Genomic DNA, 90,299 nt, shown 5'->3' with positions numbered 1-90,299 from the left:
CCGCCCAGGGCACCCGCTGCTGCCGCCGCCGGAACCGTTCTCGGGCGCCGACACGCTGCTCATGGAGTCCACCTACGGCGATCGCCACCACGACCAGGAATCCGCCCGGTGGGCTGGACGGCCGTCGTACCCCGCTCCGGGGAGGCCCTCCTGGTCCGCTGACCGTGCCCGACGAGAGGGCCGGAGGCACACCATGAGCATCATGAGGATGCCGCCGAACGAACTCGTCGCCGTCCGGCCCGGCGCGGAGTTCAAGGAGATCGTCGCCGCCATGGAGCGGTGGAAGGTGACGGCCGTGCCCGTCGTCGAGGGCGAGGGCCGCGTCGTCGGGGTGGTTTCCGAGGCCGATCTGCTCCTCAAGGAGGAGTTCCACGACCACCGCCCCGGTCTCGTCGAACAGATGCGACGGCTGGACGCCACGGCCAAGGCCGGTTCTCGCCGGGCCGAGGACCTGATGACCTCGCCCGCGGTCTCCGTCGCTCCCGAGGCGTCCCTTCCCCAGGCCGCCCGCCTCATGGCCTCCCACCACGTCAAACGGCTGCCGGTCGTCGGCACGAACGGAACGATCCAGGGAATCGTGAGCCGGTCCGACCTCCTCAAGGTCTTCCTCCGCCCGGACGAGGATCTCGCCGCCGAAGTGCGCCGCGACGTGGTCGAGCACCTCTTCCCGCTCTCTCGGAGCCGGGTCGACGTGCGTGTCGACGCCGGCGTGGTGACGCTGTCGGGCGAGGTCCGCGACAGCGCGCTCATCCCGCTCGCGGACCGCCTGGCCCGCGCCGTCGAAGGCGTGGTGGACGTACGGTGCGAGCTCACCGCCCAGGGCCGGACGTAGCGTGTCCGGCCGTTCCGGTGCGGGTCACGAGGCCACCCGACGTGCTCGAAGCATGTCCCAGGTGACCAGCACCGACCTGTACGAGGTCACGATGGTGCTCTCGTACCTGCGGGAGGACATGAGGGCCCCTGCCACCTTCAGCCTCTTCGTCCGCGACCTCCCCCCGGGCCGCGGATTCCTCGTCGCGGCGGGGCTCGAACCGGCCCTCGACTACCTTTCCCGGTTCCGGGTGGGCCGCTCCGACGTCCTGGAGTTCGCCGAGGCGCTGCGTCGTCCGGTCGAGGACCTGGAACCGCTGCACGGCCTGTCGTTCCACGGCCAGGTCCGCGCCGTGCCCGAAGGACGGCTCGTCCTCGCAGGTGAACCGCTCTTGGAAGTCACCGCGCCCCTGCCGCAGGCGCAGCTCGTGGAGACCTACCTGCTGTCCCTCGTCTGCCATCAGACGGCGGTCGCCTCCAAGGCGGCGCGGTGTGTGCTCGCCGCCGCCGGGCGGCCCCTGGTGGACTTCTCCCTGCGCCGGACCCACGGTCCCGAGGCCGGCATGCAGGCGGCGCGGCTCTGCGCTCTGGTCGGGTTCGCGGGCACCAGCAACGTCGCCGCCGCGACCCGGTACGGCATCCCCGCATCCGGCACCATGGCCCACTCGTACATCGAGACCTTCGCTTCGGAGGAGAAGGCCTTCCGTGCCTTCGCCCGAACCCATCCGGGCCCCGTGACCTTCCTGGTCGACACGTACGACACCGACCGCGGGGTCGCGGCGGCCGCGCGCGTCCTCAGCGACTTGGGGCTCGGCCCGGGGTGCGGAATCCGCCTCGACAGCGGCGACCTCGGAGTGCTCGCCCGAAGCGCCCGTACCGCACTCGACGCGGCGGGACTGACGGACGTGCAGATCATCGCGAGCGGCGGCCTCGACGAGTACGCCGTCGACACGCTCGTACGGGACGGAGCACCCATCGATGTCTTCGCCGTGGGGACGAAAGTCGGCACGGCCGCCGACGCCCCGTATCTGGACGCGGCGTACAAGCTGGTCGAATACGACGGCCGGCCCGTCATGAAGCTCTCGTCGGCGAAGGTGACGGCTCCGGCCCCGAAGCAGGTGTTCCGCGGCCTCGGCCTTCGCGACGTCATCGGCCTGGCGAACGAGGAGCCACCCGAGGGCACGGAGCCACTGCTGCGGACCGTGATGCGCGGCGGGCTCCGCACGGATCCGCCCGACACCCTGGCAGCCGCCCGCGCCCGCTTCGAGGCCGACGTCGCCGCGCTGCCGGAGGCCGCGGGCCGCATCGAGGGCCCTGTGCCGCCGGTACCGGTCGTGTCGACCCGGCTGTCAGCTCTGACGACCGTCGTACGGCACCGGATCGAGGCGCGGACGCGAGCCGGCCGGTAGCACCGGGGACACCCGGCGGAGGCTGCGCCCGAAAGGGCGGGTCGGCGCCGCCCGTGGGCCGAGTTCGAAGCCGGAGGGCGGGACTCCGTCGCCGCACGTGGGAAAGGCGCCGGGATGACCTGGCTTGCGACACCGGCGGGCGCTGTCCTGGTGCTGTTCATCGGGTCTTCGCGGCCTACGCCGACGACCACGGTCAACCCCAGGGCCGGACGGCCCTCCCCAGGACGGCGGCAGCGGGCGATCCTGAACGTGGGGCCCGGTCGAACGCGCGAGAAGGTGACGAGCGATGAGGCACCGCAGCGTCGCGGATCTGATGACACCCACGGCGGTCAGCGTCGGTCCGGGCACGACGTTCAAGGAGATCGCACGGCTCCTGGACGAGTTCGACATCACCGCGGTGTGCGTGGTGGACGAGTCGAACCGGCCACTGGGCGTGGTATCGGAGGCGGACCTGGTACGGCGCCGTGCCGCCGGGGCCGGGCCAGGCACGGCGGGTGCGCTCATGTCCAGCCCCGCCGTCGTAGCCCGCCCGGAGTGGAGCGTGGTGCGGGCCGCCCGGGTGATGGAACGGGCCAGGGTCAAGCGTCTGCCCGTCGTCGACGACGACGGACGCCTCGTCGGTGTGCTCAGCCGGAGCGACCTCGTCCAGCTCTTCCTGCGCCGGGACCGGGCGATCCAGGAGGAGATCGTCGAGGACGTGGTCACCCACACTCTGGGGCTGAGCCCGTCGGCCCTCTCGGTGGAGGTCGAGGACGGCCGGGTCACCCTCAGTGGCACGGTCCGCCGTCGCAGCCTCGTTCCGGTGCTTCTCAGGCTCTGCAACAGCGTCGACGGTGTCGTGGGGGTCGTCGACCGGCTCAGGTACGAAGACGACGACCTGTCGAGGAAGTGACGATCATGGACACCCCTGGCGCCCCGCACAGTCCCGTGGCGGTATCCGCCGAACTCGGCAGCCGGCTGTCCCGCCGGCTGTGGCTGGTCAAGTGGCTCCTGGTGGTCCCGCACTGAATCGTGCTGTTCTTCCTGTGGATCGCCTTCTTCGTGGTGACGGTGATCGCGTTCTTCGCCATCCTCTTCACCGAGCGCTTCCCACGGGGCCTTTTCGACTTCACTCTCGGCGTGCTCCGCTGGTCCTGGCGCGTCTCGTACTACTCGTACGGCGCCCTGGGCACCGACCGCTACCCGCCCTTCCGTCTCGACCAGGGCGGTCACGAACCGGGGACGGCCGACGTCCGCTGACGGCGCCGCCTGGCACGCCGCAGCTCGTCCGTGCCCCACACCAGCACGGGAAACGTCGCGACGAGCAGGACGACGTCCAGAGGAAGGGCGGCCGTGCCGAAGAGGTGTTGGAGCGGGGGCGCGTAGACGAGAGCGGCAGTGAACGCGACCTCGAAGGCGATACCGGCGAGCAGCAGCGGATTCGAGAACACCCCGATGTCGCGCAACGCCGCGTGATCGGTGCGGGCCGCGAACGCCGTACCGATCTGGCAGGTCACGATGCCGGCGAAGGTGGCCGTGGTGGCCGTCACGTAGGCGTGGTGCAAGGGGCTGCCGGTACCGGTGGGGTCGCCCGGCTGCCAGCCCGCGCGCCACAGCACGTAGAAGTAGCCCGCCATGACGAGGACCGCCGACGTGAGCCCCAGGTAACCCCAGCTCCGTATGAGCATGTCGCGGGAGATAACGCCCTGGTGCCGCGGCCGCGGGGGCCGCTGCATGATGCCGGGCTCGGAGCGTTCCCGGCCCAGGGCGAGGGCGGGCAGGGTCTCGGTGCCGAGGTCGATGGCGAGGATCTGGAGGACGGTGAGCGGGAGCGGTACCGTGCCGGCGGAGAGCGCGAAGACGAGGAAGGGCACGACCTCCGGGGTCGCGTGGGCGAAGATGTACACGATGAACTTGCGTACGTTGTCGTAGACGCGGCGCCCGGCTTCGACCGCGGTCACGATGGTGGCGAAGTCGTCGTCCGTGAGCACCATCGTGGCGGCCTCGCGGGCCACGTCGGTGCCGGAACGTCCCATGGCCACCCCGATGTGGGCGCGGTGCAGCGCGGGGGCGTCGTTGACGCCGTCACCCGTCATGGCGACGATCCGGCCGTGCTCCCGCAGGGTGTCGGCCACCTTGAGCTTCGTCTCGGGCGAGGAGCGGGCGAAGACGATCTCGTCGTCGCCTTCCACGAGGAGCCGGTCAAGTTCGTCGTCGCCCAGCGACTCCGACGCCGCGACGACGTGCAGACCGGGTACTCCGATGCCGACCTCCCGGGCGACGGCCGCGGCGGTGGCGCCGTTGTCGCCCGTGACGACGTGTACCCGGATCCCGGCCTCGTGGCAGCGGCGGACGGCCTCCGCCACCTCGGAGCGCGGCGGGTCGTACAGCCCGACGAGCCCGAGCAGGGTCAACCCCGACTCCGCGTCCTCACGGCGTGACGGCAGCTCCGCGCCACTCGGCACGTCGCGTACGGCGACGGCCAGGACCCGCATGCCGCCCCCGGCCAGATCCTCGGCCGCGACGCGGGCCGAGTCCGCCGCGGTTCCGGGCAGGAGGCGGTCCAGCACCGCCTCGGGCGCACCCTTGACCACGATCCGCGCGGGGCCCTGCATCTCCCCGTCCAGCCTCTCCCCGTCCAGCTTCTCCCTCTCCCTCTTCTCCCCCTCCCTCCTCTCCCCGCCCTGCACGACCGACATCAGGCGCAGCCGCGGATCGAAACGGAACAGCGCCCGCCGTCCCGCGTCGCGCCGGCCGAGGTCCACCGGAGCCCCGTGATCGGCGGCCCCGGCGACGAGGGCGGCCTCGGTGGGGTCGCCGTGCAGTTCGCCGTCGGCTTCTCGCGTGACGGTGGTGCACAGGGCGCCCGTCCTCGCCAGCTCCTCCGCCCAGGGGCCCGGCTCCGACCCGTGGTCGACCGTCCACAGGGCCCTGAGACGCATGCTGTTGCGGGTGAGTGTGCCGGTCTTGTCCGTGCAGATGACACTCGTGGAACCGAGGGTCTCCACCGCGCTGAGCCGCTTGACCAGCGCACCCCGTCGGGCCAGGGCCCGCACGCCGACGGCCAGGGCCAGCGTGATGGTCGGGAGGAGTCCCTCGGGGACGTTGGCGACGAGGAGCCCGATGGCGAACGTCAGGGAGTCGGTGACCGGTAGCCCGACCGCCACCCCGAGGAGGAGAAACACGACGCCCATGCCGGTGGCGACGCCGGCGATGAGCCACGCGACCCGCTTGACCTGCCGTTCCAGGGGGCTCGCCTCGCGCCGGGTCCGCTGGCTGAGGGCGGCGATCCGACCGAGTTCGGTGTGGTTTCCGGTGGCGAACACGATGGCACGCGCCTGCCCTCCGACACAGGTCGTCCCGCTGAAGACGAGGTTCGGCTCCTCCAGCAGCGGGGCGCCGAGGATACCGGCTGAGGCGATCCGTTCCACCGGCACGGACTCGCCCGTGAGCATCGACAGATCGACCTCGACACCCCCCTCGGTGACGTGCGCGTCGGCGGGGACCTTGTCGCCCTCGTCCAGGAGGATCAGATCGCCCGGTACGAGGTCACGGGCCTCCACGACGCGGGGCTGCCCGTCGCGTACGGCGAGGGCGTGCTCGGGTAGGTAGCGGGCGAGCGTCTCCACCGCACGCTCCGCCTGACGTTCCTGGAGCAGGGCGAAAGCCGCGTTGACGGCGATGACCGCGAGGATCGCCCACCCGAGGACCGCCAGGTCCGCGACGAAGGCGAGGGCGGCGGCAGCCCACAGCAACAGGGCCAAGGGGTGGACCAGCTGCCCGACCAGCTCGCGCACGAAGGAGGAGCGCACCTTGCGCCGCACTTCGTTCGGTCCGTGAACGGCGAGGCGCCGGGCGGCCTCGCGGGCCGAGAGGCCATCCGGCCCCGTCGCGAGTTCACGACGCAGCCGGGGCAGCGGTTCACTGGGGTCGAAGGGCGGCGCCTCGGTGGAGTCGGCGTCCCGCTCCGGGGTGGCACGGCTGTCGGTACGGTCAGTCATCGTCGTCCCCTGCACCGCTGCCGCGGCGGAGTCGGCCGGACCATACGGGTTCCACCTGCTCCCACTCGCGTTCCCAGGCCGCGAGCCGGTGACCTTGGGTCCGCCGCCGTACGAGGAAGACCACGGCGGCGCCCGTCACCCCGACCACACCCGTCACCGCCGTACCGCCCGAGAGCGAGGTGAGGGCGCGGTCCGCGGCACTGCCTGGCGGCCGGGCGGGTGCCCCTGCGTCGTCCACCCAGATCGTCACGGCGCGCCCCTGGGGTGTCCGCGGCGGAACGTGAACGGTGCCGGACCGACGGACGTGCTCGGGCTGCTCCCAGACAGCCGGCGCGACGGCCTGTGCCTTGGAGCCGTACCGGGTGGCGACGGGTGGTTCCTTGGCCGGCCCGGTGGTCGTCGCGGTCACCTGGTGACGGTGGACGGCGAGTTCTCGGTCGGCCTTGGCTCCGGCCGCCCAAAGGCTCCCGGCGGCCACAGCACCGCAGATCAGAGCGATCATCAGCACGAGGACCAGGGCGGCGCGCCTGACGAGTCTCCCGGGCGGTGTGGTCCCGCTCCCCGACGGCTCGTGGTGGAGCATGCCGAACCTCCCCTCGGGGTGGCCTCGCCCACCTGTCAGAGGCCCGATTCAGTGGGTGGCGCCGAGTTCCGTTCCGATGTGGTGGGCCCATGCCCGGATCCGTTCCGGATTGCGGAAGTCGCCGCCCTTGCCCCGGCGCACCATCGCGCGGGCGATCGAGCCCGACGTCTCGGCGGTCACGGCGCCACCGAAGGTCATGTGCTCGCGAGCACCGAGGTTCTTCATCCGTCGGGCGACTCCTCGTACGGGCGGGATGTCGTGCTGTTCCGCGGAACTGTCGACGGGACCGCTGCTGAAGAGCCAGAGAGGCCGGTGCCTGAGCTGTTCGGCGTTGCGCCGGGCGCACCGTCGCGCCTTGCCGGTCCAGTGCCCGGCGTAGAGGGCTCCGCCGAGAACGACGCCGTCGTAACCGCTCACGTCGGTGACGGTGTCGGCAGGCAGGACGACAGCGTCGAAGCCGTCGTCCCGGAGCGTCCGGCCGATCTCTTCGGCGATACCGGCGGTCGCGCCGGCCTTGCTGCCGTAGGCGACCAGGACGCGTTTGGCGTTCATGATTCCGCGCCGTCGGCCGGCTTGTCGGTCCGCTTCACCGGAACGGTCCGCACGGACGTGGTCTCCTCTTCGGGCATCGGGACGCGAATGGTGAGAATGCCGTCCGCGTACGACGCCTCGACGTCGTCGGCCGGGATCGTGCCCGGGAGGCGCACGGTCCTGCGGAACGATCCGTAGCGGAACTCCGAATGCTCCTTGTCCTCCGTGCTCTCACTGTGCTCCGCACTCACCGTGATGAGGTTGTCGTCGACGGTGATGCCGATGTCGTCGTCCGGGTCCATCCCCGGCAGCTCGGCCCGCAGCACGTACACGCCGTCACCGCTGGTCACCTCCACGGGAATGGAATGAGCGGTCGTAGCGGGGCGCCACCCGGGCAGCCCTGGGAACTCCCTGTTGAACCAGTCGTTGAAGTCGGGGAAGAGGCTGTGCCTGCGTTCCACCTTGCCTCCGGCCATTGCTCTGCTCCTCGTGTACGGGGCCCCGGACGGTCGCCGTGGACCCGAACAGGTACGGACGGGCGGCGGATCGGGTCGCGGAGCCCAATCCGACTCCGTAACCCACTCTTCCACCCACGAGGTCGCGTGGCGCAGTGTCCAAGGGGGCTGTCCGACGGGGCCGAACGGGCCGCACCGGGAGGGGCCCGACCGGCCCATGGCGCCACAGCGCTGGCGCTGTCAGCGGCAGATCTCCTCGACGAAGTGGCCCACCCGCTCCCCCGGCAGGTGCCGCGCCAGGTCCGCCTCACTGATCATGCCGACCAGGCGGTGGTCGTCGATCACGGGCACGCGGCGGACACTGTGGTGCTGCATCGTGCGGAGCACCACTTCGCTGTCGGCGCCCGCGTCCACGGTGACGGGCTTGCCCTGGGCGAGGTCCCCGGCCGTCATCCGGTGGGGGTCCTTGCCCTTGGCGAGGCACTTCACCACGATGTCCCGGTCGGTGATGATGCCGTGCAGCCGGTCGTCCGGCCCGCAGATGGGCAGCGCCCCGACATCCAGTTCACTCATGCGGCGTGCGGCGTCCATCAGGCTCTCGTTCTCCTGCACGCAGCTCGCACCGGCGTGCATGATTTCCCTTGCGGTCGTCATGGCCACGTCCTCCTTTTCGGCCCCCCTGCTCACGATCCAACCGATCAGCCCTTGATTCAGAGGAAGAGCGCCGACACCCTGACGGTGTGAACCGGGCGCCAAGGACGTCCCGTCGCCCCCTCTGCGGGCAGCCGGCGGTTCCTGGGCCGACCGGGCAGCACGCCTCCCGTGGGCGCCCGTCGGCCGTGCCGGGCCGGCAGCTCGGTGTCCCCGGCGACTCGCTGTCGTGTCCTCCTCGGCATGGTCACTCCTCCGTTCGTCCGGTGACGTTCTCGAGCGTCGTCTCCGCGCGGGCCACGTGCCCTTTGACCGCTGCGAAGCTGTCCGGTGCCACCGAGATCGAGTCGAGGCCCGCCTCGACCAGGATCGCGGTGAACGCCGGATCGTCGCTGGGCCTCTGCCCGCACAGTCCGACCGGCCGACCCGCCGCGTGGGCGCGGACTGCGAGGGTCTGGATGCTGCGGACGACCGCGGGGTCCCGCTCGTCGAAGACATGGGCGAGGGCCTCGGAGTCGCGGTCGACGCCGAGAGTGAGCTGGGTGAGGTCGTTGCTGCCGATCGAGAATCCGTCGAAGCGTTCCGCGAACTCCCCGGCCAGGATGATGTTGGCCGGTATCTCCGCCATGACGTAGACCTGCAGCCCGTTCTCGCCCCGTACCAGTCCCTCGTCCGCCATCACCGCGAGCACCTGATCGGCCTCGCCGAGGGTGCGGCAGAAGGGGATCATGACGACCACGTTCGTCAGCCCCATCGCCTCGCGCACACGGCGCAGCGCGCGGCATTCGAGGGTGAAGCCCTCACGGTAGCCGTCGCTGTAGTACCGGCTCGCACCACGCCAACCGATCATGGGGTTCGCCTCGTCCGGTTCGAAGGGTCGGCCGCCGAGGAGCTTGGCGTACTCGTTGGTCTTGAAGTCGCTGGTGCGCACGACGACGGGCGTCGGCCAGCGGGAGGAGGCGATCCGGGCGATGCCGTGGGCGAGCCGGTCGACGAAGTACTCGCCTCGGTCGAGATAGCCCTCGGTGAGCCGCTCGATGACATGCCGGCCGTGGGCGTCGAGCCGCTCCGGATGCAGCAGGGCCATGGGGTGGACTTTCACCTGGTGGGCGACGATGAACTCGAGGCGCGCCAGTCCCACCCCGTCCGCGGGGAGCCGCCACCAGCGGAACGCGGCTGAGGGGTCGGCCAGGTTCAGCATCACCCGGGTTCGGGTGGCGGGCAGTTCCGCGAGGTCGGTCTGGGTCTCCTCGTACGGGAGCAGCCCTTGGTAGACGCGTCCGCTCCCTCCCTCTGCACAGGAGACCGTGACGGAACTCCCGTCACGCAGGATCCGTGTCCCGTCTCCGGTTCCGACGACGGCGGGGACGCCGAGTTCGCGGCTGACGATGGCGGCGTGTGAGGTGCGCCCCCCGTGGTCGGTGACGATGGCGGAGGCCCTCTTCATGACGGGTTCCCAGTCCGGGTCCGTCACGCCGGTGACGAGGACGCCGCCCTGGGGGAAGCGGTCGAGGTCGACGGGCGCGTCGAGCGCCACGACACGGCCCTGGCCGATGGCCTCGCCGACGGCGATGCCTTCGACGAGCGGTTCGCCGGGAGTGGCGGTGAGCCGGCGGCGGGTCAGGGTGGTGGTGCGCCGACGCGACTGGACCGTCTCGGGGCGGGCCTGGACGATCCAGAGCTCGCCGGTGAGGCCGTCCTTGGCCCATTCGATGTCCATGGGGCAGCCGTAGTGCTCCTCGACGGCCGCCGCCCAGCCGGCGAGCGTGCGGATCTCCGCGTCGTCGAGGACCCGTTGGTTCCGCTCGCCGTCGGGTGTGTCGACCGTGCGGGTCAGCCCGGTGTCCGCGTATACGGCCTTCAGCCGCTTGGCTCCGATCCGCACGTCGATGACGGGGTCGAGCGCCGGGTCCTTCATGCTCGGCTTGAACACCGTGTACTCGTCCGGGTCGACCCGGCCGCTGACGACGGTCTCCCCCAGTCCCCAGGCGGCGCTCACCACGATCACGTCCGGGAAGCCGCTCTCCGGGTCGAGGGTGAAGACGACCCCGGCGCCGGCGAGATCGGAGCGGACCATGACCTGGACGCCGATGGACAAGGCGACGGCGAGGTGGTCGAAGCCCATCCGTTCGCGGTAGTCGATCGCCCGGTCGGTGAACAGGGAGGCGTAGCAGCGCGTGCACGCCTCAAGGAGCGCGTCGGCGCCGCTGACGTTCAGGTACGTCTCCTGCTGCCCGGCGAAACTCGCTTCGGGCAGGTCCTCCGCCGTCGCACTGCTGCGCACCGCCACCTCGGGCGACTCCCGACCGATCTCCTCGGCCAGCTGCTCGTACGCCGCGAGCACGGCATCCCGCAGAGGCACGGGCAACGGCTCCACGAGGAAGAGGGACCGGATGGCCGCCCCGACCTGATCGAGAGGGGCACCCTCGTGCAGTCTGTCGAGTTCCGCCTCCACGCGACGGCGGAGGTCTCGGGAACCGAGCAGTTCCTCGTACGCTTCGGCGGTGGTGGCGAATCCCGGAGGGACGCGGATGCCCGCACCCCCGAGCCGGGTGGTCATCTCGCCGAGCGAGGCGTTCTTGCCACCCGCTCGTCCGACGTCGTGCCGCCCCAGTTCCGTGAACGGTACGACGTGTCGTATCGGTCCCATGGTCTCCTCCACGGCTCTCGGGTCTCCTCAGTACGGCAGGGGACGGCCGGACGGCGTGCGCAGGTCGAGGGGGCGGGCCCGTGGGGACGCTGGGGCCGGGGGCTGATCAGGACGCGCTTCATGGTGCTCGCCTCTCCGCGGACCTCTCCGACGGACCGGGGGCGTCCTCTCGCCCCACCGTCCCGCGTGGAGGTGGTCGCGTCCCGGTGCTGAGCGGGGCAGCGGGCACGGGCCGGTCGGTCGTGGCGGAACGGGACCGGTCGGCCCCTAGCGGGTCGCCGGTCCGGCGCTCGCGTTGCGGGAGGGGGACGGTGATCAACGGACACGGGGCACGGTGCAGCAGGCCGTGAGCCGTCGAACCCAACCGCATGCCGGAGTAGCCGCCACGGCCTCGGCGACCGACCACCAGAGAGAGGGATTCCTGGGATGCCAGGGCGAGTTGTTCCACCGGGTGTCCCCGCAGGACCTCTTGGGAGACGGCGACGTCCGGATACCTCTCCGCCCAGCCCGCCACCGACTCGGCGAGCAGCCGACGCCGCTCGGCCAGACCCTCTTCACCGTCGTCGTGGGCGAGGACGGAACGGGGCCAGACCCAGACGGTCCGCAGCCGTGCCTCGCGCAGGCTCGCCTCCTCGACGGCGAAGGCGACCGCGGCCTGTGAGGACTCGCTTCCGTCCACGCCGACGACGACGGTCGGTGGGTGCACGGTGGTGTGCTCAGGTGCGCGGACCACGACGACGGGACAGTCCGCCCGTGCCGTGAGCGGGGCGACCACGGAGCTCTCGCTGAACATCTCGGCCGGCCGGCCGAGACGGCGAGAGCCCACGACGACGAGTGCGGCGTGCCGCGCCATGCCGCGCAGCACGGTCGCCGGCACACCGTTCACGCGTTCCGTCGCGATCCGCAGACCGTCGTGGAGTTCCCTGACGAGGTCCTCCGCGTCGGCGATCGTCGCGTCCGCGCGCATGCGAAGGGCGCTCTGGCGGGCGAGAGCGTCGTACCGAAGCCCGTCGTGTGCGGGCGGTACGGCGACGACCAGTCGGAGCACCAGTCCTCTCCGCACGGCCTCGTCGGCGGCCCAGACGAGAGCGGGGACCGACTGCTCCCGGGGGTCGACACCGAGCAGTATCTCGTTCACGTCTCCTCGACCCGGGTGGCGAAGGCAGGTGGGACGATCTCCACGGGACAGTGGGCGTGGTGGAGCAGGACGTGGGCGACTCGCCCCAGGGATGGGCCTGCTCCCAGGGCTCGGTGTTCTCTGCCCAGCACCAGCAGATCGGTGTGGGCGCTCGCCTCCACCAGGATCCCGGGCGTGCTCGTGCCCGTCTCGACGTGATGGCTGACGATCAGCTGGGGATAGAACTCACTCACGAGATCGGCGAGCGACTTGATCTCCTGCACGCGTTGCCGCGCGATCCCATCGAGGTCGTCCAGCATGGTCGCGACACTGCCGACGTGGGTGAGCACGTTCCACACGCTCACCAGTCGCAACGCCGCCTTGCGGGCGTCGGCCTCGGCGGCCGCGACGAGCAGCCAGCCCAGATCCGAAGCACCGTGCACGGCTGCCGTCACCGAGCCCGACGCGGGACGGTCACCGTCTCCACGGACCACGATCACGGGAACTTCGGCGCGGGCCGCCACACCCAGACCGACGGATCCGAGCATGAGCGCGGAGAAGCCGCCGAGCCCCCGGTTACCCACCACGATCGTGCCCCGGTGGCCGGCGGCCGCCCGGAGACCGGCGACCGGCTCCTGGCGGCTCAGCTCCTTCGTGACGGGGAGATCCGGAAAGACGTCTTGGACCGTACTCGCGGTCTCGGCCAGCAGGTCGCGCCCCGCTTCACGTACCGCCTGGAGCGTATCGGCGTTGGCGAAGATCGCCCGGCGGTCGGTGTCGGCGGCGTGGACGAGATGCAGGGACCGCCCCCGTCGTTCCGCCTCCTCGGCGGCCCAGAGCACGGCCGCGCGCCCGGAGGGGGACCCGTCGACTCCCACGACGACGTTGCCGAGCTCCGGTCGGGCGGGGGTCTCGCTGGTCATGGCTCCTCCTCCGGGGTACACCCGAGGCTCGGGAGCGCGTCCCGAGGGGCGACATCTCCCACACTGGCATCGTGGTGGGCCTCCTCGGGATGGGCCGTTCGGCCCCGATCGAGACCTGCCCGGCCCTGCTGCCGGAAGCGACGGGGCACCAACCTGAAAGGTGAGATGTCCTGTCCGATCCGGAGTCGGGGCGGGGCGGAGAGGACTCGACGAGGGAGACACGCCATGACAGCCCAGGTCACCGTCGGTCTGGACGGCTCTGCTGAAAGCCTCGCCGCCGCCCGTTGGGCCGCGACGCAAGCGGTGCTGCGGGAAGTGCCCCTCAGGTTGGTGCACGTGCAGGAGTGGCCGAACACGCCGGCAGCCCCCTTGGCGTTTGCCCGCACCATGGACGAGCGGATCGAGAGGCTGATGCGGGACGAGACGGACCGGGCGCGGAAGGACCATCCCGACCTCGAGGTCGTCACGGAGCATGCGCGTGGCCGGGCAGCCGAGGAACTGACGGCCGCCGCGAACGAAGCGGACCTCACCGTCCTCGGTTCGCGCGGGCTGGGCGGCGTCCGCGGATTCATCGTCGGCTCGGTCTCCCTTGCCGTCGTCGGCTCGGCACGACGGCCTGTGGTCCTCGTACGCGCGAAGGACGAACGGACAGGTCCCGAAGGCGCCATCGTGGTGGGCGTCGACATCCACCATCCGTGCGAGGCCCTGCTCGCGTTCTCCTTCTCCGAAGCCGCCCGGAAGGGCACGTCGCTCCGGTTCCTCCACAGCTGGACGCTTCCCGCCTCGTACGGCTACGCGGCCATCATGGACCCGGGGATCGGCGGGGAGCTGAGCAGCCACCTCCTCGGGGGGCTGGAGGACCTGCTGGAGCCGTGGCGGAAGCGGTACACGGGTGTGGAGGCGGAGGCCGAGTCGGTGGTGGGTTCGCCCGCGTACCAGCTGGTCGAGGCGTCACGGACCGCGCAACTCGTCATCGTGGGACGCCGGAGTCGGAACGTCCCCCTCGGCCCGCATCTGGGCCACGTCGCCCACGCGGTCATCCACCACAGCCCCGCGCCGGTCGCCGTCGTCCCCTTGACGTGAGGGGACGCTGGCGACTCGGCCTTGGACTGTGCACGGGTGGGCACCGTCTCGCTCGGCGCTCTACGGATGTCGGCGGCTGAGGGAAGGCGCGTAGCGGTCGGGAGCGGCATCGTAGGCCGTGGCGCAGCGGGTGGAGCAGAAGTGCAGTGGGCCTGCGGGACTGTCCCGGTGTTCGGGTGCGGTCGTCGGGTCGACTCTCATGCCGCACACCGGGTCGACGGCCGTCTCGCGTCCGTCCGGGCCCGTTCTTCGCCGCGTGCTGTCGGTGGCGGTCTCGACTTCGGGGAGCGTCTGTGTGTCGCCCCCTTCGGGCAGTGGTACGGGGTGCCAGCGGCGCAGGCGGGAGGCGTTGGTGACGACGGACAGGGAGGACAGGGCCATGGCGGCCGCGGCGATGATCGGGCTCAGGCGGATGCCCCACAGGGGGTAGAGGGCGCCGGCGGCGAGAGGGATGCCGACGGCGTTGTAGACGAGGGCGAAGAACAGGTTCTGCTTGATGTTGCGCATGGTCGCCTTCGAGAGGCGGATGGCGGTGACGACTCCGGCGAGGGAGCCTGAGATGAGGGTGATGTCGGCGGATTCGATGGCGACGTCGGTGCCGGTGCCGATGGCGAGTCCGACGTCGGATTGGGCGAGAGCGGGGGCGTCGTTGATGCCGTCGCCGACCATGGCGACGGTCCGGCCCTCGGCCTGGAGTCGGCGGATCTCATCGGTCTTGTGCTCGGGCAGTACCTCGGCCAGGACCCGGGGAATGCCGACCTGAGCGGCGATGGCGGCGGCGGTGCGGGCGTTGTCACCGGTGAGCATGACGACCTCGGCGTCCAGCTGCCGCAAGGCCGCGATGGCCTGGGCGGAGTCGTTCTTGACGGTGTCGGCGACGGCGAGCACCCCGGCGGGGTGGCCGTCGACCGCGGCGAGGACGGGTGTCTTGCCCTCGGCCGCGAGGTTCGCGGCGACGGCGTCGAGAGGGGAGGTGTCGACGCCGGTGTCGTGGAGGAGGCGGGCGGTGCCGACCATGACGGTGTGGCCGTCGGCCCCGGCGTGGACGCCCTTGCCGGTGACGGAGTCGAAGCCGGTCGCGGTCGGCGGCTGAAGGCCACGGTCGCGGGCGCCGGAGACGATGGCCTGGGCAAGGGGATGCTCGCTGTCGGCCTCGGCGGCGGCGACCAGCCGCAGCAGCTCGGCTTCGTCGACTCCCGCGGCGGGGCGGATGTCGGTGAGGACCGGCTTGCCGACGGTGACCGTGCCGGTCTTGTCGAGGACGATGGTGTCCAGTTTGTGGGCGGTCTCCAGGGCTTCGGCGGAGCGGATGAGGATGCCTGCCCGCGCGCCTTTGCCGGTGCCGACCATGACCGAGAGCGGGGTGGCCAGGCCGAGGGCGCAAGGGCAGGCGATGATGAGGACGGCGACGGCGGAGACCAGGGCCAGGGTCAGCGCCGGTGCGGGTCCGATCGTGTACCAGAGAGCGAACGTCGCGATCGCGAGGGCGATGACCGCCGGGACGAAGTAGGCGGAGATCGCGTCGGCGAGACGCTGGATCGGCGCCTTGGACGCCTGGGCCTGCTGCACCGACCGGATGATCTGCGCGAGCATGGTGTCCGCGCCGACCTTGGCCGCGCGCACCCGCAGGGAACCGGTGGTGTTGACGGTGGCTCCGATGACACCGTAGCCCGCGTGCTTCGTGACCGGCATCGGCTCGCCCGTCACCATCGACTCGTCCACGGCGGACGAGCCCGACAGTACCTCGGCGTCGACAGGGATCTTCTCCCCTGGGCGGATGACGATCTCGTCCCCGACGACCACCTCATCGACGGGCGTCTCGGTCTCGGCGCCGTCGCGTAGGACGCGTGCGGTACGGGCCTGGAGGCCGATCAGCGCGCGGATGGCCTCGCCCGTGCCGGCCTTGGCCCGAGCCTCCATAAGACGGCCCAGCAAGATCAGGCTCAGGATGACGCCGACCGCTTCGAAGTACACCTCCTGTACGTCCTCGGGGAGCAGCCCCGGAGCGAGGGTGACGAGCAGGCTGAATCCGTAGGCTGCGCTCGTGCCCAGCGTGATCAGGGAGTTCATGTCAGCCGACCGGTGGCGCAGGGCCAGCCAGCCGGTGACGTGCACGGGCCGGCCGGTGTAGAACATCACCGGTGTGATCAGGGCGAGCTGGAACCAGTGGTTCAGCATCCAGCCGGGCACCCAGCCGGCGCCGAACAGCTCGTGCGCCATGACGGCGAACAGCACCGGCGCGGTGAGCGCGGCGCCCACGGCGACTCGGCGGGTGAGGTCCTTGATCTCCGCCCGGCGCTCGGCGATGTCGGCCGCCTCCGCGTCCTCGGCCGACGTCTCCCCCGCGCTCGGCGCTGCTGCTGCGCCTGGCACCGCGCCCGGTTCCGGTGCTCCGCCGTCGGCGGGTTCGACGACGAGGGTCCCGTGGATCATGTTCATGCCGCAGGCGAAGCCGTAGGTGCCCGGCCGGTCAGGGCTCAGCCGCACGGTCGTGCGGGTGTGGGCGGGCAGTCCGGCCCCGACCACGAGATCGGGGAACACGACGCGGGAGGTGCATTCTCCGGCCTCCTGCCGGTCGAAGACGAGCTCGACCGGTGTGCCCTGGCGGACCTTGATCAGGCTCGGGCTGTAGCCGCCCCTCACGGTCACGTCGACACGCTGCACGCCTCCCTCCACGCGAACCGTGCCGGCCTTGCGCGGGCCGAAGAAGTACCGGCCCAGCACAGCGATGAGACCGACGGAAACCACTCCGACGATCACGTCCGCGACAGGCATGGCCACTCGCCTCCTCGCGTGCCCTGCTGTTCCAGCCTCCCGCGCAGCATCCACGTCGGCCACCTCGGCCGGGCAAGGCCGGAACGCCGTCGCCGTCGCCGTGGTCATCACCGGCGCCGGCGCGCCACCCGACGGAGCACTTCGACTCCTCCACGCCAGGCTCACCCTGCTCGGTGACCGCTGACCTCGCGGGCATCCCGGGTCGTCTCACGCACGGGCCGATCGGTGCAACGGCCGGGTCCGGGCGGCCCTCGGCGGTCCTTGCGTCCGGGGAGAGACTGGAGGGAACGAACCCGGTTCGGTCGGTAGGGACGGGGAACGACCCGGAAGGGTGACGATCATGTCCAGCACGAGCAGGTGGACCGCGGCCGCGCTGGCGGCGCTCGCTCTGGCAGCTGGATGCGCGGCCGGAAATAGCACCGCCAGCGGCAGGCCCCTGAGCGCAGCCGCCGCCCAGCCCGGCCCCTCCGGTGGCGATTGCTGGAGGCCGGGCATGTCCGGCGACGACTGGGACGACTGGGACTCGTGGAGGACCGGCACGAGGCCGGGAACGACAGGCCGGGATGACTGCGCGTGGGGTCCCGGCATGATGGGCGGGGGCTACTGGCAGCGTGGCGACGGTACTCCGGTCGAGACTCTGGACCAGGCCCGCCGGCGGGCCGACACCTTCGCCGACCGGCTCGACCTGCGTGTCGGTGAAGTCATGGAGTTCTCCATGAACTTCTACGCCGAACTGCACACCCTTGACGGGAAGCCGGCGACTGAGATCCTCGTTGATCCGTCCGATGGCGACACCGGGATCGAGTACGGGCCGGCGATGATGTGGAACACCGACTACGGCATGCACCAGCATGGCCGGACCGAGACCCGGATCTCCCCCGACGAGGCGCAGGAGCGCGCCCGGAAGTGGCTGCATGACCGGGGCAGCGACCTGACCGTCGGCGAGGCCGAGGCGTTCCCCGGCTACTACACCCTGCACACCCTGCGCTCGGGCGAGATCAGCGGCATGCTGTCGGTCAACGCCTCCAACGGCGCCGTGTGGGACCACACCTGGCACGGCATCTACATCACCACCAGCGAACACTGACGCCACAGCCGCCCCTGACCGGGGCCACCAGCCGAGCGGCTTGCGCGTGCTGCTCGGCGTGGTCGTCGCTTGGACGCCGACCGGGCACCGTCGCCGCTCGCCGGGCACCGTCGCCGCTCACGTGGTCAGGTCCGGATCGAACCGGCTGTTCCTGTCCGGCTCGAAACCTGTCCGGCTCGAAACCCCCGAGGGAACCGTCTAGTCAGCAGACCCGGACGGCGCCCCGGGCGCGCCCGGCACCTGGATGCGCCGTCCCGTCACTCGGCGCGGTGAGAGGGTCACCACGGTGTCCCGCCCGTCCCCGGCCCACGGCGCCGAGTGGACAGCATCCTTGATCCTCCGTACCTCGGTCTCCTCCCACACCGAGCGTGCCTGCCCGACGAGGAGGACGCTCCAGCCCTGGCTGAAGGCTTCGTCCAGGTGGTCCTCCTCGAAGGCGACCTCCACGCCGGACACCGAGGCGCGCGCGAGGCTCGAGTCCGCAGCAGTCATGAACACGATGTCCCCGTCGACGACCTGGTAGTTCACGGGGAACACCATCAGCCCGTCCCGTCCTTCGAGGGCGACCCGGCCGACGCCGTGGCCGTCGAGCAGCTCCCAGCATTCGGCCTCGCCGATCTCCTCCATCCGTGCCCGGTACCCGGCGCGGGCTCCTCCTGGTGCGAGGTCCGCCGTGTACCCGGTGAGATCACGGACAGTGGTCTCCAGAGCGTTCGCGAGCCGGACCAGGAACTCGATCCCCGGGGCGGCCACCTGCTCCTCCACGTAGGCGATGTAGCCGGGCGTCGAGCCTGCCCGTTCGGCCACGTCCTCCCAGGACAGGCCGAGTCGGGTGCGCCTGGCCTCGACGCGGCGGCCGAGGTCGCTCGTGGCGTGCTGGGCACGCGGGTCACCGTCCGTGCTCATGACAGGTCTCCTTCCGCGATCTCGGGACGCCGCTGGGGTACGACGGCGACCGGACACGAGGCGTGGTGCAGGGCGCGGTGGGCGACCCTGCCGAGCTCCAGACCGACGAGCCCGTCCCGGCGTCGTGCCCCGACGACCAGCAGGTCGGCGGCGGCGGATCGCTCGGTCAGTACCTTGTGGGCGGAGCCCTCGACCGTGCTCCTGCGCAGGCGCACCCCGGGATGTTCGGACGCCGCGGCCTCAAGGGCCTTGTCGAGCAGTTCGGAAGCCCCTTCCGTGAAGTAGGCCGCCCCTGCGCGCCTCATCAGCAGGTGGTCGGCCGGTTCGTGCGCCTGCCGTCGCCAGGTGCGGACGACGTCGAGTTCCGCGTCCCGGACGGCCGCCTCACGGAAGGCGAACCGCACGGCCGGCGAGTCCAGGTCGTGTTCACCGACGCCGAGCAGGATGCGCCCGTGGCGTGCTTCCAGGGCCTGCCGGTCCCCCCGGACGACGACGACCGGACAGCGGGCCCGGGCGGCCACGACGAGGCCGACGGATCCGAGCAGAAGGTCGGCGAGCTCGCCGCGCCCACGTGCCCCGACGACGAGGATCGTGCCCTCCCGCCCCTCACTGAGCAGCGCACTGGACGCGTCCTCGGCAAGGACGTCCGCGGTGAGGGGGAGGTCGGGTGCCCGGCGCCGGGCGCGTTCGGCCGCGGTACCGACGATGTTCTCGGCGAGGACCTGGCCCGAGGGGCGGTCCGTGGTCCTGGCCGGCACGACTCCTTCGTAGCGTTCCCACAGGGAGGCATGGACGATGCGCAGGGGAACGGCGTGCCGCACCGCTTCGTCGACCGCCCAGTCCAAGGCCATGAGGCTGGCGTCGGACCCGTCGACTCCTACCACCAGGGGCGATTCCATCGTGCCCACCGCCTTTCCGGTCGTGAGTGAGTGGCCTGCTGCCACGCTCGCACCGGGCGGAAGTGACCGAATAGGGCCGGTCGGTCCCGGGTGCGGCCCGCCCGGACCAGGTGTGGTGGCGACGCGGAGACACGACGGGAGGGGGCCCATCCGCTCCTCGCGGATCCTGATCGCGCGGTGCACGGCTCGAAGCCGCTTCCCCGCGTCCCTCCGGCAGTCCCCTCTCGCTTTCAGGAAAGCATCGGCAGACGGTCCGTGCCTGGGCTGCCCGGGTCCCGACGTGCCCCTTTCGGCCCTTGTCGTCCGCCGCCCGGCGGCGACACCCTCGCAGCAACAGGACTCGGGGCGCAGACGTACCGGAGGCCGGTCATGAAGCACCCTCGTACCGTCGACGACGTGATGACCCATGCGGTGGTCTCCGCCAGGCTCGACGCACCGGTCAAGGAGATCGTCCGGTCCATGCGGCGCTGGGGCGTGAGCGCGGTCCCGGTGCTGTCGGCCGAGGGGCGAGTGGTCGGTGTGGTGTCCGAGGCGGACGTACTCGGCAAGGTTCCGGGAGAGGCCCGGGACGACGCGCGATCGGTGACGGCGGGCAGCCTGATGACGGCCCCGCCCGTCACGGTTCCGCGCGATGCCACGATCGCCGGGGCCGCGCGGCTGATGGCGCGGGGCCACCTCAAGCGGCTTCCCGTGGTGGACGAGGGCGGCCGCCCGGTGGGTGTCGTCAGCCGGGGCGATCTGCTCAAGGTCTACCTTCGCTCCGACGCCGAACTCGCCGGGGACGTGCGCCACGAACTCCTCACGCACCTGATCCCCGAAGGTGACGCGGCACTGACCGTACGGGTCGAGGACGGCGCGGTGACGCTCGCCGGACGCCTGCCACAGTCCGTTCCGGCGGATCTGGCCCTGCGGTTGACCCGGGCGGTGCCCGGCGTGGTGGCCGCGACGGCGGAGTTCACGACCGGGTAGCGGCCTTCACGGGTCCGGCCTCTCCCGTGCCGTGCGGCGGAAAGTGCTGGACCCGCGCGTCCGGGCCCGGGAACACCTCGGTGACCCGGCCCGTGTCCGACCATCGGACGTCGAACGGCGGAGTGCCGTCCGGATGGTGGAGCCCGACGATCTCACCGTCACGCCCCTCGTCCCCGACCGTGGCACCACCCACGATCAGCCGGTCGCCGACGCGAGCCCACAACCCGGCGCGGGGCTCCTCCTGACCTTCCCGTTCTCCGATTGCAGCCATGGTTCTCGCCTCCCGGCACGAGCGCCCGACCGCGGTCCTCCCGAGGCCGGCTCTCTCGCCTTCTCCACCGTGCGTCCCGGCCGGCCGACCGCCATAGGGGCGAACAGTCCCGGATGGGGACCGTTCGGCACTGCCCCGGGTGGGCTTCGCGCAGCAGAGTGAGGTCTGGGGCTGCCGCGCCCCGTGAAGGAGGACCGTCATGCAGCACCGCACGGTTTTCGAAGTGATGACCCACGATGTGGTCACCGCCGCCCCGGAGACCCCCTTCAAACAGATCGCCCGGCTCTTCGCCGACCACGACGTCTCGGCGGTCCCGGTCGTCGACGCCGACCGACGCCTGCTCGGTGTGGTCTCGGAGGCCGACCTGCTGCGGTCCACCGCCGAGCTCCCCGACCTGGAGGGCCGTTGGGCCGGCGTCCGGCTGCTGTCACAGGAGCGGGGGCTGCCCGATGCGGAGACGGCCGCCCAGCTGATGACCTCGCCGGCCGTCACGGCGCAGGCGAGCTGGAATCTCGTCGAGACGGCCCGGACCATGCAGCGCAAGGCTGTGAAGAGACTGCCCGTGACCGACGAGACCGGTCGGCTCGTCGGGATCATCAGCCGCAGTGACCTGCTGCGGCCCTTCCTGCGCAGTGACACCGCGATCCGTGACGAGATCGAGCACGACGTCCTGGCCGACACCCTGCGCCTCGCCCCCGAGACGATCCGTGTGACCGTCGACGACGGGGTCGTCGGGCTGACGGGCCGGGTCGACGAGCGGGCCGACATCCGTGTGATCACGCGACTCTGCCGCTCGGTCGACGGAGTCGTCGCCCTGCACGAATCGATCGAGTACGCCTACGACAACCTCGCGCTCGACGTGGAGCCACCCCGATGAACGCCCTGTGGGTGTCGCCGGTCATGCCGGACTACGAGAGCGCCCGGGCCACCTTCTCCTGGCGGCGCGAGCGGTCCCGGCTCGCCGGGCTGCCGGACGGCGGCATCAACATCGGCTACGAGGCGGTCGACCGGCACCTGCGCGAGGGCCACGGCGAGCACGTCGCGCTGCGCTGCGTCGCCCGCGACGGATCCGTCCAGACGGTCACCTTCGCCCGTCTCGCGGCCGAGAGCTCCCGCTTCGCGCACGTGCTGGAGACGCTCGGCCTGGAACGCGGCGAGCGGGTGTTCACCCTCCTCGGCCGCCGGTTCGAGCTGTACAGCACCGTCCTCGGAACGCTGCGTGCCGGACGAGTCCTGTGCCCCCTGTTCACCGCCTTCGGTCCCGAACCCGTCGCACTGCGCATGAAGCTGGGCAACGCCCGGGCGCTGGTCACGACCCGGGAGCTGTACGAGCGCAAGGTGGCCCCGGTACGGTCCCGTCTTCCGCACCTGCGGCACGTCCTGCTCCTCGACCCCGGGGCCGACCCGCCCCCGGACACCCTCTCCTTCCCCGCGCTCACGGACGCCGCGCCGGACGAGTACACGCTGGGACCGACCGACCCGACGGAGCCGGCGCTGGTGCACTTCACCAGCGGCACGACAGGCACTCCCAAGGGCGCGATACACGTGCACGAGGCGGTCCTCGCCCACCACGTCACCGCCGCCTACGCCCTGGACCTGCACGAGGGCGACGTCTTCTGGTGCACCGCCGACCCCGGCTGGGTCACCGGCATGTCCTACGGCATCATCGCCCCGCTCACCCACGGGGTGACGACCGTCGTCGACGAAGGGGACTTCGCCCCCGCCCGCTGGTACCGGATCCTCGCCGACCAGCACGTCACCGTCTGGTACACCGCGCCCACCGCGCTCCGCATGCTCATGCGGGCCGCACCCCGCAGCGGCGACCGGACGCCCGCCGCGCGCCACGACCTCTCGTCGCTCCGGTTCGTCGCCAGTGTCGGCGAGCCGCTCAATCCCGAGGCCGTGCACTGGGGCCGGGAAGCACTCGGGCTTCCGGTCCACGACACCTGGTGGCAGACCGAGACCGGTGCCATCATGATCGCCAACTTCGCGGCCGACCCGGTCCGGCCCGGTTCGATGGGCCGACCGGTTCCCGGCGTCGAGGCCGCCGTACTGGCGTGCGGCGAGGACGGCCGGGCCGCGATCACCGGCGGGCGGATCCACATCCTCCGGGAACCGGGTGCCCAGGGCGAGCTCGCCCTGCGGGCGGGCTGGCCTTCGATGTTCCGCGGCTACCTGCACGAGCCGAACCGCTACGAGGCGTGCTTCGCCGACGGCTGGTATCTGACCGGCGACCTCGTCAGCCGCGACGCCGACGGCTGGTACTGGTTCGTGGGCCGCGCCGACGACGTCATCAAGTCCGCAGGGCACCTCATCGGGCCGTTCGAGGTGGAGAGCGCGCTCATGGAACATCCGGCCGTCGCCGAGGCCGGTGTCATCGGACGCCCTGACCCGCTGGCCGGCGCGATCGTCAAGGCGTTCGTGCTGCCGCGCCCCGAGTACCCGCCTGACACCGGACTACGGCGTGACGTCCTGGCGTTCGCCCGCCGGCGCCTCGGCCCGGCCGTCGCCCCCCGGGAGATCGAGTTCGTCGAGGATCTGCCCCACACCCGCAGCGGCAAGGTGATGCGCCGCCTGCTGCGGGCCCGCGAACTGGGTCTGCCCGAGGGAGACGTGTCGACCCTGGAGACACCCGAACCGGCCGGGACCGCCGAGCTCTCCGAGAAGGATCCGTGATGGCCACCGCACACGGCGGTACGTCCGCCGGAACACCGAAGGCGAAGAGCCCCCGTCGCGCACACGCGCCCGCGGCGCCGTCCCGCACACCTGCGGCGGCCCACGACCTGGACCTGCTGCGGCGGATGCTGCTCATCCGGAGGTTCGAGGAACGGTGCGTCGAGCTGTACAGCGCAGCGACGATCCGGGGGTTCGTCCACCTCTACATCGGCGAGGAGGCGGTGGCGGTCGGCGTCCACCAGGCGCTCGACGAGCGGGACGCGGTCGTCTCCACGTACCGCGAACACGGCCACGCCCTGGCCCGTGGGATACCACCCGAGGCCGTGATGGCGGAGATGTACGGGAAGAGCACGGGGTGCAGCCACGGCCGCGGCGGTTCCATGCACCTCTTCGACGCCGGCCGCCGCTTCTACGGCGGCAACGCGATCGTGGGCGGCGGACTGCCGCTCGCGGCGGGCCTGGCGCTCGCCGACCGGATGCGCGGCGAGCCCCGGGTGACCTGCTGCTTCTTCGGTGACGGGGCATTCGCGGAGGGCGAGTTCCACGAGACCGCCAATCTGGCGGCGCTCTGGGGACTGCCCGTGCTCTTCGTCTGCGAGAACAACCTGTACGCGATGGGGACGGCCCTCGCCCGCGAACACGCCCAGACGGACCTGGCGATGCGGGCGGCGTCGTACGGCATGGCGGCCTGGGCCGTCGACGGCATGGACGTGCACGCCGTGGAGAAGGCGGCGCGCGGGGCGGTCGAGTCCCTTCGCGCCGGCAGCGGACCGCACTTCCTGGAGATGCGGACGTACCGGTTCCGCGCGCACTCGATGTACGACCCGGACCGGTACCGGCCGAAGGACGAGGTCGAGGAGTGGAAGCGGCACGACCCCGTCACCGGCCTCGCCGACGGCATGCGCACGTCTGGACTCCTCGACGCCGCCGCGCTGGAGGACCTGGAGCACCGGGTCGCCGAGGAGATCGACGACGCCGTCCGGGCGGCCGAACAGGCCCCCGAGGAGCCGGCCGAGGATCTGCTGCTGCATGTCACGGGCCGACACGAGGAGGCTCAGGCATGAGCACGCGTACGCGACCTCGGGCGCATCCCGACGACGACACCACCACATACAGGGAGGCCCTGCGCGAGGGACTGCGCGAGGCCCTGGCCTCGGACGACCGAGTGTTCCTGATGGGTGAGGACGTGGGCCGATACGGCGGATGCTTCGGGGTGAGCCTCGGCCTCCTGGAGGAGTTCGGCCCGGAGCGCATCCGGGACACGCCTCTCTCGGAGTCCGCGTTCGTCGGAGCCGGGATCGGCGCCGCCCTGGCCGGGATGCGGCCCGTCGTCGAGATCATGACCGTCAACTTCAGCCTGCTGGCCCTCGACCAGATCCTCAACAACGCCGCCACGCTGCGGCACATGTCCGGCGGACAACTCGGTGTGCCGCTGGTCATCCGGATGACGACGGGCGCAGGCCGGCAACTGGCCGCCCAGCACTCCCACAGCCTCGAAGGCTGGTACGCGCACATCCCCGGTCTCCGTGTCCTGGCGCCTGCCACGATCGACGACGCCCGCCACGTGCTGTCCGCCGCGCTGGCGGACCCCGACCCGGTTCTGATCTTCGAGCACGGCAGCCTGTACAACGCGGCCGGGACGCTCGACCCGGCGGTCCATCAGGTCGACCTGGACCACGCGGCCGTCCGCCGCCAGGGCACCGACGTCACGGTCGTCGCGTACAGCGGTTGCGTGTCCAAGGCACTCGAAGCCGCGGAGGAACTGGCGGGCGAGGGGATCGGCGCGGAGGTCGTCGACCTGCGCACGCTACGTCCCCTGGACGACGCCACGATCGTCGGCTCGGTCCGGCGGACCCACCGGGCCGTGGTGGTCGACGAGGGCTGGCGCAGCGGCAGTCTGTCCGCCGAGATCGAGTCGCGCATCTGCGAGCAGGCGTTCTTCGAACTCGACGCGCCCGTCGAGCGGGTGTGCAGCGCGGAGGTCCCCATCCCCTACGCCCGTCGGCTGGAGGAGGCGGCACTCCCCCAGTCGGCCGGAATCATGGCGGCGGCGCGGCGGGTGGTGGGCTGAGATGGCCGAGTTCACGATGCCCTCGCTCGGCGCCGACATGGACGACGGCACGCTCTCCCAGTGGCTGGTGCACCCGGGTGACCGGGTGGCGCGGGGTGACGTCATCGCGGTGGTCGAGACCGCCAAGTCGGCGATCGAGGTGGAGTGCTTCGAGAGCGGTACGGTCGACGCCCTCCTCGTCGACGAGGGCACCACCGTGCCGGTGGGCACCCCGTTGGCCCGTATCGGCCCGTCCGCCGAGGACAGGCCCACCGCGGACCGGCCCCCGTCGACGCCGCTGGTCCGCCGACTCGCCCAGGACCGGCACGTCGACCTCGCCGCCGTCCATGGTTCGGGCCCGGGAGGCAGGATCACACGCGCGGACGTGGAGCATGCGGAACCGGAACTGGAACCTGCACGAGCGCCGGAGCGCGACACGACCGCCGGCCCCTCAGAGCCCACTGGCACCGGGATCAGGCGGCAGCAGGGCACGGAGTCGGCGCGACGGAGGCGGAGCCGAGGCGGGGCCGAGGCGAAGACCGCGCCGACCGCACGGCCGCCAAGGCCGGTGCGCAGTGACGACTCGACCGGGCAGCGTCAGGCTCCGCAGCGCGCGAAGTCCTCACCACTCGCGCGGCGGCTGGCCGCGGAACTCGGAGTCGACCTCGGCGAGGTGACCGGCACGGGTCGGGGCGGCACCGTCCGTGCGCAGGACGTCCGTTCCGCCGCGGCAGCCGAGGGCGCACCGCAGCCGGCCGTCCCGGATGTGGCACGGGCGGCGACCGCCCGGCTCATGAGCCGATCCAAGCGGGAGATACCGCACTTCTACCTCTCCACGACCGTGGACATGGCAGCGGCCCTGGAGTGGATGCGCGCCCGCAACCGCGAACTGCCCTTGTCCGCCCGTCTGGTGCCCGCCGCACTCATGCTCAAGGCCGTCGCGCTGGCTGCGCGGAAGGTGCCCGAGCTCAACGGGCACTGGGGCGTCAGCGGCTTCGTCCCGGCGGAGGAAGTCCGGCTGGGTGTCGCCGTCTCCTTGCGGGGCGGTGGTCTTGCCGCCCCGGCCCTCGCCCACGCCGACGCCCTCTCCGTGGCCGAGGTGATGGCCGCGCTCAAGGACCTGGTGGCACGGGCACGGGGCGGCCGACTCCGCGCGTCCGAGACCGCCGACCCCAGTCTCACCGTCACGAACCTCGGCGACCAGGGCGTCGAGGCCGTGTTCGGGGTCGTCTACCCACCGCAGGTCGCGCTCGTCGGCCTCGGCCGGATCGTCGAGCGACCGGTGGCCGTGAACGGCCTGCTGGGAGTACGTCCCGTGGTGACGGCGACGCTGTCCGCCGACCACCGAGCCGCCGACGGCGCCACCGGCGCGCGCCTCCTCACCACCATGGAAAAGCTCCTGCAACGACCGGAGGAACTGTGAACCACGACCAGGCGAAGGCGTTCGTCCGGCAAGCCGTGCAGCGTGTCGTCCCCGACGCCGACTTCGCCGGGCTCGATCCCGGCGTGCCCCTGCGGGACGCGTTAGAGCTGGATTCGCTGGACTTCCTCGAGTTCGTCGAAGCCCTCGCCGAACTCAGCGGCACGGAACTCACCGAGGACGACCATCCGGCCCTCGGCACCTGGGACGGCTGCGCCGCTCGCCTGGTGGCCGAGGCCAGTGCGTCCGCACAGGGAAGGAGCGCATGATGCGTCACCGCAGGATCGACCAGCTGATGACCCGCGATGTGGTGAGCGTCCGCGGCGACGCCCCGTTCAAGGAGATCGCCCGCACGCTCTCACAGCACCAGGTGACAGCCGTACCCGTGGTGGACGGCGACGGCCGGGTCGTCGGGGTGGTGTCGGAGGGCGATCTGCTGCGCAAGACCGCCGACCGGGCCGCCGCACCGAGTGGTCTGCCGGCCGTTCCGGACCTGGAGACGTGGGAACGGGCGAAGGCCGAGGGAACACGGGCCGAGGAGCTGATGTCCGCCCCCGCGGTGTGCGCCGGCCCGGAGTGGACCGTGGCGGAGGCGGCACGACTCATGGAGGTCCAAAGGGTCAAACGGCTCGTCGTCGTCGACGGCGAGGACCACTTGATGGGCATCGTGAGCCGTCGCGACCTGTTGGGCATCTTCCTCCGCGAGGACGACGACATCCGCCGGGAGATCGTCGAGGACGTGCTGATCGACACGCTGCGCCTCGAACCGACCGCCCTTGCCGTCGAGGTGCGCGACGGGCGGGTGGAGCTCGGCGGGAGGCTGCCCTTCCGGGGCATGGTGCCGGCGATCGAGCGCATGTGCGCCATGGTGGACGGCGTGGTCTCGGTCTCCTGCACCCGTCTCGCGTACGACGTCGATGACACCGAACGAGGAGGTGGACGGTCATGACGCGGAGCATCGTGGTCGGCCTGGACGGCACGGAGCAGGCCGACGCCGCTGCGGAGTGGGCCGCCGAGGAGGCGCTGCTGCGCGGCACGGACGTACATCTGGTGTACGCGAAGGAACCGGTACCGGAGGCCGCTCTGCCGCTCGTGGAGGGGGAGTCCGAGGAACCGTGGGCCAGGGAGATGATGGCGCGCACCGCCGGTGAGCTGCGCGAGCGCCATCCCGGCCTGTCGGTGACCTCCCAGGTGCTGTCCTCGGGGCCCGTTCCGGGTCTGGTCGCCGCGGCCGAGGAGAACGATCTGCTCGTCCTCGGCTCGCGGGCACTCGGCAGCGTGGCCGGCTACCTGCTCGGCTCGGTCGGCCTGACGGTCGCCGGTGTCGTCGCGCGTCCCGTCGTACTCGTACGGGCCGTCAGCGCGGGAAGCACTCCGCGGGGCCCCGTCGTGATCGGGGCCGACGTGCGGCAGCCCGTGGACTCCGTCCTGGGCTTCGCCTTCGAGGAAGCCGCGCGACGGCACACCCGGATCCTCGTCGTGTACGTACAGGAGCTCCCGCTGCACGCGGGATTGGGGCCCGCGATGGTCCCTGACTTCAGGCTTTCCATGATGCCGGAGATCAAGCGTTCGGTGGAGAGCATGCTGGAACCCTGGCGGGCGAAGTATCCCGACGTCGAGGCGGTCGCCCGCGTGGCGGTCGGATCGGCCGGACTCGAACTGGTGGCGGTCGCCCGGGAGGCCTCCCTCGTGGTGGTGGGCCGGCGTACCCGCCGTTCGACGCTAGGCGCACACATCGGCAGCGTGGCCCACGCCGTCCTGCACCACAGCCCGGTGCCCGTGGCACTCGTTCCCCACGACTGATCGGTGCCGGTCAGGCGTCGGAGGCCGTCGGACGCAGCCGGACCGCCGTGACCTTGTACTCCGGACACGACGTGACGGTGTCGGTGTGCTCCGAGGTCAGGGAGTTGACGCCACTGGCCGGGAAGTGGAACGCGCAGAAGACCTGCCCGGGGGCGAGTTCGGTACCGACGCGGGCGATGAGCCGTGCCTGCCCGTGACGGCTCTCGACGGTGACCGGGGTGCCGTCACGGACCCCGAACCGGGCGGCGTCCTCCGGGTGCAGGTCCAGGCGCTCGTGGGCGTCGAGGAGGAGGTTGCCGCCGTGCCGGGTCATGCTCCCGGAGTTGTAGTGGGCCCATCGGCGCCCGGTGACGAGCACCAGCGGAAAATCCTGGTCGGGTTCTTCGCCGGGTGGCAGGTAGGGGGCCGCCGACAGGTGGGCGCGCCCGTCCGGAGTGGCGAACTCCTCTGTGTACAGGGTTCGTTCGCCCGGCCGGTCCGGCTCGGGGCAAGGCCAGGGCACGGCCCCCTCCCGGTCGAGCCGCTCGTGCGAGAGACCCGCGAAGAGAGGTGTCACACGTCCGCACTCGACGAGAGCCGCGGCTGGGGTGGGGCAGCCCAGGTCGGCACCGAGGGCATCGGCGACGGCGTGTACGACCTCGAAGTCGGAGCGTGCGGTGCCCGGCGGAGTCACTGCCTGCCGTACGCGCTGGAAGCGGCGGTCGAAGTTGACGAAGGTCCCGTCCTTCTCCAGCCAGGAGGCCACGGGCAGGACGACGTCGGCGTGGTGGGCGGTCTCGCCGAGGAAGAGCTCGTTGACCACGACGAGCGGGCAGGCGTCGAGGGCCTCGGCCACGCGCCGGCTGTCGGGGTCGGTGGCGCAAACGTCCTCGCCGATGATCCACAGCGCCCGCAGGCGGCCCTCCCGAGCCGCCGCGAACATCTCGGGGATGCGCAGCCCTGGTGTCGGTGGGACCGGTCGGCCCCACACCGCCTCGGCCCGGGCGCGGGCCTCCGGGTCGGTGACGCGGCCGTAGCCGGGGAGCAGGTCGGGCAGGGCTCCCATGTCGGAGGCGCCTTGCACGTTGTTCTGGCCGCGCAGGGGGCTGATGCCGAAGCCGCGGCCGGTGCCGCCGACGGCGCCGCGCAGGATGGGGAGGTTCGCCAGGGTGCGTACGCCGTCGGTGCCGTGCAGGTGCTCGGTGACGCCGAGCCCGTACAGGACGGCCGGGCGTTCGGCGCGGCCGTAGAGTCGTGCGGCCTTCCTGATGTCGTCGGCCGGGACGCCGGTGATTCCGGCGACCCGTTCGGGCGGATGGCCGGCCAGCAGGTCGGTGAGTTCGTCCAGTCCGGTGGCGCGGTCGCGGAGGAAGTCCGGGTCGGTCATGCCTTCGTCGACGAGGACGTGGGCGAGGCCGTGGAAGAGGGCGACGTTCGTACCGGGGCGCGGACGAAGGTGCACGTCGGCATGGCGCGCGAGGCCCACGGCACGGGGGTCGGCCACGATGAGGGAGGTTCCTGCGAGTGCCCGCTGGAGGAGGCGGGCGCCGACGACGGGGTGGGCTTCGACGGGGTTGGCGCCGACGACCATGAGGCAGTCGGCGGTCTCGACGTCGTCGAAGGGGTCGGTGCCGCCGGCGCGTCCGAAGGAGGCGGTGAGTCCCGCTGCGGAGGGGGCGTGGCAGAGACGGGAGCAGTTGTCGACGTTGTTGGTGCCGATGACGGTCCGCAGGAGCTTCTGGACGAGGTAGTTCTCCTCGTTGGTGGCACGGGCGGAGGAGATCGCGGCGACCGCGTCGGGTCCGCCGTCGAGGACGGCCGCGCGCAGGCCGTCGGCGATCCGGCTCAGCGCCTCGTCCCAGGTCGCCGGTCGTAGTTCGCCGCCCTCGCGGATCAGGGGTTCGGTGAGGCGTTCGGCGGAGCCGAGGTATCCGTACGCGAAGCGGCCCTTGACGCAGGCGTGGCCACGGTTGACGGGCCCGTCCCGGGCGGGGAGCGCAGCGGCGACACGGTTCTCGCGGACGACGACGTCGAGGGTGCAGCCGACTCCGCAGTAGCCGCATGTGGTCCGTACGCGGCCCTCGGGGTTCTGCCGCGTGGTGAGGCCCTGGCCGGGTCCGGGCTGCGTGATCGCCCCGGTGGGGCATGTGTCGACGCAGCCGCCGCAGGACACGCAGTCCGATGCGGCCCAGGGGCCGCCGGTACCCGGGGCGACGACCGTGTCGGCACCGCGCCCGGTGAGGGTGAGTGCGAAGGTGCCCTGGACGTCGGAGCACATGCGGACGCAGCGCCCGCACGCGATGCACAGGTCGCGGTCGAGTTGGACGTAGGGGTGGCTCTCGTCCCGCCCGCGCGTGACTTCGGCGGCCGCGGTGTGGGGCGGGATCCCCAGGGCCCGGCATGCCTCGGCGAGTTCGCTGTGCGCGCTGTCGGCGAGCGCATGCGATGGGAGTGCCGAGGCGATCAGGGCGACCGCGTCCCGGCGCAGGTTCCGCACGCCCTCCTCGGCGGTGTCGACGGTGAGGCCCGGCGTCGCGGGTGTGACGCAGGCGGCGACGGTCCGCCCGTCGGCGCGGACCAGGCAGGTCCGGCACGAGCCGGCCGGCCGGAGGCGGTCGTCGTGGCAGAGGGCGGGCAGTGCGGCTCCGGCGGCCTGTACCGCGTCGAGCAGCGAGGCCCCGGCGGGCAGTTCGACCGGCATGCCGTCGACCTGGAGCCGTGTCATCGGTCCCATCCTTCCAGGGCCGGCCCGTAGGCGCGGGCCAGGCTGCGGACGGCGGCGGGAACACGCCGGCCGAACGCGCAGAGACTCGCCTCGCCCATCAGCCGTGCCAGCCGTTCGTAGGACTCCCCCGGCCCGTCGTCCCGCGCCAGTTCGAGGCCTCTCCGTGTGCCGACCCGGCAGGGCGAACAGGCCCCACAGCTCTCATCGGCGGCGAACTCCCAGACGTGTCGCAGGAGTTCGTACGGGTCGGTGCCGGCGTCGAAGGCGACCATGCCGGCGTGCCCGAGGGCGGCACCATGCTCGGCGAGTGCTGCCGCGGTGAGCGGGACGTCGAGCGCGGCCCCGGAGAGGAAGCCGCCGAGGGGCCCTCCGATCTGAAGGGCGACGAGCTCGCGGCCGTCCTTGAGGCCGCCGCCGAACCGGGTGACGATCTCGCCCACAGGTGTGCCGAGCTCGACCTCGCAGGCCCCGGGCCGGGCGAAGCGTTCGGACAGACACACCAGTTTGGTGCCGGTCTCGTCCGGTACCCCACGCCGGGCGTAGGACGCTCCGCCGTGGGCGACGATCCAGGGCACGGCCGCCAGCGTCTCCACGTTGTTGACCACCGTCGGCGCGTCCCACAGGCCGTGGTCCGTGGGATAGGGGGGCCGAGGGCGAGCACAGCCGCGAGCGCCTTCGAGGCGGGCGATGAGAGCGGTCTCCTCGCCGGCGACATAGGACCCGGCTCCTTCGACGACCTCGACGAACGGCCGCAGGCCGGCATCCTCAGCCGAGGGTGACAGGTCTCCCGCCGACATGGCGCGCTCCACCTCCCGCCGCAGCCGGGCCATGGCCTTCGGGTACTCGGAGCGCACCAGGACGATCCCGCGCCGGGCACCGCAGGCGAAGCAGGCCAGGGCCAGTCCCGTGAGGACGCGCTCGGGGTCCTCCTCCATGAGCAGCCGGTCGGCGTACGAGCCGGGGTCGCCCTCGTCCCCGTTGGCGACGACGACGGTGTCCGGCTTTCCCGCCGCCGCGGCCCACTTGTCGGCCACCGGGAATCCGGCGCCGCCTCGCCCGCGCAGTCCTGAGACGGCGGTCTCCTCCCGTACGTCCTCGGGCCTCAGCCCGGCCACCGCCTCGCGCCACACGTCCCAGGCGGAGTGCCCTCGCACGATCCCGGCCAGCAGGACGGGCGCCCCGGTGGTGTCGGCCGCGGGGATGCCCGGCGCGCGTGGCTCCGCCCGCCCGCCGAGTTGGTCGGCCAGGTCCGGGCCCGCGCGGGGCAGGGTGCCGTCGAGGGCCGCGGGGCCCGCGTAGCAGTAGCCCAGGCAGTGCACGGTCTGCAGCGAGGTCGAACCCGACTCGTCGACGGTGCCCGCCGTCACTCCCAGAGCGCGTTCCACCTCCGCCAGATGCTCCCCGCCCCGCGCCGCGAAGCACGCCGTCGCGGTGCACACCCGCACGTGCCGCTCACCGCGTGGGGCGGCGAGATCGGCGAAGAAGGTGGCGGGGCCGAGCCCCGCGGCGGCCGGCAGTCCGGCTGCCTCCGCGACCTGGGGCGCCCACGCCCCGGGACCGTCTGCGGTACCCGACCTGGCGCGCTCCAGCGCGGCCGGCAACAGCCCGCCACGCCCTCCGTGCCGTGCGGTCAGCCCACGGAGCGCGTCCATGCGTCCGCCCGGCTCCCCGGGTATCCGACCAGCCATGATCCCAGAGTGACCGGCCACGCCCCCGCTCGCATCCCGACCTGTCACGGGGTTCACGGTTCCGCGCTGCGCAGGGCGGTCAGGCGCCGACGGTACTCCTCCTCGTCGATCTCACCACGCGCCAGTCGCTCGCCCAGGATCTGCTCGGCCGACGTGGCAGGCCGAGAGCCCGACGGCCGTTCCGCAGGACGGCCCAGGGTACGCAAGAGCATCACCGCGACAATGATGAGCAGGCCCCAGAACAGCACCATCCCGGCTGACATGGCGAACCAGCCCCATCCGCTCATGCCGTCGCCGTACCAGAACATCATCGCCACTCACACTCCCGACGGCCGGGCCGGCAGGGACCGGACACCCCTGCCTCCGGCCTGTCCGCCACCACCGTGCGTCGCCCCAGGAGGCACAGCACAGGGCCGTCCGGTCCCTGGCAGGGGGCCGTACGGGCACGGAAGGGAACAGAGCGGCCCCTGACACCGGGAGCCCGAAGGCCGGAGCGTGGGGGGACAGCAGGGCTCACGCCGCCCATGAGGATCACCGCCGGGAGGCCGCCATGGTCCGGAACTCGGGGATCCCGCCCGTCGTGGATGCGCCGCGACCGTGGCAGATGCTGTTCCTCGCCACCGTCGGGTTCACCCTCTGTTTCTGGGCATGGGCGCTGTTGGGCCCGCTCGGCCCACGGCTGCGGGACGACCTGGGCCTCAGTTCCTTCGAGCAGTCACTGGTGGTCGCCGTGCCCGTGGTGGTCGGCGCGCTCGGCCGGATCCCGGCGGGGGCGCTGACGGATCGCTGGGGTGCGCGCCGGGTCTTCCCCCTCGTCGCGGCCCTGACGATCCTCCCCGTGCTCTACCTGGGTCACCTGGCCGACTCATTGGCCGAGGTGCTCGCGGGCGGCTTCCTCCTCGGGCTGGGGGGAACGGCCTTCGCCGTCGGAGTGCCGTTCGTCAACGCCTGGTACCCACCCGCACGGCGGGGCGTCGCCCTCGGGATCTTCGGGATCGGCACCGGCGGTACGGCCCTGTCGGCGTTCACCACCGTCCAGCTCGCCGACGCCGTCGGACGTGCCTTCCCCTTCGATCTCGTGGCCGCCCTCCTCGCCGTGTACGCCGGGCTGGCCTGGTTCCTGCTCCGCGACAGGCCAGGGCGCGCGACGGCGTCGGGGTCGCTGTCCTCGCGTACGGCACTGGCCATGCGTACACCGGCCACCTGGCAGCTGGCGTTCCTGTACGCCGTCTCCTTCGGCGGATTCGTCGCGTTCAGCGTCTACCTGCCGACCTACCTCACCAGGGCCTACGAACTGGGGCGCTCCGACGCGGCACTGCGGACCGCGGGATTCGTCGTCCTCGCCGTGGCGATGCGGCCGTTGGGGGGCTGGCTGTCGGACCGTATCCACCCCGTACCCGTGCTGACGGTCTCGTACGGGCTCGTGGCGGTGTGTGCCCTGGTCGCGGCGTTCGAGGCGGAACTGGTCCCCGTGGGAACGGCGGCCTTCTTCGGCATGGCCGCCGGCTTGGGCGCCGGGTCCGGGGCGGTCTTCGCGCTCGTGGCACGTCTGGTTCCGGCGGAGCGGGTCGGCTCGGTCACGGGAGTGGTCGGGGCGGCGGGGGGTCTCGGAGGCTTCTTCCCACCCCTCGTGATGGGAGCGGTCGACAGCGTCGCGCACGACTACACGTGGGGGTTCGTCCTCCTCGCCGTCACCGCGACGGGCGCCGGAACCCTGGCCGCCACCGCCGTCCGGCGGCGCGCCCGGGCGACCGCGGACGTCTGACCGCGGCGGCGAGGCAGGCCGTACGAGCCTCTCGGTACCCCGGCGATTGGGCCTTTCGGCCCCTCCTCGGGGCCAGGGTGGCCGTAGCCCCGCGTTCCTTCCGGAGGCTGGTATGGACAGCATGAACACCGACCGGGCGCTCCTCGTCGCCTCCGGAGTACGCAAGATCTACCGGACGGGCTCCGTCGAGGTCACCGCCCTGCTCGACCTGGATCTCCTCGTACGTCACGGGGAGATGGTGGGGGTCATGGGACCGTCCGGTTCCGGTAAGACCACGCTGTTGAACTGTCTGTCGGGGCTCGACGACATCGACGGCGGCCGGGTGGAGGTCGACGGCCACGATCTGTTCGCGATGTCGGACGCGGCACGCACGGAGCACCGGGCCCACACCATGGGCTTCGTCTTCCAGGCGTTCAACCTCATCCCGGTCTTCTCCGCGGTGGAGAACGTCGAGCTGCCCCTCCTGCTCGTGGGCACCCGGCCGCATGAGGCACGCCGCAGGGCGCTGGACATGCTCGACCGGGTGGACCTGGGCCACCGGGTCGAGCACCGGCCGAGCGAGTTGTCCGGGGGTGAGCAGCAGCGGGTGACCATCGCCCGCGCCCTGGCGGGACGCCCGGCGATCGTGTGGGCGGACGAACCGACGGGCAACCTCGACAGTGCGATGGCCGACCAGGTCATGGACCTGCTGTGCGAGCTCAACAGGGACGAGGGCCAGACGATCGTCCTGGTCACCCACGACAGTGCCATCGGCGCCCGCGTCCCCCGACTGATCCGGATGCATGACGGACAGCTGGTCGACGACGTCCGCCAGACCGCCACGGCCCGAGCCCCGAGCCCCGACGTCCCCTTGGGTTGAGCATGTACCCGAACCTCCTCATCCCCCTGCTCACCGCCCTGGCGCTCGCCCTCGCGGGCCTGGTGCTGGTCGCCGTCCGGCAGCCGGTGTCACGACGGCTGGCCTTCCGGCAGATCGCCCGTCGGCGCACGGAGGCAGCGCTGGTGATCGGCGGATCGATGCTCGGCACGGCCATCGTCATCGGGGCCCTGGTCGTCGGCGACACCCTGAACTTCTCCGTACGGCAGGAGGCGTACCGCACTCTCGGGCCGGTGGACGAGCGCGTCGTCGCACCCCCGGGGCCGACCGGCCGCGCCGTGACCGAACGGCTGGGCGCCCTGGCGGGCGACCCCGACATCGACGGCGTTCTGAACGCCCAGGCCACCCAGGCATCGGCGGTCAGCCATACCGACGGCCGCACGGTCGCCGAGCCACGCGTCCTGGCCTGGCAGATGGACTTCGACAAGGCGGCACGCTTCGGCGCACCGGGTGGGGATTCCGGTCTCGGCGGACCGGACCCGAAGCCCGGCCAGGTCGTGGTCAACGAGCCGCTGGCCCGGTCCCTGAGCGTGGGGGCCGGGGATCCGGTCACGCTGTACCTGTTCGGGGTTCCGGGGACGTACCGGATCGAGCGTGTGGTGCCGGAAGAGGGGCTGGCCGGTGTGGGCCTGGGCGGCAGGCTGAACCGCGACGTGTTCCTGGCACCGGGGACCCTGGACTCCGCCGCCCGGGCCGCCGGTGCGGAACCGCGCTCGGTCACCTTCGTCTCCAACCGAGGCGGCGTCGAAAGCGGCGAAGCCCTGACCGACCGGGTGACCGCCGACATCCGGCAGGCTCTGGGCCCGCTGGCCGGGCAGACGGAGATCGAGACGCCGAAGCACACGGTTCTGCGGGACGCCAGACAGGCCGGGGACTCCCTCGGAGCCCTGTTCCTCATGATCGGCAGTTTCAGCATCATCGCGGGCGCACTGCTCCTGGTGAACATCTTCGTGATGCTCGGCGAGGAGCGGAAGTCCCAGATGGGCATGGTGCGGGCCGTGGGGATGAAGCGCTCACGGCTCGTCGGGTCCTTCACCCTCGAAGGGGCGACCTACGCGTTGCTGTCGGCGGTGCCGGGCGTGGCCATCGGGGTCGCCGTCGGCTGGGGCGTCGCGGTGGTGGCCGCGCAGATCTTCCAGGGCTGGTCGGTCGGGGGCAGCAGCATCCGCATCGCCTTCGCCGTGACCCCCACCAGCGTCCTCAACGGACTGGCCATGGGCCTGCTGATCGCTTTTGCCGCCATCCTGGCCACCAGCGTGCGCATCAGCAGGTTCAACATCATCGCCGCGATCCGCGACCTCCCGACGACGCCCGGTCAGCGACCGCGCCGCCGTCTGCTCGCCGTCTCCAGCACCCTGGCCGTCCTGTGCGCGTTCGCGGCCGTCCCGGCCGTGGCACGCAGCCAGCCCGACGCCACCTACCTCATGCCGGCGCTCGCCCTCGCCTTCGCCACTCCGGCGCTCCTGCGGGTTCTTCCCCGTCACACGGTCACCACCCTGGTCGCGGGAGCCGTTCTGGTCTGGACGCTCCTGGCACCCGTCATACGCCCCCGGATCTTCGACACACCGTCGATGTCCGTGTACGTCATCCAGGGCGCCCTGGCCGCCTTCTCCGCCGTGGTACTCGTCAGCGACAACCAGAAGACCTTGCTCCGCCCCGTACGGCGACTCCTCCAGCGCCCGACGGAGGGCGGCCTGGCGGCACGGCTCGCCGTCGCATACCCGCTGGCCAAGCGATTCAGGACCGGTGCGACGCTGGTGATGTACACCCTCATCGTGTTCGTCCTCGTCCTCCTGACGGAGATCTCGGGCATCCTCCGCGCCGGAGTCGACGGAGTCGTCGCGGACGCCACCGCCGGATACTCCCTGCGACTGGACTACAACCCCCAGGTCGCCGGCGACCGACTCGTCTCCGATCTCCGCGGCGGCCCGTCGGCCGCCGGGATCGCCGCCGTGACACCGCTGCTCAACGCCACAGGGCGAGCCACCGATCCCGGGCTCCGCACCTCGACGGCTTCTTCGGCAGCACCGGCGGCCCGGCCGGCGACTACTACGACCCCGGCGACACCCTCACCCTGACCGACCCCCGCACGGGCCGCAGCGAACAGAAGATCATCGCCGGCGTGCTGAGCAACGGGATGGTCTTCTACCCGGGCACCGGCGCCAGCTCGACCACCTACCCCGTGATCATGGGCGAGCAGGCGACGCGCGAGCTCTTCGGCGCCCAGGCACAGAACGCCTCCGCACTGGTGAGAACCAGCACCGGGACCTCCCCCGACGCCCTGGCGACCCAACTCCAGGGCGAGCAGCTCTCCTCCAGCCTGGTCGCCACGCCCATCGAGTCGGAGATACGCCAACAGTTCGACTCCAGCACCGCCTTCTTCCGCCTCATGCAGGGATTCCTCGCCCTGGGCCTCGGCGTGGGCATCACCGGCCTCGGCGTCGTCATGGTCCGGGCCGTACGCGAACGCCGACGCACCATCGGCATCCTGCGGGCCCTCGGCTTCCGGGCACGGACCGTGCAGCGGTCCTTCCTGTGGGAGAGCACCTTCATCGCCGTGGAGGGAATCGTCCTCGGCTCACTCCTCGGCGTGCTCACCACCTGGCTGATGTACAGCAACAGCGCCGCCTTCGAGGGCCTCGAAGGAGGGTTCCCGGTCGAATGGACCAGCATCTGCGTCCTGGCGGCAGCGACCTTCGCCGCGTCGCTCCTGGCCACGATCGGGCCGGCGCGCCGCGCGGCCGCCATCCGCCCCGCGCTGGCGGTCCGTGTCACCGAATGAAGGGCACCCCTCGCGGAATAGGTCGCCGAGCGCCTGATGACCGGCAGTCGGCGGGGTTGCGCTGCTGGGCCGACGTCCGGTCCGCGCGGAACGCGCCTGCCCACCTCTCCTCGGCGTCCGAGCTGCTCGACCTGGCGGCAGGCCTCCTCGCGGAAATCGGCAACACTCCTACCCGACAACGAGCGGCACTGGCGCGCATTCAGCGCCCGGGTTCGCCGGCTGAGGTCCGATGGGTGCGAGTTCCGCTTACCCCAGGTGGGAGAGGAGAACCCCGCGAGCCTCCCCGCGCTGCGCAGTAGTGGCTGAGGAGCGGTGACTCCTACTCAGGAGAGCCGCATTCGCAGGCGCGGCGCCAGTCCCGGTACGCGGTCACCGCCGTGGGCAGTGCGGGGAAGATCAGATCGGCACCGACCGACTCGGTCAGCCCGTAGGCGTCGAGATCGCCGAGCAGGTCCTGCTTCACACCAGCCAGCGCGAACACGATGCCGCGCCCGGCCGGTTCGCGGCGCAGCTCATCGACGGAGTCCAGCGCGGTGATGTCCACCTCCACGTTGGCCTCGGCATTGAGCACGAACCAGTGGACGGGCCCAGACTGCTCCGCGACGGCGGCGAGTGCACGGCGCCGGAGGAGGCCAGCCGCCGGAAGGCTGCCAGGTCGACCATCTAGACGGCGGCGTAGGTGACGAGGGCGCCCAGCACGGCGACCGGGATGAGACTCAGCAGCGGGCTGAGGAACAGCGGTACGGCGAGAACGGCCGCGCCGGCGGTCAGCGAATACACCTGACTTCGCGCGCCGGTGGAGTCCCACGGCGTGAACGTGCAGGTCGTGGCCGATCCCACCGGCAACCTGCTGTGGATCTCGCCCGCGCTGCCCGGCCGCACCCATGACCTGACCGCGGCCCGCCCCCACCGCATCATCCGGATCTGCGAACGCCAGGGTGGTCCGATCCTCGCCGACCGCGCCTACATCGGCGCCGGCCCGTGGGTGACCACACCGATCAGACGGCTCCCGAACCGGGACCTCACCACGACCCAGCGAACGGTCAACCGGGCCCTGTCGGCGGCACGGGCACCGGTCGAACGCAGCATCGCGCGGCTCAAGTCCTGGCGAATCCTCCGCAGAGCCCGCTGCAGCCCCCACCGCATGACCACCATCGCCCCAGCCATCCTCACACCCTGGAACGCCAACGCTGAAAATGCTCAGTGGTATCCCAACACCCTTGCCCTCAGCGCCGAGCGCCCCGTTTACGCTCTCGACACTCCCGGCGCCCCCGGCCGGAGCGTCCAACGCGAACCGATGTGGCAGCCCGAGCGCGCGGCGCGTTGGATGGACGAGGCTCTCGATGCGCTGGGCCTCGGCAAGGTCCACCTGGTCGGTTCCTCGTACGGTGGCTGGCTGGTCATCAACCAGGCCCACCTTCGGCCCGGGCGGCTCGCCTCGGTCACTGCCCTCGACCCGGGCGGTCTGGAGAAGGTCGGCCTGCGCTTCTTCGTTTGGATCTTCGCCAGCCTCTTCGCCACCTACGCCCCCAAGGCGTGGCGCCCCCGCCTCGCCAAGTGGCTGGAGCAGCCGGTGATCGTCGTCCCCGAGCTCCGCGCGATGATCCAGGCCAGTGTGAAGGCCTTCAGGGTCCGCCGCCCCGCCCCGCTGCCGCTGTCGGACGCGGAACTGGGCTCCATCCGGACTCCGTTCTACCTGATCATGGGCAAGCGCAGCCTGCTCGTACACCCCAAGCGGCAGCTGGAACGCGTACCGCGCCTGATACCCGGCGCCCGCGCCGAGATCGTCGCGGCCACCGGCCACGGCCCGCAGATCGACCACCCCGACCTGGTCAACGCCCGGATGCTGAGCTTCATGTCGGCCCCTGACGTTGTTGCTCCGCTCGTCGTCTCATCCCACGACGCGTCCGGGTTTCGCGCCCTGCTTGTGGTGGCTGGGGCATGAGTACGGTTCGCCGGTTTCGAGGACTTCGCCGACCTCGTGAATGGCACCCTGAGCAGCTGCCTGGTGGGAGGAGATCCGCACGAAACCGCTCGACAGGCCGCAGGAGGCCACGGAACGGGGCCGGCTCGGCACGTTGTCGCCGCACATCGAGGCCCGTCTGGCCGCCGCGGAGCAGAAGCTCGCCGCCATGCGCGACCTCGCGGGCCGATGCCCCACCGTCCACCTCGGCATGCCGGACTTCCGTGGCGTCGTCGCCCGCATCCACTCCGAGCAGCGAAACGGGGATACGAAGCCGCAGCCCTGAGGACCACAACGAGGACATGACCGTGTTCCTCTGTTCCAAGTGCGGCACCGCGATCACGCCGGAGCCGGCCCCCGTCCCCGACGTCTCCGACGACGAGCGCGGCCGGGGCGGAGAGACACGCCGGGCACCTTCCACCGTTTCGCGGGGCCGCTATGTGATCGATCCCGAGCCCTGGGGGCCTCCTTGCGTCCTGCAGGACGCAAGGAGGACCCTATGCCGGCTCAGTTGCGCGGCCCCATGGTCTGGGGATGCAGGCTTCGTCGTCTCGGCGGGCAGCCGACAGAGAGTGCCGGTGGCGGGGACAACACGCCCGACGGAACGCGTCCACCCGACCTCTTCCGCACGCCACCACCGCCATGCAGGCGATCCGATTCGCCGCCACCATCCTGTGGCCGACCGTCCCGAACACCCCGCCGCCCGGCTTCCGCCACGCCGGCGAGCGCCTGCTCCAGCTGGCTGCCAACTGGCGTGAGGCGGCAGTGGAACTCGGCGAGTTCGCTCCACCACGCTCCACCACGCTCCACCACCTGTTGTCTCTGCCCGCTGATCGTCGATCTTCATCAGGACCGGGGGCGACCGAGTTCAGAGTTGGTGCGGTGGCAGGGGGCCTCCACCGGATCGCAGCGCGAGCCCGCTGCCGTGCCTCCCAGGCGAGAGGCCGGGATGCGACCTAGGGTTGAAGGGAGTTCCGCCACGGCACTCGCCGTCGCCATCGTGGATGCCGAGATCGAGGCCCGGGCTGAGAGCGGACGGCCCGCCCGGCATCGACGCCGGGCGCGGCCCGACGTCGGAGGAGGCTGCCGAGCCGTTCAGGCCCCGCTTGCCCTGTGCCGGACATCCCGGACAGCCACAGCACCAGGCAGGAGAGTCCTCAATGCCTCAGAACCCGACCTCTGCGATGCGCGCGGCGGCCCACGCCACACCCAAGGAACGCGCGACCCTCGGCAAGAAGGCCCGGCGCCACTCGCCGCGGTCGGGCCACGCCGTGTACAAGCCGTCGCCCGGGAGGACGGATCCCCTGGCGATCCTGGAGGCGCAGTCCGCGGCACGAGTGCCCGAGCTCGTGCCGATCCGCTACGGCCGGATGACGGAATCCCCTTTCCGCTTCTACCGGGGGGCTGCCGCGATCATGGCCTCCGACCTGGCCGGCACCCCGCGCTCGGGACTCACGGCCCAGCTGTGCGGGGACGCCCACCTTCTGAACTTCCGCCTGCTCGCCTCACCGGAGCGGCAGCTGATGTTCGACATCAACGACTTCGACGAGACACTGCCGGGTCCCTGGGAGTGGGACGTCAAGCGGCTCTCCGCGAGCTTCGTCATCGCGGGGCGGGCGAACGACTTCGACGACACCGAGCGTGCCCGAATCGTCCGTTCGACGGTTCGTTCGTATCGCGAGGCCATGATCCGCTTCGCGGGGATGCGCACCATCGACGTCTGGTACGCGAAGATCGATGCGGACCTCCTCGAGTCCCTGGCCGCGGGCCGGCTCCATGCGACGAAGCACGGTCGGAGGAACCTGGCCCACGCGCTGGCGAAGGCCCGTACCCACGACAGCCTGCAGGCTTTCGACAAGCTCACCGAGACGGTCGACGACCGACCCAGGATCGCGGCGGATCCCCCGCTGCTCGTCCCGGTCGGCGACCTGCTGCCGGACGTCGAGCGCGCCACGCTCGAGCGCCAGTTCCGCGGCCTGATCGAGCGGTACGGCCGCACTCTCGCTTCCGACCGGCGCACCCTCCTGGAGGACTACCGACTGGCGGACGTCGCCCGCAAGGTGGTCGGCGTCGGCAGCGTCGGCACCCGGTGCTGGATCTTCCTCCTGCTCGGCCGGGACGACCAGGACCCGCTCTTCCTCCAGGCCAAGGAGGCCGACGCCTCCGTGCTGGCCGCACACGTCGGCGCGAGCCGGTACCGCAACCAGGGCGAGCGGGTGGTAGCGGGCCAGCGGCTGATGCAGGCCACGAGTGACATCTTCCTCGGCTGGGAGCGAGTGGACGGGATCGACGGCAAGAAGCGCGACTTCTACGTCCGCCAGTTGCGCGACTGGAAAGGCATCGCCGTGCCGGAGAGGATGCGGCCGAAGGACATGCAGGCGTTCGGCGAACTGTGCGGGGTCACACTGGCTCGTGCGCACGCGCGGTCCGGCGACCGCATCGCGATCGCCGCCTATCTGGGCGGCGGCGACTCGTTCGACCGAGCCCTCGCCACCTTCGCGGAGGCGTACGCCGACCAGAACGAGCGAGACCACCAGGCCCTGGTGGACGCGGTGCGCGCGGGCCGGCTGCCCGCGGAGGAACTGCCGGCGTCCTGAGCCGCGGATGGCAGCCGCGCCATGTCGCTCAGGGGCAGCTCGAAGCCGGGTTGTCGTGGACGAGGGCGCAGATCATCTGCTCGCCGCGTCGGTGGTCCGGTTAGGTGGTGCGCAGTTCGGCCTTGAAGTCGTTCCACCGGCGAGTGGTCTCGGCGGTGGCCCCGGATACGGCGTGGCTGAAGTTGTCGCCGGTGTTCCAGGACGTCGCACTTGGCACGGTCGGAGCTCTCCTCCCACGTGCAGAGGGAGGACAGATCGCTCTGGTCGGCCCGAATCTCGCCCTGCGCGTCGACGAGGCCGTCGGCCGCCTGGACGGCGTTGCGGAAGCGGACGACGGAGGTACGGATACAGGCGAGGAGTTCGGTGGTGGCCTCGTCCCGACTACAGGGACAGTCCGGAACGTAGCGGGAGGGGGCGATGTGGTCGGCGTTGTCGCAGCGCAGAGGGCCGAGGAGAAAGTACCCGCCGTGGTCATCGGCATGCTCCACCGGGAGACGGCACGCCCGGGCGGACCGAACGGGCGAGTCTTGGCTACGCCGTGCTCGCACATGTCTACGGGGGCCGACGTCGGCCCGTGGTTCCGCACGGCGCTGTCCGGCGTGTCCCCGTCGACGTCGACGGAGCGGGGTTCGCCGACCTGTAGAAGGGGGCCCACGGGCGATCGTCCGGAGGTCTGGGACATGAGTAGTGGTGCTTGGGCCGGCGCCGCAGTCGCCACCATCACCGCCGCGTACGCGCTGGGCTCGCGTCGGCTGTCCACCACGCCGATCTCGTCGGCGATGGTGTTCGTCGGTGCCGGCATCCTCATCGGGCCTGCCGTGCTGGACGTCATCATCGGAGCCGGCTGGCTGCTTGCCTGGCCTCTGTTGCCGGGCTGACTCTGTGGGAGCTCGGCCTTGTCGGTGCCATCCTCGCCCCGACCGACGCCGCTCTCGGCAAGACAGCGATCACCCACCCTCGCGTTCCGGTGCTCGTACGTCACGGACTGAATGTCGAGAGCGGCCCGAACGACGGCATGGTCCTGCCCTTCTTCCTCCTGTTCCTGGCAGCCATCCCCGGCACTCAGTACGCGGAGGAAGGAGTGGTCGGCGTCTTCTGGCAGGCTCTGGTCCTGAGCACCGCGCTGGGATTGCTGGTCGGGTGACTGGGCGGCACACTCCTGCAGTGGTCCAGGGCCAAGGGATGGATCACTCGGGCATGGCGTCACCTCTATCTGCCGGCCGTGGCGGCCGGGGCGTACGAACTTGCCGTGGTGACGGACGGCAGCGGCTTCATCGCCGCGTGGGTCGCCGGGTTCGCCTGCGGGTTCGCCATGCGGCAGCACTCGACCGGAGTCGACAAGCAGAACTCCGACCGCACGGCCGAATTCGCCGAGAACCTCGGCGAACTCCTGGCCGCGATCAGTCTTCTCGTCTTCGGGGCCGTGCTGCTCGGCCCCGGGCTGGAGCACTTGAGCTGGCGGATCGTCCTGTACGCGGTACTCGGCCTCACCGTGGTCAGGATGCCGCCAGTGGCTCTCTCACTCGCCGGGAGCGGGCTGCGGCTGCGGCTGCCGACCGTGGCGTACATCGGCTGGTTCGGGCCGTGTGGTCCGGCCTCCGTGGTCCTGGCGCTGCTGGTGGTGGAGGATCCCGTCCCCGGGGTGGAACTGCTGGGGAACGTCGTCGCGATCACCGTCGGTCTCAGCGTCCTCCTGCACGGCGTCTCGGCCGTGTCCCTCGCCGAGCGCTACGGCCACTGGCACGAGAAGGCCACAGCCGCATCTCTGCTTGCCGTCGGCGGTCGTGGGACCGTGGCGACGTCCCCGGTGACCAGGGTGACCTGGTGGGTCGCCGAGGGCTTGGCGGGAGCGGTGGGCTTGGCCCGCGCGGCTTGCGCGGGTGCCTGCGGAACGACGAGCGCCGAGGCCGGCAGGGGCACCGCGGTGGCCGCCGCGATCAGCTCCCGGCGTCTGCGCCGGAAAGCGGAAGGACGGGGAGGGGGTTCCATGGCATGGGTCTGTCGACCGGGGAACGCCGTCGTGAACGTCCCATGACGGCAAGTCCTCGCCATGGCAAAGGCTTGGCAGTCGTGAACCGCGCGATTCCGGGCGGAAGGACGTGGCGGGTCGCGGGTACCGACATGCGCCGGGGAACGACGGGGGTCAGATTGGAGATATCCGACCCGCCGGACGGAGACTCCTCGGCGGGCAGACGACATGGAGGAGCCTGTCAGACCATGGCTCGCGAAGAAACGACAGATGAGTCGCCGCGACTGGTTCTCGTCGTCGGCGTCGCCGGGTCGGGCAAGTCGACGGTGGGTCGTCTTCTCGCCGAGCGGCTGGGTTGGGCGTACCGGGACGCGGACGAGTTCCACTCCGAGGCCGACCGCGCCAAGATGGCTGCCGGCCATGCCCTCACGGACAGCGACCGGGAGCCGTGGCTCGAAGCGATCGGGGAGTGGATGGACCGGGCGACCGCGACCGGTCAGCGGGCCGTCGTCACCTGCTCGGCGCTCAAGCGTCACTACCGGGACAAGCTGCTGGCAGGGCGGCCCGACACCGTTCTGGTGTACCTGCACGGCTCGCGCGAGCTGCTGGAGTCCCGGCTGGCCTCGCGGCACGGTCATTTCTTCCCGGCGGCCCTGCTGGACAGCCAGCTCGCGGTCCTCCAGGAGCCGGAGCCCGATGAGCACCCGGTGGTGGTGGAGATCGACCAGTCTCCGGAGGCCGTCGTCACAGCCGTGCTGTCGCTGATGCGCCGGGACTCCGGTGTCGGGGTTCCGGCGCACGGGCCGGGCCCGGAGCGGGCCGTCCACGCCGTCGTACGCGAGAGTTCTTCCGCGTCCCCCGGCCCCACGGGCGCGTCGTGGCGGTTGGTCCGGGAAGAGCAGAGCGCGGAAGTGGTCCAGCTGGGCGGCGCCCTGCGCGACTACGTCGTGAACGGCCGACCGCTGCTCGACGGGTTCTCCACGGGGTCCACCATCACGGGCGGGCGCGGGCAACTGCTCGTCCCCTGGCCGAACCGCGTGGGCGGCGGACGCTACCGCTTCGACGGCAGGGATCTGCAACTCCCCCTGACCGAGGTGGAGAAGGGCAACGCGATCCACGGGCTGCTTCGCTGGACGCTGTGGGAGCTGCTCGCCCGCACCGATGACTCGGTGGTGCTCGGCACAACGCTCTGTCCCCAGCCCGGATATCCGTTCCTCCTCGATGTCCGTGTCGAGTACCGGCTGGGGGCCGACGGGCTCAGGACGGCTGTCCGGGCCACCAACACCGGTACCGATCCCGTGCCTTACGGTGTGGGCCAGCATCCCTATCTCACGGTCGGCACCGAACTCGTCGACAGCGCCGTGCTGACCGTTCCGGCCCGGACCCTGCTGCGTACCGACGACAGGGGCCTGCCGATCGGCCAGGAGCCCGTCGAGGGCACCCCGTACGACTTCCGCACCGCCCGCCCCATCGGCGGCCTGCGGCTGGACACCGCTTTCACCGGACTCGACCGCGATCCCGACGGGCGGGCGATCGTGCGGCTGGCGCACCCCTCCGGGCGGCGGGGCGTCGATCTGTGGCTGGGCGAGGGCACTCGCTGGGTGCAGGTGTACACGGGCGACACCCTGGCCGAACCCGAGCGCCGGCGACGGGGAGTCGCCGTGGAGGCGATGTCCTGTCCACCGGACGCCTTCCGGAGCGGCACGGACCTCACCGTCCTGCAGCCGGGCGCGATCCACGTGCTCCGCTGGGGGCTGATCCCCTGGGGGTACGCGTGACACCGTCCGCCGAGCCGTCGAGGACGGGCGGCATGACCGCGCACGATTTCCGGGCGCTCTACGAGCGGCTCCGGAGCCGGGCGGCGCCGCCGGCGGTGAACGGCCGGTGTGGCGCGCTCCGCCATCTCACACCTGAGCGGGTGGTGGCGGCCGCCTCGGAGGTCCGGCTCGGACGCACCGTGTCGATGGCGGCTCCGATCGAGACCGTACCGGGTCCCGACGACCCTGAGCCCGCGGTGCACCGCATGACCGGCCCGAGCCCGCGCGATCTCCGCTCCGACGCGCTCCACTTCGCCACCGACCGCTTCGCCATGAACGTGCACGGCGACGCGGACAGCCATCTCGACGCCCTCTGCCATGTGGTGTTCGACGGGGAACTCTACGGCGGGGTGCCCGCGAGCACCGTGACCGACGCGGGGGCCGGTCGGCTCTCCGTCGACCTGCTCGGCGACGGCATCGTCGGCCGGGGTGTCCTGTTGGACATCCCGCGGCTGCGTGGCGTGCCCTGGCTGGAACCGGGCGACGTCGTGACCTCGGGCGACCTGACGGCCGCCGAGGCCGCGCAGGGAGTCCGTGTCGGACCGGGCGACCTGCTGTTCGTCAGGGTGGGGCATCGTCTTCGGCGCACCGAACTCGGGCCGTGGGACTCGGCCGGGGCGCGGGTGGGTCTGCACCCGACCGCCGTGGAGTTCCTGGCCGAGCGCGAGGTCTCCGTTCTGGGCGGAGACGGCAACAACGACACCGCTCCCAGCGTGGTGGAGGACATCGCCTTCCCCGTACACGTCCTGGCCATCCACGCCATGGGGGTCCCTCTCATGGACTACTTGGGGTTCGAGGACCTCGTCCCGGTCTGCGCGCGGGCCGAGCGCTGGAGTTTCCTCTGTGTGGTGGCCCCCCTGCGGCTGACCGGAGCCACGGGGTCGCCCGTGAACCCGGTCGCGGTGCTGTGAACGGCCTGGCGTCGGGGACCGTCGCGGTGCCGCGAGAAGGCCTTGCCCGCCAGGGACCGCCGCTCCGGTCGCCGTCCACGAGGAGGGCAGCTACCTTCGAGGGAGGTGGGGCCGCCGGACCCTCGCCCCTCGGGGCGCCAGGTGCCTGACATCGGGTCGGGGCCATGATTCCAAGGACGGTGGTCGCCATGGGCGACGCCCCTCACTATGACGTCATCATCATCGGCACCGGCGCCGGCGGAGGCACTCTCGCCCATCGGCTCGCCCCGTCCGGCAAGCGCGTCCTCCTCGTCGAACGCGGCGGCTACCTTCCGCGTGAGCGGGACAACTGGGACTCGACGGCGGTGTTCGTCAGGGGCAAGTACCGTGCGCCGGAGTTCTGGCTGGACAGGAACGGCGACGAGTTCCCGCCCGAGGTCAACTACTACGTCGGCGGCAACACCAAGTTCTACGGGGCCGCCCTCTTCCGGCTGCGTCCGGAGGACTTCGGCGAGATCCGTCATCACGGCGGCATCTCCCCGGCCTGGCCGATCCGGTACGAGGACCTGGAGCCGTACTACACGCAGGCCGAGCACCTCTACCTCGTCCACGGACGGCACGGCGAGGATCCCGGCGAAGGCCCGGTGAGCGCGCAGTACGCCCATCCACCGGTGGAGCACGAGCCGCGCATCCAGCAGCTGAGCGACGATCTCGAGAAGCGCGGCCTGCACCCGTTCCACCTCCCGATCGGCGTCAACCTGATCCAGGAGAACGGCGGGCGGGCCACCCACTCCAGCGTCTGCATCCGGTGCGACCGCGTCGACGGCTTTCCGTGTCTGGTGCGCGGGAAGTCCGACGCCGAGGTGATCTGTGTGGAACCGGCTCTGGAGCACCCCAACGTCGAGATGGCCACGCACACCCAGGTGGTGCGGCTGGAGACGGATGCCGGGGGACGCCGGGTCAGCGCGGTCGTCGGCCGGCTGGCGGACGGTTCCGAGGTCCGGTACACGGCGGACGTGGTGGTCGTCTCCTGTGGGGCGGTCAACTCCGCGGCGCTGCTGCTGGCCTCGGCGAACGAGCACCATCCCCGTGGCCTCGCCAACAGCTCGGATGTGGTCGGCCGCTTCTACATGCGGCACAACAACCTCGCTCTGATGGCGGTGTCGAAGGAGCCCAATGACACCCGATTCCAGAAGACCCTCGCCGTCAACGACTGGTACCTCGGCGCGGACGACTGGGACTTCCCGTTGGGCGGCATCCAGATGCTGGGCAAGTCCGACGCCGAACAGATCCACGGCGAGGCCCCCCGCTGGGCCGGTGCGGTGACTCCCGACATGCCGTTCGAGGTGCTCGCGCGTCACGCCGTCGACTTCTGGCTGTGCGGTGAGGACCTCCCCCGGCCCGACAACCGGGTCACTCTCGACGGCGACGCCCGTATCCGTCTCGCTCTCGACGAGAAGAACAACATCGAAGGCCTGAAGCGGTTGAGGCACAAACTGCAGGGAATGCTGGGGCACCTCGGCATGCACGAGCACCACCTGCTGTCCCGCAGCATCTACCTGCACAAGGGCATGCCGATCGGTGCGACGGCGCACCAGGCGGGCACCGTACGCTTCGGCGCCGATCCTGCCGCCTCCGCGCTGGACGTGAACTGCAAGGCCCACGACCTCGACAACCTGTACGTCGTGGACACGAGCTTCTTCCCGAGCATCGGCGCGGTCAACCCGTCCTTGACGGCCATCGCCAACGCCCTGCGGGTCGGGGATCACCTCGTGGCCCGGCTGGGTTGAGATCGGCGCGGCCGGGCCCGTAGGTGGTCCGTCCGGACGAAGACGCTGGGCTCAACGGCCCAAAGGCGAGGCGGAGGAGATGCCGACCGCCTCATCGGGTGATTGCGTGAGCTGCCCGGCCGCGCCGGCCCCGGGCCCAGGCGACCGCGCAGCGAGGAGGCAGGGAATGGATTCCACTGTGGAGGCACCGCAGGATGTGATCCCGGCGCGTTTGCTGCACGGCCAGAAGGCTCTGGTCACCGGGGCCAATTCGGGCATCGGCAAGGCCACGGCCATCGGTCTGGGCCGAGCCGGTGCCGACGTGGTCGTGAACTACGTGGCGGGGCGCGAGGCCGCCGAGGAGGTGGTCGCGGAGATCGCCTCGTTCGGGGTCCGCGCCGCGGCGTACGAGGCCGACGTGTCCCAGGAGGACCAGGTCGTCGCCATGATGGACCGGATGGTCCAGGAGTTCGGCACCATCGACGTTCTCGTGGCCAACGCGGGACTGCAGCGGGACGCCCGGCTCACGGAGATGACGCTCGCACAGTGGCAGAAGGTCATCGACGTCAATCTCACCGGTCAGTTCCTGTGCGCCCGGGAGGCGACCAAGGAGTTCCGGCGCCGGGGCGTGGTCCCCGAGGTCTCCCGCTCAGCCGGGAAGATCATCTGCATGAGTTCGGTGCACCAGATCATCCCCTGGTCGGGCCACGTCAACTACGCGTCCTCCAAGGGCGGCGTGCAGATGATGATGCAGACCCTGGCCCAGGAGCTGGCACCCGAGAAGATCCGCGTGAACGCGGTCGCCCCGGGAGCGATCAGGACGCCGATCAACCGCGCCGCCTGGGAGACGCAGGAAGCGCGGGAGGACCTCCTGCGGCTCATTCCGTACGACCGCATCGGTGACCCCGAGGACATCGCGAACGCCGTCGTCGCGCTCGCCTCCGACCTCATGGACTACGTGGTGGGAACCACCCTGTACGTCGACGGCGGCATGACCCTCTTCCCGGGATTCGCCACGGGCGGATGACCGTCTCCCGGCCTGTCACGTCCACGAACAGCGAAGGCTTGCATGTCCACCTCGTTCCACCTGCTGGCGGATGCCCCGGCCCAACTCCTGCCGGCCCGGGAACTCATGGCCTTCACCCTGGCCTCCCACATCATCCTGGTACCCCTCGGCGTCGCCTTCCCCTTCATCACCCTTGTCATGCACTACCGCGGACTGCGCCACAAGGACGCCACGGCACTGCTCCTGGCACGACGCTGGTCGGCCGTCATGGCGGTGCAGTTCGCGCTCGGCATCGTCACCGGCACGGTGCTCTCGTTCGAGTTCGGTCTGCTCTGGCCCGGCCTGATGGGGCGCTGGGGTGATGTCTTCGGCATCGGATTCGGCGTCGAGGCCTGGGCCTTCTTCCTGGAGGCCGTGCTCATCGCCATCTACCTGTACGGATGGCGGCGGCTGAAGCCGCGGACGCACTTCCTCCTGGGCCTGCCCCTGCCGTTCGCCGCACTGCTCGGAGCGTTCGGCATCCTGGCCGCCAACTCCTGGATGAACACGCCACAGGGCTTCTCGCTCGACTCCGGGGGCAACCCGGTCGACGTGAACGTCTGGAAGGCGATCTTCACGCCGATGTTCGGACCGCAGTACTGGCACTTCGTCGTGGCGATGGTCCTCACCGCGGGCTTCATGGTGGCCGGGGTCTATGCCGTCGGCTGGCTGCGCGGCCGCCGGGACCACTACCACCGGCTCGGCTTCGCCGTTCCGTTCACCATCGCCGCCGTCGCCGCCCCGGTGCAGTTCGTCCTCGGCGATTCCATCGCCCGGTCGGTGTTCCACAAGCAACCGGTGAAGTTCGCCGCGATGGAGATCGTCTGGAAGACCGACACCAGGGTGCCGGAGTACCTCTTCGGACGTCTGAACGAGAACGGCACCGTCTCGGGCGGCATCAAGATCCCCTTGCTCGACTCGGTGCTGGCCGGGTTCAGCCCGGACACCGAGGTGGTGGGACTGACCTCCGTCCCGGCGGACCAACGCCCCACGGCCACACAGGCGACCATCGCCCACTGGGCCTTCGACCTCATGGTCCTGATCGGATCCGTGCTGGTGCTGCTCGCCCTCTGGTACGGGTTCGTCTGGTTGCGGCACCGCCGGCTGCCCGCCTCTACCTGGTTCTACCGCTCGGCGGCCTGCGCGGGCGTCGCCTCCGTGGTGGCCGTCGAGTGCGGCTGGATCGCCACCGAGGTCGGACGCCAGCCCTGGATCGTGTACCAGAACATGCGGGTCGCCGAGGCGGTGACGTCGACCCGCTCCACCAGCCTGTGGATCATGCTCGGTGTGGTGATGGCGGTGTACGTGTTCCTCTTCGGCTCGTTCCTCGTCATCCTGCTGAAGATGCGCACGCGGTGGCGCCTCGCCGACCGGCAGCAGGCCGCCGGAGGGACGGGCCGTCCGCCGGAGGACGACCTCCCCTACGGGCCGCGAGCCCCCCTTCCCGTGGGAGACGCCCCTCCCACCGGAGACGGAGCCGGGCGGCCCGGGGGTGACCGCTCGTGACAGCCGACCTCATCGCCGTGGTCCTGCTCCTGGCCGTGACCGCGTACGCCTGCGCCGGTGGTACCGACTACGGTGCCGGCTTCTGGGACCTGACGGCCGGTGGGACGGCGCGCGGCCGGCGGCCCCGGTGGCTCATCGACCACGCCATGGCTCCCGTATGGGAGGTCAACAACGTCTGGCTGATCTTCGTTCTCGTCATCATGTGGACCGGTTTCCCCGTCCTGTTCCAGACCGTGTTCTCCGCGATGTGGCTCCCGCTGGCCCTGGCCGTCGTGGGCATGGTCCTGCGTGGCGCCGGATTCGCCTTCCGCAAGCCGACCCGACGGCTCGCCGGCCGGCGTCTGTACGGCGCCGTGTTCGCCGTGGCCTCGCTCGTCACGCCGTTCTTCCTCGGTGCCGCCGTCGGCGGGGTCGCGTCGGAACGCGTGGCTCCCGGCACCGAGGCCTCGGCCGACATCTGGACCAGCCCCACCTCCCTCGTGTTCGGGCTCGTCGCCGTCGCGACCACGGCCTTCCTCGGCGCGGTGTTCCTGACCGGGGACGCCCGCAGGTTCGACGCGCCCGATCTGGTCGGCTACTTCAGGCGACGGGCACTGTGCAGTCTCGCCGTACTCACCGTGCTCGCGGTGGTCACCGCGTTCGTCACCCACGAGGACGCCCCCCATGTGTGGCACGGACTCACCCACGGCCTGGGGCTGTTCTTCGTCGTCGTGGCCGGAGCAGCCGCCCTCGCCACCCTGGTGATGCTCCTGCGGCCTCCGAGCACCTGGATGCGTGTCACGGCAATCGGCGTCGTCGCGTCGGCCGTCGTCGCCTGGGGTATGGCCCAGCGTCCCTATCTGCTGCCGACCTCGCTGACCGTGGCCGACGCCGCGGGCGCGCCCGCCACGCTGACGTGGCTGGCGATCGTCACCTTGGTGGCCCTGGTGCTCGTCGTACCGGCCGTGGTCCTCCTCTACTGGCTCGACACCCACGGTGAGCTCGAAGAGCTCACCGACGCCGAGCTGCGCAAGGGGAGCGGCACCACGGGTGACGACGCGGCACCCGACCTCTGATCGCCCGTTCGCACGCGTCCTGGACGCCCCTCACGCCCGGACCCCGAGGAAGGAAGCCGCTGTGACCGACGACGAGATCCTTCTCGGACTCGCCCTGACGGTGGTGCTCGCCACCGGATCGCAGATCCTGGCCGGCAAGCTGCGCGTCCCCGCCCTGATCATCCTGCTTCCCGTCGGGTTCGCCGCCGGCGCGATCACCGACGTCATCCACCCGGACAGACTGCTGGGTCCGGACTTCTCCGCCCTCGTGTCGCTGTCCGTCGCGGTGATCCTCTACGACGCCGGTCTGGGACTCGACCTGCGCAAGCTGGCCCACCACACCCGAGGGATCGTGGGCAGGCTGCTGGTGTACGGCGTGCTGCTCACCTTCCTCGTCACCAGCGCGGTGGCACCGGCGATGTTCGACATGCCCCTGCGCGTGGCCGCGATGCTCGGCATGATCCTCGTCGTCTCCGGGCCCACGGTCGTGGGGCCGATCCTCGACTTCGTGCGGCCGAGCGACAAGGTACGGCGCATCCTGATCTGGGAAGGGACGCTGACCGACCCGATCGGCGCCATCCTCGGCGCCCTCACCTTCCACGCGGTCGCCTCGTCACACCACATCGACATCGGTCGGGGTTACCAGCTGGGTCAGTTCGCACTCAGCCTCGCCGTCGGGATGGTGGGCGGAGTCGTGGGAACCGCTCTGCTGTGGTTCACCCTGCGCACCCTGCGACTCGGCGAGACCCTCGGAACGCTGGCACAGCTCGCCATCGTGATCGGCGTATCGGCGGGCTGTGACGTCGTGCGGGACGACACCGGGCTCATCGCCGCCATCCTGGCGGGACTGGCCGTCTCCAACATCCGCGGCTTCGACATGCCCTCGCGCCGGCCCTTCCTGGAGACTCTGGTCCAGCTGATCATCGGACTGCTGTTCATCTCCATCTCCTCCACCGTGTCCCCGGCGTCCCTGGTGCCGGTACTCCTCCCCGGGCTCGGACTGATCGCGATCCTCGTCCTGGTCGTCCGGCCGATCGTGGCCTTCGGCGCCGCGGCGCGCACGGACCTCTCACGGGGGGAGCGTGCCTTCGTCGGGTGGATGGACCCACGCGGCATCGTCGCGGCAGCGACGGCCTCGGCCTTCTCCGCCGGCCTGGTGCAGCGGGGGGTCACCGGGGCCGAGGAGATCCTTCCCGTCACCTTCCTGGTGATCGTGGGAACCGTTCTCCTGTACTCGCTGACGGCGGCCCCGGTGGCCAGACGGCTGGGCGTCGTCAGAGCGGAGGGCACGCGCGTCCTCCTGGTGGGCGGCGAGCCGTGGGTGGTCGACCTGGGCAGGGCCCTGAGATCCGCCGGCCTCGACGTGCTGATGTGGGCGGGACTCGACGAAGAACGCGAGGAGATCAAACAGGCGGGCCTCGACCTCGCCAAGGGCGATCTGCTGGCCACGGCCATCAACCCCGGGGCTCGTCTGGAGGGCGTGACGGCCGTCTTCCTGGCCACCGACGACGACGACTTCAACGCGCTCGCCTCGATCGTGATGCAGGACAACGTCGAGGGGCCCGTCTACCGGGTGGGGCCACCGCACGACAGCCACGGCGTGGTCGCTCCCTACACCGGCGGCGACATCCTCTTCGGCCGCTCCCTGGTCCGGCACGTCCTCGCGGAACGCTACGGACGGGGTGCCCGGTTCGTGGTGCAGCCGGCCGCCGCCCCGCTGCCGCCGGAGTACGACACGCTCTTCGTGGTGCGGGCCGACCACCGGCTGGATCCCGTCACGGAGAGACGGGAGACCGTGCCGCAGGAGGGTGACACCGTCGTCCTCCTCGGGCCCGCGACGACCGCCGCATCACCCTGAGGGCCCCGCGGCCTACGGTCCGGCGCGCCGCGGCTCTCGGAGCATCGAGTCCAGGGTGATCGCCGCGTCGATGAGGGCCAGATGGGTGAAGGCCTGGGGGAAGTTGCCCAACTGCCGTCCCGTCAGGTCGATCTCCTCGGAGTACAGCCCCAGGTGGTTGGCGTAGGTGAGCATCTTCTCCAGCACCAGCCTGGCCATGTCGGTGCGTCCGGCCCGGGCCAGGGCGTCGACGTACATGAACGTGCACAGGGAGAAGGTTCCCTCGGAACCGCGCAGCCCGTCGGGCGACGCCTCGGGGTTGTAGCGGTAGACGAGGCTGTCGCTGACCAGCTCACGTTCCATCGCGTCCAGAGTGGACTTCCACATCGGGTCGTCGGGGGTGATGAAGCCGACCGTCGGCATGCGCAGCAGCGACGAGTCGAGCACGTCGTCGCCGTAGTGCTGTACGAAGGCCTGCTTCCCCGGGTCCCAGCCACGGTCGTACACCTGCGCGTAGATCTCGTCCCGTGCGTCGACCCAGCGTCCGCCGGCCGCGGGACGACCGTCGTCGTAGGCGATCCGCAGGGCGCGGTCGAAGGCCACCCAGGACATCACGCGACCGTAGGTGAAGTCCTTCCGGCCCCCGCGCGTCTCCCAGAGCCCTTCGCCGGGCTGGTCCCAGTGGTCGACCAGCCAGTCGAGCAGGGTGTGCAGGGCCTTCCAGCCACCGCGGTCGAGGTGCATGCCGTGCTCGTGCGCGAAATAGATGCTGTCGAGGGCCTCGCCGTAGATGTCCAACTGGAGCTGCGTCGCCGCTCCGTTGCCGATGCGGACCGGAGCGGAGCCGCGGTACCCCTCCCAGTGGCCGAGGGTCTCCTCGACCAGGTCCGCCGAGCCGTCGACCCGGTACATGATGTTCAGCGGCCCGGAACCGTTCTCCTGACCGACCTCCTGCTTCACCCGCGCGTGCAGCCAGTTGATGAACGCGGACGCCTCTTCCTTGAATCCCATCCCCAGCAGGGCGTACACCGAGAACGAGGCGTCCCGGATCCAGGTGAACCGGTAGTCCCAGTTGCGCTCCCCGCCCAGTTGCTCGGGGAGCCCCGCCGTGGGTGCGGCGACCAGGGCGCCAGTCGGCGCGTAGGTCATGAGCTTCAGCGTGATGGCCGACCGTTCCACCGCCTCCCGCCAACGGCCGGAGTAGGTGGACTGTCCCAGCCAGGAGCGCCAGAAGCGGACCGTCTCGTGGAAGAGGCGCTCGAACTCCTCCAGGCGCACCTCGCGCGGAGGCCCGTCGGGGGCGGATTCCATGACCAGGCCGCGCTGCTGCCCCGCATGCAGGCTCAAGGAGAAGCGCAGGTCGTCGTTGTCGCCCGGGAGGATGGCCAGCAGCCGCTCGTCCTCCGGCTCACGGACGGCGTGGACGGCCAGGTCCAGGTCCTCCGAGCTGAACAGGGCGCCACGCTCGGAGATGTGCAACTCGTGCGGCTTGCGGCCGTAGTCGAATCGCGGGGCGATCTCCCCTTCGAACGTCATGCTCCCCCGTACGCAGCGGAGCATGCGGACGATGCGGTGCCGGTCGGTCGCGGTGGTTCCGGTCACCGGCATGAAGTCCACGACCTCCCCCGCCCCGGCCTCGGTCATGAAGCGCGTCACCAGGACGGCGGTGTCCGGATGATAGAGCTGCTTGGTCGTGTACGTGTCCGCGACAGGCCGCACGGTGAAGTGGCCGCCCTTGTTCCGGTCGAGCAAGGCGCCGAAAACGCTGGGCGAGTCGAACCGCGGACAGCAGAACCAGTCGATCGTCGCATCGGTCGTCACGAGGGCCGCGGTCTGCAGATCACCGATGAGACCGTGGTCCTCGATCAGGGGATAGTCGTCCATGGTGGACCCCTTTCAGCCCCCGTCGACCACAATCGGGGCGCCGTCACGCCCCGGCCGGAGTGGACCGGAGCGGCACCCGATCAGCTTAGGCCGACCGTGTCCGCCCGTCCTGGCGAGGACGCCGCCCGAGCCGGCCGCCCAGTGGCGGGCACCATTCCACGACGACGGCGACGGCTGGTTCCGCACCGGCGACCTGGCACGTCGTGATGCCGGTGCTCGCTCTGGGAGCGACGCCGTCCAAGGACGGGGCGCCCGGCTGGCGCAAGGAGCGGATGGCGGGCCACAGGTACCCCGTCCGGCGGAATTCCTCGACGTCCTGCCCACCAACGCCACGGGCGAGATCCTCAACCGCGATCGGGCGGAAGTCCTTCGGCGGCGCCACGACGCATCGGCCGCCGGACGAGGACATGCGGCGTCGCTCCGGTCGCGAGACCCGGCGAGAGCGCCTTTGCTGGACGGGCGACGGACGCTCCGCCGCTCGCGGCCACCCGCGGACCGCTCTGCAGGAGATCCGTATGGAAGCCCAGCACTGGCCGGTGCCGCCGGCGCTCGCCGTGGCCGGGTTCGTCGCCGGGAAGGAGCCTCGGTCCCCGTGAGCGCACCGCGGGAGGGCGAACAGGGCCGCCGGATCCGTCCCCGGCACGTTCGCCTGCTCCTGCCCCTCCTGCGTTCGGCGGTCGTGGTGACGGCAGCCACCACGGCCTACTTCCTGCTGCCCCTCGACAGAGACCTCGACCAGCACACGGGCACCGTGCTGGTCCTGGGGATCATGGCGATCGGCGCGCTGCTGGCCCTTCAAGCCGTCAGCATCGTCGGTTCGCCGTACCCGCGGCTGCGCGCCGTGGAAGCCCTGTCCACCGCGGTCCCCCTGTTTCTGCTGCTGTTCTCGGCCACCTACTACCTCTACGCGCGAGGGCAGGGAGAGCCCTCCTTCTCCGAACCGCTCAGCAGGAACGACGCTCTCTACTTCACGGTGACCGTCTTCGCCACCGTCGGCTTCGGCGACATCGTGCCGGTCTCGGAGACCGCTCGGGTGCTGACCACGGGTCAGATGGTGGCCGATCTCGTCCTCGTAGGTGTGATCGCGAAGGTCATCGTCGGAGCGGCCCGGATCGGCCTGGAGCGACGCCAGTCCTCCTCGGCACCGGAGGAGCCCGACCCGTGACCTCCTTGCCCCAGTTCCGGAAGGACGGAATCCATGACGGTGTCGCAAGCCGGCGCGGCCCCCTCCGAAGAGCCCGTGGAGTCCGCGGAGGCCGACCGATTGCGGGACCTCCTGCGGAAGCCCGCCTATCGCAAGGTCCTGGTGTTCAGCGCGCTCATCGGCGTCCCGATCTCCCTGGCTGCCTTCTGGTTCCTCGCCGGCCTGCACGAGCTCGAACACGTGATGTGGGCGGACCTGCCGAGGGCACTGGGCTGGGACACTCCACCGGCCTGGTGGCCGCTGCCCCTGCTCGCCGTGGCCGGAATCGTCGTGGGCCTGGTGGTGACCCATCTGCCCGGCGCAGGCGGCCATGTCCCGGCGTACGGCCTGCACGCCGGCGAGGCCTCCGCCGACGCCTTGCCCGGGGTGATCATCGCGGCGTTCGCCAGCCTCCCGCTCGGTGCCGCCCTCGGCCCGGAGGCGCCCCTGATCGCGCTCGGCGGCGGTCTGGCCCTGCTCTTCCGGCGTCTCGTCCGCGCCCCGGCCACCCCGCAGAGCACCGCCCTGCTGGGCGCGGCGGGCTCGGCGGCGGCCATCGCCGCCATCTTCGGCAACCCGCTCATCGCTGCGATCCTCCTTATCGAGGTGGCGGGCGTGGGTGGTCCCCAACTGTTCGTCATCATGCTTCCCGCCCTGCTCTCGAGCGGCGTCGGAGCCGTGGTGTTCACGGGCTTCGGCCGCTGGACGGGCTTGGAGACGGGCAGTCTCTCCCTTCACTTCCCCACCGCTCCCCCGCGCCTTGACACCGGGGACGTGGTGTGGTCGATCGTGCTTGCGGTGGGGATCGGCGCGCTGGTGCACATGGTGATCATCGGTGGCCGGCTGGTCGCCGTCTTCGTGGCGGACTCCACCTTCGTGCGGACGGTGATCTGCGCCGTCGCCGCCGGAGGCTGCGCCGCCCTCTACACGCTCGTCACGGGTCGCACCCCCGTCGACGTGGCCTCGTCCGGCCAGGCCACCTTGGCCGGACTCGCCGAAGACCCGCACGCCTGGGGCGTGGGCGCCCTCCTGGCCGTCGTACTGTTCAAAGCCGCCGCGTACGCCCTCTGCCTGGGCAGCCTCCGCGGCGGCCTGGTGTTCCCGGTCCTCTTCATCGGGGCGGCTGCGGGCCTGCTGCTCGCGCCGCTGCCAGGCCTCGGGGTCATCCCTGCGGTCGCCGCGGGCATGGCCGCCGCTTCGGCAGCCGCTCTGCGGCTGCCGGTCAGCAGCATCGCCCTCGTGGTCCTGTTGCTCGGGAACTCCGTGGCGATCCCGGTGGTGATCCTGGCTGCCGTGACGGCCTTCGTCACCGGCGAGCTGCTCCCGACGGGCCCGCCGGTGAGGCGCCATCCACCGCCTGAGGACAAGGCTGCGGGCGACGGGGCTGTACGGGGCGGGGGCTCCGTACACGGCCGAGCCGTACAGGGGTGAGCGCCGCCGTACAAGGCTCAGCCCCGTACGACCCCGGGTGTCGCCGGCCGCGGGCGCGCTCGCCTCCTTCGCGACCTTCTGGGTCGGCTTCCCGTCCCGACAGCTCGGTGGCGTCACTTTCGGCCACTTCGGTGACCGGATCCACCGCAAGGGCACGCCGGTCACCACCCGCGTCGAAGGGCCGCGGCTCAGAACCTAGGGGCGTTCGAAGGCCTGCAGTACACCACCGAACGAGAAGCAGAGCGCACCGCACAACGTCCCCCAGTTGGCGATGTCGGCGTTGACCGGGCTCTGGGTGGCGGGCCGGGTGAAGGCGGCCAAGGCGGAGACCATGAAGAGAATCGACCCGAACTGATTCACCGCGACCACCCACCAGCCGAGGCTGCGCGAGCGGAGGCAGGGACGGGAGCGATGGCAGATCTCGGCGAACGCGAGGTGACCCGAGATCAGGAAGAGCACGCATCCGATCACGTCGGGAGTCCAGATCAGCCGGTTGGTCTGCTGGACGGAGAGCCCCTGCAGGAAGGAGTCGAGCAGGTTGACTCCGAACACAAGCGTCCCGGTGAACAGCACGAACGTGCCGAGCCAGTCCAGACGCATCGGTTCGTACCCCCACCACCGCCAGCCGGCCGTGGCCAGTGCGCCGCTGCCTGGGGAGTGACGAGGCGCGTTCAGGACCTGCAAGAGCGAGGTGTAGCCCCCGGTGTTGAAGAACAGCCCGCCCACGAAGTAGATCGAGGCGCTCTCGACCGGGTCGCCCGAGCCGAACTGGGCGACCCCGGCGCCGAGAGCGAAGAGGATTCCGCCGAGGAAGAACGCCACCGACGCGACGGAATTGAGCCTGCGAAGTCGGTCCAGGGCCTGGGTGTCGGCGGTCGGGGGCGTGGCGACCGTGCCCCCGGGGCCGTGGACGGACAGGGCCCCCCGCTTGCGCGCGAGCCGCGACTCCCATACCACCGTCCCCCCTTCGGGGCGGTGCCAGGTGAGCCGGGTGGTGAACGGTCCCGCGCCTTCGGCGCGGTGCTGGGGCGGTTCCACGTCACGAGCGTAGTTCCAGCTCCGCTGCCCCGGGGCCAGCGAAACGTGGACGTTGTGCCGTCCCCTGGATGACCGGTGTCCCGGGCTGTCAGGTGTGCGGCACGACGGCCACAGGACAGGAGGCGTGGTGGATGACGGCGTGGGTGATGGATCCGATATGAGAGCCCCTGGCCGCCCTGCGCCGGCCGACGACCAACAGGCGCGCGTCCGACGCGGCTTCGATGAGATGCTCGGCCGCCCGTCCCGAAGCCGTCACCTCCGCCACCTCCGTCGCCGGAAATTCGTCCCGGAAGGGTCGAACCGCGTTGGCGAGCGCTGACGCCATCTCGTCCTCGGCGGCCGCGCTGGAGTGGTGGACGAACGAGTCATGCCACGTGTGCACGATCTCCAGCGGGACGTGGTGCCGCCCGGCGAAATCGAACGCGAAGTGCAGTACCTCGTCCTTGACCTCGTTCACATCCAGGCCCAGGACCACCTTCCGGCGGCTGTTCCCCCCGGGCGCGGCGGAGCCGTCCTGCTCGCTTCCGGGGCGAACGAGAACCACCGGGCGCTCTGCTTCGGCGACGACCTCCTGTCCCACGGAACCGATGATGAAACCGCGGACGCTACCCAACCCGTGAGAGCCCACGACGAGCAGCTCCGCCTCGGCGGCGGCGGCGAGCAACACGCTGACGGGGGCGTCCTCGACCTCGTCGGCGGTCAGGGCGAGGTCCGGATGCCGAGAACCGACGTGTCGCCCGGTAACGGCGAGCACGCCCTCCGCCGCGCCGGCACGGTCTTCGTGCGACACCTTCATCGCCCCCAGCTGATGCTCCGCCCACCGTGTGGCGTACACCAGCCGTAGACCACCGTCGCGCAGCTCCGCCTCGGCGGCGGCCCAGTCCACCGCCGCCATGCTTCCTTCGGAGCCGTCCACTCCCACAGTGACAGGTAGGGACACGCCGCTCTCCTCGCCTCGGGCCATCGTCGAAAGGCCTCGCAGGGGCGCCTACGGGCATCCATGTGCGAGGGCACCTGGTCACGAAGCTACCGAGTCGCTGAATCGATGGCGCCTGGAGCGTTCGGCGACGCTGACGAAGTGCCCCGTCTGGCGGATGCCACTGCTACGCCCGTCCTTTCGCGGTCCAGCGTCTGCGTCCGGTGCAAGCGGGTCGACGGCTTTCCGTGTCCGCTGCGCGGGAAGTCCGACGCCGAGGCGATCGGCGTGGGACCGGACAGCACCCGGTCGACTCAGGCCGACGGGGTGCCTCCGGCCTGTGAGAACGGACGCGGAGCAACGGTCTGCCGCTGCGCGCGGGGCCGGGAATCGCCCTACCGTGAGAGGGAGGGAACCCTTCGAGGGAACCCGGTGTCGGTCGTGCCTCGAGCGCACCTCCTCCTCCCGCGAAGGGCCTTGGCATGGGTGTCGTGACGTCCTGGGCGGACAGGTTCAAGTTGCGGCAGTACGTCAAGGCCAGCCTGTGGATCGTGCCGATGATCGGTCTCGTCCTCGGCGCCCTCCTCGCCGAGGCCGCCCTCGCCGTCGACACGGCGGACTGGCCGCCGAGCGGCTGGCATTACTCCGCCACGACCGCGAGCGGCGTGCTCACCGCCATCGTGGGCGCGATGGTGGCGCTGCTCGGCTTCGTCGTCACCATCGGCGTGCTGGTGGTGCAGCAGGCCACGGGAACCCTCTCCCCCAGGTACATGCGCCTGTGGTACCGGGACCGGCTGCAGAAAGCGGTGCTGGCGACCTTCACGGGGACGTTCGCGTTCGCCTTCTCCCTGCTGCGGAGCGTCGAATCCGCATCGGTCCCCGACCTCGGGGTCACCCTGGCCGGCGCGGCGGTGGCCGTGAGCCTGGTACTCCTGCTCATCTACCTCAACCGGTTCACCCACAGCCTCCGACCGGTGGCCATCGCGGAGCTGGTCGCCCGCATGGGAGAGACCGTCTTCACCGACGGCGCCGCGGCGATCCGCGGTGCCGCGCCCCGCGGAGACGGAGCCGTACCGTCCGACGGTTCGGTGCTGCAGATCCGTACCGTGCGAGGCGGAGCCATTCAGGCCTTCGACGTGCCCGGTCTGATCGCGGAGGCGGCCCGCCACGAGTGCGTCTTCGTCGTGACCCGGCTGATCGGGGACTTCGTACCGCCCGGAACCGTGCTGGTGGAGGTCCATGGAGGCACGTCCAGACCCGACCCGGAGCGGGTGAACAGTCATGTCGCCCTCGGAGCCGAGCGTACGATCGAACAGGACCCGGCCTTCGCGCTCAGAGTCCTCGTCGACATCGCGATCAGGGCCCTCTCTCCCGCGGTGAACGACCCCACGACCGCGGTGCAGGTCATCAACTACATCGAGTGGTTCCTGCACACGGTCGGCAACACGCGGCTGCCCGGACGTTACGTCCTGGCCGATCGTGGCGGGGACGCGCGGCTCGTGCTCCTGGGCCGGGACTGGGACAACTACCTCGAGCTCGCCGTCTGCGAGATCCGTGAATACGGCGGTTCGTCCGTGCAGATCTGCCGGAGGCTCCGGGCCATGCTCGACGGCCTGCTCGACGCCCTGCCGCCATCGCAGCACCCCGCCGTGCGCACGCAGTCGCTCCTCCTGCAGGAGGCGATCGAGCGCGAGTTCACCGACGCCGCCCGCCGAGCCGTCGCGGAGCAGGCCGACCACCAGGGCATCGGCGGGAGTCACCCTGCCACGACCGGACGCCGGACCATTCCCGGACCACCTGGCTGACTTCATGCCCGGTGGCCATCGTTTCCGCTGATCAGGCACCTGCCGATGCCGTACCGCCGGCAGGCGAAGAACCTGCTGGTGTCGTACTCGCCGAAGAAGCCCGGGTTCTTCTTGGGGTGCAAAAGGAGGCGCCCGACATGGAATTCTTCCCGTCGGGCGCCTTTCTCGCGCGGACTGGGTGGCGGCAGCGGCAGCGCGGGATTGCCGGCACTTCAGGTCTTCTCCCGATCACCAGGCGTCGACACCACCCTCGCGTACCTGCGGGGGCATCTGTGTTTCGGACGCCTCCCGGCCCTCCGGCCTGGCCGTGCCACGTTGAACCGATCTCGCAGAGCCGTGATGTACGGGGCACGGGGGTGGTGTCCGGGGATGGCCTCGCACACGGGTGTCAGGACACGTGCGGGTGACAACGTCTGAATACGCCGTTCGACGTGCGGCACAACCACGAACTGGGCGTGGAGCTTCCCGCGCCCCCCTCGAGTCGCCCGCCGATCAGCCTAGCTTCCGAATTGCCTCCGCAAAAATGACTACGTATACCCATACTCTCGTTCTGCGTGTTCCGGAACGGCCTGCTTTTCGGATCGTCAGGCCATTCCGTCATTCGATTGTCCATGCGAGCGGATCTCGAGGTTTATTCCGCTTCTCATTCCTGGAGAACACATGCGCGTTGCCGTGACCGGTGGCGGTGGTTTCCTTGGGTCGCACCTGTGCGAGGCGCTTCTACGGCGCGGCGACTCCGTGGTGTGCCTCGACAATTTCTCGACGGGCGACCCCGAAAACATCGCCCCTCTCCTGGCCCACCCGGCCTTCGAGTTCCAGCAGGCCGACGTGAGCGTGTCCGTGCAGGTCGCCGGCCGCGTCGACGCCGTCGCCCACCTGGCCTCCCCGGCCTCCCCTCCCGACTATCTGCGCCACCCTCTGGAGACGCTCGCGGTCGGGAGCCGCGGCACCGAGAACGCCCTTCGCCTGGCCCTGCGTCACGGCGCGCGCTTCATCCTCGCGTCGACGAGCGAGATCTACGGCGATCCGCTGCTCCACCCGCAGGAGGAGACGTACTGGGGCAACGTCAACTCCATCGGCCCGCGCAGCGTCTACGACGAGGCGAAACGATACGCCGAGGCAGTCTCCGCCGCGTACCGCCGCACGCACGGAGTCGACGTCGGCATCGCCCGGATCTTCAACACCTACGGCCCCCGCATGCGCCCGCACGACGGTCGTGTGGTGTCCAGCTTCATCACCCAGGCCCTGACCGGTGAACCGCTCACCATCTACGGCGACGGCGGGCAGACCCGCAGCTTCTGCTACGTCGACGACCTGGTCCGCGGCCTGGTCGCGCTCCTCGACTCCTCCGAACTGGGACCCTTCAACCTCGGGAACCCGGTCGAACGCACCGTCTCCGAACTCGCCGGCCTCGTGCTGGAGATGACCGGCTCGACATCCGAGGTGAAGCACCACCCGCTGCCGGTCGACGACCCGGTCCGCCGCCGCCCGGTCATCACCCGCGCCCGCGAGGTACTGGGCTGGGAGCCGGAGATCGACATCACCGAGGGCCTGCGCCGCACCGTCGCGTACTTCGCCGCCCACTCGGATCGCCTGGCCGCCTCGGCCGCGTCGATCCGCGGCGGCCAGGACGAGACGGTCCCGCTGGCCACGGCGACGTCGGCGCCCCTCACGCCGCAGACGATCCCCGGCCCGGCCGGCGCCGCCACCGGCGTCGCGTCCTCCGCGCCCGGGGCCACCGTCGCGGGTGGCTGATCCACGCGCCGCGGCGGGCCTCTCGCCTGTCCCGCCGCGGCCCCGAGTCCGTCGGGCCTCCTCCCCCGGGCCTCTCATCCTGTCGCACCGCCTGGAGAACCTGCTGCCATGACGTCGTTGGAGCAAGGTCCCGCCCACGGGACCGGCACCGCCCAGGAAGCCCCGCTCCCCTCACCGGCTCCCGGTTCGCCGGCGGAGTGGGAGGCGCTGGGCGCGGAGATCCACGCCCTGTCGAACGGCGCGGTGGCCTCCATCGGCCCGGACGGCCCCGTCCTCGCGCGCCCGGCACACGGATTCGCCACCCTCCCGTCCAGCTTCGTCCGGGCGTTCTCGCGCTCCGACCGCTTCCTGGTCGCGCTGCTGTCCCTCGGCTGGATGGCCTGCCTGGTCTGGTTCTGGGTCTGGTGGCTCGAACCGTCCCACCGCATCGGCTGGACGGGCCTGATCGTCAACAGCGCCCTCCTGCTGTACCTGACCTATCTGCCGGTGCACTTCCTCGTCGCGCTGCTGCGGATGCGCCGCTTCACCCCGGCCGTCCAGGTGCCCCCGCTCCGCACCGCGTTCGTGGTCACCCGCGCCCCGTCCGAGGGCTGGGACATCGCGCGCCGCACCCTGGAGGCGATGGTCACCCAGGACTTCCCGCACACCTACGACGTCTGGCTCTGCGACGAGGACCCCAGCGAGGAGATCCTCGACTGGTGCCGCACCCATGACGTGAACGTCTCCTGCCGGCGTGGCCGCGCCGACTACCACCGGGCCGACTGGCCCCGGCGCACGCGGTGCAAGGAGGGCAACCTCGCCTTCTTCTACGACCACTGGGGCTACGACCTGTACGACGTGGTCGCCCAGCTCGACTGCGACCACGTCCCCGCTCCCACGTACCTGGCCGAGGTCGTCCGCGCCTTCGCGGACCCCGCCATCGGCTACGTCGCGGCCCCCAGCATCTGCGACTCCAACGCCGACGAGTCCTGGGCGGCCCGCGGCCGGCTGTACCGCGAGGCGATGTTCCACGGGCCCGTGCAGCTGGGCCACTCCGCCGGCCTCGCCCCGGTCTGCATCGGCTCGCACTATGCCGTCCGGACGAAGGCGCTGCGCGACATCGGCGGTCTGGGCCCCGAGCTCGCCGAGGACTTCTCCACCTCGTTCCTGCTGACCTCGGCCGGCTGGCAGGGCGCGTTCGCCATCGACGCGGACGCGCACGGCGAAGGCCCCCTCACCTTCGGCGCGATGATCACCCAGGAGTTCCAGTGGTCCCGCAGCCTGGCCGTCATGCTCCTGGGCATGCTGCCGCGCCACCTGGGCCGCATGCCCCTGAAGCTCCGTGTGCGCTTCGCCGCGGCGCTGATGTACTACCCGCTGCTCGCGGGCGCCACGGTCATGGGCATCCTCCTGCCGCCGATCGCCGCGATCACCGGCGCCCCGTGGATCGACGTCAACTACCTCTCCTTCCTGGGACACTTCTGGAGCATGTCCGTCTGGCTCATCCTGCTGACGCTGCTCTGCCGCCGCCGTGGTCTGATGCGCCCCAAGGACGCCCCGATCTTCAGCTGGGAGATCTGGCTCTTCGCGCTCTCCCGGTGGCCGTACGTGGCCTGGGGCGTCCTGGCCGCGGTGACCCAGAAGGTGCGGCCCCGCCAGATCACCTTCAAGGTCACCCCGAAGAAGCGCGACGGCCTGGAGCCGCTTCCGCTGCGGGCCGTCGCCCCGTACCTGCTCATCACGGTCTTCCTGTCCGGCTCGGCCCTCGTCGGCCAGTTCACCGGCCCCGCCGTCGGCTACGTCTTCCTCTGTCTCCTCGGCTCCGCCTCGTACACCGCGGTGACACTGGCGATCGGCGCGCTGCACGTCAAGGAGACTGCGCGAGCCACCGGCGTCCCCGCCGTCCGGGCGCTGCGCACCGCCGCGCTGCCGCTCCTCGCCGGCCTGCTGTCGCTGCTCCCACTGGGGCTCGCGGCCGTCGTCTTCCCCACCTACCTCACCGGTTTCTACGCCTGGTGAAGGCCCCTGCGACCGATCGAGAAATGAGGTTCCCTTGCCCCAGACCGTCCTGGTCACCGGTGGCGCCGGTTTCATCGGCAGCCACACCTGTGTCGAGCTCCTCCACGCCGGCCACGAGGTCATCGTGCTCGATGACCACTCCAACAGCTCGCCCGAGGTCCTCGAACGGGTCGCGAAGATCGCGGGCCGCCCCATCGCGGCCGCCCACGTCGCGGACGTGCGCGACCGCCGGGCACTCGACGCCGTCTTCACGAGCCATCCGATCGATGCGGTGATCCACTTCGCCGCGAAGAAGGCCGTCGGCGAGTCGGTGCGGATCCCGCTCACGTACTACGACATCAATGTCGGCGGCACGACGGCCCTGGTCTCGGCCATGCACGAGCATGGCGTGCACCGGTTGGTGTTCTCGTCCTCCTGCTCGATCTACGGCGACGTCACGACCGTCCCGCTGACCGAGGAGTCACCGGCGGCGCCGACCAACCCTTACGCCACAACCAAGTGGACCTGCGAGCAGATCCTCGCGGACGTCTGCCGGCATGTGCCCGAGCTCCGGGTACTCGCCCTGCGATATTTCAACCCGGCCGGCGCCCACCCCACCGGACTCCTCGGCGAGGACCCGAGCGGCGTGCCGAACAACATCATGCCGTTCCTCACCCAGATCGCCGTTGGCCGCCGCGACGAACTCAGCGTCTTCGGCGACGACTTCCCCACCCCCGACGGCACCGGGATCCGCGACTACGTCCACGTGGTCGACGTCGCCGAGGGGCACCGCACCGCCCTGGAGCACATCGACGACGAGCCGGGCATGCGGGTCTTCAACCTGGGCACCGGGCGCGGCGCGTCCGTCCTGGAGCTCGTACGCACCTTCGCGGAGGTGTCGGGACAGCCGATCCCGCACCGCGTCACCGAGCGCCGCCCCGGCGACGTCGCCGAACTCGTCGCCGACCCCACGAAGGTCGCCTCGGCCTGGAACTGGACCGCACGGCGCGACCTGGCCGCGATGTGCCGTGACGCGTGGACCTTCCAGCAGCAGAACCCGTACGGCTACGCACCCTGACCCGCCACCTACCCCCGCCTTCGCGTTCAGACAGGAGAGCACCGCATGCGGTTGACCGTCATCGGAACGGGCTACCTCGGAGCCGTGCACGCCGCGTGCATGGCCGACATCGGACACGACGTCCTCGGCGTCGACGTCGACGTCGACAAGATCACGGCCCTCGCGGAGGGCCGTCCCCCCTTCTACGAACCGGGCTTCGACGAGGTCCTCACCCGCGCCCTCGCCTCCGGACGACTGCGCTTCGGCACCAGCCTGCGCGAGGCCGCGACGCACGGCGAGGTCCACTTCATCTGCGTGGGCACGCCCCAGCGGGCCGGCTCCCACGCGGCCGACCTGCGATACGTCGACGCCGTCATCGACGGGCTCGTGCCGCACCTGCCCGCCTCGTGTCTGGTGGTCGGCAAGTCGACCGTGCCGGTGGGCACCACCGCGCGCCTGACCGCCCGCATCGCGGGGCTCGTCCCGGCGGGCGTGCGGGCCGACGTGGCGTGGAACCCCGAGTTCCTGCGGGAGGGCTTCGCGGTCGAGGACACCTTGAGGCCGGACCGGATCGTCGTCGGCACGGTCGGCCGGGAGCCGGACGAGACGCTGCGCCGGCTGTACGCCCCGATGCTGGAGGCGGGCGTCCCGTACATCAGCACCGACCCGAGCACGGCCGAGCTCGTGAAGGTCGCGGCCAACTCCTTCCTCGCCACGAAGATCTCCTTCATCAACGCGATGGCCGAGGTCTGCGACGCCGCAGGAGCGGACGTGGTCACCCTCGCCGACGCCCTCGGCCACGACACCCGGATCGGCCGGCGGTTCCTCAACGCCGGCCTCGGCTTCGGCGGCGGCTGCCTGCCCAAGGACATCCGGGCGTTCACCGCCCGTGCCCAGGAGCTCGGCGTCGGCCCCGCGGTGGCCTTCCTGGCCCAGGTCGACGAGATCAACGAACGGCAGCGGACACGGACCGTCGAACTCGCCCGTCAGCTGGCCGGGGGCGACCTGACCGAACACCGCGTCACCGTGCTGGGCGCCACCTTCAAGCCGAACAGCGACGACGTGCGTGACTCGCCGGCGCTGGCGGTGGCGGCGGCTCTGCACCGGGAGGGCGCCGACATCCGGGTGCACGACCCTGAGGGCACCGAGAACGCGCGTCGCACCCACCCGGAACTGCGCTGTGAGGCAGACCTCCTGACGGCCTGCCAGGGAGCGGAGCTCGTTCTGCACCTCACCGAGTGGGGGCAGTACCGCGAGCTGGACCCGGTGAAGCTGGCCCTGGTGGTCCGCAAGCCGGTCCTCGTCGACGCGCGCAACGCGCTCCCGCACGACGAGTGGCGGGCCGCCGGCTGGACCGTCAAGGCGCTCGGCCGTCCCGCGCCGGCGGACCGGCCGCCGGCCGCTCGGGCGGAGAAGCCATTGCGGGCCACGATCGCCTCGCCGGCCGTCGAGGCGGACCACACCGACCTCCTGTCCACGGCGCTGCCGACCGGCAGGGCCTGAACCGCGCCCCCAGCACGCCGACGCCGCCCCGCCCGCCCGGTCCTGGACCGGGCGGGCGGGGCGGCGTCATGGCGCGCCCGGTCGCCGAGGGCGTCGCGTGGGAATGCGCCGGGGAGATCGAGGGGAGCCGGCGTGCGCCGGCTCCGGAAGAATCGATGTCCGGCTCAGTGGACCGTGCTCTACTGCGCGGCGCCGGGCCGCAGGGCGTCCGGGAGCCGGTTGCCGAAGTAGTCGACGGGGCCCGCGTCGATGCCCGAGGCCTGCGGGCCCATGCTCACGGAGACCTCGTCCTCGCAGCGCGGCACCAGGTTCTCGGCCCCGGCCGGGTCGGTGACGGGTACGGTCAGTGCGCGCAGGCACGGGTCGTCGCCGGTGCCGGTCGGCTCACCGTCGAGGAGCTCCTGGCCGGAAGCGGTACGCCAGTCGGCGAGGTCGGTGAAGCGCCGACTCCCCCAGCTCAGCGACCAGGGGCCCTCGCTGTGGTAGACGTTGCCCCGCAACTGGTGCGTGCCGGGGCGGTACGACGACTCGGCGTCGATCAGGGGACCCCCGTCGGTGGCGAGGATGTTGCCGTGGACGCTCACGCCGCTCATGCCGTCGCGCAGCCGCAGAGCCGGGGGCCGGATTCCCGCCTCCTCCGCGGAGGCGAGATCCCGCGTCCGCATCACGACCGTGTTGTTGTAGATGTCCAGGTTCTTCATTCGGGTGCCGTAGGCGACGATGCCACCGTACTCGGGAAGCTTCCGCGCGTCGTCCCAGCTCATGTTGAAGCGGACGACGTTGTCCCGGTGGGCGCCGGTCGCCTGTCCGGAGTAGACGAGGAACCCCGGCCCGTCGTTGCCGTAGGCCAGGTTGTACTGCATGACCGAGTGGGACACGTTGTTGTCGAGGCCGAAACCGCCGCCGTCCACCCGGGATCCGGTCCGGTTCCGGTAGGAGCGGTTGTTCTCCAGGACCACGCCGGTGGAGTCGTACACCCAGATGCCCTCGGGACCTTCTTCGGCGTCGGCCGCGGAGCGCGCGCCGTTGTCGTGGGCCACCGAGAGCCGCACCTTCGCGTCCCGGACGCTGCCGAGAGCGATGCCGCTTCCGGTGTTGCGCCTGTCACTGCCCGGGTCGCCGGTGTTGGAGGACGCCGTGACCCGCTCGATCCGCAGCCCGGAGTGCGCGTATGCCGGCCGGTCCGCTTCGAACTCCGGTCCGTAGAAGATGAGTCCGGCCTCCAGGTTGTGGTGCACGGAGACATCGCTGATGCGCACGTCGCTGTAGCCCGTGACGGCGTCGTCATCCGCGCCGACGCTGATCCCGTTCTGGAAGCCCCGCGCCTCCACGTTCGCGATCCTGACGTGGGCGAGCCTCCGCTCCCCGGGGCGGGTGGCACGGAAGGCGATCCCGACCCCTTCGCGCAGCGCCTTGCGGTCGCCGACCAGCGCGATGTTCCTGATCTCCACGCCCGCGGTGTCGCGCACGGTGATGCCGGAGGTGCCGCGGGGCGCGATCGTGGCCCGGCCCGTGCCGTACGACTCGATCACCACAGGCCGCGCGGCGCTGCCCGCCTCGCCCTCCTCCAGGGTGACGGTGCCGCGGAACCGTTCGCCGCCCTTGAGCCGGAGCCTGTCGCCAGGCCGGAAGTTCGCGGTGTTCGCGTGATCGAGGGTCCGCCAGGGCTTCTCCGGCGACATGCCGTCATTCCCGTCGTCGCCGTCCGGACTCACGTAGAAGGTGAACGGACCGCCGCTCGCGGGGCGGGCGGGCCGGTAGACCCCCGGCACGTCGCACCCCGTCAGCAACAGGAGGACCACGGCCGACACTCCCGCCGCGGCCCTCGTCGTCCGGCTCCGCTTCACCGTGTTCACCCGCACCCCCTGGGGACGTTCCAGTGCCACATCAGGCATATGAAGCAGCAGACTGCCAGAAAAGGGACATACGAAACGCCGACAAACGCGCGGCATCCGAGTCACGTGTGGCCCGTCACGTCTTCGGGGCGGTCGCGTCGAGGCGGCTCGTAGCGTCGGAGACAGGGGTGGCGCGGGGGCCTCGGAGTCCGAGGACGAGGCGCCGCCTGCAGCTTGACGGAATCGTGGCCGTTTCCACTGGTCAGCGACCACGCGCGGCGTGTACCACCAGCACTCGAAGAATCTCCTCGTCTCGTACTCCCCGAAGAAGCTCGGCTTCTTCCAGAGGCACGACATGGGGCGTCTGACCAGCCGAAACATGCGTCAGGCGCCCCTCTCGGCAGGCGACGGGATCGCCAGTCGAAATGCACCCTCACCCCCGATACAACCCACCGGCATCCCGGACGAGCACCGGGGGTATGGCACCGACCTCGTAACCCTCGCAGCTCGGCGTTTCAGAGAGTGAATCTCATGGACACCGCCGCCATCGGCCCACGCTTTGCCGACGGCACACCCCCCTTCAGGTTCAAGAGACCCCACCCGTCCACAGGTAGACGACACTGCGACTTCTGCAGGTGAATCTCCGTCGTCGTCCCCGCCGGCGGCAACGACAAGGACGCCCGGGGACGCGCGGTTCCGGGACGTCTCTTCCCCGGGCCGGGAACCAGCGGCCGGGATCCGGACCGCGTCCGACCACCTCGCGCCGCTTCTGCGCGACGCGGCGGCTCCACCCCCTCCCCCGGTCCCCGCTGCAACCAGAACGAGATACCTGCGCCTGAGATCGTCGGGCGCCTACTGACCGTTTCAGAATGCCGTCCTGCGGAGAGTGAGGCCGCAGGCCTTTTCCAGCAGGTCCTGGTGGAGATCGGCGCGTCGTTCGTACCGGGTGCGGAGGCGTTTGAACTGGTGCAGCCGGCCGAAGGCGCGCTCGGCCACCCAGCGCACCTTGCCCGGTCCGGAACCGTGGCCCCCGCCGCGTCGGACGATCATGGGTTCGAGTGGTCCTCGCTGACTCCGCCGACGAGCGCGGTGGGGCAGCGGGGCCGAGGGGATCCAGGCCTCCGCGTGCGGTCGAGGAGGCGGCGCGTCCCGCCCTGTGCCACGTTGCCGCTCACGGGCCGAGGATGTCACTCAGTTGGGCGCGCCCCGTGATGCCGAGCTTCGGGAAGATCTTGTGCAGGTGGAAGCCGATGGTGCGAGGGGACAGATAGAGCCGGGCGCCGATGTCCCGGTTCGTCAGGCCCTCCGCGGCCAGTTGGGCGATCTGCAGCTCCTGTGGCGTCAGGCCGGCCACCGCCTCCGGTGCCCTGGAGTCCGCCACGGACACGCCCGCCGCCCTGAGCTCGGCGATGGAGCGTGCGATCCAGGGCCGTGCGTCGAGCCGTTCGAAGATCTCCAGGGCGGTGCTGAGCAGGGGGCGCGCCTCCGCGGCCCTTCTGTGGCGGCGCAGCCACTCGCCGAAGTCCAGCAGTGTGCAGGCGTGTTCGAAAGGCCATCGTGCGCTCGCCGGGTCGGCGAGCGCCACGCGGAAGTGCGGCTCCGCGCCGTCGGGCTCACTCAACAGGGCCGAGGCACGGGACACGATGGCGTCCAGGCGGGCGGAGCGGGTCGTACCCAGGGATCGCTCGGCGGCGCGGAGCACGGCTCGGGCGTCGTTCGTCTGGCCGGCGCGAACGGCGGCCGCCGCGAGGTCGGCGAGGTAGTAGAACGAGGCGTGGTGGTGCACGGGGGCGGGGTGGAAGTCCTGGGTGAAGGCGCGGCGGAGGTGCTCGTACGCCGTCGTGTGGTCGCCCTCGGCGAGCGCCGCCATGCCGAGCGCGTGGCAGTGGCGGACGTAGAGGCTGCGGGACTTGCGCAGGTCGGTGCCGCGTACGGCGTCGGCGGCCTGTGCCCGGGCGCCCGCGTGGTCGCCGCGGGCGGCTCGCAGCGTGGACTGGAGGATCAGCGATCCCACGGACACGTTGTCGGCCCCCGCCTCGGCAGCCAGGCCGAAGGCGTCTTCGGCCATCGACTGGGCCGCCGTCCAGGCTCCGCTCTCGAACAGTGCGAGTCCGAGCGCCTGTGTGACCGTGCAGTTGGTGCCGGCCGTCGCGGCGCGGAGGTGATGGTCCACGGCCTGGCCGAGGAGGCGCACGGCGGTCTCGCTCTCGTCCAGGATCCAGGCGGTGGCGCCGAGCACGACGAGGTCGGGGAGTGAGGCCTCCCGCAGGATGTCGACCTTGTGGTTCAGGTGCTCCAGCGCCGCCTCCCGGCCTGCGAACGGCTGGCTGACGAGTTGTGTCCAGAGACTGTCGCTCCTGTCGGGCCGAGGTGCGATCAGGGTGCGGATGCGCTCGAGTTCCGTACGGTAGAAGGGGTCGCCGGAGTTGTAGGCAGGAGTGGACGCCGTACCCAGGGCGTCGAGTGCCAGCTCGGGTGCCGCGGTGGCCATGGATTCGGCCACGGGCAGCAGGAATCCGAGCGCGTCGTCATGCCGGAGGGTCACGGCCAGTGACCAGCCGCCGCGCAGGGATGCCTCGGCGAGCTTCTGGGGATCGTCCGTCAGTGTGGCGACGCGTGCCGCGATGTCGCCGACCCACTGCGGGTATCCGGCGTACATGGCGGCGGCGGAGGCCGCGAGCAGTCGCCCGGCACGGTGCTCGCAGTCCGGGGTGAGTTCCGCGGCACGTTCCCACGCTGTGGCCGCGGCCGCGTATCCGCCGCGGCGCCGGGAACGTTCGGCACTCTCCGCCAGGGCGTCGGCGACCGCTTCGTCCGGCCCGAGTGCGGCGGCGGCGAGGTGCCAGGCCCGACGGTCGGGTTCGTGGGCGAGCGCCGCGGCGAGCGCCAGATGGGCCTCGCGACGGTCGGCGAAGGAGGCGGCCTGGTAGATCGCGACGCGGACCAGCGGATGACGCAGCCGGATGTCGCCGCTCTCGACCCGTACGAGACCCGCCTGCTCGGCCGGCCGCCACACTTCCGGCTCGTCCAGGCCCGGGGCCGCGTGCAGGACGTCGGAGAGCCGGTCCGTGCCGGCGGCTGCCGCCAGGAGCAGCGCACGCCGAGTGGGTTCCGGAAGGTCGGGCAGGCCGGCGGCGAACAGGCGCTCGAGCCGCGCGGTGAGGGGGAGCGAGTCGATCGAGTCGGAACCAGGGTCCCCCGCTTCATCGGCGTAGGCCCGCGCGAGTTCGATGAGCGCCAGCGGGTTCCCGGACGCCTGCTCGAGGATCCGCGCGCGGGCCTTGCCGCGCGGCGGGCGCGGCTGCTCGTCCAGCAGGAGGCCCGCCTCGGCCCGGTCCAAGGGCTCTGCCGTCAGATGGGGGAAGTCGCGGTCGAAGCGCACGGGCACTGCTTCTTCCCGGGCGGCCAGCAAGAGGGCGATGCGTTCGCCTTCGAGGCGCCGTGCGACGAACGCCAGCACGTCCAGCGAGCCGACGTCCAGCCATTGGGCGTCGTCGACGACGATGAACACCGGTCGTTCCGTCGCCGCTTCCGAAAGGAGTGTCAGCACCCCGGTCCTGATCACGAGCGGGTCGGGCGTCTGCTGTTCGTCACCGTTATCCTCGCCGAACGCGTGCAGCAGGGCGTTGCGCTGACGCGCGGGGAGCCGTTCGGCGTCGCGGAGAACCGGGCGCAGTAGCTGATGCGCTCCCGCGAGGTCGAGGCCCAGCTCGCCCTCGCAACCCCGAACCCGGAGCACGCGGCGGCCACGTGCCTCGGACTCGGCGGCGGCGTGGTCCAGCAGCGTGCTCTTGCCGGTCCCGGGCTCACCGGTCAGCACGAGCACCTTCGGGCCAGGGCCGTCCGCGGCGTCGACCAGCTTCCCGATCCACTCCAGTTCGCGAGCCCTGCCCCGGATCCCGCGCGTGCGTGCGTCTATGGAGCCGACGTCCATGCTCTCCCTTGTCCGTCCCACGGCCGACCGGTCCGCCCAGTGGACCGTGATGGCCGCGAACTGCCTGTTCACAGCGTTGGGGGCCATCCTGCCAGGCCCTCCTTCGGCATGACTGGTCACATGACAGAAGCAGCTGGGACGGGGCTCCTGGCAGCATCTCCGCAGGGGCGGGAACGAGCGCCCCGTACGGGGAATCGGAGTGCGATGACGGAGTTCGAAGCAGGTGGCACAGCGGTGCCGATCGGCCGCGAGAAGGAGGCCCACCGGATCCTGCGGTGCCTCGACGAACGTTCCGGTCCGCCTCGGTCTCTGCTCGTGCTCGGAGAGACCGGCACGGGAAAGTCCCAGTTGCTGCGGTTCGCCGCGGAGGCGGCCGCGGCGCGTCGGATCCTGGTCCTGTCGGTGCGGGGCTGGGACGCCGAGGAGCCGCAGGCCTTCGCCTCGCTGCGTCGGCTGCTCCTGCCGGTGCTCGATACGACGGAGACTCTGCGGGAGGACCGGTGGCCCGCGCTCCGTACCGCCTTCGCACCGGGTGCGGGCACCGGACCGCGCGAGCGACATGCGGCCTGTGCCGACGTCCTGACCCTCATGAGCCGTCTCGCTCGGGCGAACCCGCTGCTGGTGACGGTGGACGACGTGCAGGACTGCGACCGTACCTCTCTGGACGTCCTCTTCTCCGTGCAGCAGCAGCTCACCCACCAGGGCGTGACCATGCTGTTCAGCGCGCGCGGCGAGACTCCCCCGGCCGCGGTCCCCGGGGATCTCCCCGTCGTACGGCTCGGCCCGTTGTCCCCCGGGGCGGCGGCCCGGCTCCTGGACGCGCAGCCCGAAGCCCCCGGGGGACGGCTCCGACTGGAGCTGCTCCGGCAGGCAGAAGGCAATCCGCTGGCGATCGTCGAGCTGAACCGGACGACACGCACCGGTATCGGATCGCCGCCGGTCTCCGCCGAAGCGGGCCGGACCTTACGGATCCCGCAGATGTTCGCCGCGCGTCTGGACGCACTTCCGGAGAACACGCAGCGTGCGCTGCTCTACGCCGCGGCCGCGCTGCGGGAGGAGGAGCTTCCCGCCGTGATGGCCGCCTTGGGCACCGACGACCTCACCGTATGGGCCCCGGCGGAGAAGGCCGGTCTGATCGGCATCGCCGACGGCCACCTCGCGTTCGGCAACCCGCTGATGCGCACAGCGGCGTTCCACCGACAGTCCGCGAAGCTGCGGCAGCAGGCACACCGGGATCTGGCGGCGGCACGGGGGCAGGACCCGGCACGCCGGGCCTGGCATCTGGCCGCCGCGGCGGTCGGCCCCGACGAGGCGGTGGCTTCCGCCCTGGAGGAGGCCACCGCCGTACAGGCCCGGCTGGCGGGAGACCCCTTCGTCTCGGCTCAGGCTCTGGAGCAGGCGGCGCGGCTGAGCGGGAGCGACGAGGACCGGGCTCGTCGCCTCGCCGCTGCCATGGTGGCGGCGAGCGATCTCGGGGATGCGGACTGGGTCCGCGACCTCTACACGGAGTTCTCCCGGCTGAACCGCGACCCGGAGCTGCGCTGTATCGCGGCCTGTGCCATGGGAAGCGCACTGGCACTGCTGTCGTTCCAGCGGGAAGCCTTCGGTCTCCTGCTCGACGTGTGGCGGCATTCACCCCCGCGCACGCCCACCGCCTCGTTCGCGCTCACCGCGCTCGCGACGGCGATCGCCCACCAGTCAGGGCTGCCCGAGCACCGGCGGGAGCTGCCGGGCATGCTCGACCACGCCCGGCGGACCGCCCACGGGACACCGCAGTCACGAGACGACTACGCCGAGCCGACGACACCCGCACGGCGCACCGAACCCGGGGCCCGAGGCGTGTTTCCCGAGCTCGCCGAACCCCGGGTCCTGGCGGCCCTGGAGACCTATGTGTCGGTGGGCGTCGACCCCGACGCCCACGCCGGCCTGGCCCGCCGGGCACCCGTCCAGCTCGACGGACCGCTCGACGGACCGGGTGCGCTGACCCGTCTGCTGGCCGGCGCATCAGTGGCCTACTACACCGACGAGTCGGAGTCGTGTGCCGAGATGTACCGGCGGGCGCGCACCCAGCACGATGCGCCCGGAGCCTGGGGCCCCCGGGTGTGGAGTCTGCCGGCCCAGGTGGACACCCTCATCGCCATGGGTCGGTGGCCGGAGGCCCAGGCCCTGATCGGGGAAGGGCTCTCCGACGCCGTCGTCCACCGATTGCCCCGAGTCGACATGGATCTCCAGGCCCTGGAGGTGACGCTGCGCGCGCTGCGCGGCGACAGTGTGCCGGACATCCCCTTCACCGGCCCCCACTGGAGCTCCGTCAACCTGGGTGAGAACCGGGCCACCCGGGCCAGGATGCTGCGCGCCTGCGGCCTGACCGCGCTGGCCCGCGGTGACGCGGACCGCGCGTTCCACCACTTGCGAGCCTTGTTCCGGGAGGACGGCTCGCCCTTCGCTCCCTTCTTGTCCGCGCGCTCCGTCGGCGAACTGGCCGCCGCCGCACAGCGCGTCGGCCGGCAGGAGGAAGCGGCGCGCGTCCTCGGTGAGGTGCGGAGAAGCCAGGGTGACCGGCCGACGACCCGAATGACCCTCCTGATGCATCACGCGGCTGCTCTCGTCGACGAGGACGCGGATCCCGAGCACCATTTCCGGCTCGCCCTGGTCAACCCCGAGGGAGACACCTGGCCCCTGGAGCGGGCCCAGGCCCGTCTGCACTACGCGATCTGGCTGCGTCGGCGCAGGAGGTCAGTGGAGGCCCGCGCCCAACTGACCGCGGTACTGGAGGTCGCGGCCCGGCTCGACGCCCGGGCCCTCGCCGACGCGGCGCGCGGCGAGCTGCGCGCGGCGGGAGTGGCGGATGCCTCCGCCTGGGGCGACGGGCTGGCCGAACTCACGGCCCAGCAGGAGCAGATCGCCCGGCTCGCCGCACGCGGCCTGTCGAACCGCGAGATCGGCGAGCGGCTGTTCCTTTCACCACGTACCGTGAGCTCGCACCTCTACAACGTCTATCCCAAGCTCGGCATCAGCAGCCGCCACCAACTTCGGGCCCTCCTGCACGACAGCTGACGTGCCACGATCCAACATCCAGCGGGGCACGAGCGAGAGGCAAGACCGAATGCAGCCGGACCCCGGTGCCGACGATCGGGAGCCGCGCGCCGAGCCGTCGTCGCCCGTGATTCTCGATCCGCTCGTACGACGGCTCGTCGACGCCTCGGCGGTGCCTCCCTTTCTCCACGAGCTCGAACCCGACACCGCCCGGCAGGCGTTGCGGGAGTCCCAGGCCGATCGGGGCGAGGACTTCGAGGTGGACGCCACGTTCCACGCGGCGCCCGTGGGCCCCTCGGGTCTCGTGGGCTTCTGGATCTTCCGGCCGACCGGTGTCACGGGCCCGCCACCCACCGTGCTCTACGTCCACGGGGGCCGCTGGATGCTGGGCGACGGGCAGACCCACGCGTGGCTCGTCAGCGAACTGGTGCGCCGGGCGGCCGTGGCGGCCGTGGTCCCCGAGTACAGCCGCACGCCCGAAGCCCGCTATCCCGTCGCCCTCGAGGAGTGCTACGCCCTGCTGACCTGGACGGTGCGGCAAGCGGCGGCGTTCGGACTCGACGCCGACCGTCTCGCGGTCGCCGGCGACTGCGCGGGGGCGACGCTTGCCACGGCGCTCACGCTGCTGGCGAAGGAGCGCGGGGGTCCGGGAATCCGCGCCCAGATCCTGTACTACCCGCTCACCGACGCCCGCTGTGACAGCCCGTCGCAGCGGCAGTTCGCCACGGGGTATCCGCTCCCCCGGGAAGCCGTGCGCGCGTACTGGCGTCAGTACGTCGTCGATCCCCGGCAGTGGAACGAGCCGACGGCGGCCCCCCTGCGGGCGAGCTCAGCCGAACTGGCTGGGCTGCCACCGGCGTTGGTCGTCACGGCGGAGGCCGACGTGACGCGGGACGAGGCGGAGGAGTACGCGAACCGGCTGCGTCGTGCCGGCGTCGCCGCGATCGCCACGCGATTCCAGGGCACGGTCCACGACTTCGCTTCGCTGACCGCACTGCGGACCAGTCCGCCGACGCTGGCGGCGGTGCGGCTCGGTGGTGTGTTCCTGCGCGCTCATCTCGCATGAGGGCGGCTGTCGGGCGCACCCCCGCGGCCATCGCACGCGGATCGCCGTGAGACGGAAGTCGTCCGAATGTTCTCTCCGGTTGGGCAGACCGGCGTCGGAACAAGTGAAGGGGCCGGGCTGGACGAGGGCCTCCCGTCCGTCCTGGCTGAGCCGCGCGGTGCCTCGCTGCTGCAGGGTGAGAGCGGAAGCTGTGGCGCTGCGTGTCGACGGAGGCGGTCGTTGCCCCTCGGCGCATGGGGGAGTGCCGTGCAGCGCACGACGATGTCGGCACGGGCCGGGCGTTCGTTCCTGAGCAAGTCCCCGTGCGCCGACGCGCACGAAGTGGTGCCTTTTCCCCTCTAGGTTCGGCGGGCGGCATGAGCCGGTGAACCCGAGGGAGGGAGATGAGCGTGAATGAGCGGGCCGACGTGGTCGTGCTGGGCCTGGGACACGCGGGCGCATACATCATGAGGGCCTTGGCGGAGGCCGGTCTGGATGTGGTGGGCGTCGGGCCCCGGCTTGTCGCCGGCGAGCGCGGGCACTGGGGGCACATCGACGATGAGATGACGCCCGGGGCCGGATACCTCCTGTCGGCACCAAGGCCGACGGCTCCTTTCGCCCGGGGAGCGAGCTGGGCCGCCGGCCGAAGCCGTACGGTCGGCGGCGTCCGGGGCCGGGCCACCGGCGACCGTGTCGATCGGAGAGCCGCCGACCTCCTGGCTGTGAAGCGTGGAAGGTTCGTGCCTGGCAGGGGGCGCCTCACCGGACCGTGCCAGGTGTCGGTCGGCGAGCGCACCTTCCACGCCCGGCGAGGTGTCGTCCTGGCCACCGGCGCGCAGCCTCGGCTTCCCGCTGTACGGGGGCGGTCCGGGACGCCGTACTGGACCGACGAGAACGCGATGGCGGCCGTGGAGTTGCCGGCGTCGTTGATCGTGCTGGGCGACAGTGGACTCGGCGTGGAGACGGCTCAGCTCTTCGCGCGCTTCCGGTGTGCCGTCACCGTCGTGGAGCGGCAGCGTCGGCTGCTGTCGTGGGAGGAGCCCGAGGCGAGCACCTTGACCGAGAGGGCTCTGCTGCGGGACGGCGTCACCGTCCTCACCTCCGCCGGGGCCTCGGAGGTCGCCTACGACGGCACGGGCTTCACGGTCCACCTCGACGGCGGAACGGAACCGCTGCGTGCCGAGCGGATGCTCGTGACCACGGAGCGGCAAGCCGACCTGACGGGGCTGGGGCTCGACACGGCGGGGCTTGTCGCTTCCTCTGCGGTGGTGCCCACGGACGGGCAGATGCGTGCCGGGAGGGGACTTTGGGCGGTCGGTGATGTCACGGGCCGGGGCCTCTCGTCCGATGTCGCCCTGTACCAGGCCGAGGTCGCCGTCCGGGACATCCTGGGGTGGCTCGGTCCTGACACCGACCACCAGAAGCTGGCCCGCCTGGTCTACGCCGATCCCGAGATCGCCGCCGTGGGCCCCACGGAGCGGCAGGCGCGGAACCAGCGGCTGCGGGTGCGCACGAGCCTGCTGCCGATCGACTCTTCCGACCGTCGCGGACCTCAGGGCCGACGGCGTGAGGGCTTCGTCAAGCTGGTCGAGGACGCCGACCGCGGCGTACTCGTCGGAGCGACCTCCGCGGGACCGGCGGGAGCGGAGGTGCTGTACGCGCTGAACGTCGCTGTCCATGCAGAGATGTCGGTCGAACGCCTGCGGCACGCGGTCCCTGCTTGTGTTCCCTTTCACCGGACGGTGGAAGCTGCTCTGGGGGGCCTCTGTTGAGTCGTCCTTCTTCTGTGAACCTGCGGCGGCCTGGGCGAGGGCTCGGAGGAATCGGGGGCCGCAGCATGCCGGGCCGCAACCCTGGTGAACCGCACAGGACGGCCACGTCGCTGGAACTCCTTTTCGACCTCTGCTTCGTGATCGCGGTGGCCCAGGCCTCCGCCGGCCTGAGCACGGCGGTGACCGAGGGGCACTACACCACCGGCATCCTGCGATTCGCCGTGGTCTTCTTCGCGATCTGGTGGGCGTGGATGAACTTCACGTGGTTCGCCTCCGCCTATGACCCCGACGACGTTCCCTACCGCTTGTGGGTGCTGGTCCAGATCACGGGTTCCCTCATCCTCGCGGCTGGCATCCCGTCGGCTTCCGAGACCGGTGATCTGACGGTCGTCACATGGGGATACGTCGTCCTGCGCACGGCTCTGGCCGTCCTGTGGCTGCGGGTGGCCCGATCGGATCCGCGCGGACGCCGGACGGCCCTGCGGTTCGTCGTCGGAGTGGCGGGCTGTCAGATGGGGTGGGTCTGCACGCTCCTCCTTCCGGGCGCGGCCCGTCTTCCGGTCATCGTGGTGCTGATCGCCGCCGAGGTCGCGGTGCCGGTGTGGGCGCAGTCCGCCGGGATGACTCCGTGGCATCCTCACCACATCGCCGAGCGGTACGAGCTCTTCGTCCTCATCGTGCTCGGCGAGTCCGTCGCGGCCGCCTCGGAAGCGGTTCGCGACGCCTTCGGGCGGAACCACAACGCCGCCGCGCTGTACCTGTTGGCAGGTGGTGGGCTGCTCATCGTCTTCGGCATGTGGTGGCTGTACTTCGCCAAGCCCGCTCACACCCTGCTCGCCACGACGCATCAGGGTCATCGCAAGAGGTTCACCTGGGCATACGGCCATTACCTGATCTTCGCCGCGGCGGCTGCCGAAGGGGCCGGCCTGGCGGCGTACACCGAGCTGGTCACCCACCACTCCGTCGACCCGTTCTCGCCGTCGGTGTCAGGTGCCGCGATCACCCTGCCCTTGGCGGTCTTCCTGATCACCGTATGGACCGTCCATGTGCGGCCCCATCCCCACGGCCGGGTCGAGCGCTTCGCCTTTCCCGCGGGGACGTTCGCCGTTCTGGCGGCCGCCTGGTCCCCCGCGCCGGCCCTGACGGCCGGCCTGTTCACGGCAGCTCTGGTCACCGCCGTCACCTTGGCCGACAAGACCAATCGCGTCCGACACTGAAGGGGAACATCCCGGCAAGGACGGAACCGCGCGGACGAACCGGGTTCGTCCGCGCGGCTGGTTCCGCTCGGTATCAGCTCCTGGCCCGCACCGCCTTGCGCATCGCGGCGCCGGCGCGCTCCGCGAAAGCGGCCGCGTGGTCGTTTTCCCCTGGGTCAGGCGCAATGCAGGGCGACGTGCAGAGTGTCGGCGGCCAGTGTGATGGCGGCCTCGGCGGCATGGGTCCCGCGCAGGGCGTCGAGCATCACGAAGTCGTGGATGACGCCCTGGAAGCGCACGGCGACGACGGGAACGCCGGCCGCACGGAGCTTGCCCGCGTATGCCTCGCCTTCGTCCCGAAGCACGTCGGCTTCCGCCGTGACCACCAGGGCGGGAGGGAGGTCCGCGAGCTGCGCGATGGTCGCCCGCAGGGGGGATGCCGTGATCTGCCCGCGTTCCGCATCGTCCGTCGTGTACTGGTCCCAGAACCACCGCATGCCGTCGCGGCGCAGGAAGTAGCCCTCGGCGAACTGGTGGTACGAGCCGGTGTCGAAGCTGGCGTCGGTGACCGGGTAGAACAACACCTGCTGCACCAGCGGAACGCCACCGCGCTCCTTGGCCATCAGCGTGAGCGCGGCGGCCATGTTGCCGCCGACCGAGTCGCCCGCGACCGCCATGCGGCCGGCGTCCAGGCCCTTCGTCGCTCCCTGCTCCACGACCCACCGGGCCACCGCGAAGTTCTGCTCGATGGCGACCGGGTAGCGGGTCTCGGGCGAGAGGTCGTACTCGGGGAAGACCACCGCGGCATCGGCGCCGACGGCGAGCTCGCGGACCAGGCGATCGTGCGTGTGGGCGTTGCCGAACACCCAGCCCGCGCCGTGGATGTAGAGGATCACCGGGAGCGGGTCCGTGGTGTCGGCCGGTTTGACGATCCGCGCACGGACGCTGCCCGTCGGCCCGCCCGGGACGGTGATCCACTCCTCGTCGACGGACGGCTTGTCGACCGGGCCGGACTGGACTTCGTCGACGGCCTTGCGGCCTTCTGCGGGAGGAAGGTCGAACAGATAGGGCGGGTTGGCGGTGGCCTCGGCGAAGGCGGCTGCCGCGGGTTCCAGCACCGGCTGAACGGGCTCGACTGCATCGGACACGGAGGCTCCAGGGGGGTCAGGTCATGCCGGCACTTCCGGCACGGTGGGCCGGACGCCGCTTACGGCGCCCGGAGACACTTTCCCGACGCTATTTCCTTCGATCACCATGGTTTCTCCGGGAGCGCACTGGTCCTTTCCCCGCCGTGCACTCGTCGCCGGGGCTTCGTGTCCTGGAGGATTCAAGGCCGGGGAGGACCGTGCGCGGTGAGTCAAGGACCCGTGCACTCGCGTGTAATTCCGCCGGATGCGCCCTGCTTATCGTGGTGATGCAGCAGTCGCCGCCACACCATCCCTTGTCCGACCTCGCTTTTCGAGGAGGCGGAGAGTGTCAGCTGAACGATCCCCGGCCGATTCCATCGGCGATGTCTTCCTCGGTGCCGAAGTCGCCGCGGCCCGCCTGCCGAAGCCCTGTCGTGGGTCGAAGTCGCTTGTCCCAGAGGGAGTCTCAGGTGATGTCCACCATGCCCGTCGGCGGGCTGGTTCCCCAGTCCGCCGACGATGCCGCCGAGCTGGTCGTCCGCAATGCCGAGATCCACACCGGAGATCCGGCGCGGCCCCACGTCGAGGCGCTGGGCATCCGCGACGGCGTCATCACGGGCATCGGCGACGACCGGGACGTGGCCGGCCACATAGGCCCGGACACGAAGGTGGCCGACGCGCTCGGGCGCCGGGTGATCCCCGGCCTCAACGACTCTCACCTGCACGTGATACGCGGCGGCCTCGACTACGTGCTCGAACTGCGCTGGGACGGCGTGCGCAGCCTCCGCCAGGGGCCGGCGATGCTGCGGGAGCAGGCCGCCCGCACTCCCCAGGGCCAGTGGGTCCGCGTGGTCGGCTGCTGGTCGGCGGAGCAGTTCGCGGAACGGCGGCTGCCGACCGTCGCCGAGCTGAACGCCGCCGCCCCCGACACGCCCGTGTTCGTCTTGCACCTGTACCAGTCGGCCGTACTGAACCGGGCGGTGCTCAAGGCCGCCGGCTTCACCAAGGACACCCCCGATCCCAGGGGGGCCAGATCGTGCGGGGCCGCGGCGGCGAACCGACCGGCATGCTGCTGGCCGCTCCCAGCACCCTCACCCTCTACTCGACCCTCGCCAAGGCACCGGTGCTGGAGGGCGAGGACAAGAAGACGTCCACCCGCGTCTCGACGTACAACCGAGTACGAAGGCCTCGACGAGGAACTGCCGCCGGTACCGGCCTGGAGCCCGGTCGCGCGTTTCGGCGGCTGCCAGTCCTCCCGTCGTACGGCTCCTTCCGGCGCCCGTCAGGCGGAGCTGCTCGGTGAAGCCGTCGCCGAATCGGAGCAGCACCGCCGGTGGCGCACAGCGCGAGGCCTGGCTCGCGAAGCGGCGGGCACCCCCTTCGACCCCTGCTTCGACCTCTGAACTTCCGGAAGAGCTTCCGGCCCTCCGGGGGCCCTCCTTCCGGTCCAAGGCTCCGTCCCTTCGGACGGTTCATCACAGCACGGCCAACCGTCCGCGCCGTCACTTTCCTGAGAAAGGCACATCCCATGGTCGACATCGCCGCCGTCACCGCCGCCCCCAGCCCCGACCTGCTCACGCCGGACAACTGCGCGGTGTTGTTCGTCGATCACCAGCCGCAGATGTTCTTCGGCGCCGGCAGCGGTGACCGCACCGCCGTCATCAACTCCACCGTGGGCCTGGCCAAGACCACGAAGGCGTTCGACGTCCCGGTCGTCCTGAGCACGGTGGCGGCCGAGTCCTTCTCGGGCCCGCTCATGTCGCAGCTGGCCGATGTCTTCCCCGAGCAGAAGATCATCGACCGCAGCACCATGAACGCCTGGGAGGACGTGAACTTCGTCGACGCGGTCAAGGCCACCGGCCGCGAGAAGCTCGTCATCGCCGGTCTGTGAACCGAGGTGTGCGTGGTTCTGCCCGCGCTCTCCGCCATCGCCCAGGGCTACGAGGTCTACGTCGTCACCGACGCGTCCGGCGGTGTCAGCCCGCAGGCCCATGAGCACGCCGTTCAGCGCATGATCCAGGCCGGTGCCACCCCGGTCACCTGGGTGCAGGTGCTCCTGGAACTGCAGCGCGACTGGGCCCGCACCGAGACGTACGCCGCGGTGGGCGACGTGGTCAAGGCACACGGCGGTGCCTACGGCCTCGGCATGGTCTACGCGCAGGCCGTCATCGGCGCCACGCCGCGGGCTGATCCTCACCACGGACACGTCGGGAACGGGCAGGGACAGGCAGGAACATGATGGACGCTGGATTTTTGATCCTGCGGCTCGTGGTCGGGCTCCTCATCGCCGGGCACGGTGTGCAGAAGGTGAGCTTCCACCTCGGAGGAAGAGGGCTGTCAGGCGGGACCGAGGAATTCCGGGGGGACGGATTCCGCGGCGGCCGGCTCACCGCCCTCACCGCGGGAGCCAGCCAGATCGGGGCCGGCCTGTTCCTGGCGGGCGGCCTGCTCACCCCCGTGGCCGCGATGGCCGCCATGGGCGTGATGACGGTCGCCGGCACCGTGAAGTGGCCCATGGGCCTCTGGGTCCAGAACGACGGCTACGAGTACCCCCTGGTCCTCGTCGTCGCCTCCGCCGCTCTGGCCCTGACCGGGCCTGGACGGTGGTCCGCGGACCACGCGCTGGCCGTCACCCCCTGGCCGGTGTGGATCTCCGTGACCGCGCTCGTCATCGGACCGGCGAGCGGTCTGCTGACCCGCGTGGTTCTGCACCGGGCGGCTCCCGCGGGAGAGGGGACGCGTCGCTCGCGGTCGGCTCACTGACGTTCTCCGGCTCCCCGGCAGCCGGAAAACGGCCGGTCCACCTCCACCGCGTCGCCGCCCCGCCGCGGACGCGTTCGTACTCCACGCAGGGACCACGCATGAACCTCGCGACCCCTCCCCCACACTCACCGTCCACGGAACCGGATTCGGCCTGGGCACCTCTCGCCGGACCCGTGTTCCGCGCCCTCTGGATCGCCCAGCTGGTCTCCAACGTCGGTAGCTGGATGCAGATGGTCGGCGCCCAGTGGCTGCTGATCGGTCACGACCCGGCGCTGGTGACCCTGGTCCAGACGGCCTCCGGCCTGCCCGTCGTACTCCTGGCCCTGCCCTCCGGCGTGGTGGCCGACCGCTACGACCGCCGGATGGTGCTCCTGGCCACCCAGGCTGCGCTGTTCACGGTATCCACCGTGCTGACCGCGTTGGCGTTCGCGGACGTTCTCACCCCTGCGCCGCTGCTCGTCCTCACCTTCCTGTTGGGCTGCGGTACGGCACTGATGGGACCGGCCTGGCAGGCGATCCAGCCGGAGCTGGTGGAACGCCGCCAGTTGGGCCAGGCCGCCGCGCTCGGCGGGGTCAGCATGAACCTGGCCCGTGCCGTCGGGCCGGCCGTGGGCGGACTGGTGGTGGCGGCGACGGACGCGGCCTGGGTCTTCGCCTTCAACGCCGTCTCGTTCCTGGGCATCGCCGTCGTCCTGCTGTCCTGGCGGCGTCCCGAACCTCAGACCGCCGTACCTCACGGCGAGAGGATGCGGACCGCACTCGACGCGGGCCGACGCTACGTGCGGCACGCCCCCGGCATCCGCCGTGTCCTGCTCCGCACGATCCTCTTCGTCCCCGGCGGCGCCGCTCTGTGGGCGCTGCTGCCCCTCGTCGCGATCCACTCGCTGGATCTGGGCTCGGGCGGCTATGGGCTTCTGCTGGGGGCCGTGGGCGTCGGAGCGGTGGCGGGCGCCTTCGTCCTGCCCCGCGTCGATCGGAAGCTGGGCGCCAACCGCACACTGGGCTGCGGCGCCCTGCTCTTCGCCGGTGTCCTGGTCGTCCTCGCCACCGTACGCGACCCCTGGCAGGTCACGGTCACGCTGCTGTTCGCCGGTCTGGCGTGGATCGCTGTCCTCTCCACCCTCAACACGGCCCTGCAGACACGGCTCCCCGGCTGGGTCAGAGCTCGTGGGCTCGCCGTCTACCTCCTCGTCTTCCAGGGCGGGCAGGCACTGGCGGCGCCGCTGTGGGGCGCGCTCGCCGCCCGGCTGGGCCTCATCGCTCCGCTGCTGTCCGGCGCCGCGTTGCTGGTCGTCTGCGCCCTCAGCCTGCGCCGCTGGCCCCTGCACGACGGGCAGGACGTCGACCCCTCCCCCTCCGCGCACTGGCCGGCCCCACCCCTGGTGTTCGAACCAGGGCAGGCCGAAGGCCCCGTGCTGGTCACGGTCTCCTACCGGATCGCTCCCGAGAACGGTGCGGCCTTCACGGAGCGCATGGAGTACGTCGCCCGGGCCCGGCGACGCACCGGCGCCCTCACCTGGGGCCTGTACCAGGACGGCCAGGACCCCGGCCGCTTCATCGAGAGCTACGTCGTCGCGTCGTGGTCCGAGCATCTCGCTCAGCACAGCGTCCGACTCACCCTCACCGACCGGCGCCACGAGGACCGGGCCCGCCTTCTCCTCGTCCCCGGCACCCGCCCGGACGTCACCCACGCCTTCGACACGTCCGGAGGTCCTGTCGTTCGGAGGACGTCCCCGGGCCCCGTGGAAATCGACCCCGCCACTGACCCGCAGCAACCGAAAGGACCATCCTGACCGACACACCCACCACGCCGACCGTCGAACGCGTCGACGCCCGGCACCGCTACGAGATCCGCGTCGACGGAGAGCGGGCCGGCTTGACCGGCTATCGTGACCGCGGCCGGCAGCGGGGCTTCTTCCACACGGAGATCGACCCGGCGTACGCGGCCGGGGCCTGGCCGGACAGCTGATCCGGGAGGCGCTCGGCGACGTGCGTTCGTCGGGCCGGCGCATCGTGCCCGGCCGCCCCTTCGTGGCGGCCTACCTGTCGAAGCACGACACGTACGACGACCTCACCGACCCCGTGACCCCGGAGGTCCTTCAGTGGCTGGACACGGAACTGAAGCGCGCGACGGGCCGGTCGTAGGACGGCGCGTGCGGGCCGGTGTCCGTGGCCGGCCCGCACGGGCATGAGCGACCCCGTACAGCGGACGTGCTGACGGACACGAGTGAGGGCGGCGCCGCAGATCGGCGCCGCCCCTCACGTGTCCGGTGACGATCGGCTGTCAGGAGGCCAGGGCCTGCCACTCCCGAGGGGACATCCCGTACGCGTCCTTGAAGGTACGGCTGAAGTGCGCCGGGCTGCTGAAGCCCCAGCGGTGCGCCACCGCCGCCACGGTGGTCCGCCGGTTCGGGGTCCGGCTCAGGTCCCACTTGCAGGAGTCGAGTCTCCGCCGCCTCACCCACTGGCTCACCGTGATGCCGTCGTCCTGGAACAGCTTGTGCAGGTAGCGCACGGATATCCGGTTGGCTCGCGCGATGGACTGTGGTGACAGGTCCGGGTCCTTCAGGTGCTCGTCGACGTAAGTCTTGATCCGGTCGAGGATCTCGCTGCCCGGGGACGTCTGGTCCGGGATGTCCTCCTCCGCCTCGGTCTGCAGGAGCTCCATGACGAGGACGACGAGCAGATCCGCGGCGCTGCGTGTCAGCTGGCCGATCATTCTCGTTCCGTGGGCCTCCGCCTCGGTGGCCAGTGTGATCAGCAGGTCCGATACGAGCGCTCCCACGCCCTCACCACCCGGCACGGTCATGCCCGTGACGCGGTCCAGGTCCGCTTCCGAGAGCGCCAGGTGGCGGCGGGGCAGGCGGAGGACCGTCATCCGGCAGTCGGCGGTGAACCGCGGAGAGCGGTGCCGGGCCGGATCGCAGAAGACGAGGTCACCCGGTCCGAGCCGGAGCTCGTCTCCGTGTCCGGTGGTCGCGACCGAGTCGTCGAACACTCTCCCCAGGTGGAGGAATTCGTCGTCGCCTGCGGCCGGCAGTTCGGAAACGATCTGGATGTGACCCGTGGGCGTGGTCATCGGAGCTTCTCCGCTCGGGGAAGGAGGGCGGTATGGAAGGCCGGCGCGGCACGTCGGCGGCGCGCTTCTTCGCAGGCCGCGCCTTGCCCTTGACGCACCGGAGGCACCCCCCGGCCGGCGGTCCGTGGCTTCGAGGACCAGTAGGGCGATAGGCATGGTGTCTTCCCAGGTGACAGTGCATGTGGCCGTCAGAAGCCTCGTGTCTTCACTCTGACAAGAGCCCGTTCGAAAGGCATCAGTAACTTGACTGTGGATTACTGACGCCAGTACCACTCGACGGCCGCGCGCGGCGTGAGGCAGCCGTACTCGAACTGCTCTCGGGACTCGGTGTCGCAGTCCGGGTCGGTCGTCGGGTCGTAGCGCAGCTGGGCGTGGATACGGGGGCCGCCTCGTTGTCGGCCACCCAGGTCAGGGCCGCGGAGGGCTCCTCCAGCGCGACGGGACAGCGGGCCTCGGGAGGACGCGTGTGCTCGGGCACCACGAGGACGGCGCCGCTGATGACGGCCAGTTCACTGATCGGACGGGCACGGGTCCGTCCGTCGCCGAGCATCCAGCGGCCACCGTGCGGGCGCGGAACCGCGCCACGACGTATGCGGAGGCGCGAAGGAAGCGCCTCCGCACTGCTCCTCACCACGTCGGGGTCACGCGTCCTCGAAGAGACCGCGGAGCTGA

At 71.2% G+C, this 90,299-nt stretch carries 69 protein-coding genes and 6 pseudogenes (1 of these 75 only partly in view); 49 read left to right on the top strand and 26 right to left on the bottom strand.

Annotated elements, in window-relative coordinates; genetic code table 11:
• The first annotated feature begins 193 nt into the window (after positions 1–193).
• From OO54_RS10630 to OO54_RS48750, 4 genes are all read left to right on the top strand, one after another.
• Positions 194–832, top strand: a complete 639-nt coding sequence (locus tag OO54_RS10630) for a CBS domain-containing protein (RefSeq protein WP_033202571.1) — start codon at positions 194–196, stop codon at positions 830–832.
• Between the two features lie 52 nt (positions 833–884).
• Positions 885–2,219, top strand: a complete 1,335-nt coding sequence (locus OO54_RS10625; protein ID WP_033202570.1) for a nicotinate phosphoribosyltransferase — start codon at positions 885–887, stop codon at positions 2,217–2,219.
• Between the two features lie 286 nt (positions 2,220–2,505).
• On the top strand, positions 2,506–3,111 hold the full coding sequence (locus OO54_RS10620; protein ID WP_033202569.1) for a CBS domain-containing protein: 606 nt from the start codon (positions 2,506–2,508) through the stop codon (positions 3,109–3,111).
• Between the two features lie 119 nt (positions 3,112–3,230).
• Positions 3,231–3,458, top strand: a complete 228-nt coding sequence (locus OO54_RS48750) for a DUF4389 domain-containing protein (RefSeq protein ID WP_418953290.1) — start codon at positions 3,231–3,233, stop codon at positions 3,456–3,458.
• Here the strand turns inward: OO54_RS48750 and OO54_RS10610 are convergent.
• From OO54_RS10610 to OO54_RS10575, 8 genes are all read right to left on the bottom strand, one after another.
• A complete protein-coding gene (locus tag OO54_RS10610) occupies positions 3,428–6,199 on the bottom strand; it encodes a cation-translocating P-type ATPase (RefSeq protein WP_078905137.1) in 2,772 nt (923 codons plus the stop codon). The genes OO54_RS48750 and OO54_RS10610 overlap by 31 nt on opposite strands.
• Positions 6,192–6,782 carry an Rv1733c family protein gene (locus tag OO54_RS10605; protein ID WP_051786838.1) on the bottom strand — a complete coding sequence of 197 codons (591 nt, stop codon included), beginning with the start codon at positions 6,780–6,782 and terminating at the stop codon, positions 6,192–6,194. Before OO54_RS10605 ends, OO54_RS10610 begins: the two co-directional genes overlap by 8 nt.
• A 48-nt stretch (positions 6,783–6,830) precedes the next feature.
• Positions 6,831–7,334 (bottom strand): flavodoxin domain-containing protein, encoded by a 504-nt coding sequence (locus OO54_RS10600; protein WP_033202568.1) that lies wholly within the window; start codon positions 7,332–7,334, stop codon positions 6,831–6,833.
• Positions 7,331–7,789: an Hsp20/alpha crystallin family protein gene (locus OO54_RS10595; RefSeq protein WP_033202567.1), complete on the bottom strand. Its 459-nt coding sequence runs from the start codon at positions 7,787–7,789 to the stop codon at positions 7,331–7,333. The genes OO54_RS10600 and OO54_RS10595 overlap by 4 nt, the downstream gene beginning before the upstream one ends.
• A 219-nt stretch (positions 7,790–8,008) precedes the next feature.
• Positions 8,009–8,422: a CBS domain-containing protein gene (locus OO54_RS10590; protein WP_033202566.1), complete on the bottom strand. Its 414-nt coding sequence runs from the start codon at positions 8,420–8,422 to the stop codon at positions 8,009–8,011.
• Between the two features lie 244 nt (positions 8,423–8,666).
• The gene (ppsA, locus tag OO54_RS10585) at positions 8,667–11,069 is read right to left on the bottom strand and encodes a phosphoenolpyruvate synthase (protein WP_033202620.1); all 2,403 of its coding nucleotides are present in this window, start codon (positions 11,067–11,069) and stop codon (positions 8,667–8,669) included.
• A gap of 118 nt (positions 11,070–11,187) precedes the next feature.
• A complete protein-coding gene (locus OO54_RS10580; RefSeq protein WP_063738263.1) occupies positions 11,188–12,207 on the bottom strand; it encodes a universal stress protein in 1,020 nt (339 codons plus the stop codon).
• Positions 12,204–13,109 carry a universal stress protein gene (locus OO54_RS10575; RefSeq protein WP_033202565.1) on the bottom strand — a complete coding sequence of 302 codons (906 nt, stop codon included), beginning with the start codon at positions 13,107–13,109 and terminating at the stop codon, positions 12,204–12,206. The genes OO54_RS10580 and OO54_RS10575 overlap by 4 nt, the downstream gene beginning before the upstream one ends.
• A gap of 225 nt (positions 13,110–13,334) precedes the next feature.
• On the opposite strand from OO54_RS10575, the gene OO54_RS10570 reads away from it, so the two are divergent.
• Positions 13,335–14,192: a universal stress protein gene (locus OO54_RS10570; RefSeq protein ID WP_033202564.1), complete on the top strand. Its 858-nt coding sequence runs from the start codon at positions 13,335–13,337 to the stop codon at positions 14,190–14,192.
• Positions 14,193–14,252: 60 nt separating this feature from the next.
• Here OO54_RS10570 and OO54_RS10565 read toward each other — a convergent pair whose 3' ends face one another.
• Positions 14,253–16,967, bottom strand: a complete 2,715-nt coding sequence (locus tag OO54_RS10565) for a heavy metal translocating P-type ATPase (RefSeq protein ID WP_033202563.1) — start codon at positions 16,965–16,967, stop codon at positions 14,253–14,255.
• A 493-nt stretch (positions 16,968–17,460) separates the two neighbouring features.
• Here OO54_RS10565 and OO54_RS10560 point away from each other — a divergent pair, with 493 nt between their 5' ends.
• Entirely contained in the window at positions 17,461–18,054 is a 594-nt protein-coding gene (locus tag OO54_RS10560; protein ID WP_234439621.1) for a hypothetical protein, read from the top strand.
• A gap of 198 nt (positions 18,055–18,252) precedes the next feature.
• On the opposite strand, the gene OO54_RS10555 is transcribed toward OO54_RS10560, so the two are convergent.
• Positions 18,253–18,960 carry a helix-turn-helix domain-containing protein gene (locus OO54_RS10555; RefSeq protein WP_033202562.1) on the bottom strand — a complete coding sequence of 236 codons (708 nt, stop codon included), beginning with the start codon at positions 18,958–18,960 and terminating at the stop codon, positions 18,253–18,255.
• Positions 18,957–19,859: a universal stress protein gene (locus OO54_RS10550; RefSeq protein ID WP_033202617.1), complete on the bottom strand. Its 903-nt coding sequence runs from the start codon at positions 19,857–19,859 to the stop codon at positions 18,957–18,959. Before OO54_RS10550 ends, OO54_RS10555 begins: the two co-directional genes overlap by 4 nt.
• 369 nt (positions 19,860–20,228) lie before the next feature.
• Here OO54_RS10550 and OO54_RS10545 point away from each other — a divergent pair, with 369 nt between their 5' ends.
• Positions 20,229–20,828 carry a CBS domain-containing protein gene (locus OO54_RS10545; RefSeq protein ID WP_033202561.1) on the top strand — a complete coding sequence of 200 codons (600 nt, stop codon included), beginning with the start codon at positions 20,229–20,231 and terminating at the stop codon, positions 20,826–20,828.
• Here the strand turns inward: OO54_RS10545 and OO54_RS48745 are convergent.
• On the bottom strand, positions 20,815–21,099 hold the full coding sequence (locus OO54_RS48745) for a DUF1918 domain-containing protein (protein WP_051786837.1): 285 nt from the start codon (positions 21,097–21,099) through the stop codon (positions 20,815–20,817). The two genes, OO54_RS10545 and OO54_RS48745, sit on opposite strands and share 14 nt — an antisense overlap.
• 199 nt (positions 21,100–21,298) lie before the next feature.
• On the opposite strand from OO54_RS48745, the gene OO54_RS10535 reads away from it, so the two are divergent.
• Genes OO54_RS10535 through OO54_RS10500 form a run of 8 tightly spaced genes read left to right on the top strand, consistent with a single transcriptional unit; the run spans position 21,299 to position 29,048 of the window.
• The gene (locus OO54_RS10535; protein ID WP_033202560.1) at positions 21,299–21,976 is read left to right on the top strand and encodes a CBS domain-containing protein; all 678 of its coding nucleotides are present in this window, start codon (positions 21,299–21,301) and stop codon (positions 21,974–21,976) included.
• Complete coding sequence (acsA, locus tag OO54_RS10530; protein WP_033202559.1) at positions 21,973–23,775, top strand: acetate--CoA ligase; 1,803 nt, start codon at positions 21,973–21,975, stop codon at positions 23,773–23,775. The genes OO54_RS10535 and acsA overlap by 4 nt, the downstream gene beginning before the upstream one ends.
• Positions 23,775–24,839, top strand: a complete 1,065-nt coding sequence (pdhA, locus tag OO54_RS10525) for a pyruvate dehydrogenase (acetyl-transferring) E1 component subunit alpha (RefSeq protein WP_234439622.1) — start codon at positions 23,775–23,777, stop codon at positions 24,837–24,839. The genes acsA and pdhA overlap by 1 nt, the downstream gene beginning before the upstream one ends.
• Positions 24,836–25,846 carry an alpha-ketoacid dehydrogenase subunit beta gene (locus OO54_RS10520; RefSeq protein ID WP_033202558.1) on the top strand — a complete coding sequence of 337 codons (1,011 nt, stop codon included), beginning with the start codon at positions 24,836–24,838 and terminating at the stop codon, positions 25,844–25,846. Before pdhA ends, OO54_RS10520 begins: the two co-directional genes overlap by 4 nt.
• Position 25,847: 1 nt before the next feature.
• Positions 25,848–27,248 carry a 2-oxo acid dehydrogenase subunit E2 gene (locus OO54_RS10515; RefSeq protein ID WP_033202557.1) on the top strand — a complete coding sequence of 467 codons (1,401 nt, stop codon included), beginning with the start codon at positions 25,848–25,850 and terminating at the stop codon, positions 27,246–27,248.
• Positions 27,245–27,514: an acyl carrier protein gene (locus tag OO54_RS10510; RefSeq protein WP_033202556.1), complete on the top strand. Its 270-nt coding sequence runs from the start codon at positions 27,245–27,247 to the stop codon at positions 27,512–27,514. The genes OO54_RS10515 and OO54_RS10510 overlap by 4 nt, the downstream gene beginning before the upstream one ends.
• Positions 27,514–28,194, top strand: a complete 681-nt coding sequence (locus tag OO54_RS10505) for a CBS domain-containing protein (protein ID WP_033202555.1) — start codon at positions 27,514–27,516, stop codon at positions 28,192–28,194. The genes OO54_RS10510 and OO54_RS10505 overlap by 1 nt, the downstream gene beginning before the upstream one ends.
• Complete coding sequence (locus OO54_RS10500) at positions 28,191–29,048, top strand: universal stress protein (RefSeq protein ID WP_033202554.1); 858 nt, start codon at positions 28,191–28,193, stop codon at positions 29,046–29,048. The genes OO54_RS10505 and OO54_RS10500 overlap by 4 nt, the downstream gene beginning before the upstream one ends.
• 10 nt (positions 29,049–29,058) lie before the next feature.
• On the opposite strand, the gene fdhF is transcribed toward OO54_RS10500, so the two are convergent.
• The 3 genes from fdhF to OO54_RS10485 form a co-directional block, all read right to left on the bottom strand.
• Positions 29,059–31,752, bottom strand: coding sequence for a formate dehydrogenase subunit alpha (fdhF, locus tag OO54_RS10495; protein WP_033202553.1), 2,694 nt, complete (start codon positions 31,750–31,752; stop codon positions 29,059–29,061).
• Positions 31,749–33,404, bottom strand: a complete 1,656-nt coding sequence (locus OO54_RS10490; RefSeq protein WP_033202552.1) for an NAD(P)H-dependent oxidoreductase subunit E — start codon at positions 33,402–33,404, stop codon at positions 31,749–31,751. Before OO54_RS10490 ends, fdhF begins: the two co-directional genes overlap by 4 nt.
• A gap of 89 nt (positions 33,405–33,493) precedes the next feature.
• Positions 33,494–33,751, bottom strand: coding sequence for an SHOCT domain-containing protein (locus OO54_RS10485; RefSeq protein ID WP_033202551.1), 258 nt, complete (start codon positions 33,749–33,751; stop codon positions 33,494–33,496).
• A 239-nt stretch (positions 33,752–33,990) separates the two neighbouring features.
• On the opposite strand from OO54_RS10485, the gene OO54_RS10480 reads away from it, so the two are divergent.
• From OO54_RS10480 to OO54_RS10465, 4 genes are all read left to right on the top strand, one after another.
• On the top strand, positions 33,991–35,205 hold the full coding sequence (locus OO54_RS10480) for an MFS transporter (protein ID WP_033202550.1): 1,215 nt from the start codon (positions 33,991–33,993) through the stop codon (positions 35,203–35,205).
• A gap of 112 nt (positions 35,206–35,317) precedes the next feature.
• Positions 35,318–36,064 carry an ABC transporter ATP-binding protein gene (locus tag OO54_RS10475; protein WP_234439623.1) on the top strand — a complete coding sequence of 249 codons (747 nt, stop codon included), beginning with the start codon at positions 35,318–35,320 and terminating at the stop codon, positions 36,062–36,064.
• A 2-nt stretch (positions 36,065–36,066) separates the two neighbouring features.
• On the top strand, positions 36,067–38,160 hold the full coding sequence (locus OO54_RS10470; protein WP_033202549.1) for an ABC transporter permease: 2,094 nt from the start codon (positions 36,067–36,069) through the stop codon (positions 38,158–38,160).
• Between the two features lie 44 nt (positions 38,161–38,204).
• Entirely contained in the window at positions 38,205–38,864 is a 660-nt protein-coding gene (locus OO54_RS10465) for an ABC transporter permease (RefSeq protein ID WP_157856458.1), read from the top strand.
• A gap of 319 nt (positions 38,865–39,183) precedes the next feature.
• On the opposite strand, the pseudogene OO54_RS48740 reads toward OO54_RS10465, so the two are convergent.
• Positions 39,184–39,731 (bottom strand): annotated as a pseudogene (locus OO54_RS48740) (SulP family inorganic anion transporter); the annotation flags it as partial.
• Between OO54_RS48740 and OO54_RS47290 the strand changes: the two are divergent.
• The 14 genes and pseudogenes from OO54_RS47290 to OO54_RS10405 all read left to right on the top strand — a co-directional run.
• Positions 39,670–40,058 (top strand): annotated as a pseudogene (locus OO54_RS47290) (transposase family protein); the annotation flags it as partial. The pseudogenes OO54_RS48740 and OO54_RS47290 sit on opposite strands and share 62 nt — an antisense overlap.
• 22 nt (positions 40,059–40,080) lie before the next feature.
• Positions 40,081–40,809: pseudogene (locus tag OO54_RS10455) on the top strand (alpha/beta fold hydrolase); the annotation flags it as partial.
• 133 nt (positions 40,810–40,942) lie between these two features.
• A complete protein-coding gene (locus tag OO54_RS10450; RefSeq protein ID WP_200146757.1) occupies positions 40,943–41,113 on the top strand; it encodes a hypothetical protein in 171 nt (56 codons plus the stop codon).
• Positions 41,114–41,987: 874 nt separating this feature from the next.
• Positions 41,988–43,424 carry a DUF2252 domain-containing protein gene (locus OO54_RS10445; RefSeq protein ID WP_033202547.1) on the top strand — a complete coding sequence of 479 codons (1,437 nt, stop codon included), beginning with the start codon at positions 41,988–41,990 and terminating at the stop codon, positions 43,422–43,424.
• 680 nt (positions 43,425–44,104) lie between these two features.
• A complete protein-coding gene (locus tag OO54_RS45810) occupies positions 44,105–44,302 on the top strand; it encodes a hypothetical protein (RefSeq protein WP_157856457.1) in 198 nt (65 codons plus the stop codon).
• 89 nt (positions 44,303–44,391) lie between these two features.
• Positions 44,392–44,568, top strand: a complete 177-nt coding sequence (locus tag OO54_RS45805; protein ID WP_157856456.1) for a hypothetical protein — start codon at positions 44,392–44,394, stop codon at positions 44,566–44,568.
• 105 nt (positions 44,569–44,673) lie between these two features.
• Positions 44,674–45,459 (top strand): cation:proton antiporter, encoded by a 786-nt coding sequence (locus tag OO54_RS42325; RefSeq protein ID WP_157856455.1) that lies wholly within the window; start codon positions 44,674–44,676, stop codon positions 45,457–45,459.
• A gap of 182 nt (positions 45,460–45,641) precedes the next feature.
• Entirely contained in the window at positions 45,642–47,171 is a 1,530-nt protein-coding gene (locus OO54_RS46355; RefSeq protein WP_159391648.1) for a gluconokinase, GntK/IdnK-type, read from the top strand.
• 32 nt (positions 47,172–47,203) lie between these two features.
• Positions 47,204–48,121, top strand: coding sequence for a cyclase family protein (locus OO54_RS10430; RefSeq protein WP_033202546.1), 918 nt, complete (start codon positions 47,204–47,206; stop codon positions 48,119–48,121).
• 188 nt (positions 48,122–48,309) lie between these two features.
• Entirely contained in the window at positions 48,310–49,890 is a 1,581-nt protein-coding gene (locus OO54_RS10425) for a GMC oxidoreductase (RefSeq protein WP_033202545.1), read from the top strand.
• A 166-nt stretch (positions 49,891–50,056) separates the two neighbouring features.
• Positions 50,057–50,896 (top strand): SDR family oxidoreductase, encoded by an 840-nt coding sequence (locus OO54_RS10420; RefSeq protein ID WP_033202544.1) that lies wholly within the window; start codon positions 50,057–50,059, stop codon positions 50,894–50,896.
• A 42-nt stretch (positions 50,897–50,938) separates the two neighbouring features.
• Positions 50,939–52,420 carry a cytochrome ubiquinol oxidase subunit I gene (locus OO54_RS10415; RefSeq protein WP_033202543.1) on the top strand — a complete coding sequence of 494 codons (1,482 nt, stop codon included), beginning with the start codon at positions 50,939–50,941 and terminating at the stop codon, positions 52,418–52,420.
• On the top strand, positions 52,417–53,475 hold the full coding sequence (locus OO54_RS10410) for a cytochrome d ubiquinol oxidase subunit II (RefSeq protein WP_033202542.1): 1,059 nt from the start codon (positions 52,417–52,419) through the stop codon (positions 53,473–53,475). The genes OO54_RS10415 and OO54_RS10410 overlap by 4 nt, the downstream gene beginning before the upstream one ends.
• Positions 53,476–53,536: 61 nt before the next feature.
• On the top strand, positions 53,537–55,312 hold the full coding sequence (locus OO54_RS10405) for a cation:proton antiporter (protein WP_033202541.1): 1,776 nt from the start codon (positions 53,537–53,539) through the stop codon (positions 55,310–55,312).
• Between the two features lie 12 nt (positions 55,313–55,324).
• Here the strand turns inward: OO54_RS10405 and OO54_RS10400 are convergent, their stop codons facing one another.
• Complete coding sequence (locus OO54_RS10400; RefSeq protein ID WP_033202540.1) at positions 55,325–57,175, bottom strand: glycoside hydrolase family 15 protein; 1,851 nt, start codon at positions 57,173–57,175, stop codon at positions 55,325–55,327.
• 592 nt (positions 57,176–57,767) lie between these two features.
• Between OO54_RS10400 and OO54_RS10390 the strand changes: the two genes are divergently transcribed.
• Positions 57,768–58,340 carry a potassium channel family protein gene (locus OO54_RS10390; protein WP_234439535.1) on the top strand — a complete coding sequence of 191 codons (573 nt, stop codon included), beginning with the start codon at positions 57,768–57,770 and terminating at the stop codon, positions 58,338–58,340.
• A gap of 33 nt (positions 58,341–58,373) precedes the next feature.
• Positions 58,374–59,789 (top strand): chloride channel protein, encoded by a 1,416-nt coding sequence (locus OO54_RS10385; protein WP_033202538.1) that lies wholly within the window; start codon positions 58,374–58,376, stop codon positions 59,787–59,789.
• A gap of 195 nt (positions 59,790–59,984) precedes the next feature.
• Here OO54_RS10385 and OO54_RS10380 read toward each other — a convergent pair whose 3' ends face one another.
• Positions 59,985–60,827 carry an NADH-ubiquinone oxidoreductase gene (locus tag OO54_RS10380; RefSeq protein ID WP_033202537.1) on the bottom strand — a complete coding sequence of 281 codons (843 nt, stop codon included), beginning with the start codon at positions 60,825–60,827 and terminating at the stop codon, positions 59,985–59,987.
• 88 nt (positions 60,828–60,915) lie between these two features.
• Positions 60,916–61,767, bottom strand: coding sequence for a universal stress protein (locus OO54_RS10375; protein WP_033202609.1), 852 nt, complete (start codon positions 61,765–61,767; stop codon positions 60,916–60,918).
• A gap of 458 nt (positions 61,768–62,225) precedes the next feature.
• Between OO54_RS10375 and OO54_RS10370 the strand changes: the two genes are divergently transcribed.
• The 5 genes from OO54_RS10370 to OO54_RS10350 all read left to right on the top strand — a co-directional run bounded on the left by OO54_RS10370 (position 62,226) and on the right by OO54_RS10350 (position 69,840).
• Positions 62,226–63,548: a DUF2254 domain-containing protein gene (locus OO54_RS10370; RefSeq protein ID WP_051786832.1), complete on the top strand. Its 1,323-nt coding sequence runs from the start codon at positions 62,226–62,228 to the stop codon at positions 63,546–63,548.
• A 660-nt stretch (positions 63,549–64,208) separates the two neighbouring features.
• Positions 64,209–65,303, top strand: a complete 1,095-nt coding sequence (locus tag OO54_RS10365; RefSeq protein WP_078905134.1) for a UDP-glucuronic acid decarboxylase family protein — start codon at positions 64,209–64,211, stop codon at positions 65,301–65,303.
• A 108-nt stretch (positions 65,304–65,411) separates the two neighbouring features.
• On the top strand, positions 65,412–67,301 hold the full coding sequence (locus tag OO54_RS10360; RefSeq protein ID WP_167348129.1) for a glycosyltransferase family 2 protein: 1,890 nt from the start codon (positions 65,412–65,414) through the stop codon (positions 67,299–67,301).
• 34 nt (positions 67,302–67,335) lie between these two features.
• Positions 67,336–68,358, top strand: a complete 1,023-nt coding sequence (galE, locus tag OO54_RS10355) for a UDP-glucose 4-epimerase GalE (protein ID WP_033202535.1) — start codon at positions 67,336–67,338, stop codon at positions 68,356–68,358.
• A gap of 45 nt (positions 68,359–68,403) precedes the next feature.
• Positions 68,404–69,840: a UDP-glucose dehydrogenase family protein gene (locus OO54_RS10350; RefSeq protein WP_033202534.1), complete on the top strand. Its 1,437-nt coding sequence runs from the start codon at positions 68,404–68,406 to the stop codon at positions 69,838–69,840.
• A gap of 179 nt (positions 69,841–70,019) precedes the next feature.
• Here the strand turns inward: OO54_RS10350 and OO54_RS10345 are convergent, their stop codons facing one another.
• From OO54_RS10345 to OO54_RS10335, 3 genes are all read right to left on the bottom strand, one after another.
• Complete coding sequence (locus OO54_RS10345) at positions 70,020–71,696, bottom strand: right-handed parallel beta-helix repeat-containing protein (protein WP_234439536.1); 1,677 nt, start codon at positions 71,694–71,696, stop codon at positions 70,020–70,022.
• An 843-nt stretch (positions 71,697–72,539) separates the two neighbouring features.
• Positions 72,540–72,725, bottom strand: a complete 186-nt coding sequence (locus OO54_RS10340) for a transposase (RefSeq protein WP_078905133.1) — start codon at positions 72,723–72,725, stop codon at positions 72,540–72,542.
• A gap of 121 nt (positions 72,726–72,846) precedes the next feature.
• Positions 72,847–75,696 carry a helix-turn-helix transcriptional regulator gene (locus tag OO54_RS10335; RefSeq protein ID WP_234439537.1) on the bottom strand — a complete coding sequence of 950 codons (2,850 nt, stop codon included), beginning with the start codon at positions 75,694–75,696 and terminating at the stop codon, positions 72,847–72,849.
• Positions 75,697–75,813: 117 nt separating this feature from the next.
• On the opposite strand from OO54_RS10335, the gene OO54_RS10330 reads away from it, so the two are divergent.
• From OO54_RS10330 to OO54_RS10315, 4 genes are all read left to right on the top strand, one after another.
• Entirely contained in the window at positions 75,814–78,666 is a 2,853-nt protein-coding gene (locus OO54_RS10330; protein ID WP_078905132.1) for a helix-turn-helix transcriptional regulator, read from the top strand.
• A 49-nt stretch (positions 78,667–78,715) separates the two neighbouring features.
• Entirely contained in the window at positions 78,716–79,711 is a 996-nt protein-coding gene (locus OO54_RS10325; protein WP_051786831.1) for an alpha/beta hydrolase, read from the top strand.
• Positions 79,712–80,094: 383 nt separating this feature from the next.
• A complete protein-coding gene (locus tag OO54_RS10320; protein WP_051786830.1) occupies positions 80,095–81,462 on the top strand; it encodes an FAD-dependent oxidoreductase in 1,368 nt (455 codons plus the stop codon).
• 65 nt (positions 81,463–81,527) lie between these two features.
• On the top strand, positions 81,528–82,679 hold the full coding sequence (locus OO54_RS10315) for a low temperature requirement protein A (RefSeq protein WP_033202532.1): 1,152 nt from the start codon (positions 81,528–81,530) through the stop codon (positions 82,677–82,679).
• Between the two features lie 155 nt (positions 82,680–82,834).
• Here OO54_RS10315 and OO54_RS10310 read toward each other — a convergent pair whose 3' ends face one another.
• Positions 82,835–83,806, bottom strand: a complete 972-nt coding sequence (locus tag OO54_RS10310; RefSeq protein WP_033202531.1) for an alpha/beta hydrolase — start codon at positions 83,804–83,806, stop codon at positions 82,835–82,837.
• Between the two features lie 452 nt (positions 83,807–84,258).
• On the opposite strand from OO54_RS10310, the pseudogene OO54_RS41445 reads away from it, so the two are divergent.
• From OO54_RS41445 to OO54_RS41435, 5 genes and pseudogenes are all read left to right on the top strand, one after another.
• Positions 84,259–84,944, top strand: a pseudogene (locus OO54_RS41445) (amidohydrolase family protein); the annotation flags it as partial.
• 369 nt (positions 84,945–85,313) lie between these two features.
• Positions 85,314–86,024: pseudogene (locus OO54_RS41440) on the top strand (hydrolase).
• Complete coding sequence (locus OO54_RS10295; protein ID WP_033202530.1) at positions 86,024–86,548, top strand: DoxX family protein; 525 nt, start codon at positions 86,024–86,026, stop codon at positions 86,546–86,548. Before OO54_RS41440 ends, OO54_RS10295 begins: the two are co-directional and overlap by 1 nt.
• A 173-nt stretch (positions 86,549–86,721) precedes the next feature.
• Positions 86,722–88,341, top strand: coding sequence for an MFS transporter (locus OO54_RS10290; RefSeq protein WP_234439538.1), 1,620 nt, complete (start codon positions 86,722–86,724; stop codon positions 88,339–88,341).
• Positions 88,338–88,693 (top strand): annotated as a pseudogene (locus tag OO54_RS41435) (GNAT family N-acetyltransferase). The gene OO54_RS10290 and the pseudogene OO54_RS41435 overlap by 4 nt, the downstream one beginning before the upstream one ends.
• Before the next feature lie 139 nt (positions 88,694–88,832).
• On the opposite strand, the gene OO54_RS10280 reads toward OO54_RS41435, so the two are convergent.
• The 3 genes from OO54_RS10280 to OO54_RS47280 all read right to left on the bottom strand — a co-directional run.
• Positions 88,833–89,627, bottom strand: coding sequence for a helix-turn-helix domain-containing protein (locus OO54_RS10280; RefSeq protein ID WP_051786829.1), 795 nt, complete (start codon positions 89,625–89,627; stop codon positions 88,833–88,835).
• A 235-nt stretch (positions 89,628–89,862) separates the two neighbouring features.
• On the bottom strand, positions 89,863–90,177 hold the full coding sequence (locus OO54_RS43440; protein WP_078905129.1) for an alpha/beta hydrolase fold domain-containing protein: 315 nt from the start codon (positions 90,175–90,177) through the stop codon (positions 89,863–89,865).
• Positions 90,178–90,268: 91 nt separating this feature from the next.
• On the bottom strand, positions 90,269–90,299 hold the 3' portion of the coding sequence (locus tag OO54_RS47280) for a response regulator transcription factor (RefSeq protein ID WP_157856454.1). The gene runs 116 nt beyond the window's last position; only the last 31 of its 147 coding nucleotides appear in the window; its start codon lies off the right edge, out of view; it ends in the stop codon at positions 90,269–90,271.

Source organism: Streptomyces wedmorensis, assembly GCF_000716445.1.
In the GTDB taxonomy this organism is placed as follows: Bacteria; Actinomycetota; Actinomycetes; order Streptomycetales; family Streptomycetaceae; genus Streptomyces; species Streptomyces wedmorensis.
This window is presented reverse-complemented; position numbering and strand designations above follow the sequence as displayed.

Coding starts and splice junctions, on each gene's coding strand:
- OO54_RS10430 (WP_033202546.1), top strand. CDS start 47,204: ATGACCGCGCACGATTTCCGGGCGCTCTACGAGCGGCTCCGGAGCCGG.
- OO54_RS10445 (WP_033202547.1), top strand. CDS start 41,988: ATGCCTCAGAACCCGACCTCTGCGATGCGCGCGGCGGCCCACGCCACA.
- OO54_RS10490 (WP_033202552.1), bottom strand. CDS start 33,404: ATGGACGCGCTCCGTGGGCTGACCGCACGGCACGGAGGGCGTGGCGGG.
- OO54_RS10595 (WP_033202567.1), bottom strand. CDS start 7,789: ATGGCCGGAGGCAAGGTGGAACGCAGGCACAGCCTCTTCCCCGACTTC.
- OO54_RS10520 (WP_033202558.1), top strand. CDS start 24,836: ATGAGCACGCGTACGCGACCTCGGGCGCATCCCGACGACGACACCACC.
- OO54_RS10575 (WP_033202565.1), bottom strand. CDS start 13,109: ATGACCAGCGAGACCCCCGCCCGACCGGAGCTCGGCAACGTCGTCGTG.
- OO54_RS10545 (WP_033202561.1), top strand. CDS start 20,229: ATGAAGCACCCTCGTACCGTCGACGACGTGATGACCCATGCGGTGGTC.
- OO54_RS10505 (WP_033202555.1), top strand. CDS start 27,514: ATGCGTCACCGCAGGATCGACCAGCTGATGACCCGCGATGTGGTGAGC.
- OO54_RS10515 (WP_033202557.1), top strand. CDS start 25,848: ATGGCCGAGTTCACGATGCCCTCGCTCGGCGCCGACATGGACGACGGC.
- OO54_RS10350 (WP_033202534.1), top strand. CDS start 68,404: ATGCGGTTGACCGTCATCGGAACGGGCTACCTCGGAGCCGTGCACGCC.
- OO54_RS10630 (WP_033202571.1), top strand. CDS start 194: ATGAGCATCATGAGGATGCCGCCGAACGAACTCGTCGCCGTCCGGCCC.
- OO54_RS48745 (WP_051786837.1), bottom strand. CDS start 21,099: ATGGCTGCAATCGGAGAACGGGAAGGTCAGGAGGAGCCCCGCGCCGGG.
- OO54_RS10295 (WP_033202530.1), top strand. CDS start 86,024: ATGGACGCTGGATTTTTGATCCTGCGGCTCGTGGTCGGGCTCCTCATC.
- OO54_RS10625 (WP_033202570.1), top strand. CDS start 885: ATGTCCCAGGTGACCAGCACCGACCTGTACGAGGTCACGATGGTGCTC.
- ppsA (WP_033202620.1), bottom strand. CDS start 11,069: ATGGGACCGATACGACACGTCGTACCGTTCACGGAACTGGGGCGGCAC.
- OO54_RS10610 (WP_078905137.1), bottom strand. CDS start 6,199: ATGACTGACCGTACCGACAGCCGTGCCACCCCGGAGCGGGACGCCGAC.
- OO54_RS10550 (WP_033202617.1), bottom strand. CDS start 19,859: ATGGAATCGCCCCTGGTGGTAGGAGTCGACGGGTCCGACGCCAGCCTC.
- OO54_RS10500 (WP_033202554.1), top strand. CDS start 28,191: ATGACGCGGAGCATCGTGGTCGGCCTGGACGGCACGGAGCAGGCCGAC.
- OO54_RS10605 (WP_051786838.1), bottom strand. CDS start 6,782: ATGCTCCACCACGAGCCGTCGGGGAGCGGGACCACACCGCCCGGGAGA.
- OO54_RS10470 (WP_033202549.1), top strand. CDS start 36,067: ATGTACCCGAACCTCCTCATCCCCCTGCTCACCGCCCTGGCGCTCGCC.
- OO54_RS10385 (WP_033202538.1), top strand. CDS start 58,374: ATGACGGTGTCGCAAGCCGGCGCGGCCCCCTCCGAAGAGCCCGTGGAG.
- OO54_RS10420 (WP_033202544.1), top strand. CDS start 50,057: ATGGATTCCACTGTGGAGGCACCGCAGGATGTGATCCCGGCGCGTTTG.
- OO54_RS10335 (WP_234439537.1), bottom strand. CDS start 75,696: ATGGCCCCCAACGCTGTGAACAGGCAGTTCGCGGCCATCACGGTCCAC.
- OO54_RS10360 (WP_167348129.1), top strand. CDS start 65,412: ATGACGTCGTTGGAGCAAGGTCCCGCCCACGGGACCGGCACCGCCCAG.
- fdhF (WP_033202553.1), bottom strand. CDS start 31,752: ATGACACGGCTCCAGGTCGACGGCATGCCGGTCGAACTGCCCGCCGGG.
- OO54_RS10415 (WP_033202543.1), top strand. CDS start 50,939: ATGTCCACCTCGTTCCACCTGCTGGCGGATGCCCCGGCCCAACTCCTG.
- OO54_RS43440 (WP_078905129.1), bottom strand. CDS start 90,177: ATGCTCGGCGACGGACGGACCCGTGCCCGTCCGATCAGTGAACTGGCC.
- OO54_RS10485 (WP_033202551.1), bottom strand. CDS start 33,751: ATGATGTTCTGGTACGGCGACGGCATGAGCGGATGGGGCTGGTTCGCC.
- OO54_RS10480 (WP_033202550.1), top strand. CDS start 33,991: ATGGTCCGGAACTCGGGGATCCCGCCCGTCGTGGATGCGCCGCGACCG.
- OO54_RS10280 (WP_051786829.1), bottom strand. CDS start 89,627: ATGACCACGCCCACGGGTCACATCCAGATCGTTTCCGAACTGCCGGCC.
- OO54_RS46355 (WP_159391648.1), top strand. CDS start 45,642: ATGGCTCGCGAAGAAACGACAGATGAGTCGCCGCGACTGGTTCTCGTC.
- OO54_RS10370 (WP_051786832.1), top strand. CDS start 62,226: ATGGGTGTCGTGACGTCCTGGGCGGACAGGTTCAAGTTGCGGCAGTAC.
- acsA (WP_033202559.1), top strand. CDS start 21,973: ATGAACGCCCTGTGGGTGTCGCCGGTCATGCCGGACTACGAGAGCGCC.
- OO54_RS10340 (WP_078905133.1), bottom strand. CDS start 72,725: ATGATCGTCCGACGCGGCGGGGGCCACGGTTCCGGACCGGGCAAGGTG.
- OO54_RS10425 (WP_033202545.1), top strand. CDS start 48,310: ATGGGCGACGCCCCTCACTATGACGTCATCATCATCGGCACCGGCGCC.
- OO54_RS10565 (WP_033202563.1), bottom strand. CDS start 16,967: ATGCCTGTCGCGGACGTGATCGTCGGAGTGGTTTCCGTCGGTCTCATC.
- pdhA (WP_234439622.1), top strand. CDS start 23,775: ATGGCCACCGCACACGGCGGTACGTCCGCCGGAACACCGAAGGCGAAG.
- OO54_RS10620 (WP_033202569.1), top strand. CDS start 2,506: ATGAGGCACCGCAGCGTCGCGGATCTGATGACACCCACGGCGGTCAGC.
- OO54_RS10325 (WP_051786831.1), top strand. CDS start 78,716: ATGCAGCCGGACCCCGGTGCCGACGATCGGGAGCCGCGCGCCGAGCCG.
- OO54_RS10320 (WP_051786830.1), top strand. CDS start 80,095: ATGAGCGTGAATGAGCGGGCCGACGTGGTCGTGCTGGGCCTGGGACAC.
- OO54_RS10560 (WP_234439621.1), top strand. CDS start 17,461: ATGTCCGGCGACGACTGGGACGACTGGGACTCGTGGAGGACCGGCACG.
- OO54_RS10535 (WP_033202560.1), top strand. CDS start 21,299: ATGCAGCACCGCACGGTTTTCGAAGTGATGACCCACGATGTGGTCACC.
- OO54_RS10330 (WP_078905132.1), top strand. CDS start 75,814: ATGACGGAGTTCGAAGCAGGTGGCACAGCGGTGCCGATCGGCCGCGAG.
- OO54_RS10365 (WP_078905134.1), top strand. CDS start 64,209: ATGCGCGTTGCCGTGACCGGTGGCGGTGGTTTCCTTGGGTCGCACCTG.
- OO54_RS10315 (WP_033202532.1), top strand. CDS start 81,528: ATGCCGGGCCGCAACCCTGGTGAACCGCACAGGACGGCCACGTCGCTG.
- OO54_RS10475 (WP_234439623.1), top strand. CDS start 35,318: ATGGACAGCATGAACACCGACCGGGCGCTCCTCGTCGCCTCCGGAGTA.
- OO54_RS45810 (WP_157856457.1), top strand. CDS start 44,105: ATGAGTAGTGGTGCTTGGGCCGGCGCCGCAGTCGCCACCATCACCGCC.
- OO54_RS10590 (WP_033202566.1), bottom strand. CDS start 8,422: ATGACGACCGCAAGGGAAATCATGCACGCCGGTGCGAGCTGCGTGCAG.
- OO54_RS10400 (WP_033202540.1), bottom strand. CDS start 57,175: ATGGACGACTATCCCCTGATCGAGGACCACGGTCTCATCGGTGATCTG.
- OO54_RS10600 (WP_033202568.1), bottom strand. CDS start 7,334: ATGAACGCCAAACGCGTCCTGGTCGCCTACGGCAGCAAGGCCGGCGCG.
- OO54_RS10555 (WP_033202562.1), bottom strand. CDS start 18,960: ATGAGCACGGACGGTGACCCGCGTGCCCAGCACGCCACGAGCGACCTC.
- OO54_RS10570 (WP_033202564.1), top strand. CDS start 13,335: ATGACAGCCCAGGTCACCGTCGGTCTGGACGGCTCTGCTGAAAGCCTC.